The organism is Geodermatophilus saharensis, assembly GCF_900188205.1.
Classification (GTDB): Bacteria; Actinomycetota; Actinomycetes; order Mycobacteriales; family Geodermatophilaceae; genus Geodermatophilus; species Geodermatophilus saharensis.
Genome location: NZ_FZOH01000002.1, coordinates 733,261 through 815,221, shown reverse-complemented (window position 1 = coordinate 815,221; position 81,961 = coordinate 733,261). Strand labels below are relative to the sequence as shown.

The window sequence follows — 81,961 nt, the reverse complement described above, 5'->3', positions numbered from 1 at the left end:
CCTAGGACAGCCAAATAGCTTGTCACCAGAAGGCCCCAAGACGCTATGTCAAAGGAGGCTTGCCCGAGCAGGCGGGCCAGTAGGCCATTTGCGCTGTCCGCGAGGACAACCACAGCTCCGAGCAGTAGCCCTTTAATGATGCCCCTGCGCCCTGGAATCAGTGTCCAAAATGCCCCGAGACTAAAGCTCGCGGTCAACCAGATCAGTAGCTCAGGGACCATCCAATGCACCACGTCAAGGAAGCCAGCGCCCAACTGCCAAGCTCGATCGAAAGTCCCACTATGCACCCATATGTATCCGTCATAAGCCACAACCGGGACGGCAAGGACCAAACCGACTCGCGCGGCGTAGACAGCATTCGACCACCAGTCCACGCATGGGCCCAGCGAGATAGCCAACTCCTGGTCGCTCAGGCGTCGATCATCTGTTTCTGACGGATCGGAGGGCAGTTGCTCAAATGTACGATGGTGATACCAGGAAAGAACTTCGCGTAGACCGAGCTCCTGCACGTGAACCGCTGGAGTCACATGACCCCGCTCATAACGAGCCTCCATGGCTTGATTCCTTCGCTCCTGAAGGCTCGCTTCACGGCTCCGCAGCAGCAAATCCTTCTGTAGATCGTTGAAGTTTGCGTAAACGCCGGACGGTACGCTCAGCAAGCGTGAATCCTGCGCCCAAGATGCAAGATCCTGCTTCAGTAGATACAAGAAGACTATGGCAGCGAGGAATGCAAGCGGGAAGGATATGGCGCGGTAGGAACCATAGGTTCCGACAACCGCCGCGGCGAAGATGAGGGTGACCAGTCGAAACTCGTCGAGATCGGGAGCGATCCTTTCCAGCGGATCAGCTTGACGGTGGCCGCACCGAGAAGCGAGCACGACAATTGCGCAGGATAGGGCAGCATAGTACAGGAATGGTGGCAGCCAGTGAAGCAAATGGTCCGGAAGCCATGGTAAACGACCCAGGAGCGCATCGCCAAGTTGCTCGGTTGTGTGGGAGCGACCTGGAATAAGGCCGGCTCGGTCCCACCGGACATACTCAACCCACAACCAGTGGCCAGCGATTCCAGAGGCGAGTAGAAGCGCAACGATGACTCGCCGCGCCCTCGTGCGTATGGGTGCTACCCAACGTGAGCCGCCGCCGAGTTCGTCATGCGAGGCTATGAGCAGACGTAGTAGCATGGCGAAGATTAATGCGAAAGCAGCGATTGCGAGCAATACATGGTTAAGGTAACCAAGGAGTCGCAGCTCCGTGACTAGTTCACCACGCTCCATGTTAGTGGGAGCGGTTTCTAGCGTGACCCTCCTAGGCCCAAAGTATGCGACCAGGAACGTCCCAGTCACTGCCGCCACAGCGATCAAGCGGAACCACCCGCGCCAGCCAAGCGTAGCAATAAGCGTTACGAGCGCGTAAAGAGCAACGCTCTCTAGGCGTGCCGAGACCGTCGCTGGCGACTTGTCCACATTAAGTGCGTAGGCGACATCCGCGAGCGTGATGACAAGGGTCGTCAGGATACCGAGACTCGAGACGCGAGCCAGCAATATAGACGGCCCCCGTGGCCCCGACAGGAGCGATGTGCTGCCCGGATTCCGGGGAGCAATTACGGAGCTCCTCAAGCCTCTGGCGCTGAGCAGCAGAAGAGCAAACAGTAGGAGCCAACCATTCTGCGACATCGCAGCGATTGCGACGCCGTCATGCCATTCTTGTAGTGCCAGATACGACCCCGCCGCCGGAGAGGGCTGGAGCTCAAGCCAGAATGCCGCCCCAGGGAGGCTCTCGACTCCTTCTTCGAGTTGGTAAGAAGCCGTGCCATCGGCATGCAACTCGTGCGGTTCGAATGCCGAAGATAGTGTGCGCACCCCGTCTAACCTCAAATTAATGGTCCAAGTACCACCACTCAAGGTGCCGTAGGGAGGGCATATCACCGCAAGCAATTGGCCTGAATCAACGCGGTGAGCTTGAGGTTCCGGGCAGTAACCATTGGGCTCATGCCCGTAGGAGAATGCCCACAGCCCTAAGTCGGCAGGAATAGTCGCAGTGTTTTCGTTGTCGACATAGTCGCTCACGACTATGTCGCCATGAGCGCCTGGCTCGACCTCCACGGTTGGTGGATTCGCTCGGTATGCGGTAGACCAGATTGGCAGAAGGCATTGAATGGCCGCTCGATACTCCTCCGACGCCGGGTCACGCGTCAGGCCCGCAGCGCCCTGCCAATCTTTCGGCAGTGAAATCTCAGTGTCAGCACTGAGGAACGGTTCCTCGTAGTCCGCGGACAACGTCAGGGTGGTGGTAATTTCCGCATCGCGCAATGTCTCATCTCCGCAAGCACCCTGCGCCGATGCTGGCGGTGGTGCATCGCGCGGCCACGTCTTAGGGAAGAGACCTACCAACAGGGTGGCGATCGCAGCCAGTGCAACTACCGCAATCAGAGGCCGTCCGAGCCCCTTGCGCGCGCCCTTCGTCCCGCTCATGGCAAGTCCTCTACGTCGACCACCAACAGATAGCGACGATGACCGAGGTGGGTGTTCATCAGTCGAGCTAGGCTATCAGTAGTATTTGACGCCTGGCTCTACTTCGGCACCTGGAGGCCACAGGCGTGCCGATCTTTGGCGGTCTAGTTCTCGCTCTGGGCACTGCCGGTCCAGCAGCGGCGCGTACAGGGCCGGCCAGACGCCGGCCTCATTCCGGGCCCGTCGCCGCCGCCAGCATGTCGTCCCGGAGTAGTCGACCAGCGTGGTGGGCAATGGGTCCAGGATGGTCGGCGTTGCAGGAACGAAGACGGTCCTAGCAAGTGGCGCCTGGTCGTCGATCGACCGGCGGCCCGAAGAGCGTGGTGCGGGAGGCTTCGGCAGTGGGAGCAGCGGAGCGATCCGCTTCCACATCCCGTCACGGACATGCTCCTCGATCACCCACATCAGGCTGGTCAAGACGCGAGCGGAGGCACGGCTGCCACGCCGAGGTCAGCCACACTTGATGTCTTTAGGACGTTGCGTTAGGTCGTGGGAGGCGGTCGTGCGCGGATGAGGGTGACGGCCAGGTGATCGTCGCGGCCGAGCGGTCGTAGCGCAGCGCCAGGCGTGTAAGGCGGCAGCCAGCCCAAGTGCGTTCGACGACCCAGCGGTGCCGGCCGAGACGAGCGCTGAGGTCCCGCCCGTGCCGGGCGATCATCGCGGTGATCCCGCGGCGGCGCAGGTAGCAGCGGACCCGCGGAATGTCATGGCCCGTCGGCCTGCAGGTTGGCCGGCCGGCGGCGAGATGCCCGCATCCGCCGCGGCGGCAGGGAAGACACCGACGACGACATGCACCGCAACCTGTGCCGATGCCTCGTGGGCGGAGAGAGCCTGACGACCTACTTCCGCAACGACTACTAAGAGGACGTTGCGGAAGTAGGTCCTCGGGCTCTCCCGGTCGCTGACGGCTCCGCGCAGGGTGCCAGGCGTGTCGTCGTCGGTGTCTTCCCCGCCGCCGCGGCTGATCAGTGACGAGCTGTGGGCGCTGGTCGAGCCGCTGATCCCGCCGCGTCCTCCGGCCATCCACGGGAGAACCGGGCGGCCCCGCACCTCCGACCGGGACGTGCTCGAGGGCATCGCCTTCGTGCTCTCCACCGGCATCGGCTGGGCCAAGCTGCCCACCGAGCTCGGCTACGGCTCGGGTTGGACCTGCTGGCGGCGGATGCACGAGTGGGCCGAGGCCGGCGTGTTCGACCGGCTGCACACCGCCGTGCTCGACCGGCTGGGCGAGACCGGCCGGCTGGACTGGTCCCGGGCCAGCCTGGACTCGGTCAGTGTCCGGGCGAAAAGGGGGGTGAGCTGACCGGCCCGCACCCGACCGACCGGGGCATGGCCGGCAGCAAGTACCACCTGCTCGTTGATGCGCACGGGCTGCCGCTGAACGTGCTGGTCTCGGGCGCGAACCGGCACGACAGCATGCTGGTCGAGCCGCTCCTGGACACGATGCCGGCGATCAAACGCGGCGGCCGCGGCCACCCGCGGCGCCGGCCGGTCAAGCTGCACGGGGACAAGGGCTACGACAACCCGCGGGTCCGCCGCTACCTGCGCCGCCGCGGGATCACCGCCCGGATGGCCCGCCTCGGCCGGGACTCCAGCGCTCGTCTGGGCCGGCACCGCTGGGTGGTCGAACGCACGTTGGGCTGGCTGCTGTCCTACCAGCGCCTTGCCCTGCGCTACGACCGTTCCGCCGCGACGATCAACGCGCTGGCCCGCCTGGCCGTGACCCTCATTTGCGCCCGCCGTCTACCGACGAACTAATGCAACGTCTTCTTAGTCGCTTGAGAGCCGGCGTGCGCAGATCAGCGTGACGGCGAGTCGGGTCGGCGCGGTGATGGTCGTGGCGCTACGACCGGGCCGCAGTGACCATCACCGCGCTGGCCCGCCTCGCCGTCATCCTCATCTGCGCCCGACGGCTACCGACAACTAATGCAACGTCTTCGAACTAGTACAGAGGCGCATGGTCGCCGGTGCGACGTTCGATGTCTTTGGGCTCGCTGCGAGTTCGGCCGACCCCAGGCGGCGAAGGGACGCGGGAGCAGAACGTGCTCGAGGAGATTGCCTTCTTCTCTGGCGACGTCCGGGCCATGGCTGCCGACAAACCAAATCCTCCGCATCGGCTGCATGGCACTGCCTGCAGATCAGGAAGTTGAGATCGCCAGCGTCCCTCGTTGACGATCTGGTGACGCCGGTCGGTCACCATCTGAGTACCCCTATGCTGTGAGGGGTCGGGGAAGGACCCGAAATGCGCGTCGTCAACGCCGTCGGGCCGACGGACGCGACTGCGTTGATTCCAGCGGCCTAGCAAGCTAGAGACCATGGCCGATGGTGAGAGCTGAGGCATAGCAGATGTCCACCAGCGACTTTTTCAACAACGCCGCCGCCGTATCTGTCGCACTACTTTTCACCAAGATAGTCTCGCACAACTTGAAAGTTGCCTCGCATGATCGGCAAGGCCGAGTGGTGCCCAATAGATGGCGCTGTCTTCATGTTGCTGCAGTACTCGCGGCCGCAATTGCGTTGACTGCCGCATTGTTCGTCTCATTTGATCACGAGAGTCGCGCGGGATGGCATTGGGCCGTCTGGATCCCTCTAGTCATCTCAGGCGCAATCTTGGTAGCTGATGAGCTGTTCCATGACGTAAGCAGGTTGAAGAAGCGAGGACTATGACGAGGTCCGTAGCCTTGCATCTGGCGCGGCGCTGGGGTGAGGCGTACGTAGTTTCAGCCGTCTTCGGTGGCAGCAAATGCGGCATCAAAGGCCAGGAGTCGCTTCCGGCGCCCGAGTAGGGAGGTGCGCTCTTCCAGATTTCGACAACCCATGATCAAGGCGTATCAGGGCAGATCATTCAACCGACGCCACTTCGGCCGAGCTCCCGGGAGATGTTAATGCGTGACTACGGCGGATCACGAGCACGACGGTGCAGCTCGAAAGACGCGCTTCCACATCGCCGTTTGGACTGGCGGTGGTGGGTGATTGGACGAGCCTGGCTTGCTGCAGAGTTCTGCAGCAAATGTGCGTCAAGAGTTGTTAGGCCGGCAGCTCTTGTCGTACATGCATCGCGGCGGAGGCTGCACTCTCGGAAGCGGATACGATGGGAGGATTATGGGACCGATTGGATGGCCCTAGCGCCAAGGTCTCGATTTAGGCGGTCGCTGACCAAGTTCGAGTTCGACCACGACTGGAACATGATGCTTATCCGTCATGTCCATAAACATCCGCCTGAGTATCGCCTTGGTGTCATGTCCGAAGCCGAACGCCTCCCCGAGTACAAGGATGGACAAGACAATCCTTAGGGGTGCCGTCACAATGTGAGATAGTCAGCGGGTCGGCAGCTGGAGTCGCGGTGTGCGGCGGCGACGTTGGTGCCGTTGTTGGAGTCCCTTCGAGCGCGTGCTCTGGCTTGTGGGAACGAGCCCCGAGGACTGCGACGTCGCCCGCGGGTGGTCGTCCGAGGTCGTAGGTGCTCGCAGCGACGGTCGGGTCCCCAATCGACAACGCATGCGTGCTCGACACCCGCCGGGTCTCGTGCATCGGAGCCCCACAGGCAGCACGAAATCGTCAACTTCGAGAAGGCCTACTCGAACCTGCGCCGCCTGCTGCTTGGCAACCTGGAGGTGACAGCGGAGTCCGGTGGGCTGTGGGTCCGGAGCGCCGCGAACGATGAGATTATGTGGCAGTTGGAAATAGAGCGGTCCATTCGCGGGCTGCCAATCCTGATGCACGAGCAGCCCAGCGCCCACCACTACTCCATCCAGGTCGAGTCGCGCCGCGACGAGGACGGCGCCGACAGGCCCGTCCCGCTCTTGACCATGATGCTCGGCATCACGGCGCCCCCGGACGGCCGTGCCAAGCAACGACCCCCCAGTGCTGAGGCTGCGCCATGCTATGCGTCATCGGCTCATTTTGTTCGGGGACAGGGGTGACGTTCTTGCCTTCTCGACCACTAGAGCAGACAGCGGACTTTGAGAACCACGGTCGTCGAGATTGAACCGGGCGACGGGGCGGCGCTGCGCCGGGGGTGGCTCACAAATCGAAGATAGCCGGCCCATCCGCGACTGGACGCCGGACGGCGAGCCAGTAGCCGACACCACGTTCGCACCGGGTCTGTGGAAGGGGCATATATAGGTGCTGCACATCGCCCAGCTTGCCCTGGAAGAAGGCCGCAGTCACCCGTAGGCTCACCGGCCGGTCCTGAGTGCGACTGGTCCTATCGAGTCTCTACCCTCATATTGGACCGAAAGTGCCTGCGATGCCGAGGACGAACAGCACCGCGCCTAGGGTCACCGTCACCGCGTGCGGGAGGGCGACGTGCGGGTAGAGCCAAATTCAGCGGTTAGCGCCAGGCTTGTCGTTCACGTCCTTCCATGGCTGCGGTACGTGAGGATTGCCCTTAGAGGCACCCCCACGGACTCGTGGACCGGCTGTGCGCCAACTCCAGTCGATGAGAGGTGACGACGCTCGGCCTTTTGAGGTCTGTTGTCCGTACAAGTCAAAAGCTGTGACCTCAATGTCTCCCATTCGGGGATAGTAGCGCATCTGGTGCACTTTTACCGACGCCTCGATCAGCCAGAATGCTAGACCAGAGGCCGTCGCAACGAGAAACAGTCCGTAGTGATCCTGTTGGAAGCCGAGGCCGAGCGTCACCAGGGCGAAGGTCACGCCCCAACTCTTTACTGTCAGTAGTCGTTGATCGAAGGCGGATACGATGTCAGCGATCTGGTAATACTCTTGAATCAGGTCATCGTGCAGGCGCTCAGGCTGGCTCGATGACCCAGCATCGTCAACCCCCATCGCTCACCTCCGATGCCGACGTCGGCCGCCGTTCGATCGGTCCGACGATAGTCGCTCTGGAAATCCTTCACGGCTGAAGTTGAGTGCTGGCTGACAGCCGACGCGGTTTGCGTTATGCCAGGGCAAGCGAAATCCCGAGGCTGGGGGCCGCCCGCCGAAGAGCGCGCCCGCGGGGAGCAGGTGCGGCTGGACGCGGCCGAGTGGATCGAGGAAGGCGCCTGCGACCGAGAGGTGCCCGCCCGATCCCGAGAGACCCGGGTGCTAGGCAACTGGTGGCGCCGCGCGCTGGCCGCTGGTGACCGGGCGGCGCCGGCGGCCAGGTGCCCGGGGGGAGTCCGGTGCAGGGACAGCACTGCTCAACTGGTTGAGCTGCAAGTGCCGTTGGAGGCCGGCCCGGCTGCTGAGGTGGGACGACCAGTGCGGGACGTTGCCGTGCATCGCCGAGGTCGTCTATGCCCGCTTATGCATGGCCTCCACCCTGCCCGGCCTGGATCTGCTGTTGCCACGGCTGGGGTGGAGCGTGCACGTCCTCGCCCGGACCGCTGCTGAGCGCATTGAGAAGCATCGCTTGGCGGGGAGAGACCTGGCCGGAGATCAGAGGACGGCGGCGAACCTGGGCGCCCGGGGAGCCTTCGAAGACGGTCGGCCACGGGGCTGCAAGCCGCCGAAGGGACGCACTTGGGGCCGTCGGGGCTGTACCGCGGTAGTGCAGGCGAGCTCGGCGGGCAGTCCGCGGCTGTCGCTGGCCGCGCTGCTGGCCACCAAGCCTGGCCACCACGCCTGGGCACCGGTGAAGTGACCCCCGTGGGCCGGACGCCTTGGTCGGTCGACGATAACGACGCCGTGGCCGCGTTCCTGGCGCGGATCGCCGAGCTCGGTGCCGGCATGCCGGGATGGGCCTTCACGACCGCGGCGCTCACGTCGGTCGACGGTGCCCGAAATGCCGTCGCGTCGCTTGACCAGCCTGTCGCGGTGCTCCTCGACGAGGGCGGGCCATCCATGATGATCGACCTGAACTTGGGAAAAGCGGAGGCCGGCCTTCCGGCCGGCCTGCCACCGAAGGTCCCTTCTCGGAAGATCCTCGTCGGGGCGCTGGCCTTGTTGGTGGTGGGAGTGCTCGTGCTGGTGGTGGTGCTGGTCCGGCGGCTACCTTCATCCGCCCCGCCCCCTCCGGCTCCGCCGAGCAACTCGGCTCCGGCACCGCACTCGGTGACGGCTCCACCTTCGACGTCGAGATCGACGACGCCGACGGTCGGAGGTGGTCCGGGTCCATCCGGCTGAGTCCTCCCTTGGCCGAGGGTGAGGTCATGAACCCGAGCAGCGAGCCCGAGCATGTGCAGGGTCGCATCGTGGGGTTCCGCGGTCCTCTCATGCGGGCGAGCCAACTTGTCTCGGTCTTGCCGGATCCCCTCGGCCTGCTCGAACGGGCGAGTCAACTGGTCCCCGCCATGCGGTGGGGCTGTCTGATCATGCAGATCAACGACGAACGTGCTCTCGTCGACTTCGTGGGAGCGCACTCCGGTACACGCCTCACGCCCCGACACAAACTCCGTGTTGTCCGCATGGCACCTGATCCCGTGCGATTTCTCTGGAATCATCTGTCCACCGCCGGACGCAGGCTGGACGCTTCGTCGTCGGTCCCCGTTCCCCCGACCGCGGACATTGCATGGGAGCTTGCCCGGCTGAGAGCCCTCTTCGACGAGGTCGACGAGGCCGCCCGGGCCGTCCGACAGGGTCTAGAGCATCTCAGGGCGTCGCATGGCACCACTATGACCGTCGATGACCTGCGGCTGCTGCAGGAACAGCTCCACATCTGTATGTGCAAGGACGCCGCCAGAGACCTGCGCACGTACCTCGACGATCTGCCGCAATAGTGTTCAGCGACGTCCGAGACGTGTCTAGCAGTGATGGTGCCTGACGTTTGTCCGGCCGGCGTCGACAGCAAGCCCCGCCTGCCGGCGGCATCGCGGTCGGACGGCTGGAGGTGGGCCGCCACCCGCGCTCCTACGGGTCGTCGGCGTCAGTGCAGTGACAGATTCCGCCTGCGCTTGCTATGCCGAAGGCCTTTGGCGGCGCGTAGCTGACACGTCTTCAAAGGTGTACGGACGAAGGCCCCGAGGAGTGGCACGCCCGCGGCGGCGTGGGACGCCCAGGCACTTTCCTGGTGGCCTAGATCGAAGACGTTGCGGAAGTAAGTCGTCAGCCTCCAGTTGACGACCCGGCATCGGCGCAGGGGGCGGACCATGTCGTCGCCGGTGTCTTCCCCGCCGCTGCGGCTGATCAGTGGCGAGCTGTGGGCGCTGGTCGAGCCGCTGATCCCCCGCGCCGCCCGCCCATTCGCGGCCGACGTGCGACCGGCCGCAGACAGGGGCGAACGACCCGGCACGGAGCCACTCAAGGAGGAGCGCGTCGATCCGGCGGGTGAGTCACGGTGACGTCTCAGGAAGTGGTGTAGCTGGTCGGAGGTCCTGAGCGCGTCGGCGAGGTGCTGGCGTGCGAGGGGCCACCGCGTGGATGTTCTGCGTGTTCCCGCCAAGGTTCACTCAGAGAAAGGCCACGCGATGGCCCTGGACCAGTCTGCCCTGCTCGACCTCCTCGAGGCACTGAAAGCCGCCGAGGTCGACGACCGGGTTCGGTTGGCGACCGAGACGCTGTATCAGGCGTTGATCGAGGCGGAGCTGACCGCGGTGATCGGCGCCGCCCCGCACGAGCGCACCGAGACCCGCACCGGCCAGCGCAACGGCTCCCGACCCCGCACTCTCACGACCACCGCCGGGGATCTGGAGCTGCGCATCCCCAAGCTGCGCACCGGGTCGTTCTTCCCCTCGCTGCTGGAGCGCCGCCGGAGGATCGACCAGGCACTGTTCGCGGTGGTGATGGAGGCCTATCTGCACGGCGTGAGCACCCGCAAGGTCGACGACCTGGTCCGAGCGCTGGGCGCCGACACCGGCATCTCCAAGTCCGAGGTCTCCCGGATCTGCGCCGATCTGGACGCCGAGGTCACTGCCTTCCGCGACCGCTCCCTGGCCGAGCAGGCCTTTCCCTACGTGTTTCTCGACGCCACCTACTGCAAGGCCCGGGTCAACCGCCGGGTGGTCTCCCAGGCCGTCGTCATCGCCACCGGGGTGGCCGCCGACGGGCATCGGGAGGTGCTCGGCTTCGCCGTGGGCGATTCGGAGGACGGCGCCTTCTGGACCGCGTTCCTGCGCACGCTCAAGGCCCGCGGGCTGGCCGGCACCCAGCTGGTCATCTCCGACGCGCACACCGGCCTGAAGGCCGCCATCGCTGCGGTGCTGCTCGGCGCGGCCTGGCAGAGGTGCCGGGTGCACTTCATGCGCAACGTCTTGGCGCGGGTGCCCAAGGGCAACGCCGAGATGGTCGCCGCCGCGATCCGCACGATCTTCGCCCAACCGGACGCCGAGCACGTCCGCTCCCAACTCGATGTCATCGCCGGCATGCTCGGCCGCCAGTTCCCGGCCGTCGAGGCGATGCTGCGCGACGCCTGCGAGGACCTACTCGCCTTCACCGTCTTCCCGATCGGCCATTGGAAGAAGATCTGGTCGACCAATCCGCTGGAGCGGCTGAACAAGGAGATCAAGCGGTGCACCGACGTCGTCGGCGTCTTTCCCAACCCCGCCGCCCTGCTGCGCCTGGCCGGCGCGGTGCTGGTCGAGGCGCACGACGAATGGCAGGTGAGCGACCGCCGCTACCTCTCCGAGGGCTCCATGGCCCTGCTCAATCGGCCCGACGAGGAGGTGGCGCAGCCGGCACTGATCGCGTCATAGTCCAACCCGCAGAACCTCCGCACGGCCGCGAGCTACACCACCAGCGGGGACGTCACCGCGCAGGGCCGCCGCCTCCCTGATCGTCCGTGGCTCCCGGCTCCACCACCGCCTCGACAGTGTCCTGCTGCCCGATAACGGTGGTTGTGTCGAAGTAGCGGCAGCAGTGCGGCACTTGCCACTTCACCAGATGCGTCCTGACCAGATGCGTTCTGACCGGGCACGGGCTGCCGCACAAGTACGCAGATCTACGTATGGGGCGATTGTCACGAAGACCGGGATGCTGACCCCGGCAGGCGCGGTGCGCGGGCGCTCGGGGCGCGGGAGCGGGAGTCGTGGGAGCCGATGGGGGTCTGTCGCCGGTGACGGGCGTCGCCGGTGACCCGGTGCCGGCGCCGGCGCCGGCGTGCGGCCTCGCCGCCCTGGCTCGGTTGGACGCGCTGCTCGGGCGCGGCGTGGCCGCCGCGCGCGTGGCCTACGGTGTCGATGCCGCGGCCGACGCCTTCCGGGGCCTCTACGTCAGCACCCAGCAGGCGGAGCGCGCGCTCGACGGAGCGCCCGGCCGCCCGCTCGTCACCGGTCGCGAGCCGGTCCGGCCCGGATGGGCGGCGATCGTCGCCGACGACCCAGGCTGGGCGTGGCTGCGGGAGCACCACTCGCTCACCGACCTCGACCTCGACGTCGTGCTCCTCGCTCTCGGCCCCGAGGTCGACCGGCGCTACGAGCGGCTCTACGGCTATCTGCAGGACGACGTCAACCGCCGCCGGCCCACCGTCGACCTCGCGCTGGACCTGCTCACCGGCACCGTGCAGGAGCGCCTCGCCGCCCGCGGTGCGTTCGGGACGGCCGCGCCGCTGCTGGCAGAGCGCCTGATCCGACTGGTGCCCGACCCCCGGGCGGTCGCGCCGCCGCTGCTCGCGCACGTGATCGTGCCCGACGAGCAGATCGTGGACGCGCTGCTCGGGCGGCCCGCCGGGCTGGACCGGCGGCTCACCGGGGCGTGCCGGCTGACCACACCGCACGACGCGGAAGAGACGCCGGAGACCGCCCTGGCCGAGGACGATCTCCGGGCGCTGCGGCGCGCGGTGGGCGCAGCGTGGGGGGCGCGGCCGCTGCGGCTGCACCTGCGCGGCCCGGAGGGGTCCGGACAGGGGGCCGTCGCCGCGATGCTCGCGGCGACCGTCGGCGGCCCCCTGCTCGAGCTCGACCTCGCCGCTCTGCCGGCCGACGACACCGCACCGGAGATCGTCGCCCTGGCCGTCCGCGCGGCCGCACTGCACGGGGCGCTGCTGCACGTGCGCGACGTGCCGGCCGTGCGCACGCCCGAGCACCGGGCCACCCGCGCTGCGCTGGCCGAGCAGCTGGCCCGGCACCGGGGCGTGGTGCTGCTGTCGGGCGCGCAGCCGTGGGCGCCGCTGGGGCGGGAGCCGCTGGGCGTGCTGGAGATGCCGTGCGCCCCGGACGACGCCCGCAGCCGCCGGGGCGTGTGGGTGCGAACCCTGCACCGCCACGGCGTCCCGGTTGCAGCGGACGTGCTGGACGCGCTTGCCGACCGGTTCGTCCTCGGTCCCGCACGGATCGACGACGCCGTCCGGACCGCACTGACCGCCGCGCACTGGCGGGCCGCCGCGGCCGGGGCGGCGACGCGGGCGGCCCCGACCAGTGGGGAGCTGTTCGCGGCCGCCCGCCGCCAGACCGGGGAGGCGCTCGCCGCGCTGGCCCGTCGCGTCGACCTCGTCCACGGCTGGTCCGACCTGGTTCTGCCCGACGACTCCACGGCCGCGCTGCACGAGATGTGCAGCCGCGTGGCGCACCGGCCGCGCGTCCTGTCCGACTGGGGCTTCGGCCGGGCGCTGTCGCACGGCAAGGGCATCAGCGCGCTGTTCCACGGCCCGCCCGGCACCGGCAAGACGACGGCCGCCGCGGTGATCGCGCGTGAGCTGGGGCTCGACCTGTTCGCCATCGACCTGGCCGGGGTCGTCGACAAGTACATCGGCGAGACCGAGAAGAACCTGGAGCGGCTGTTCACGGCCGCGGAGGAGTCGAACGCCATCCTGCTGTTCGACGAGGCGGACGCCCTGTTCGGCAAGCGTTCGGACGTCCGCGACTCCCACGACCGCTACGCCAACATCGAGATCTCGTACCTGCTGCAGCGCATGGAGCAGTACGAGGGGCTCACCATCCTGGCCACCAACCTCCGCCAGCACCTCGACGACGCCTTCACCCGCCGCCTGCAGTTCGTCGTCGAGTTCCCGTTCCCCGACGAAGCGGAGCGCGCGCGGATCTGGGAGGTCTGCTTCCCGCCCGGGGTGCCGCGCGACCCCGGCATCGACCTGCCCCGCCTCGCCCGCGACTACCGGCTCGCCGGCGGCAACATCCGCAACATCGTGCTCGGCGCGGCCTTCCTCGCGGCCGCCGACGACACCCCCGTCACCATGGCGCACCTGCTGGCCGCCACCCGCCGCGAGCACCAGAAGATGGGCCGGCTCATGCCCGCCTCGTCCTCGGTCGCAGCGTCCTCGGTCGCACCAGCCGACCCGGACGGGAGGTGACGGACCGTGTTCGCCGACCTCGACGCCACGTTGCGGGCGATACTGGACGACCCGGCCGCCCCCGCGCCGGTGCGCGCCGCCGAGGTCAGCTTCGACCCGCCCGACCGCGACTTCACCCCCGGGCAGGCGACGGTGAACCTGTTCCTGCACGAGGTGGTGGAGAACCGCGGGCTGCGCGAGACCGGGCCGTTCGTCGAGCGCGACGGTCCCGGGGAGGCCGCCGGTTACCGCTTCACGGCGCCGCCGCTGCGCGTCGACTGCACCTATCTGGTCACCGCGTGGTCGGCGCGCACGCGCGAGGAGAAGACCGAGGAGGAGCACACGCTGCTCGGAACGGCCTTGCTGTGGCTGGCCCGGTTCGTGGTCGTCGACGACCGCTTCCTGCAGGGCACCCTGGCGGACCCGCCGCAGCCCTACCCGCTGTCGCTCACCGTCGCGCAGACCCGCGAGCACCCGGGTGCCGGGGAGTTCTGGAGCGCGCTCGGCGTGGCCCCGCGCCCGGCGTTCTCCCTGACCGTCACGGTCTCCCTGCAGCCCGTCGAGGACGAGGCGGAGTTCCCTGCGGTGCAGGAGATCCACCCCGTGATGGTGTCGCGGACGGACCCGGTGCTGACCGGCCGCGTGCTCGATGCCGCGCTGGCGCCGGTGCCGGGTGCGCAGGTGACGGTCGTGGAGGCGGGCCGGGACACCACGGCGGACGCGACCGGCCGGTTCACCGTCGCCGGCCTCGCCTTCAGGCGCTACACGCTGCGCGTGGTCGCCGGGACGCACGACGAGAGCAGGACGGTGGACTACGGCGCCGCCAGCCAGGTCCACGACATGGTCCTGCCGGATTCCTGACCGCAGGGGATGAGGAGGAGCCGATGGCAAGCTTCGAGGACAAGGCGCCGGGCGTCTACGTCGAGGAGATCACGCCCGCCGGGCCGATCGCCGGCGTCGGGACGAGCACGGCGGCGTTCATCGGGCAGGTGACGAGGCCGCCAGCGGACGCCGACCTGGCCAAGCCCGTCCCGATCACCAACTGGACGGAGTTCACCGACGAGTTCGACGCGTACAAGGCCGGGCTGAACCTGCCGTTCGCCGTGCGCGGGTGGTTCGAGAACGGCGGCGCGTTCGCGTACGTGCTGCCGGTCAAGGACAACGCGGGCATCGCGGACGCGGTGAAGCAGCTCACGCGCCTGGCCGACGTCAGCCTCGTGTGCCTGCCGGGCGTGGTCGACCCCGTGCAGCAGTCCCTCGTGCTGGCGCACTGCGAGGCGATGGGCGATCGGTTCGCCGTGCTCGACGGCGCGCGGGACACGGACCCGCTCAAGTCCGACGGCCCGCTGCAGAAGCAGCGCGGCGGCCTGCTCTCCAAGAGCGGATTCGGCGCGCTGTACTGGCCGTGGATCAGGATCGACGACCCGCTGGCCCCGCTCGACAAGCCGGCGCAGATCCCGGTGCCGCCGTCGGGGCACGTCGCCGGGATCATGGCCCGCAGCGATGCGCAGGTCGGGGTGCACAAGGCCCCCGCAAACGAGGTGGTTCGCGGCGCCCGCGACCTCGACTACCTGCTGAACGACGAGGAGCACGGCAAGCTCAACCAGGCCAACATCAACGCGATCCGCCGGTTCCCGGGACGGCAGCCGCTGGTGTGGGGGGCACGCACGCTGACCGACGGCACCCCGTGGCGCTACGTCAACGTGCGGCGGCTGGTCAGCTTCGTGGAGGACTCGATCCGCGAGGGCGTGCGCTGGGCGGTGTTCGCCCCGAACAACACCACGCTGTGGAAGGGGCTCGAGCGCTCGATCACCGAGTTCCTCACCCGCGTGTGGCAGTCGGGGGCGCTGTTCGGCCGCACGGCGAAGGAGGCCTTCTACGTCAAGATCGACGAGGAGCTGAACCCGTCCGCGGTGCGCAACCTGGGCCAGGTCGTCGTCGAGATCGGACTGGCGGCGGTGCGCCCCGCCGAGTTCGTCGTCGTGCGGCTCGGGCTGTGGGACGGCGGCTCGCGGATCAACGAGGGATAGGGGCGATCCATGGCACAGACCGGACAGCGGGTGGACCCGCTGCGCAGCTTCAACTTCCTGGTCGAGCTCGACGGGATCGCCCAGGCGAGCTTCCAGGAGTGCACCGGCCTCGGCTCGACGACCGAGGTGATCGAGAACCGGGAGGGAGGCGACAACACGACCGTGCGCAAGCTGCCGGGGAAGACCACCTTCTCCGACATCACCCTCAAATGGGGGCTGACCGGCTCGATGGAGCTGTGGCTGTGGCGCCAGCAGATCATCGACGGCACGGTCGCGCGCAAGAACGGCTCGATCGTCGTCTACGACCTGGCCAACCGCACCGAGGTGACGCGCTGGAACTTCGTCAGCGCGTGGCCCACGAAGTGGGAGGGCCCGGCGTTCAACGCGAAGGGCGCCGACATCGCCGTCGACACCCTCGTGCTGGCGCACGAGGGCATCACGCGGGTCTGACCGTGGGCGCATCGGGAACCTCGTCGGCGACCGAGCTGGTCACGGAGGTGGAGTTCGAGCTGCCCCGCGGCTACGTCGACGCCGACGGCGACCTGCACCGGCGCGGCGTGATGCGGCTCGCGACCGCAGCGGACGAGATCTACCCGCTCAAGGACCCGCGGGTGCAGAACTGGCCCGCCTACCTGATCGTCATCCTGCTCGCCCGCGTGGTGACGAAGCTGGGACGGCTGCCGGAGGTGAACCCCGGTGTCATCGAGGGCCTGTTCTCCGAGGACCTGGCGCACCTCCAGGACCTCTACAACCGGATCAACGGGCTGACGCCGACGACGGTCGCCTCCGAGTGCGCCCGCTGCGGGCACGTGCAGCAGGTGGAGGTGCCGCTGCTGGGGGGGTGAGGGGCTACCCCGTGGATCGGGTCCACCAGGAGGTGGCCTTTCTCGGACGACATGTCCACTGGACCCTGCACGAACTGCTGACCCTCGACCACGGCACGCGGCTGCGCTGGGTGGACGAGGTGGCGCAGTCGATTGAGAACGACTGACCGCGGAAGGACCGGTCGAGGACGACGGCGAGGGGAGGGACGGGCTTGGCGCACGACGAACTGGACGGGGACCGCCTGGAGGACCGGCCGCCGACCCTGGGCGAGCTGCTCGACGCCCGCGCGCGGCGGGCCGCCGTGCGGCTGCTGCCCGCGCTGCCCTGGGCGGCGCCCCTGCGCGTGCTGCACGCCCACCTCGCCGCGTTGGCTCCACCGAACGGTCGGTTCGACCGCATCGAGGTCCGCCCCGGGCAGGCGCTCCCGCGCCCGGAGCACCCCGGGCGACACGTCCCGGCACCGCCCGCACCCGGGCCCGCCCCGGCGCCGCCCGCGCACGACGGCGCCGCGCCGGAGGGTCGCCCGCTGCCCCCGGACGTGCGCGGCCGGCTGGGTGACGTCCTGGCCGACGGTCCGACCGCAAACGGTGGCGCCGGGGCCGTCCGGGGCGAGGTCGGGCGCGCGGCGGCGGGCGCGCTGCGCGTGCACGACGACGAGGCGGCCGACCGGCTCGCCCGCGCGCACCGCGCCGACGCGGTGACCGTCGGCCGCGACGTCGCCTTCCGCCGGGGCCGCTACCGCCCGCGCGACGACGCCGGGTTCGCCCTGCTGGTGCACGAGGCCACGCACGTCCTCGCCTTGCTCGAACCGGGGGCGGCGTGGCAGCGCGCCACCAGCGGGGGTCGTCGCGACGAGGAGGCGCGGGCGCAGGAGGGCGAGCGCGCCGGCCTGGCCGCGGCGCGCCTCCCCGCCGTCACCCCTCGCACCGGTCGGCCGGCCCCGCCACCGACGACCCCAAACCCGGCCGCGTACCCCGGCCCCGCCCCGCACCTCGCGCACGCCGCGCACCCCGCCCCCGCCGCCCCCCCGGCCGCGCACCCGATGACCGCGGTGCAGGGCCGCGACGTCGCCCCCGCGAGCGCGGCGGCACCCGACCTCGCGGCGCTGCGCAACGGGCTGATCGAGGAGCTGATGCGCCGGTTGCGGACCGAGTTCGAGCGGGGGGCCTGAAATGGCGGCGCGCAGCACCAGCGAGCTGGCGAAGGCGTTGATCATCAACACCGCGACCAACGTGAGCCTTCCGGTGATGTTCAACCCCGAGGAACTCAAGCTCGAGCAGGGCAACACCTTCGCCGAGGTCGGCATCCCCGGGCTGGACGCGCCGCCGGTGCAGTACGTGCGCGGCAAGGGCCGGGTGCTGACCATGGACCTGTTCTTCGACACGTACGGCGCTCGCACCGCGGACGGCGGCGTCGTCGACGTCCGCTCCGCGACGCTGCCAATCGTCGCCCTGCTCGACAAGCAGCCGGGCACCTTCGCCCCGCCCGTCCTGGTGTTCTCGATGGGGCCGTTCCAGCTGCAGTGCGTGCTGGTCGAGGCCGGGCAGCGGTTCACGATGTTCGCGCGCGACGGCACGCCCGTGCGCGCGACGCTGTCGGTGCGGTTCCAAGAGTTCGTCCGGGTGGACGTCGAGGTCCGCCGCGGGCTGTTCTTCGGGTCGCCGACGGTCTCTGCGGTGGCGACCGCCGCCGTGGGCGCCGCCCGCGACGTGCTCTCGGGCTCGTCCACCGTGCACTTCACCATCGCGGGCGACACGCTCAGCGGGCTGGCCGCCGCCTTTCTGGGCGACCCCGCACTGTGGCGCGACATCGCCCGCGCGAACGACCTCGACGACCCGTTCGACCTGCCGCCGGGGCGCCCGCTGGTGATCCCCGTCCCGGGTGTCGGGAGGCGGCGATGACCGAAGCGTTCTTCGCGCCGCGGTTCGAGGTCCGCCTCTCGGGCCTCCGGCTCGCCGCTGACCTCGCCGACCAGGTGACGAGCCTGGTCGTCGAGACCGACCTCGACCTCGCCGGCACGTTCGCGCTGACCGTGCGCAACCCGGACAACACGCTGCTGGACTCGGCACTCCTCGACCTGGGCAAGACCGTCGAGATCCACCTCGGCTACGGCGCCGACCTGAAGCCGGCCTTCCTCGGCGAGGTCACCGCGATCGAGCCGTCGTTCCCGCAGGACGGCAGCCCGACGATCAAGGTCGCGGGCTACGACAAGTCGTACAAGATGCGCCGGTCGTTCCCGACACCGGTCTCCTACAAGTTCACCAACGACAGCCTGATCGCTGCCAAGCTCGCGGTGACGAACGGGCTGGTCCCGGTGGTGGACCCCACGCCCGGGCTGGAGAAGCAGGTCGACCAGGCGGGCGAGAGCGACATGGCCTTCCTCAAGGCACGCGCCCGCAAGCGCTTCTTCGACGTCTACGTCGAGTGGGACCGGCTGCACTTCCAGTTCCCCCGGCCGCGCACCGCCGCGCACGTCCTGCAGTGGGGCAGAAACCTCTCGAGCTTCAACCCCCGCATCTCGGCGGCCGGGCTGGCCGGCCTGCAGGTGGTGCGCAGCTACAACCAGGAGCTGGCGCAGACGATCTACGGCGCCGCGCTGGCGCTGGACATCGACCGCAACAACCTGATCGAGCGCCTCGGGAGCTCCGCGCTGGACCTGATCGGCTCGCTGGTGCGCCAGGGCGTCCTGGAGGATCAGATCGACAACCCGCTCGACGCCCTCGCGGTGGCCAAGGCGCTGCTTCAGAACCTGCTCGACGGCATGTACGAGGGCACCGGCTCGTGCGTGGGGCTGCCGGACCTCACGGCGGGCGACTACCTGGAGATCCGCGGCGTCGGGAAGCGCTTCGGCGGGACGTTCCGGGTCCGCAAGGTCGCCCACCGGATCGACGGCAGCGGGTTCACCACCGACTTCTCGATCTCGCAGGCGGGCAACTCCAGCCTGATGGGCCTGCTGCGCAAGCAGGTCACGAAGGAACCGCCACCGGACGCGCCCAAGACGTTCAGCGGCGTCGCGGTGGGCACCGTCACGGCGGACCGCGAGATCAGCGACCCCCCCGAGCCGCTGCTCGGGCGCGTCAAGGTCAAAATCCCGGCGATCTCCGACGAGTACGTCAGCTCCTGGGCGCCGTGCGTGCGGCCCATGGGCGGCTCGGGCACCGGGTTCTACGCGCTCCCCGAGGAGGGCGAGCAGGTGCTCGTCACCTTCGCGGGCGGCGACCTCAACAAGCCGTTCGTGCTGGGCAGCATGTGGAACGCCAAGCAGCTCCCTCCGGTCCGCGACATCGAGGGGCGCAACGACAAGCGCGTCATCAAGAGCCGCTCCGGGCACACGATCACCTTCGACGACACGAAGGGCGCGGGGAAGCTCGTGATCGAGGACTCCGCGGGCAGCGCGGTCACGCTGAACGCCGTGGACGGCACCACACCCGACGCGGGTCGGCTGGTGATCAAGGACTCCACGGGCAGCACGGTCACGATGAACGCCAAGGACGGCTCGATCACGATCGAGGCCAAGCAGAACCTGACGATCCGGGCGGGCGGCACGCTGACCCTGGAGGCGGCCGGGAAGCAGACCGCGATCGTGATGGACGCGACGCAGGTGAAGGTCACGTGAACGGTTGCGAGGAGAGGGGTGGCTGCCGATGGCAAGCGTGGTGACCAGGGCGAGCACGGTCTCGTGCGGGCACGTCCTGCCGCCCAAGCTCGGGAAGGTGGAGCTGACCAGCACCGCCAAGCTCAAGGTCGGCGACAACCCGGTGGTGCTCGGCATCTCGGGGGCGACGGTCGGCGACTGCGGCACGGTGGCCGACCCCAATACCAGCACGAAGCCGTGCACAACGGCGACGGCGGCCGCGGGCTTCGCGACCAAGCTCAAGGTCGGTAACCAGCCGGTGCTGCTCGAGACGCTCTCCGGCACGACCGATGGCACCGTCTCGGGCACGCCGCAGACCGCGCTCGCCTGGAAGGCGCCCCTGACCAAGCTCCAGGCGTCCTGAGGGGGAGTGTGATGAGTGTCGAGTACTACGGCCGGGGCCTGGCCCTCCCGGTCCAGGTCGGGCTCGCCGGGCTCGGGCAGTCGGCGGGCGTGGCCAAGGTCGAGGAGTCGATCCGGATCATCCTCGGCACGCAGCACGGGGAGCGGGTCATGCGCCCCCGCTTCGGCAGCAATCTCGGCAGCCTCGCTTTCGCGCCGAACAACACCTCCACGGCCAACCTCGCCCGCTACCACGTCGAGGAGGCGCTGGGGCGCTTCGAGCCGCGCATCGAGCTGGTGGCCGTCGACGTCGAGAACACCCGCGACGAGCGCGGCTCCGAACTGCTGCTGATCCACATCACCTACCGGCTGCGGGCGACCCAGGACGTCCGCACGCTGGTCCACCCGTTCGCCCTGGAGCGACCCCGATGACCGGACCCGCACCCAACCCCGGCGGTCGCCTGGCCTACACCTCCGCGCGCGGGCGCATCGTCCCGCCCGACCTGGACGACCGTACGTGGCAGGACCTCGTCGACCAGATGCACGCGCTGATCCCGCGCTACGCCCCGGCGTGGACCGACCACAACCCCAGCGACATCGGCGTCGCGCTGATCGAGCTCTTCGCGTGGCTGGCCGAGGGCGTGATCTACCGGCTGAACCGGGTGCCGGACAGGAACTACGTCGCGTTCCTGAACCTGCTCGGCATCACCCGCGACCCGCCGAACCCCGCGCACACCCACCTGACCTTCAGCGCCACCCGCACGATCACCGTGCCCGCGGGCACGCAGGCCCAGACCGACGCCCGGGAGGGCGAGCGGCCGGTGGTGTTCGAGACCGACGAGGCCGTCGACGTGCTGCCGACCAACCTCGTCGCCGCCGTGCTCGTCACGCCCGCGAGCCCGCAGCCCCGCTACGACGACGTGACCACCGCGGTGGTCGGGCCGCCGGCGAGCACGCTGACGGTGACGCTGCCGCCCAACGGCATCGCGCAGCTCTGCCTCGGGTTCGACGCGCCCACCACGGACACGCTGCGGCTGCGGCTGCGGCTGTTCCCGCCGCTCCTCGGTCCGGCCACCCCGGGCGGCGCGGCGCCGGTCACGGTCGCGTGGGTCTCCTCCCGCGGTACGGACCAGCCGCTCGCCTGGCCGGCCGTCCCCGGCGCGACCGACGACACGGCGGGGCTGCGCCAGGACGGCACCGTGCTGCTCGCGCCGCCTGCCGACTGGGCGGAGCAGCGAGCAACGGCCCCGCCGTCGGGCGGCCCGCCAGCCACCACCTGGACCGTGACCCCGAACGACCCGCGGGCGGTCGTGACCCGGCCGCTGCGCTGGATCGGGGTGCGCCTGACCAACACCGTGGCGACCGCGCAGGTCGTGGGCGTGGACCGGGTGCTGTTCAACGCCGCGCTCGCCCGCACCGCGCTGACCGTCCGCGCCCCCGAGCTGCTCGGCGAGAGCAGCGGGGCGCCGTTCCAGACCTTCGCGCTGGCGAACCGGCCGCTGCACCGCGGGGGGAACCTCGACGACCCCTACGGCCACCTGGTCGTCCAGGTCGGCCCGGGCGACCCGGCGCCGTGGGAGACCTGGGCGGCGGTCGACGACCTGCCGTCCGGGTCGGGGCGCGTCTACCGCCTCAACCCCGTCACGGGAGAGGTGACGTTCGGCAACTTCGACGAGCGCGCCGGCTCCGGTCACGGCTCGATTCCCCCGGCCGGGAGCCAGGTCCGGGCGCTGACCTACCGCTACGTGGGCGCGGGGGCCGCGGGCAACGTCACCGCGGACCGGGTCCGCGTGCTGAGCAGCATCGTGACCGGGGTCGCAGCGGTGACGAATCCCGGCCCGGGGCGCGACGGCGCGGACGAGGAGCCGATCGAGGAGACGATGCGGCGGGCGCCGGACCAGCTGAAGATCCGCGATCGCGCCGTCACCGCCGAGGACTACGAGTTCCTCGCGCGCGAGGCCAGCAACGAGGTGTTCGCCAGCCGGTGCCTCACCCCCCGCTTGCAGGTGGTGCAGGGACCGAACGTGCCGAACCCGAACGGCGGCGCGCCCGTCCCGGCGTGGCGGCCGGGCGACCCGTGGACCTACGCCGGGATCCGCCGCGCGCCCGGCAACGTCACCGTGGTGATCGTCCCCCGCCAGGACGTGGCCCGGCCCGATCCGGGTCCGGACCTGCTGCGCGAGGTGGCAGCCCACCTCGACCGGCGCCGCGACCTCACCGCGCACCTGGACGTGGTCGGGCCACGCTACCTGCCGGTGCTCGTCCAGGTGACGGTGCGGATCTGGCCCCAGGCGCGCAGCGCGGGCGTCGACCCGGAGAAGGTGAAGGCTCGCATCCGGGAGCGGATCACCGCGTTCCTGCACCCGACCCAGGGCGGGCCCGCGGGGCAGGGCTGGCAGGTGGGCCAGCACGTCTTCAGCTCGGACCTGTTCCGGGCGATCATGCCCCCCGACGACATCGGGTTCATCGCCACGCTCGGGATCAGGCCAGGCGTCCCGCTCTACCACCTGCCCCCGCTCAACCCGGGGGGCACCCCGACGAACTTCAACGCGGACCTCGAGCGGCCGTTCCCGCTGTCGGACTTCGGCGCCACAGTGCAGGTCGCCGACTACGAGCTGGTGTGCGCGCCGGACCCGGCCCTGCACGACGTCAAGCACGCGGACGCGATCTGACGCGGGGGGAGCGGACATGAGCGAGCTTGCGAGCGAATCATCCAACACAGCGCCCGCCCACCGGGTTGAACCCCTCCGGGCCGGCCGAGCGCAGCGAGGCCGAGCGTGAGCGCCACCAGCAGCTGGCTGCAGCACCTACCGCCCGTGCTGTGGCGCGACGAGCCCCGCGACCCGGACGACCCGCGCGGCCCCGGCTTCAGCCTGGGCGGCATGCTGAGGATCTTCGAGAAGATCCTCACCGGAATCGACGACGACGCCGCCGTCACGCGCGTCACCGCGGACGGCCAGGTGCGTGGGTACGGGGCGCTCACGGACGAGATCGCGCGGGTGCCGCTGCTGTTCGACCCGTGGAAGACCGAGGCGAGGGCGGACGCGGACTTCCTGCGGTGGCTGGCCGGCTGGGTGGCGCTGCAGTTCCCGACCCTGCAGGGCGAGGACCTGTGGGACGAGTACCAGCGGCGCAAGGCCACCGCGGAGATCGCCGGCATTCACCGCCTGCGCGGGCTGCGGGCCGGTCTGAACCGCTACCTCGAGCTCTACGCCACGGGCGCCACCCGCCCGCGCATCGCCCTGGACGACGGCACCGCCGTGCTGACCGTCGACACGGCACCCACCGGGCCGGTGCCCGTCGCGGCCCTGGTGACCCAGGGCCCGGTGGTCGTCGGCACCGAGGTGCGCGCCGAGGGCCTGGCCCGGCCGACCTGCATCGCCGCCGGCGCGGACGGGAGCCTCTTCCTCGGCGACGCCGGCACCCCCGCACCGGCCGCGGTGCGCAGGCGGTTGTGGCGGATCAGCGCCACGGGCGCGTACGACCTCGCCGGGAGGCCGCCGACGCCGCGCCCGCTGCAGCCGAACCTCCTGACGGCGAACACCGAGGCCGTCGCCGTGGCCGTCGCCCCGCCGCGGGCCGGCCGTCCCGAGACGCTCTACGTCCTCGACAGCACCGGCAAGCTGTCGGCCGTCCCCGACCCGTTCCTCGACACCGCCGTCATCACGGTGGCGACCCTGGACGTCGCCCGCGAGCCCTTCCAGCCGGTACCGATGACCGTCGACCGGAACGAGGACCTGCTCGTCCTGGACCGCGGCGGCGGGCTGGGCAGCGCCAAACCGCCGCGGATCCTCGCCGTGAACCCCGCATCGGGGACCATCACCCCGACGGTGCTGACCGAGGTCGTCCACGGGCTGTCGCTGCTCGTGCTGCCGGACGGGAAGCTGATCATCGGCGACGGCCGCGAGCAGGCACCCACCGGTGCGGCGCAGCTCGCCGGCAACCTGGTCCGGGTCGACCGGCAGCCGTCGCCGTGGCGGGAGACGGTGCTGCTGCCGGCGGACGACCGGGCCGCGAACCCGCTCGTCGCGCCGACCGGGCTCGCGCTGGGGGCGGGCGGCCAGCTCCACGTGCTCGACGCGGGACTCAAGCCCCTGTCGCCCAAGGACCTCGACGACCCCTTCGTGCTCCCCGTCGCCCAGCCGGCCGGGCTCTACCGAGTCGATCTTTCAGCGGACCCCCTCGTGGTGCGCCGGGTCACCGAGCCCGGGTCGTTCGTGTACCCGACCGGGATGGTCGCGGCCGGCGGCCGGCTCGCCGTCTGCGACCCCGGCCACCCGGACCTGCCCCAGTTCGCCACGTCCCCGCCGCGCGTCCGCCCGCACCGGTTCAACGTGGTCGTCCACTTCACCGTGTCCCGGTTGCCGGGCACACCGGCCGAGCAGGAGGCGGTGATGCGCAGGATTGTCGGCGACGTCGCTGCGATCGTCGACCGGGAGAAACCGGCGCACACGCACTGGGACCCGATCGTCGCCACCGAACGCAACTGAAGAGGGCCCGAGGGTCGCCCCACCGGAACCGACCCCATCAACCCGAACCGAACAGCCACCGAACGAATCGAGGAGTCCGGCCGTGACCAGCCTGCCGCTCAAGCGCACCGAGTACTGGAACTGGACCGGCCCCACCCCCGGTCCCCGCGGCGGCAGCACCAGCCGCGCGGAGAGCTTCACCGACGCCGAGAGCTACTTCCTCCCGCTGGGCCAGATCGGGGCCTCGGTCCTGCACGTCGCCGGAGTGGCGGACGGGCTCGGCGTGACGGCGGTGACCGGGCAGCAGGGCGTGACGGTGAAGCCGGGCGTCGCCGTGGACCCGGCCGGCCACCTCATCGCGCTCGCCCCCGGCGGCTTCGCGATCCTCGACGCGACGGTCGACCCCGACGACCCCCGCAACATCCCCACGGTCGCCGTGCCCGAGGGCGACGCCGGGCTGGTCGTGCCGACCGAGAGCCTCACAGGGGACGTCGTGCTGACCGCGACGTGGCGGGAGGTGCTGAGCGACAATCCCGCGGTCTCGGAGCGGGTGCACGCCCCGTGGCTGCGGCTGCTCGCTCCCACCGATCCGGGTCTCCAAGACCAGGTCGTGCTGGCGCGGGTGAGCCTCGACGGCACCGGCAACGTCACGGCCCTGTCGGCGGGGGTGCGCAGGCTCGTGGGCGTCTCGGCGGGGCGGGTGGAGCTGCGCCGCCCCCGCGGGTCGGGCGCATCGCCGCAGGTGGACCAGATGCCCGCCGGTGAGTTGCTGGCCCAGGCGGACGGCAGCCTCGCGCTGAACCACCTGATCCCCAGGGTGCCCGACGGCGTCGAGATCCGCAGCGTGCTGTTTGTCGACAAAGACGGGAACATGTCGATTCACGCGGGGGGCGACGACGTGACGATCAGGCCGGGCGGCGACGTGACGATCAGGCCGGGCGGCGACGTGAGGATCGCTCCGGACGGCGACGAGGTCGCGATCGTCCCGCCGAACGGCGGGGTGACGATCCGGCCGGAGGGCGGCGACGTCACGATCGTCCCGCCGAACGGCGGCGTGCGGATCGCCCCCGAGGGCGACGGGGTGACGATCGCGCCCCTGGCCGGCGGGGTCGGCATCACCCCACAGGGCGGCGTGGTCACCCTCGCGCCCTCCGGCGCGGGGGTCAGGATCGCCCCGCAGGGCGGGGAGGTCAGGATCGCCCCGACGGGCGGCGACGTGGTCATCCCCACCGGAGTCAGGATCAGCGTGGGCCTGACCGGCCCGCCGCAGCGGCCGCTGCACGTCGAGGGCCAGGAGGTCCACAGCGGGGGGAGCGGGGGTGGCTTCTCCTTCGCGGACCGGTCGACGGGCTTCGTGGAATCGCCCCTGAAGACCGGCGCCCGCTGGGTCTGGTACTGCCAGAACGGGCAGGCCCGACTCTGGTCGGGCGGCGACCTGCTGACGATCGCCCCGCAGGGCGAGGGCCTCGGCCTGGACGTGGCTCGGCGGATGCGGGTGCGTCAGGGCGGCGACGCCTCCGCGGGGATCTGGTTCAACCAGGACGACGGCGGCGACCGCGCGTTCGTCGGGATGGCGAACAAGGACGAGGTCGGCTTCTTCGGCGCCGGTCTCGGCTGGGGCCTGCGGATGAACTTCGCGACGGCCATCACCTCGATCGCGGGTCGCCTGGAGGTCAGCGGCCAGTCGTGCGCGGCGTCGTTCTGCAACCTCTCGGACGCCCGCCTCAAGACCGACGTCCGGCCGGTCACCGCCCCGCTGCGGCGAGTGGCCGCGCTGAGGGGCGTCACCTACCGCTGGCGTCCGAACTCGGGACAGAAGGGGCAGGGCATCGGGGTGCTCGCCCAGGACGTGCAGGAGGAGTTCCCGGAGCTGGTGACGCCGATGGGTCCGGACGGCGACGTCCTCGGGGTGAACTACGCGGGGCTGACGGCGGTGCTGCTCGAGGCGGTCAAGGCGCTGGAGGCCCAGCACAAGACGCTGCGCCTCCGACACGAGAACCTGGAGCAACGGGTGAAGAGGTTGGAGCGCCGGTTGCCCCCGGACGGGCTCGGCGGGCCCCCGGACCTCGCGCGCCTGGAACGGCGGCTAGATAGGCTGGAACAGCGGGAACCCTGACGGTCGGGCGACCGCCATGAGCGACGGGGCCAGGGCCGTCCGGGCCGAGCGGGACACCGGCCGGGCGGCCTCCGCCCGGGCCCCGGCCGCCCGGCCCCCCGTCGTCCTGCCTGCCGACGCCGGACATCCGCTGCTGGACCTGCAGGAGGCGGTCGGGAACCGGGTCGCGACGGGCCTGGTCACGCAGGGCTCGCCCCTCGTGCGGATCGTCGCTTATGAGCCCGGCACCGGTGCCGCGACGGGTTACCTCGCCAACGGCGCGACGGTTCCGGTCCAGGTGCTGACCAACCGGTTCGCTCCCGGCTCCTACACGGTGTCGCCCGCCGGGGCGCCGGTGGGGGATGCCGACGCGGACTTCGTCCGGTGGTCGGGAGGCGGCTTCGAATGGCGCCAGGCCGTGGCCACCTTCCAGCTGGGCGGCTCGGTGACGGTGGTGGTCGAGCCCGACCCCGCCGCCGCGTTCGCCCGGCTGCCGAACCACATCCGGGCGTACCTGCTGCGGGGCGTCACGGGCCGGCCGTCCGGCGCCGAGCTGGCCGCGCTCGTGGAGCAGGGAGAGCAGCTGGTGCGCGACGGCATCACCGAGGCGGACCTGGCGCTGGCGGACGACCCGACCGCGGCGGTGGCGATCGAGGAGAAGCTGGCCGACATCGACCTCGTGGAGGCGATGCGCCGCGCCGGATGGTCCGACTTCCCGTCGCGCGAGGAATTCTTCCGGCGGCTGGCCGCCGACGTGGCACAGACCTCGGACTTCCGCCGCTGGTGGGGCGACGAGGCCACCGCACGGGCCTGGTGGGCGGCGTTCCCGGAGGATGCGGCGCGCGACTGGGACGCCTGGGGGGAGCAGGTCTACCAGAAGGCCAAGCGCGCCGAGGAAGCCTCGTGGCTGGAGGCGTTCCGGCGGTTCGACGCCGCCGGCAACGTCGGCGAGGCCATCGGCTGGGTGACGGTGTTCGTCGCGGGCGGGTTCCTCGGCAGCGGGCCGGTGGCGGCCGGGACGCGGTTCGTCGGAACGAGGGCCGCGGCGGTCGGGCGGGTGCTGAAGGACGTGCCGGCCGCCGTCGAGGCCGCTTCGGGGGTGAAGTTCGGCCTGTGGATGAAGGCCCTGACCGCCAGCGGGCTGAGCGCGAACTTCGTCAACTCGCTGATCAACCGCACCGAGGAGGGAACCGCCGCCGGCTCGAACCCGCTGTCGATCGTGGCCGCGGCCCTGGTCGACGCCCCCGGGGTGGGGAAGCTGTACGAGGCCGTCACGGACGAGTCCCTGCTCACGAGCGAGGACCTGAACCGCAGCGACGCCGAGCGGTGGGCGGCAGGCCTGACGGGAGGGGCGGAGACCGCGCTGAACATGCTCGGCATCCGCGACTTGTTCGGCGGCGGGACGCCGCGCCCCACGACCCCGCGCGCGCCGGCGGCCGAGCCCGAGCCGGTCCCTGCCGCGGCCGGGCGCCCGGCGACCCCGGCACCGGCGGCGGAGCCGGCGCCCGCGCCCACGAATGCCGCGCCTGCCCGGCCGTCCCGCGACACCGGCGCGCCCCGCCCCGTCACACCTGGCCCGGTGCGGAGCTGGTTCTCCCGGCACATCCTCAGCGCCATCACGCGAGGTGTCCTGGAGGGCGAGCCGTCGACGCGGGGCGTCCCCGGTGCCGGCAGCCGGCCGCGGCCGGCCCTCATCGAGGCCGCGGAGGTCGCCGCACCGCGCCGCGCCGCGTCCGTGGCGGATACCCCCGACGTGCCGTCGGCCCCACCGGCTGCCACGCCGGACCTGCCGACGGGCACACCTGCGGCGGGTCCCCGAGCCCCGGCGGCCGCACCCGAGGCCGCCCCCACTGCCGGTCCTGCGGCCACCCCGACCCCCCGCGCGCCGGGCGTCCTCGACCGGCTGTTCGACCGGCTCGACCGGCTCTTCGGCCCGCAGGCCGTCCCGGCAGGCGGCGGACCATCGGTCCCGATCCCGTCGCGGCCGATGGAGTCGCGGGCGAACGAGCCTCCGGGGCGCACGACGCCGACCACCGTCGCGGACCTCAAGCCCGCTGCGGTGCTTCCGTCGAAGGGCAAGGCGGGCGTGACCGGGTGGACGGTGCAGCCGGACCGCACGGTCACGGTCCACTCCGCCGACCGGTCGGTCACCATCGCGCTGGACCAGCGGGGGAACGCGGCACGGTTGGTCGGGCAGCTGCGGATCACCCAGGACGAGGCCAGGGAGACCCTCGCCGCGATCCGGGGCGAGGTCGCGCGGGCCGCGCCACCGCCCGGGCAGCGGCTGCTCATCTCGTTCGTCCAGCAGAAGGGCGATCCCGCGGCGTGGGCGCTGAGCCGGCTGCACGACAAGTGGGGGGACTTCCTCTGGAACGGCGACGCCTTCATCGAACCGGCCACCGAGGTCAACCGCTGGAACGCCCGGGTTCCGGGCGATCGCATGCCCGAGACGCTCCGGCTGTCCGACATCGGCTACGTCTTCGTGGAGGACCCGACGCGGCCCTTCACCGATCTGCCGAGCCTGACGGCGCACACGGTCACGGAGTACTCACCGCGGAACCACAAGGGTCAACGCGCCCTCCTGCCCACGAGTCCCCGCGCGGTCGTGCGGGTGAACCCGAACGGCGTCGTCGTCGAGATCCTGGGCGTCGCGCGGAACCGGGCCGGGGAGCCCGTGATGGACGAGGCCGCCCTCGTCGCGCTCATGCGGGCCGCGGGCTGGAAGGCCGAGCTCGCCGCGCCGCAGCCGTCGGCCGCGCCCTGACCGCCCGTGTGCGGCGCTCCGACTCGGCGCACATTCCCGGTTGCCGGGCCGCGCACAGGTCACGACTTGGTGCGAGCCCGCTTACCCGGGTGCCGGCGGGTGCCAGCCCGTCCGAGCCGCCCCGGCTGGGACTTGTGTCAGTGGTGCGCGGCCGCGGGCCGCCGCAGCCGGGCGTGCAGGGCGCGGCGGAGCAGGCCCAGCAGCGTCCGCTCCGCCGGCGGGTCGACACCCCAGCGGTTGCCGTGCAGGTGGGCGAAGCTGCGGGCCAGCGTCGGCAGGGACACCTGGCACGTCCCGGCGGCATGCAGCGCGGCCAGCCGCGCCCCGAGCGGGACGATCGCTGCGCGGCGTTCCGCCAGGGCCGCCGAAACGCTGCCGTCCCCCGGCCCGTCGAGCAGGTCCCGGAGGCGGGGGCCGTGCTCGCGGTGGGCGCCGGCGGTCTCCTTCGGGGGTGGGGCGGCGTCGGAGTACCAGGCGAGCCGGGCCGCGGCGTCCAGGCCCAGCGCGTCGAGCAGGTCGTCGATGCCGAGCCCGGCCAGGCACAGGCGCTCGCCCGGGGAGCGGGCCAGCGGGAGCAGCGCGGCGACCGCCCGGCTGTCGGCGGCGAACAGCTCCTCGGCCACCGCGAGCGCCTCCGGGCCGCCGTAGCGTTCCAGCTCACGGTCGTACACCTCCAGGCCGGCGCGGTGCAGCGCCCCCGAGCCGACCAGCTCGGCCGCCGTCGCCATGGCCGCCGGCAGGGCGCGGGCGAGCAGCGTCGCCGGGTCGCCGTGCAGGCGCAACCGCAGGTGCGGCTCGGGGTCGTTGTAGCGCAGGAAGAACCAGCTGCGGGCCTCGCCGCGGGCCACCAGTTCGTCGGCCAGCGCGCGCACCGGCCCGGTGATCAGGGCGTCGTGGCCGGCGGCGGGTCCGGTGAGGGTGAGGTAGAGCCAGTCGCTGCCGGGCGTCCGTCGCCGGTCGCCGTCGTCGTGGGTCACTGCCGCCGCCGGCGCCACCGCCGTCGCGGGGCGAGCCGCGGCGGGCGCCCGCCGCACCATCGGCACCACCAGTTCGCTGACGTAGTGGCCGCCCGGGCCGGGCAGCCAGGCGTCGTCCGGCCCGGGCAGCGCCTCGTGCAGCACCAGGTCGCCGCCGAGCGAGCGGCGCAGGTCGGCGGCCAGCAGGCCGGCCTGCGCGGGGTCGTCCAGGTCGAGCAGCAGCCGGTTGTCGCCCTCGGCCAGGTACACCCGCCGCGGCAGCCGCAGGCGCCGCCGCCAGGCCGGCAGCGCGGCGGCGAACGCGGCCGGGTCGCGCACCGCCAGCTCCTCGGCGGCCCGTGCCCGGCGCCGCCGCCACTGCGCGGGCCGCAGCACGATCCGCCCGTACCGCACGCGGGGCAGCACCGGCTGGCCCTCGGCGGGTCCCCAGTCGAAGCCCGTCAGCGGGGTGATGCCGTCCAGCCCGACCTCGTGCAGGAACCGGCACACCTGCGGCGCGCTGTTGGTGTTGAGCATGTGCCCGGCCGAGACGGCCACATCGACCCCGCCGCGCTCCCACCACAGGCGCAGCCGCCCTTCCCGGACGTGCACGCGCAGCTCGTCCGCCGCGACGACCCGGTCGGCCGGTACCCCCGGCGCGACCCCGACCGGGATCTCGTAGCGCCGCGCCGCCGGGCGGATCGCCACGTTCGCCGCGCGCCGCTGGCGTGGCAGGTAGACGAGCTCGGCGACGATGCCCGTTGCGCCGTTCGCCGGCCGGCACCGGGCTTCCTCCGCCGCCGTGATCGCGTTCAGCAGGCCGGTTGCCGAGTCGCCAAGCAGGTCCGCGAAGCGCCCGAGGCCACGGCCGGCGGCGTGGGCGCCGAGGTTCGGGCCGACGAGCAGCAGGTGCTCGCCGCGGTCGAGCGCGGCGGCGGACGGTGCCAGCACGAACGCGCTGAGCTCGAGTGACGGCAGCAGCTGCTGCGGGTCGGGTGTCCGGGTCGACAGTGCCGCGAGGTCGGCGTCGTCGAGGACGACCTCCGGCGCACCCTCGGACGCCCGGCCGTACTGCAGCCCTGCCCACGCCAGCTCGGTCAGCCGCTCCGCCCGCCGCGCCCGGGCCTCCCGGTCGACCGGCCCGACGCCGTGCCCGAACGCGTGCCCGTCCGGCGGCCCGAGCCCGAACCGCGGATCGAGCAGCTCCAGCAGCGGCACGCTGCGGTCGTGGCCGTAGCGGGCGGCGAACGCCGCGCGGTAGGCGGCCAGGTGCGGGGGGCCGCCGGGGGACGGGTGCAGGCGCAGCAGCAGGTCGACGGCCCGGGCCGCGTCGGCGGCGACGGCGGCCGTCACGGCGTGTCCGGCCAGCGGGAGCGCCGAATCGACCTGGACGACGTCCCGCCCGGCGTGCCCGCTCGGCTCCGCCGCGCCCGGGTCGGTGTCGGCCTCGCGCAGCCGCGCCCGCAGGGCTGTCAGTACCGGCACGGGATCGGGGGAGGAGCCGTTGCGGGCCAAGGACCCCGCGTCCGGGTCGGCGAGCACCGTGTCCAGCAGCGCCGCCCGGTCGACGGCGTCGGCGAGTCGCGCCGCGACGTCCCGGGCGGCGGGAACGTCCGCAAGCGCGGCGAGCCGGCCCCACACGTGTGCGACGGGGTCGGCCGTCAGGGGTGGGCGCAGGTCGCTGACGAGCAGGTCCTGGCGGGCCAGCTCGTCGACCAGCTCGCACACCCGATCCCGGGGCGCTCCCGGGGTCGCGGCGAGCACCGCCGCCACCAGCGCGTCGTAGGTGATCGGGGTGCGCGCCAGCGCCAGCACCCGCCGGACAACCGGCGTGGCCCGCACCGAGACGTCCGGCCCGGCCTCACCTCCCGCGCTGCGGTCGGTCAGGTGCAGGCGCCCGGCGCGCTCGAACGCGCAGGTGTTCGCCTGCAGCCGCAGCCGGCCGGGGGCCGCCCGCTCGACTGTGCGCACCGCGTCCACCAGCCAGCCCATGTCGGGGCGGGTGCGGGTCGGTCGCAGTGCTTCGGCGATCCGCAGGTCCGTGATCGGACCCCACCCGCCGACCGCCACCCCGCCGAACAGCCCGAACGGCGTCGGCCGGGTGGCGCTGCGGATCCGGTAGCGCAGCAGCGCCTCGGCCCGACGACCGTCCGGCGCCCCGGGGCGGGCGAGCGCGGCGGCGAGATCCTCGCTGGCCACGGCGACCGCGCGGGCGAGCAGCGGGTCGTCCCTTCCCGCCGGCGTGGACCCCGGCAGGTCCAGGTAGCGCTGCACGGGCAGCAGCGGCGCGCGGACCACCATCCCGCCGACCGGTTCGTAGAGTGTGCGTCCGCCCGTCACGGCTCTTGGCAGCCCGACCGGCAGGTGAAGCAGTGCGTGTTCGCGCACGTCCCGCCGCAGTTCGTGAAGTCACCGCAGGTCTGGCCGCAGTCGGTCCGCGGGCAGGTGTTGCAGTCCGTCCGCGGGCAGGTGTTCCCGCAGGTCTGGCCGCATTGCGTCGCGGGGCACGTGTTGTGCCCGGCGCACGTGGCCGCACAGGTGTTGCAGGCGGTGGCCGGGCAGGTGTTGCGCCCCGCGCACGTGCCCGGACAGGTGTTGTTCTGGGTCCCGCACGTGCCGCCCTCGCCCTTCCCACCGGTGGGCAGGCAGCCGGCGCCATCGGTCTGTGCGTCCTCGAGGGGGGCGCCGAAGAGCGGTGCACCGCCGAACGGCTGCATCGGGTGGCCGGGCCGCCCCGCCAGCTCGCCCAGCCGCAGGTCCAGGTCGAACTCGTCCTCCCCGACGCTCCCCTCGCTCTCCGGGCCGACGTCGAACCTCGTGTCGATCTCGGTCACCGCTGCACCTCCCTCATGGGCTTCACGACAGCAGGAACAGCCGGTCCCAGGCCGGCGGCTCCGGCCCGGCCGCGGCCATCAGCGCCAGTGCGACGCCCGGAGCGCCGTCGAGCAGCGCCGGCTGGTCGACCTGCACGCCGCCCGGCTCGACGTCGCGGAATCCGAGCAGCGACCCGGGCTCGTACGCCCCGAGCAGATCGGCGGTCAGCCCGTCGACGGACGCCGCGAGATCCGGACATCCCGTGTCCGCGGCGAACCGGACCGCCACCAGCAGCAGGCCCGCGGTGCCGTGGCAGACCGTCGGGCTGGTGAGGTAGCGCTGCTCGGGCGGCCGGGCCAGCGCCGCCCGCACGGCCCGCAGTGCCAGCTCCCGGTGGCCCTGCCCGTCGAGCCCGACGTCGTCGAGCCCGGCGTGGTCGAGCCCGGCGTGGTCGAGCGCGGTACCGGCGAGCCACAGCGCCCGCGCCACGCCCGCCACCCCGTAGCACCACGCTGCCCGACCCGGATGGCACGGGTCCGGCTCGTGCGGCGTGCCGTCGGGCGCGGGCAGGCCGACGGCGTTCGGCCAGTCCGCACCCTCCGGCAGCTCGACCCGGTGCGCGGCCAGCCACCCCGCGGCCGTGGCGACGGCACCGCCGACGGCCTCGACCAGATCGTCGTCCACCGCGTCGTCGAGCAGGGCCACCGACAGCAGGGCGAGCGGGCCGGGAATCCCGTGCGCGAGCCCGCAGTTGTGGTTGCCGTGCGGGTAGGCGGTGCGCAGGGACTCGCCCGACAGCGCCGCGGGGGTGTGCCAGCGGCGCGGCTCGCCGCGGTCGGCGAGCAGGTTCGCCAGGGCGGCGAGCACCCGGCGCAGCGCTCGCGCGACGGCCGGGTCGGCGCGGCGCGCCAGCAGGTGGACGGCAGTGCCGCTCAGGCCCGAGATCAGGTCGAACGCCCCGACCCCGCACCCCCGGGCGGCCTCGAGCCGCTCCGCCGCGGCCTCCGCCCGTGGCAGCAGGGCGGCGTCGACCGTGGCCGTGAGCCGCCGGTAGCGGTCGCGCCCGCCGGTCAGCACGTGCGTGGCGTAGCCGAGGCCGGCCAGCCCCGAGTGCAGCGACGAGTCGACGTACGCCGCGGCCTCCGCGGCGGCCGTGGCGGTGGCGAGGTGGTGGTGGCCGGCCCGGTCGAAGCCCTCGCCGGGCCACCGCGCGTCCGCCGCGCCGCAGAGCAGGGCGATTCCGGCGTAGCCGCCCGCGACGGTGTGCGGACGCCAGCGGACGAAGTCCGTCAGCGTGCTCTGCTCCTGGGAGGCTGCAACCGCGGCCGCGACGATCGCCGGGTCGGCCAGTCGCGTCGCGACCTCGCGCGCCGTCTCGTCGGCCGTACGCCGTGCGGCGCTGCGGGTGCGGGTGGTGGTCATCGGCGGGCTCAGCAGACGCAGGAGAACATGAGGTTGCAGGTGTTCTGGATGCCCTCGGTCGCGCACGGGGGGTGGCAGGAGTTGTCGCAGGTCGCGCAGGTGCCCACGCAGGTGTCACCGCACCCGGTGAACGGGCAGGTGTCACAGGTGGCACCGCAGGCGGTGTGCGGGCAGGTGTCCTCGCAGGTGGCCCCGCAAGCGGTGAGCGGGCAGGTGTTCTCGCAGGTGGCGCCGCACCCGGTCGGGGGGCAGGTGGCGAGGCCGGCGCACGTGCCCGCGCACGTGTCGTCCTGGGTGTTGCACGTGGTGCCCGCGCCCTGCCCGCCGGTGGGCAGGCAGCCGAAGCCGTCCGTCTGCGCGTCCACCAGAATCCCGGCACGGGTGGCCGTCAACTCGCCCAGGCGCAGGTCGAGGTCGAACTCGTCGGCGAGCGGGTCGGCCGGGAGCACGTCACCGGCGGGGATGGCTCGCACACCCGTCCACGATCCTCGGGGTCCGGTGGGGCGGCCATACGCAGATCTACGTAGTGCGCTGCAACATGCATCATCCGCACCGCTCGCTGCGTCAGCAGCCCACCGGCACCGCTCCCCCACTGTCCAGTGCCGCACTCCGGATCGCGGAACACCAGGTATCAATCTGTTACGTCGCCGCCTCTTCTGTGATGCTCGCGGGCCTGTGCCTCGCGGTAACGCCGTCGCGGGAGAGGAGCCCACCATGACCCGCTCGACAGCACTGCCTCGGCCGCGACCTGCGATCCACGCCGACCAGCCCGTTCAAAGTCGTAGTTAATGACATGAGCTGGCTGATGAGCCTGCCGCCCGCCGCCGCGGCTGCTGTCGTGTCTCCGCTCGTATGGCTCGTCGTGGCCTTCCGCACTGCGCTGGTAGCTCCGACCATCAGGCTTACACAGTCGGCGGCGACATCGTCCTCGACACCGACGCAGCCACTGGCTTTCCACTGACCACGAGAGAGCCGCCATGTCGAGTTTCGCCAACGAGCCGAAAACGCCGGAGCGAGCGACGCTGCTCGAAGCCGGCGCGGGTGAACGCGATCCGTCCGTGCCCGATCAGGACATGGGCCAGATCCTCCAGCTGCAACGCGCGGTCGGGAATCAGGCCGTCGGCCGGCTCCTCCACGTCCACGGCCCGGCCGAGAACGATGCCGAAGCCCGTGCCGACGGCGTTGAGGACACGGTCGAGGACGAAGGCACGACCGACGGCTCCCCAGAGGCCGGCACCGTCGCAGGCGGCGATGCCACCGTCTCGTCCACGTCCGAGGAACCGACCCAGGTACCCGGCTCCGGAGCGCTGAGCAGGTCGGTGCGCGACGACATGCAACGCCAACTCGGTGCGGACCTCTCGGACGTGCGTATCCACGTCGGGACCGAGGCCGCCGGCGCGGCCGCCGCGCTCGGCGCGAGTGCGTTCACGGTCGGCAACGAGATCGCGTTCGGCGACGGCCAATACCGACCCACGACCCAGGAAGGCCGCCGGATCCTCGCGCACGAGCTGGCGCATGTCGTGCAGCAGCGCAGGACGGGTCCACGCATCCAGCGGAAGGTACGCAAGCCCCAGCAGGCGAAGAAGGAACCGACCGGACACAAGTTCCACTTTCGAGTCGCGGTGACGACGGAGATGACCGAGCAGGAGCTGCTGGTCGAGTTCGCGCGCCAGTACCACCATCTGTCGAACGCCGAAGAGGCCAAGCAGAAGATCGCCGAGCAGCACTGGCACTGGACAGGTACCGGCAGAGCGGTCACCCGGGCAGACGCAGCACTTGGGTTCGTGATCCTGCCCGTCACCCTCGGGCTCGCCCGCAGCCGGCAGAAGCTCGCAGAGAGCGCACAAATCGTGTCGACTATGACCGCGGAGCAGAAGCAGTCGCTCAACGAGCGCACCGACGCCGCGTTCTACACGGCTACCGGCACTCCGAAGGACACCAAGCTGGGTACCTCGGAGATCGACCGTGAGCAGGCGGCGTACTGGCTTCAGCTGCGGAGCCAGCTTCTCGATCTCGACGCCCTCCCACCCGAGGTCAGAGAGTTCCTCTTCGATTCGACGTCGCAACAGAAACTTGATCCGCACGACTTCGCGATTGCCCTGCGCGTTGCAAAGAAGGTCCAGGCCATGACCCCGGCCGAGCGCGCGGACTACAAGAGCAAGGTCACTGCAGAGACGACAGAGTGGAACGCCCTCGACGTGTCGCTCGACCGCTATCGTCTCAGTGTCGACGTGCGCGAGAACCAGAGCGTGGAACGCGCGGCGATCAAGACGCGCCTCACCGATCGGCTGAGTCTTTATCGTCGCGTCAAGGAATTCCGCAGGCTTGCAAACGCACCGAGGGAGTTCGTGGGCCCGGATGCGGTCCCGGCTGACTACCAGGACATTGCCGACCGTATCGCCGATGAAGAGGCCGAACGCGCGGCGATCACGGCCGAGCTCAAGTCGGCGGGGTTCGACTCCATCGATGCCTTCGAGTCGATGTGCAAGGCCTACGAGCGGGCATTCGTGAAGGAAACCGTCGCCATCGGCCACGACATGCTCCAGCGCTACGAGCACGTGCTCTGGGAACAGGAACGTCGTTACGCGGATCCCGCTGTCGCGTCGGGCATCGCGGATCGGGTGCGGGCCAGTGGCGCCAAGGCGCACTACCAGGAGGCGGCGAACCTCCGCGCTACGGCCAGCCTGATCACCCGTGATCTCGGCGGTTATGCAAAGGGCGACGTCGAGCTCAAGGCGCGGCTACGCTCTTCAGCCGCGGCTGAGGAAGCCGCAGCGGAAGCCGTGGTGAAGGGCGCCACCCCGGACGAGCCACTGATCGGTGAGCAATCATTCGACCGCAAGGAGCTCGCATCGGCCGAAAAGAGCGAAGTCGGCTCGATGCTCACGGACTACATCGCCGAGCGGCGGTCGGACATTGCCAAGTCGCACCAGTACCTGAAAGACGACCCGGAGCTGGTCTTCAAGCTCGATCTGCTCTACAACGCGTCGCTGAGCATGCAGCGCATCGAGCCGGGCACGATCTACTACGAAATCGTCCAGGACCGGCGTGAGCAGATCAAGGGGGACGAACGCGCCGTCAACCTCCTGCTGGCCGTTCTCGCCGTCGCCGCCGGGCTGGTGACGATGGGCGGTGGCACGGTCGCCGTGGCCGCGGGGGCCGCAGCCGTGGGCATCGGCGCCTACCAGGCACTAACGGAGTTCGAGAAGTACGACCAGGAATCGGCAACGTACGGAGCGAAGCTCCTTTCCGAGAAGCCATGGATGGGCTGGTGCGTGATCGCCGTCATCGGCCTCGGGATGGACATCGCCAGCACCGGCGCGGCGATCCGTGCCCTGGAGGAGCTCGCCCCCGCGGTCAAGGCACTGGAGGAGACGGGGAATCTCCTCGAGTTCGACGCCAAGCTGGCGCAGATCGCGAAGTTAAAGCAGGAGGTCAAAGAGAGCCTGCATCGGGCCGCAGAGCTTGAAACGGAGGCCAAAGCGGCCTGGCGAGCCGTCCTGCGGCCACCGCAGTACCTCCGCGCGGTCATCATTCCCGGCCTCGAGGAGTTTGGGAGGTTCGTGTGGGCCGTGTTCCTCAGTGCCCGGAAGACCATCGAGGACCTGGGCACCATCCTGAAGAATGCGAAGGCAGACGCGTGGTACGAGTCCTTGGCGCCGGAGATGAAGCTCGCAGTGCAGGAAGGGCACATCGCGGCGATCGAGGCATACCGGCGCGTCCTCAAACACGCCGACTCACTGGGCATGAACGAGCGCGAGGCCACCGCATTCTTCAAGTACTGGGGCGAGGTCGAACCAGGACTGGACGAAGCGGCCCTGCAGTCCCGCATGACAGCATGGGCGGGGCAACGCAAACAGGCCCAGGCGTTGGCTGCGGGCGCCGGTTCCCCAGAGGACATTCCCTTCGGTTTCCGGAACGCCGAGCACTGGCAGAGCTTCAAGGCGACAGCCAAGAAGGAGCTCGACCGAGCCCTGAAGAAAGTCGACCGCGAGGGTGAGGCGTTCCTGCAAGGCAGTTCGGTCTCCGGCATCTCCTACAAACGTAAGGTTCCATTCGATCCGGCTAGCGACTTCGATGTGGCCATCACGGGCAAGGACCTGTTCCGGAAGGCACGCACTGCCGGCATGGAAGTCAAGCCGAGCCCGAGTCGTATCGGACCACTCTCGGACGAGCAGGTCGCCGAGCTGGGCCTCGGCGCCTTCGCGAAGAAGCTGCGAGGCAACCTGCGAGAGGCAGGCGAAGGCTTCGCCCGAGAGGTCAAGATCATGCTGTTCCAGGACGTCGGGGCGGCCAGGAAGCCCATCGGCGAGGCCAGCACCGAGACCCTGCGCCAGACGATTCCGCTTACCGACTGAGGAAGAGATGAGCACCGAGCGTTTCGACACCTACGGGTTCTCCGCGTCCGATCTGGAGGAGGCGCATCGATTCGTCGAAGCCCGTCTCGGCCTCAACCTGCGTCAGCGCGACAGCAGCTATCGCGGTGTGTACTACGCGTTACGGCTACCCGACGACAGCGGTATCCAGCTCTACGCCAACGAGGGCGACTCCCACGTGTGGAAGTACGCGGGTTATGGCGTGCTGCTCGAGCTGTCCCGGTTGGCCGACATGGACTCCCTCCGGGACCGGCTGCTCCTGGCACCGTCTCCGGCCATCCTGCTCAACTCGCGCAATATCGAGGTGCCGGACGAGGATGAGGACGAGACTTGCGGGCCACCTTGATCCCGCTCTCGACCGCCTCCACGCCGGTGTTCATGACGAGCACCATGTCCTTGCCGGGCACCAGGTCACATACTTGCGGCGCGGCAGGACGTCCCGCGAATCGTCGTCGAAATGGTCTGCCCGGACGTCGAGAAGTGGCCGGCGACCTCGCGCTCACCGGCGTTCGCCTCCTCGGTTCTCTGCCTCCGCCATATCATTCTCCGGTGTCCTGCGCGTCGTGTGCGGGCGAGAAGTCGGTGCCCGCGCGATTTTTCGATGCCCGAGTTCTAGCAGGTGCATTGCCGCAAGCCGGCCGCCTCGGTAATCGTCATGTGCGATGAGGTCTACCTCTGGCACGAGCGGGTCCCGTGTGCCAGCGACAACTGTCGGCATCGTCGGTTCGGGCGGGCTGGTCGTCGAGCAACACCAGTTGACCCCTGACGTTGCGGAGGCTGGTAGACCACGCTCGTGCACCGTGCGCCCCGCCTGCTGCCCGTCGTGTCGTGATCGGCGTCGCTGTGCCCGACCGGGTCGAGACCGACCTGGCCGCGGGCGCCATCGCCTGCCCCGGCTGCGGTGGCGCGCTGCGCCCGCGGGGCCACGCCCGAGCACGCCGGGTCCGCGACCTGACCTCGACGGTGGCGCTGCGTCCGCGGCGGGCCCGCTGCTCGGTCTGCCGGGCCACGGGCGCGTGTCGTCATCGACCTCGCCGCGGCCGGCGATCCCGAGGCGCTATTGGTCGTCACGGGCGCAGCGGGCACGCTGGGCAGCCTGGCGGCCGTAGTCGCGGACCGCCTCCGGCTGAGCGGACCGGTCGTCCTGGCCGGGGGGGTACTGCGGGGCAGCGCGCTTCTAGGGGGACTAGTTCGCAGGGAGCTGGAGCGCCGTGGCATGCATGACATCCAGTCACTACCGGATGAGCCAGTGTCAGGCGCCGTACGACTCGCCCGGCGCATGGCCGCCGAGGCGGCGGGCTTCTAGGAGACGCATTAGTTCCTCGGTAGGCTTCGGGCGCAGATGAAGTGACAGCCAGTCGGACGAGCGCGGTGATCGTGGAAGCGCTGCGGTCGTAGCGCGGAGCCAGGCGTTTGTAGGACAACAGCCAGCCCAGCGTGCGCTCGACCACCCCGCGGTGCCGGCCCAGGCGAGCGCTGAAGTCCCGGCCGAGGCGGGCGATCCTCGCGGTGATCCTGCGGCGGCGCAGGTAGCGGCGGACCCGCGGGTTGTCATACCCCTTGTCCCCGTGCAGCTTGACCGGTCGGCGGCGCGGATGTCCGCGGCCGCGGCGGTGGATCGCCGGCACGGAGTCCAGGATCGGCTCGACCAGCATGCTGTCGTGGCGGTTGGCGCCGGAGACTGAAGTGACCCCCGTCAGGCGGACGCCTCGTTCTGTATCGTGAGCATTTGCTCGAAGTCGGCCGGGCTGAGGTTGTCGAGCCGGCTGTGGCGGCGGCGCGGGTTGTAGAAGCCCTCGATGTAACTGACGACCTCCATCTCCAGCTCGTCCCGGGTGGGCCAGGCCCGCCGGTAGACCAGTTCGGCCTTCAGCGTCGCGAAGAACGACTCGGCCAGCGCGTTGTCGAACGCCGAGCCGACCCGGCCCACCGACGCGAGCAGGCCTGAGGTGCGCAGCGTCTTGCCGAACTCGTAGGCGGTGTACTGGCTGCCGCGGTCGGAGTGGTGCACCAGTCCGGGCGCTGGCCGGCGGGCGAACAGGGCCATGCCGACCGTGTCGAGGACCAGTTTGGTGCGCAGGTGGTCGGCCATCGCCCAGCCCACGACCTTGCGGGTGCAGGCGTCGATGACGACGGCCAGGTAGAGGAAGCCCTCCCAGGTGCGCAGGTAGGTGATGTCGGCGACCCACAGCCGGTCGGGCGCAGCAGCGGTGAAGTTCCGCTCGACGGGTCCCCGGCGGTCGCGGTCGAGCGCGTGCAGCGGCCGTACTTGCCGCGCCGGCGCCGGTGGATGCCCTCCATAGCGCCCAGGCGCATCAGCCGGGCCACCCGTTTGCTGACCCCGAGGACCCCGGCAGAGACGGCGCACGCCGTTGGTGGTCTTCTCCGCGGCGATGAAGCCGAAGACCGCGCTCCGGCTCACCGCCCCGTCTCCCGGGCGAAGAAGACCGCGGCTTTTTCAGGATCTCTTTCTCGAGTTCCAGCTCGGCCACGCGGCGGCGCAGCCGGGCCAGCTGGGCCCGCTCATCGCCGCTGACCGGCCCGCCGGATGTGGCCCGCTCCCGCTTGAGCGCACCGACCCAGTTGCGCAGCGTCTCGTGGTTGACGTCGAGCTCTCGAGCGACGTCGCGGACGCCGCGGCCGCCGTCGACGACGAGCATCGCCGCCTGCCGGCGGAACTCCTCCGAATACTTGCTGACCCTCCCCAACCGGGGCCTCCTCCCTGGCTGCTGCCAAGTCTGGAGGCGTCCGGCCCACGGGGTTTCTTCACTCACGACCAACGAACCACCCTCCACGCCCGACGATGACCAACATCGGCCGATCATGCGAACAGGCATTCATGGGCATGTTCATCACGGCCAGCTCCTGTCGACCACCACAAGATCAACTCATAGGGATCGCCGCGCACCTAAGGAGGAGCCGGGACCACAAGCGGCTGCCCGCGAACGCCGCAGCGATGATCAAATGGGCCATGATGATCGGAATGGCGGCCGGGCGGCTCGCACTGGCTTCCGGGCGCCGTCCCTGGTAAGCGGTACAAGCCGCCTCACCCTTTCCCAAGACGTTGTCGGTGAGGTTTACCAGGTGATCGGACTCGGTCCGGGTGCCGTACTCGACGTCGCGCCAGCGCAGGGACCGCGTCTGATTGCATTGACCATGAACGTGGTCAGCGGGAACCTTGAGGCAGCCTCACAAAGGGGACGGCGCATCGCACACGCGCTGGGGGGTGCATGGACCCGCAATCGTCTCAGCAAGTCGACCGGACGGCCGATGAGGATGAGCCAAAGTCGCCCGACCATCGCCGCTGGGTGGGCCTAATCACCCGCCAGCACGCAGTAGCGCTCGGCCGCGGCGAGCACGGGAATCGTCAGTGGTCGGCGCTGGCGGCACTCTTCTGGGCGGCCGCCGTAAGCGCTGGGATGCTGGCGTTGATCGTCTGGCTGCTGCTCCGGCTCTTCGCCGGCACGCAGCGCCACGGACCGGAAATCACGCTCTCGCTGGTCTTCGTCGCGGCCGCCGTCGTCCTCATCATGGTGGTTGCGACGCTCACGATCGTGCTCAAGCGGCTGGGGCTGGTCAATGAAGACGAGGCGATGGGCCTGCCCCGGGGCAGCATCCGCGCCGTCATCGCCCTGATGCTGATACTGCTCTTCTTCATCGCGGCGGTCTTCCTGTTCAACACCACACGCCGGGTCCCGCCCACCGTCGATGAGCTGCGGACGCTGGAGCGCATCGACGCCGCCCGTTTGGCGACCATCCCGACCGAGCGGATCCAGCGGTCGGTCGCCGTGACCGGTGCCGACGGGACGACGCTCTACGACGTGACCCTGCTGCCCGACCCGCTAGAAAACCAGGCGGCCGACGACCTGGCCAAGCAGCTGGTCACCGTGCTCGGCACCCTGGTCACCGCCGTGGCGGCGTTCTACTTCGGCGCCAACTCCGTCAGCGGCGCTCTCAAGAGCCAGGCCGAGCTGAGGCAGCAGGAGAAGAAGAGCGACAAGGAGCACGAACTCAAGAAGGAGCACGAACTTAAGGCGCGTTCGGTGCTGGGCGGGGACGCGGCAAAGCAGCCGTTACCGTAGCCCTGAGCGCCAGCGGCTCCGTGGGCCGTATATGGCATAACGCAAATCGCAAGGATACACCGCCAGGGGCGCTTCTGTGGGCGCCGGTGAACCTGTAACCCGCGCACCTAGGTCGCGCCCTGTCCCGCTGATCGAATCTGGTCAACGGTGCGAGCATCTCCGCCGCGAACTGCTCACGTCGATGGAAGCACAGTGGGCGCCGCTGGAGCCGCTACCGCCCGGCAGCGCGCGGACACGGCGGCACGTCGCTGTCCCATCCTCTGGCGCGGTGGTGACCGAGGAGCAACGCCATGTATCAGAGTGCCGCCGTGAGCGCCGATCGGCTGCGGTGACAGCCAGGTGAAGTCCCAGTGACGGGTCTCGCGGACAGTCGCCTTGGGTCACCACCGGGAGAGACGGACTACGACCGGGAACGGGGTGAAGCCACACATCGTGCTTCGTTGAGGACGTGGGCATGCCGATGCCCACGGCCGCCGCGCAGCGCTGAACCGTCCACGACGAGTCCGGAGTCGCCTCATTGCTGATCACGGCGATCGACGCCGTTCGCGTGCGTGCCCGCTACCTGTCTGGGGACGCACCCATGCTCGCCGGCTGCACCAGACGGACGGTGTAAGGCCGACGAGTTGCCGCCTGACCGAACCACTTCATCCGGTGGTCCTGCGCGAGATCCTGGGAAGCATCGTGAGACATGCGGTCTTCATGGACGGGACCTGGAACGACCCGACGGACGACACCAACATGGGATTGCTGCAGCTTCGGTTGAAGGAGCCCCCACGCGCGCCCGACGGCGGGGGACAGAAGAAGTGCTACATCAAAGGCGTCGGCAATAACCCGTGTAATTGGTGGCGCGGCGGGATCCTCGGCCGTGGTATGGACAGCAACATCCGGGAGGCAATCGATTCATCGCCGAGCACCATCAACCTGGAGACCAGATCTCCCTCTTCGGCTACAGCCGTGGAGCGTTCACCGCGCGCAGTCTTGCCGGGATGATCGCCAGGTGCGGGATCGTCCCGCCCGACGTGCTCAGCGCGAAACAGGTGTTCCAGCGCTACCGCGACCTCGACCGGCCGGGCCTACGCGAGATGACCGAGGACGAGGACGACCCCGACGAGCGCACGGACGAGGACCGCATGGTCCTGGCGAACGCGAGGAGCGTGCGCATCCGGTTCATCGCCATGCTCGTCGCAGCTTCCTCCGTCGGAGGACGTCGAGGTTAGCGCGGTGCTTTGCGCGAGAGACAATTGTGTCCTACCTGGCCGTACCCACGGCGTATATTCCAAGAGGTCAAGGCGAGGACCTTCCCGACCTCGTAGGACACTCACTACATGTCTATCTTTGCATGGCGCCTGCCTCCCATAGCTCCGCCACCACCCAGGCTGGGGTTGGCTCAGGTTCAGCAACAGCAACTCACAACCTTGGTGGCGCAAGAGTACTCGGCTGTTAGGAACGACGTCCAAGTTGCCCTTGCGGGGCAAATATCGATCCTGAGCTTCGGAGCCGCAGCGGTCGGGCTGCTAGCAGCGGCCGCGGCGGAATTATGGGATAGGGTTCCTTGGCTTTCGGTCGGAATCCTTGCTCTGGCCATCCCTGTGGTGTGCCTCCTGGCGCTGGCGATCTACGCTGGTGAACAAGTCCGTCAGATGCGCGCTGGCGCCTTCCTTAACGATCTCGAGACGTACGTCTATTGGGCCGCCGGGGGAAGCGTTTTGGTGTTCGAGCACTGGGACGTCCGAAGGGGCTCCCTCGATGTGGACCGCTACAGTAGGAGAGCTATTGTCGTAATATTTAGCCTCCTCTCCGTCGGGTTCGCCACCGCGGGATACATTAGATTGTTTTCGGGTTACCCGATCAAAATCTCGACGGCCGTCCTGCTCCTCTTGGCAAGTTGGGCGCTATTCGCTGTCTTCGTCCTGTGGATAAGAAGGCTGTTTGCGATCGCTGCTGGCTACAGGGCGCTCTACGACCTCTAGTGCTCCGTCACTGACGTCGCCTGTGTCTTGCGGCGGCGTGGGTCGGTGGCCTTGACGATGACGATGGCCGTGTAGGGCCCTTGGTCTAGGCGAAAGGTGCGAAGCGTTCGTTTCAGACGGCGATGAGGCGCTTGATGGCGGCGATGAGGTCGGCAATGATGGAGAAATTGCTGCGGCGCAGCGCCTGCCGGGTGCTAATCGAATAGGCCGCCTCCACCAGGTTGAGCGATGCCCCTGAGGTCGGCGTGAAGAGACTACGTGCTCGGAGATGATGCTCGAGCCAGGCGCGTACGGTCGAGGCAATGGGTGGCGGTTGCTCGGTGCCGTTCCCGACGTCACCGCCTCCGGTTCATCGCGCTGCCTCAGCCCGAGCCCGCTCCGGATTTAGAGATGTCCGGCCCACGCGGGTCATTCGAACACCCTTACCGGCGTAGTCCGCCGGCATCGCCCAGCGTCCCCGGAAGCTGGCTCCCGCCACCTAGCGCAACCGGGCCACTGGCCAGCCGGTCACCCGATCTTTGGTCGCCACCGACGACTGATCGACTCAGGACTGAGAAGAGTGGCGGAAGCAGGTCCTCAAGCTCTGTCCTCCCACGAGGCGTCGGAGCGGGCTGCGGCAGATGTCGTTGCGGCGTCGTCCCCGCCGGCCGAGAAATCTGTTGGCCGCGCACCGTACCAGCAGGCATTCCGGCCCAGCCGATGCTGACTGCCGTAGGGCCTAGGCAAGGCAGCGGGGAGCTCTTGCTCGTTTCCCCCGCTTGAAACTCCGCCCAGCCGCGGTCCCGAAGCGAGCCTGGCTTCCCGGGTCGGTCAACGGTGCGGAGGCGAGGGTGGACGGTCGACTTTCTGGGAGTGACGGTGCACGAGCGGATGGGCTGGATCGAGTACGACCGCCCGCCGGTCAACGCCTTTCACTCGGAGCGGCTTCGAGAAGTCCCGGAGGCACTGGAGTGACACCTCACGGACCCCACCGTTCACGTGGTGATCGGTAGCGCTCTCGATGCGCACTTGAGCGTGGGGGCGGACCTGAGGGTCTTCGCCGCCATGGACGACGGAGGCATGCGTCGTTGGGTGGATGAGTGCCACGACCTTGTGCGGATGATGCGCGCGTCGCCGAAACCGCTGCTGGCGGCCGTGCACGGCACCGCGGTCGGCGGCGGCCCGCAGATGGTGCTGCACTGCCATGTCCGCTTCGCGGCGAGCACCGCCCGGCTCGGGCAGCCCGAGATCGACATCACGTTCATCCCGCCGGTCGGGGCGACACAGGCGCCGGCCCGCTTGCTGGGCCGGCCGCGGGCGCTGCGCTCCCTCCACGACGGCACCCTGCTCGCCGCCGAGGAAGCCCACGGCATAGGCCTCGTGGACGTCGTGGTGGCGGGCGAGCGGCTCCGCGAGGAGGTGAAGGGCTACGTCGAGAGGCTGGCCCGGAAACGGCTCGGGCGCTGGCGGCGATCCGGCGCTGCATCACTGACGGTGTCGACCTTCCCTTCGAGCAGGGCCTGGCCGTCGAGCGGGAGGAGGCAGTGGCACTCGGCGCGACGGCGGATTTCCGCGAGGGGGGCTGGACGCCTTCCTCGGCAAGCGGCCACCGGCCTGGTCCGACTGACCTGGGAGCTGATCCGTTCCGGGATGGTGGCGCGCGAGGGGGAGCCGCTCACGTCTGTAACCCGACCGCTGGTTGGACGGGCCCGGCTCTTCGCGGTGAGGCGACGAAGTCCCGCGACCGGCTCTCGAACCGGGCATGCGTCGACGACACGACCAACTTACGACCAACAAACCACCGTCAAAGGCCGACGGCGGCCAACCCCGACCGATGACGTGAACGGCCGCTGATCTGCACATTCGTCGCCGACCGACCGCCGCCAACCACCTCAAGATTCACTCGCAGGGTTATTGGTTCGAGTCCAATCGGGGGAGCAAAGCTCCTGGTGAGCGCCTCGTCGGTGGTGCGATGCGCCGACCATCAATCGCGCTGCTCGGTCCGAACCCCCGACTTTCGGGTCGCCCGGCGTCCACAGTCGTCCTCCTACGAACCGACCGGTGTAGAGAGCCTTCGTCGCCGAACGGCAGGACGGCGACGCCCGCGTCGCCGTGACCGCCGGATGTCAGGTCTCGCTGCCGGCGACGCTCGCCGCGGACTCATCCGTCGGCCCGAGGGACGGCCCGGAGCCGGCTGTTCGACCTTCCGGGCCTTGATCACGCGAGGCGGCGTGCGCGGCCACGTGACCCGACGACCACGGTGACCCTGATCGAGCAGGCGTCGAGGAGCCGCGCGCTAACCTGACAGGGAACCCCGTCCGAGGACCGGAGGTCCGGGATGCGTTTCGTGTTCAGCCCTCCTGCGCAGGCGGCCGCCGATCTGCTGACCCTCCCCTGGGACACCCCGCTCCCGCAGTGGACCGACGACCGGATCGTCGAGATCCCGCAGCACGGGCGCACCCGCCACGTCGTCCGGTTCGTGGCCGAGGCCGGGGGTGTGTTCGCGCTCAAGGAGTTGCCCGAGCACCCCGCCCGCCGCGAGTACGAGGTGCTGCGCCGACTGCGGGAGCTCGGCATCCCGGCGGTCGAGGTGATCGGCGTCGTCGTCGACCGGCCCGGCGGGCAGGAGGCGGTGCTCGTCACCCGGTTCCTGGACTACTCCTCGTCCTTCCTCGCCCTGTTCGCCAATCCGCGGGGGCTGCGCCTGATCGACCGGGTGATGAACGCCCAGGTCGAGCTGCTGGTCCGGCTGCACCTGGCCGGCGTCGTCTGGGGCGACTGCTCGCTGTCCAACACCCTGTTCCGGTTCGACGCCGGGACGCTGGCGGCCTACCTCGTCGACGTCGAGACCGGGGAGGTGCACGAGCGCCTCACCCAGCGCCAGCGCGACCACGACACGGAGGTCGCCTATGCCCGGGTCGTCGAGGAACTGACCGACCTGCGGCGCCGCGGCTCCCTGGCCGGGGATCTCGATCCGGCCCTCGCCGCGGCCGACCTGGTGGCGCGCTACGAGCAGCTGTGGGCCGAACTGACCAGCGAGGAGGTGATGCCCCGCGAGGAGCAGCGGTTCCACGTCACCGAACGCATCCGCAGGCTGCAGGACCTGGGCTTCGACGTCGGCGAGATGGACCTGGTCGAGGATCCGGCCGGGGGTAGCCGGCTGCGCTTCACCACCCGCGTCGCCGAACCCGGTGACTGCCGGCGGGCGCTGTTCACCCGGACCGGGTTGGACGTGCAGGAGAAGCAGGCCCGCCGCCTCCTCGCCGACATCGCGAGCTACCGGGCCGGGCTCGCGGTGGAGAAGGGCCCGGTCTCCGAGACGGCGGCCGCCCTCCGCTGGCTGACTGAGGTGTACCAGCCGACGATCGCCGCCATCCCCGCCCACCTGCGCGGCCGGCTGAACGACGCCGAGGTCTTCCACGAGGTCCTCGAGCACCGGTGGCGCCTGTCCCAGGAGGCCGGCCGGGACGTTGAGATGCAGGTCGCGGTCCGGGACTACGTCGACCGGGTGCTGTCGGCGGTGTCCGGCGACATGGTGACGTCGACGCCGCGGAGCGCCGACCAGGGCGTCGCGCCCCGCTGAGCGACCACTCGCGAGGGGCTGGTCCTCTCCAGTCCCGATCGCGGCCGCCCCGAGCTGTCCTCGGCTTCACCGACGCGCTGCCCACGATGCTCACTGGGCGACGGCGGGGTCGACGTCACCGCCTTCCCGCGACGTCGAACAGGTGACGTTCCACGTCCGCTCCACCGGCTTCGTCGAAGGCGTCCGGCGTTTGGCCAGGCCGGTCTCCGCGGCCCACACGGGTTCTCACCCAGCGCCGTCGCGCACCCCGAAGTCACGGGATTCTTGCGACTCAAGCGGATAGTGGTACCGGCCTGGAGCTTCACGAGCCGCTGCCGGAGCGCCGGTGAGGACCGTGACTTCCGTCGCGCGGACGCCCAGCAGCGATGGGTCGCGGGGGAGCCCTCAGGAGTACGGGCGCTACAGGGCTCGGCGGATGACCGCGGCGGTCCTCGGGCTGGCGGTGCCGCGGCCGACGTAGACGTCCTGGGTCAGGCCGGCGGTGGTCTTCGGCACGTCCTGGATGACCAGGCCGCGCCCTCGCTCGCGGATCACGGTTCCCGTGACGGTCAGCGTGGCGGCGTCGAGGTCCACATCCGAGGCACGGAGCGCGCAGGCCTCACCGATGCGCAGGCCGGTGCCGAGGAGGAGTCGACGAGGTCGGGCAGGTCCTGACGTGCCGCCGCGGAGTCGGCGGCCAGCCGTTCCTGCAGCAGGTGAGCTTCCTGAGCGGTGAGTGCCCGGGGACCGCGGGCGGTGCGGGCCGTGCGCCGCGCGGGGGTGTCGCGGACGGGGTTGTGGTGGTCAGCAGGCCGTGGCGTACGGCCAGGCCGAGGATGCCCGAGAGGACGCTGCGGGCGGACTTCGCTGCACCGGGGCCGTGGTCGGTGTGGACCGAGGCGAGCAGCCGGTCTATGGCCGGGACGGTGACCTCGCGCAGCCGCAGCTCCCCGAGTCCGGGCAGGACGTAGGCGTGCACGGTGAACCGGTAGAGGCGCTTGGTGCCGTCGGCCAGCTCGCTGTCGTCGACGTCGGCCAGCCAGCGGGCGGCCAGGGCGTGCAGCCGGCTGTCCGTGGGCACCGGCGGGGTCTCGGTGCGGCCGCGGTCGCGGAAGGCCTCGCGCAGCCGCCGCTCGGCCTGCGCCCGGATCGGGGCGTTACGGACGACGTAGCGGCGGCCTCCGTCGAAGTCGCGGAAGCTGGCGCCCGCCTGCACCACACCATCGTTCACAACTGCCGTGGCAGTACTGAGGCACACGTCACTGGCGCGACGCGCCGACTTCCGGCGCCGACTGGCCTGGACCCCCAGTCCTCTGGCGGCCCTGATCCCCGGGCTCACCGGGCTGCTCAGCACACGCTGAGCACCGGGCCGTACGTCTTGCGGTGACGCTCCGGTGACGCTCCGGTGACGAGCCTTGAGCAGGCTGCCGCACGACACCAGCACGAAACAGGTGGGATGGAACAGGATGGCGGCTGAGCCCAAGCTCGAGCTCCGGTTTACCGGCGGTATTGCGTCTAGATCTCTAGCTCAGAGGCACCTGGTTGAAGCGCGCACCAAGCGACGGGCACCTGGTCGCGAGGACATCGCGGAACATCGAGAGCAGCTCAGGGATCGGTGCGGACTGCGGTCCTCGCGCCATGGCCGAGTCCGTTGCCGTCCCGAATCCCTGTGACAAGAATGCCTCAGCAGGCGAGCGCTTTTCGATACGGGGAACGTGTCGTATGCAGACAGCGCTGATTCGTGTCGAGGCCCTGTCCGAGGGTGGCTATGAGGCCCGTCTGGCATTGCCCGCCGACGGCGTGATGCCTCCTGGCCCGGACGCCCCGCGGGTGACCTTCACCGACCTGCCCACGCCGACCGGCGCTCCCGATCTGGCGACCCTCATGCTCGAGACCAAAGGCACGTCCGACGAGTTCGTCACCATGGGGCGGGCGCTCTACGACACGGTGCTCCGGGACGACATTCACGACGCCCTGACTGCTGCGAAAGCCGGCCAGGAAGGCGTCCGGCTGCTATTCGACATCGTGCCCGACAAGCTCAAGACCCTGCCCTGGGAGCTGCTGCGCTACGACACCCAGCGACTGTTCACCGACGCACGGAACCCCGCGGCACGAGTGGCGGCGACCTACACGACGGCGTCGCCCGCCACGGAACTCTGCTGGCCATTGCGCGTGATGATCGTGGTCGGTTCCAAGGACCCCAACATCGGTGTCGAGGAGGAGATTAGGCACATCAGGGACGCCTTTCGCTCCGTGTGCGGGCTGGTCGACCTAGAGGTGCTCCGACTGCCCTCCCGGTCCCGCATCCGCGAGGAGTGCGAGGCCATGAAACCCCACGTCTTCCACTTCATCGGTCACGGCGGCAGGAACAGCTCCGGCGGGTTCCTCATCCTGGACCAGACGGGCGGCAACAACCGTCCATGGACGGCGTCGGACATCCGGGACGATCTCTCGGCCGCGCCCCCACGAGTGGCGATGCTCAACGCCTGCCATTCGGGGGCCGGCGAGCAGGAGGGCACATGGGCAGCCGCCGCAGGGCTCGCCGACCTCCGGGTGCCGGCCGTCATCGCCATGCAGGGCCCCATTCGGGGCGACGCGGCGGCACATCTGGCCAGGGACTTCTTCGGCAGCCTCGCCAAAGGGCAGCCACTGGACGTCGCCATGGCGCGGGCGCGCGTGGCCGTCACGGACGTCGCTGGCGACCGCCAGCGTGAGTACGCGCTGCCATGCCTCATCCTCGGGGCTCCGCCCGAGCACATCCTGGACCTCTCCGCCGACCCGACCAGCAAGCTCGTCGAGCCGCCACTGCGCGACACGGTCTTCTTCGTGGACCGCCTCCCCAACCGTCGCCACCTGTGGGACCGGCTCGGGTCATCCACCGGTCAGGGGCCACGGATCTTCGCGGTGACCGGGCCGATGTCGGCCGGCAAGGGCTCCCTGGTCCGCTGGGGTCTCGGGGTGGCCTACGTGCGGGGGCATCCCGTGGCCCACGCCGACTTCTCCGGTGACTCGGCCGTCGGTTCGGTCGACTTCCTGGACCAGCTGTCGCTGGCACTGCCTGCAGAACTCGTCGAGGTGGACCGGACAGCCCACGAGGCTTTTCGAGCTGAAGTCCTGGCCTTCCGCTACGAGCAGCAGCGAGCCCGGGCGGACAACCGGGTCTTCGACAGGACACCGCGCGAGCTCTACTCGCAGTTCCGCAAGCTGCTGGCAACGATCACCGTCGGCGGCACGCTCGTCGTGGGCATCGACGGGATCGACGGCGTGGAGCGGGGCGAGTGGCAGGACTACGCCGTCCCGGAGCTCGTCCAGCCCATCGCGAGAGGCCGGCTGGCCGGTGTCCGCCTCCTCGTCTCCCTCCGGGAGACCGAGCGACGGACGCGGTTCTCCCCGCAGTCCTTCACGGCCGGACAGGTGCAGGACTTCCCGCTGCAACTCTTCCCCAGCGACCAGCTGACCGACCTGCTGGCGCAGTGGCTGCGCGCACGCAACTTCGTCGCGTCCAGCTTCCAGCGGGAGCTTGCCGACCTGGAGAGCGAGTTCGCCGGTCGTCCATGGAGCACGGAACTCTTCGAGCTCCTCGAGTTGAAGGCGGCGGTGGCGAAATGGCCGACGGAACCCTGACCGGCATCTCCCCGACGGCCGGGCTGTCTCCGGAGGACCAGCTCTTCTTCTCCGTGCTCCCGGAGGAGCACAGGAGTCTGCTGAAGTTGTGCGCCCCGCTCAGGCATCTGGACAGCGGGACCGTCGAATGGCTCGGACGAGAACACCACCTCTCGGCTTCGCTCGCGGACCTCACCGGCTACCCGTTCGTACGCCCGGTCAGGACGACTCCGGGCGTCTACCGGCTCAAGGAGTCCATGCGCCTGCTCGTACTGGGCACATGGTGGGACGACCAGCCGCCCGACGTCCTGCCGTCCGGCCTCTCGGAGCTCGCCGACAAACTGGTGGCCGAGCTCGGCAAGCGGCCCGGGACGGAGGAGGCCGACGTCGTCGAGCTGCGCTTCTTCGTCGACCCCGGCAAAGCCCTGGACGAGTGGAAGTCCCTCTTCCACCGGGCCGACGACCGTTTCGATCTGGTCGAGTGCCGTCGCCTGCTCGATCTGCTGCATCCGCTGGCCACGATCGGAATCGGGGACGTGGAGTCGGTCAGCAACGAGTACCAGGACTACGTCGAGACCCGCAGCGCGTTGACCGACGACTGGCACCGGACGAACGCATTCGTCCTCCCCTCGTCCAGCGGAGCTGCCTTCGAGGACCTGCTCCGGGGAACCCGCGGCCGGATGCTGGAACTCGGGGCAGTCGGGGGCTACGGCAAGACCATGCATCTGCGGTGGCTCCAGACGCGTCGCTGCGTTCCCTGGGAGTACCGCATTCCCTGCGCCCGGGTGGACTTCGACCTCGTGGATCCCGACGCGGCCGTCCGCGAACCCCACCTGGTGCTGCTCGAGTTCGCCGATCAACTCGACCGTCAACTGCCCGGTGACGCCTTCGGCAGCCTGGTGCCGACCTACGCCGTGCAACGGGAGCGGCTCTTCCAGCGGGAACTCCGGCGTCCGCTCTTGGCCAGTGACCTCGTCGAGCCCTTTGCCGACGGCGACGAGGATGCAGACGCGGCCGCCATCATCAGCAGATTCACCGCCCGGCTCGCGGAGATCGCCGGTGACGAGCCGGTCGTCCTGATCCTCGACACGATGGAGGTGGCTCAGCACCTGCCGGACACCGCAGCGGGTCCGGCCGCCCGCCGGCTGCTCGAGGTGCTCGCCCTGGTCCAGCGCAAGGCCCCCTGCGTCCGGCTGGTCTTCTCGGGCCGCTACGAACTCGGAGGGGAGCTGAGGGCTCTCTTCCACGACCCCTGGCCCCGGTTCACCCTGCCGAAGTTCACCGAGGACGAGGCGCAGACTTACCTCGTCGGCAAGCGGCACCTGGTCCTTGACGCCCGTACCCGCGCAGCGATCGACGCCTCCGAAAGGGTTCCCTTCAAGCTCGCTCTGCTGGCCGACCTGATCAGCCGTGACCCGGACATCAGCCCCCGGCGGATTGCCCGCTATCGGGGCGCCGAGTACGCCTACCTGGTTGAACGGGTCGTCAAGCGCATCCAGGAGCAGCCGGTGCGGTGGCTGTTGCGCTACGCCGCGATCCCCCGCCGGCTGGATTACGAGTTCGTCCACGACGTCCTGTGGCCACGCATCCGCGAGGGGATGGCGGGACAGGGACAGCTCGACGACCCCGGGGGCGACGACCTCCCAGCGCCGGAGGCCGACGAGGAGCCGCTGTGGCAGCGCCGTGCGCCGCAGCTCGAGGACGAGGACGAGATCCGCACGACCTGGGAGGAGGTCAAACGCTACGCAAGCGATTCCTCCTGGATCTCCCACGACGACGAGGTCGCCGACGCGCTGCGCCTGCAGACCGACGTCGTCCGGCCGCTGCGGGAACTGCTCCGCAACAAGAGCATCGTGCCGGCCGTGCACGCCGACGCCGTCGCATACTTCCGCAGGCGCGTCGATACGGAAGGCAACACCCCGGACCACGAGCCTCCCTCGACCCCGGTGCGCATACGCCGGGCCCGATGGCTCCGGGAGATGGTCTTCCACCGATTCGCGCTCGAGGGCGAGGCCGCGGGTGACTGGTGGGCCGAGCAGATCGCCGCGGCGAAGACCGCGGACGACCGGCTCGCGCTGGCCGACGAGCTCGCTCGCGGCCTGGAGTACACCGACCAGTCGGGACGCCCGCTGCCCTGGGGCTCCGGACTCCAGGTCTCGGAGACGACCCTGCAACAGGCCCGCCTGGAGCTCTGCATCGCCAGCGCCGAAGTCGCGACCTGCGCCATCCCGGTCGCCGCCCGACTCACCCTGCGGGAGGGCCACAACCTCTGGCAACGCGCGCGCGACGCCCTCGCGCGGCTCGAGGCCGGCCCCTCGTCTGACATCCCGGCGGACCGCCTCGCGCTCGCGCGGGCGGTCGTGACGCTGGGCACATCACCGGGGGATGTCGCGGTCGACGTGCCGGAGATGCTGACGAGAACCGTCCTCTCAACACGGGAGCAGCTGTGGTTGTGCGCGCTCGAGGCGCGTCGGCTCGTCGCCCTGGATTCGCCTGCTGCCGACGAGGTCCTCGCCACCGGCGCCCGCCTCGCCGGGAAGGAACCGGCCGAGCAGCACCTCCGGGCCCTGCTCGCCGCCGCGACCGTGCAGCGTCACCGGCAGCGTGGCGACTACCGGAAGGCCATCACCGCGTGCGTCACGGCGCGTGAGGCCGGCCTCGATGAGGGCGAATTCCGCATGGTCGAAGCCCGGATCCACCTGGAGTGTGGGAACGCCGAGGCTGCCCGGGAGGCGATCGGTCCGTTGGTGACCCCCGGCCCGTACATGGCGCCGGCCCTCCTCCTGTGGGCACGCTGCTGGCGGTGGCAACATCGCTACGCCGCAGCGACGGAGTGCGTGCAGCACGCCCTGGCCCTTCTCCCCCCGGCTCCGGACTCCGCCCCCCAGGCCGCTCGGGTGTACGCCCGGGCGCTCGTGGAGGCCGGCGAGACGGCGGCGTCGCTGCTCGACGTCTCCGAAGCGCGGAACGCCTTCACGCGTGCACTTGCCGTCTACGGCGACATCGACGACCGTGACGCGGCCGCGACGACGCAGATCCGCGAGGCGACACTGCTCATCCGGCGGTTGGGCCACCTGCGCGCCGCCGGCGTCGCCCTGGACCACGCCGACCGGGCCGCGCCTGAAGGGTCCAAGGCAGCCCTTCGCTCACTGCTCCTGCGCGCCGAGCTCGCCCGCCAGCTCGAGGACGAGGAGGAAGTCGGTTCGAGCCTGGACAAGGCCGAGTCCTCGCCGCTGCTGGGCCGCCCAACCTGGGGCGCCGCTGTGGCGATCACCGGCCTGATCTTCGGCCCCCGCCGGGACCGGGATCGCCATGCTCGCCGGCTCGCCACGAGCCTAGCTCAGGTCACCCCTCCCTCAGCCCGCCTGGTCCTGCTCGATGGCATCGAACGTGCGCCGGTCCTCAAGAACAAGCTGGCCCGGTCTTTGCGCGACGCTGTTGAGCCCGCCGACGGCTGGGACGGCGCCCTGGCCGGGCTCGCCCCCCTGGACCGCGCGTTGCTGCGGCTTCGCGTGACGGCGTTCCGTCGCTTCCTCGGCGACGAACGTGGGGCGGTCGACTCCCTGAGCCGTGCCGTCACCGAGCTCTGCGACGAAGGTCAGTCGCCCATCGAGCTCCGGGAAGCTCTCCGTCTCGCTGCCCTCCTGCGCTGGCGGCCGTTGGTCGCCCGCGCCGGCCAGGCAGCCGTCGCGGCCTCGGCGCCGCTGCGCGACGAGCACCCGCTGCTCCGGGCGACGACCCTCATCGAGTACCTGGAGGCGAACACCGAGCTGGGCGCATCCACGCCCGAGGACGCGGCGTTGGCCGACGAGGCGACCGACCTGCTCCTGACGGCCGACGCCAATGCCGAGGCATGGATGGGCCGGCTCTTCCAGTGGCTCGCGACGCACATGGCGCGGGACGGCCAGGAGGCGGTCCAGCAGTTGCGGCTCGCCGGCCAGCTGTACGAGACCGCCGGCGACATGCGGCGCGCGGCCTTCGTCAGCCAGCGCACCGGGCCCCTTGACGGCACGGGCGCGGACCGGGCCACGCCGGTGGTCATGGAGGTCTCGCTGGTCGGCCCGACGATCGTGACCAAGGGCGCCACCTGGCGGCAGTGGCTGCTCCCACGCCGAGGGCCCGACCCGTCCGTTCCGCTGCGCGACACCGTCGCCGAGTGGGTGGAGGCAGCCGGATCGGAGCCCTACCCGCCGACACTGCCCGATCAGATGGTGGAGCGCTGGCCCAACTTCGTTCAGGCGATCGGCGAGCTGCTCAACGCGCACGATGTTCATCGGCGCCGAATGCGGGCCGGGTCGCCGGCTGACCTGGCTATCCGCGTCCACGACGGTGCACTGCAGCCGCTGCCGTGGGAGCTCGCCGGCGATCGGGGGACCGCGGGAGAACCAGCCGTCCCGGTGGTCCACGACTTCCGCTGGGCCTACCGCTCCTCGTCGCACTCGGCCCCGGATGCCCGGGTGATCCGCATGGTCCAGATGGCTCTCAACGTCGTCCTCGGCTCCTCGCTGGCCGTGGACGGGGTCAGCGGACCCGAGACGGCGCAGGTTCTGAACCGCCTCGAGCACCGGTCCGAGACCTCCGGATCGGCCTACGACGTGGGCACGCAGCAGTATCTGCACGGGGAGCTGCTGCTCCGCGCGGGCGGGCCGCCACGGGTCGTCGTCGCGCGCTCGAGCCCGGACACCGGACGGCGACGCAGCCTGGCAGTCGAGCGCCGGTACGCCCACGCCGGCTTCTCCCCGGTGAGCATCGACGAGGCCCACGCGAGCGCCATGCCGAACCTGCTGCGGAAGACACCTACGCCGGTGATCGTGCACATCGTCGCCCGGCTGGTGGCTACCAAGGGGGCGGTTTGCGCTGGATCTGCAGGGCAGCCAGTGGGAGCGGTCGCAGCGCGACACAGCAGGCTTCTACACACCAACGGACCTCGACCGCGCGCTGCAGGCGGTTCCGTCCGACTGGCCGGCGCCCGTAGTCATCCTCGACGTACCACAGCCCACCGGTCGCCGGGAGACCGCCCACCAGCTGCTCATGCGCAACAGCTTCGCCGCGGATCTCTTCGCCATGGGCGGCGCCCGCGCCGTGATCGGAGCGGGGCTCGCCGAAGGGAGCAACGCCGACGTCCTGCAGGACGTGCTGATTGAGGGGCTCGCTCGAGGCGATGCCATCGGTGACGTCGTCCAGTCGATGCGGAAGCAGGGACCGGAGTCCACGTTCGACTACTTCGCCTCGGCGGTGTCCTTCGTCGCGACGGCACTGTGGACGAAGAGCGCGGAGATGCGCCTCCCTCCGACCCGGTTCGCGTGACGACGATGACCGAGCCTCCGCCGCTGCTGGATCCGGCGCGGACCGCGCGCGAGCTGGACGCCAGACTGACGTCGCTGGAGGCAGAGCTGAGGTCCTGGGGCGAGGCCACGACCGGTCCCGACGGTCCCCTCCGTCGCCACCACACCCAGATGGCAGCGCTCGCCGGCACCCTCGCGGTGGCCGTCACGGACGTCCGGACATCCCTCGACAGGATCGGCCGGGCGTTGTCCCTCCTCGATCGCGCGGCCGGCCTCGACCGGCGGATCCTGGACCTGCACCGCCTCTGGGGTTTCTTCCGCGACAAGCTGTCGCTGCGATTCGTGCCCTGGCTCCGGGACTCGCTGGTGACCGCCGATGATCTGGCGTGGGAGTGCTACAGCCCGGTGCAGGCCTTCCTGCCCGCGGAACAGCGCAGAGAGCCGCCGCTGACGTACTTCACCGGCGGCGCGAGCCCGTTCCTCATGCCCCGGGGCACGCTGCTGGTCGTGGAGCCACTCCCGGACGGGGGGCTGCGCGAGCCGGACTTCGCCGAGGCCGTCCGCGCTGTTCCGGTCCCGCTGATCGGGCTGCCCTGGTTCCACGCGTTCCACCTACCGGATGCGCCGCTGCTAGCGCACGAGGCCGGCCATGCGGTCGAGAACGACCTCGGTCTGGCGACGCAGGTGCGGTCGCTCATCGCGGGCGCGGTCCCGGACGCCCGCCGCGCGGCCTGGAGCGCCTGGAGCTCGGAGATCTTCGCGGACGTCTACGGCGTCCTGGGGTGCGGGTCCGGGTTTTGCCGCGCGCTCTCGGCGTTGCTCGCTACGCACCCCCGCGGTATGGCCGGTGACCTGCGGGAGGAGGCCGACTGGGGCAGCTATCCGACGCGGACCCTCAGGGTCCTGATCGCCGCTGCGGTGCTCGAGGAGGTAGGGATCGTGCCTGCGGCAGGCTCCGTCACCGAGCAGTGGCGGCAGGTCTACGCGGATCGTCCGCACACCGACTTCGAGGACGACGTCGAGGTGGTGGTCCGCGCCCTCCTCACCGGCCCCTACGACGCCCTGGGCGGCGCCGGGCTGGGCGACGTCCTGCCGTACCAGCAGGAGGACGAGAACGCGGTGGCAGCGGCCGCGGAAGAACTGGACAGCGGGCTGAGCCCCAGCGCCCGGCAGGTCCGCCACGTCGCAGCAGCCGCCCGACTCGCCTACGACCGGAACCCCTGCGCCTATGCGCGCAACGAGACCACCCTCGTCGCGCTCAACTGGATCGGCCAGATGCCGTCGGTCGCCGAGCGAGACGAGCAAGAGCCGCCACCGGAACCATCACGAGGGCCGCGGAACGATCTGGCAGGGCACCGGCTCGCGGCGCTGCTGGGCGCCGCCGCAGACGCACGCGAGAGAGGAGACGGCGATGTGCCGGCGTGACACTCAGGACCTACTCGTCCGAAGGTTCCTCGACAGCTACTCGGTCAACCTGCTAGCGATGCCAGGGCGGCGGGTCGGGTGCGGGAGCGTGTATGTCAAGGCCGGGTCGCGCATCTCGGCCCCCGGTCACCTGAGCGACATCGTCGAACCGCCGATCTCACTGCCCCAACCGTTCCACGAGGACGACCTGGCGGACCTGTCCGGTGTGTGGTCGGACTCCGTCTCCATGAACGTAGGCCTCGGGTTGCTCGACAACTACCTGGCGGCACTCGGGGCTGCGGGCCTGGTCGACTCGCTGCAGGCGTCGTTCGAACGCACCGGCGCCCGGCACGTGGCTTTCCGGTTCAATCGCGTGAGCCGGGACTCGATCAGTCCGACCGGCCTGGGGCGAGCGCTCGTCGATCGTCGCTTCACGACCGGGAACCCGTGGGTGAGTGCGGGCAACTCCTACTACGTGGTCGGCGCGGTGCTGCGCAGCAGCTCGATGTCAATCCAGGCACGTGACGACAGTGGCGCCTCCATCGGTCTCGGAGCCGGTTTCGCCACCGTGGCGGATGCGAACGTGAAGGTGGCGGTGCGGCAGGAGGGCTCGTCCGAGGTCTCATTCACCGGGTCGACCCCGCTGGCCATCGCGGTGGAATTGTACGAACTCCGCTGGGACGCTGAGCAGGCCGAGTTCGGCTTCCGCACCTCCAAGGGACCGCTCCGTCTCCAGGGTCTCGATGAGGACGCGCCGCCCGAGCCCGTCTTCGCCACCGACGAGGCGCTGATCGTCGTCGAAGAGCCGGATCCCCGGGCCGGCACGGACGTGGCTGCCCACGTCGCCCGCTCGTGATGTCGCTCGCGCTCATCGGCGTCGTACCGACCGGACCATTGAAGCGATCAGCCATCGAAGACCGCGGCCATTGCGGACGATCATTGCGCGTGCCAGGTCCAGTGGAAGTTCGGGCCAATGCGGCAGCGGTTGTCGCCACGGGGTTGTGCCGGTGGAAGACGTCCCCGTGTTCGGCCGATAGGCCGATGGGCCGAGCCGAACTCGCCATGCAGGCGTCGGTGGGTGAACCAGTCGATATACCCGGCGACGGCGATCTCGAGGCCGCCAATGCTGTTCCTCGGCCCCTTCTTGCGGACCGGTTCCGCGTTGAGCAGCGAGTTGACGCCTCAGTTAGGCATTGACGCTCCTACGTCCGTCAAGCCGTCCGCCGGGGGGAAGGAGCGCCCAGGTCTCGCGCGAGCAGGCGCTTGAGACAGCGAATGATCTCCGCTTCTGTCTTGCCCGCGAGGATTCGTCGAGCGATGAACGGCCCCAGCACGTCCGGGGATCCCGCCCTTGAGGAATCTGGATCCATGGCAGGACGACGGGCAGTACCCACCGGAGTTGCGCGAGCGGGAGGTTCGGCTGGTCGCCAAGTGCCGCTCGGACTTCGCCTTGGAGGGAGAGGCGAAGCGCTCGGTCGCGTAGAAGCTGCGCATAGGCACGACCGAGACGGTGCGAGGTGACCCAGGGCAGGCCGGCCCGGCCCAGGGCCTGGCGGAGGTCGCCGATGGTGTTGCTGGGGTCGGGCAGCTGGCCGTTCGGGCCCACAGCACGTCGAGCACCTCGGTGGGCGTACCGGACGTGCCCCGTCCCCGGGCGCCCCGGCAGCAGGCAGCAGACTGCTCTGCGCGGTGGGATCGGCGTGGACTCCACCGACCCGGACGGCTCGCGCTCCCTCGCGGAGGTTGCGAGGAGCCGGTCGGGGCCGGTGGACGTTCTTGTCCGTACCGGTGTTCGGCCATCGCCGACCACCGGTGCGCACGACCGCTCGACCTGCGCCGGGCGCAGGGGGAGGAGGCAGGATCATGTCGCCACGGACGATGGCCGCCGTCCTGCTCACGGGCCATGGCGGGCTGGACAAACTGGAGTACCGGACAGACGTACCGATTCCCCGCCCCGAGAAGGGTGAGGTGCTCATCCAGGTCGCCGCCGCCGGGATCAACAACACCGACGTCAACACGCGGATCGGGTGGTACTCGAAGTCGGTCACCTCGGAGACCGGCGCAGGTGGGACGGCGGGTCTCGATGCCGTCGAGAACGTGGACGCCACGTGGTCGGGTGCAGCTCTCCTGTTCCCGCGCATTCAGGGTGCGGACGTCTGTGGCCGGATCGTCGACGTGGGCGAGGGCGTCTCGCGCGACCGCATCGGCGAACGAGTCCTCGTGCGCACCATGCTCCGCACGCCCGTGGACCACCGCCCGTTCGAGTGCTGGACCTTCGGCAGCGAGTGTGACGGCGGGTTCGCGCAGTTCGCGGTCGCTCCCGCTCAGGAGACGTACGCCGTTCGCAGTGACTGGAGCGACGAGGAACTGGCGGCCATACCGTGCGCCTACTCCACGGCGGAGAATATGCTGCACCGGGCCGCGCTGGGGGCGGAGCGGGTGCTGGTGACGGGCGCCTCGGGGGGCGTCGGACTCGCTGCCGTGCAACTCGCGAAGCGCCGGGGCGCCACGGTCATCGCGGTCTGCTCGGCCGTGAAGGCCGCCGGTGTGATGGCGCAGGGCGCTGACCGGACCGTCGACCGGGGCGAGAACCCGGTCGACGCCCTCGGCAGGGCCTCCGTCGACGTGGTGATCGACCTCGTCGGCGGCCCTCAGGCCGGGCAGTTGCTGGACGTCCTGCGGCCAGGTGGCCGGTACGCCATCGCGGGCGCCATCGGAGGGCCGATCGCCGAGATCGACCTGCGCACGGTGTACCTCAAGGATCTCTCGCTCTTCGGCTGCACGTTTCAGGAGGACGAGGTCTTCGAGAACCTGGTCCGGTACGTCGAACGCGGAGAGGTCAGGCCGGTGATCTCTCGCACGTACCCCCTGGCGGAGATCGTGTCCGCGCAGGAGGACTTCCTGACGAAGGGGCACGTCGGGAAGCTGGTGCTCATCCCGCCGGCTCCGGATGCGTGACCAGGACCGACATCGGACGGTCCCACAGCGGGAGAGAGACGGCGTGAAGACCGCGCGGATCTCACTCCACACCGACAGGTTGCGTCTTGCCGAGCTCGCAGGCGGTGTACGGCCTGCCGCGGTGGGAGTGGTGCACCAGCCCGGGCGCTGGTTGGCGGGCGAACAGCGCCATGCCGACGGCGTCGACGACCAGCTCGGTGCGCAGGTGGTCGGCCGCCGCCCCGCCCACGACCCGGCGGGTGCAGACGTCGACGACGCTGTGCGGTGGCCGTAGTCGCCCCACCGGCGCCGGTGGATGCCCTCGATACCGTCCAAGCGCACGAGCCGGGCGCGGATCTCGGCGGTCAGCCGGCGAGGGGCGTGGACCCGGCGGTGCGCAGACCAGGCTGTGCGGGCGCCCGGCGGTGCGGTCGTGTCGTTCGTCCGCAGCCGGTGGCCTCGACGGCCGGGCTACGACTACGTTCCCGCCATGCAGGACAGTCGCTCGTGGCGGGACAATTCGGTGCAGTCGGTGGATCGGGCGATATCGATCCTGCAGGTGCTCGCCCGCCATGGCGCCGCCAGCGTCACGGAGATCGCCGGTGAGCTCGGACTGCACAAGTCGACCGTGTTCCGCCTGCTCGCCACCCTGGACGCGCGCGGATTGGTCGAGCAGAACGCTGAGCGCGGCAAGTACCAGCTCGGCTACGGGGTGGTGCAGCTGGCTGCGGGAGTGACGAAGACCGGCAGCCTCTCCCTGCTCGGTCTCCCGGTCTGCCGGGAGCTCGCCGAGACGGTGGGCGAGACGGTCAACGTGGCGGTGCGCGACGGTCGGTGGGTCGTGAGCGTCGACCAGGTGATCGGCGCCGCGGCAGTGACGACCGTGAACTGGGTGGGGCAGCGCAGCCCCATGCACGCGACCTCGGCCGGCAAGGTGTTCCTGGCGCACATGCCGCCCGAGCAGCTGGACGCCGTGCTCGCCGAGGACCTGGAGAGGTTCACCCCGCACACCGTGGTGGACCCGATCGTCCTCAAGGAGCAGCTCGGGCTCGTCCGGGACCGGGGCTACGCCTCGACCAGCGAGGAGCACGAGGTGGGCCTGGCGGCGATCGCGGCTCCGATCCGCTCCATCGACGGCGGTGTGGTCGCCGCCGTCACGGTCTCCGGGCCCACGTTCCGGGTCAACGAGGACACGATCCCGGGCCTGGCCAAGCACGTCCTCGCGGCGGCCGACGAGATCTCGCAGCGCAACGGCCATCCCAGGCGCGGCTGACGGGGCGGCACGGGGCCCGTCGCAGGCTGGGCCGGTCAACGACGTGCACGGGCGGGTCAGGCGTCGATCCGCAGGTCGCTCAGCGGCTTCGAGCAGCAGATGAGCAGCTTGTTCTGCGCGATCTCACGCGGCCGGATCCCACCCTGGTGCTGCATGTCCACGGCGCCCGAGAGGACGGTCGTCTTGCAGGTGCCGCACATGCCTTGACCGCAGGACGAGGGAGGGGTCAACCCGGCCGCGTATGCGGCGTCCAGGACGTTCTCGTCGGCGCCGCAGCGGAACGTGCGTCCGCTGCGGACGAACTCGACGGAGTAGGCGACGGTCTGCTCTCCAGCGCTCGCCGGCTGGGACCCGTCGGTACCGGCGGCGTCGGCCGGTGCGGGAGTCGCCCGCATCGTGAGCTCCTCGAAGGAGAAGGACTCCTCGTGGTACCGCGTCATGTCGAAGCCCGCCGCGACCAGCATGTGCCGGACCGCGGCCATGTACGGGGTGGGTCCGCAGCAGAACACCTCGCGCTCGTGGAGGTCGGGCGCCAGCACGCGCAGCATCTCGCCGCTCAGGAAGCCCCGCAGCCCGACCCACGGCTCCCGCGGGGAGTCCCGCTCGCAGACGTGGGCGACGCGAACGGTGGGCGCCGTGCTCGCCATCACGTCGAGCTCGCGCCGGAAGATGATGTCCGACGGCGTCCGCGCGCTGTGCACGAACAGGACGTCGGTGTCCGCGCCGAGGTCGTACAGCGTGCGGGTCATGGACATGAGCGGGGTGACGCCGCTGCCCGCCGACAGGAACAGGTACTTGCCTGCCGGATGCTGGGCGGGCGAGAAGAGCCCGAACGGTCCGTCGGCCGAGATGCGGTGACCGGGCCTCATGGTGTCGTGCAGCCAGTTGGAGACCAGCCCTCCGGGCTGTCGCTTGACCGTGATCCCGATCAGGTGGGGCCGCGTGGGCGGCGTGGAGATCGTGTAGCACCGGTCGACCGCGCGGCCGCCGATCTGCAGTCGCAGGGTGAGGAACTGGCCGGGGTGGTAGTGGAACAGCGCGGGATCCCCGGACTCGAACAGGAACGTCTTGACGTCGTGGGTGACGTCGAGGACCCGCCGGCACACCAGCGTGGAGTCGTCGGTCTCTCCCCAGACCGGGAGCACGGACGGGTGGGGTGTCAGGCCGGCGTGCCCGCCGGCGGGGGGCGGTGCAGGCGGGCCGGCATCCAGTACCGCCACGGGGCTGGGAGACGCGGTCATCGGAGAGCCTCTCGACGTGCGGGCTCGGGCACCGGGTGCCGGCCGGCGACGGGCAGGGTGGGCAGGGTCGGGCGCAGGCCCGGGTCGGGCCGCCGCGCGGAGGAGTCCGCACGGCGCCGGGTCAGAGGGCCCGGGCGCGCTCCCTCCCCTGGTGGAGTGCCGACTCGATGCGGCCGGCCGCGCGGGCCAGGTGGTCGGCCGCTCGTCGCGCCCGGCGCCCGTCGAGTCGCTGCGTGGGACCGCTGACGGTGAGCACGCCGACGAGCTCGCCGGCCTGCCCGTAGACGCCCGTCGCGACGCCCGACAGGCCTTCTTCCGCCTCGTCCATGGAGAGGGCGTGTCCCCGCTCGCGGACCCGGTGGAGGTCGCCGCGCAGCCCGTCGGCCGTGGTGATGGTCGAGGGGGTGAGACGCACGAGCGGCTCGCGGAGGAAGCGGTCGAGCTGCTCGTCGTCGAACGTGGCGAGCAGCACCTTCCCGCTCGCGCTGGCGTGCAGCGGGAACCGCTGTCCGACCCAGGATCCCGGTCGGAGATGGTGGGGTGCGTCGACCTGGTGCACCAGGTCCAGTCCTCCGTCGGGGGCCACAACGCTCAGCGTCCCGGTCTCCCTGACCGCGGCCACCAGCTCGCCGAGGACCGGGCGAGCTGCCTCCAGGAGGAGGAGACCCTCGTCGGTGCTCCGGGCCAGCCGCAGCAGTTCCGGGCCCAGGAGCACCCGGTCCTCGCCGGCAACCCGGAGGAGGAAGCCCTCCTGTTCCAGCGTCTGGATCATCCGGAGCGCCGTGGCCCGCGGGAGCCCGGCAGCCCGGGCCAGCGACGAGACGTTCGCCCTGTGGTCGTCGGCCGTCGCGCGGAGGAGGGTGATGGCCTTCCTGACCGACTGGTTGAGCTTGGCTCCTTCGTCACCGGTCCTCGTGCGGCCTCGAGGTCCCGGGCCCGGCAGCGCCGACGGTCTCGTCAGGTCTTCCGTCTCGTCCACGTTCCACCTCTGCGGTTCTGCGGCCTCGACCGTCGATGCGTCCTAGCGGGACAGGTGAGCGGCCAGCCGGGAGACGTACCAGGTGACGAAGGCATCGACGTCCCCCTCCACCGTCGAGTAGGGGCCCGGCCGGTAGCCGGGGTCCTCGACACCCCTCTGGGTGCGGGCCACCAGGGTCCCGTCCTGCTGGTTCGTCGCCTGCCAGACCCTGGTCAGGGTGGCCACGTCGTAGTCCACGCCCTCCACCGCGTCCGGGTGGACCAGCCAGGTCGTCCGCAGGAAGGTCCGGTCCGGGCCGAGCGGCAGCACGGAGAACACCACCGCGTGGTCGGCCAGCAGGTGGAACCACGAGTTCGGCTGCATGTGCAGGGACAGGTCACCGAACCGGTCCGTGGTCATGGCCCCCATGAGCCTGCGGCACACCGACTCGCCGTTGGTGTTGAACGACTTGCCGGCACCGTCGAGCGGGGCGTGGGAGAGCTGGAACCCCGTGGCGCGGGTGTCGAGTTCCCGAGCTCCCTCGATGGGGAAGCCCTGCCGGACGCACGCCGACCGGAGAGCGGCGGCGGCCTCGTCGTAGCGCTGGTAGGCCGGCCGCAGCCGCGGCGGGACGTCCTCGGCGGTGTAGCCGAACAGGGGGAAGTAGGCGCTCACCAGCTCGGGGTGGCCGTCGCAGTGGTAGCACTCACGGTTGTTCTCCATGACGAGCTTCCAGTTGCCGGCCTCGACGATGTCGCTCTGGTGGGCGACCTTCGCCTCGCGCAGGCCGTACGGGGCCAGGTACGGCTCGATGCGGGCGGCGACCTCGTCGAGGTCGGCCGGTGGGTCGTCGGCGAGGCACAGGAACACGAGCCCGCTGATGCTGCGGACCTGGACCGGCCTGAGGCTGAAGCAGCTGCGGTCGAAGGAGGCCGGCTGGTTGTCGGCGTGCATCAGTCGACCGTCGACGCCGTAGGTCCAGTGGTGGTACGGGCAGACGAGGTTCCCCACGCTGCCCCGCGGCTCGTCCAGCAGTCGCGATCCCCGGTGCCGGCACACGTTGTGGAAGGCGCGCAGCTCCTCGTCGTCGTCCCGGACGATGATGACGGAGTAGCTGCCCACCGTGACGGTGACGAAGTCGCCCGGTTCGGGGAGCTCTGCCTCTGTGGCCGCGAAGAGCCAGTGCCGGGCGAAGATCGCGCTCACGTCCAGGTCGAAGACCTCCTGGCTCGTGTAGAAGGGCGCTTCCAGGCTGTACCCGGGCACGCGTCGTCCCACCAGGTCGACCAGGTCGTGTCCGGTGGGGCGCTCCAGCTGCATGGTCATGTGCGTCTCCTGGTGGGAGGTGACGAGCTCGCCGACCGCGGGGCAGGTGCGGCGTCGACCTGATCGGTCACCCGTCGGCACCCTGGGCACCGCTCAGTGGATGGGGGTGTTCACTGAGTGAGTGGAGCACGCCGGCTCGTCGTGAGTCAACAGCGCGCGGAGTCGGTCAGAGAGTCGGTCAGAGGCCGGACAGGCGCTCGTCGTGGGGTGCGTGGCTGAGCAGCTCCACGCCGCCCTCGGTCACGAGGACCTGCTCCTCCAGCTTGAGACCCTCGGACTCCCCCTCGATCCCCACGTACGCCTCGACGCTGAACACCATCCCGGCCTCGATCTGGCCGGCGTGGTGGTCCTCGAAGACGATGGCCGGGTACTCGTCGCTCAGCCCGCTGCCGTGGGCGATGAACGGGTACCGCTGCGGGTGATAGGCGCGGGGGAGGCGACGGCTGAGTCGTTCCCCCACCTCGTCGAAGGCCGCCCCCGGCTTCAGCTCACCGATGATCTCCGCGAGGAAGGCCTCGGCATCCGCGTACAACCGCTGCTGTCGCGCGGTGGGCCTCGTGTCGGCGACCAGGTACGTGCGGGACACGTCCGCGAGGTAGCCGGCCGGGCCGACGAGGTCGGTGTCGAAGGCGACGAGGTCGCCGGGTTCGATGCGGCGGTCGCCGGCCTCGCGGAACCAGGGGTTCGTCCGCGGTCCGGATGACAGCAGGCGCGCCTCGACGTACTCGCCACCCAGGGCGAACGCCCGCCCCGTGAGCACCGCCCACGCCTCGTTCTCGGTCATGCCCGGCCGGAGGGTCCGGTGCAGGTGGGTGATCGCTGCGTCGCAGGCGCGCAGCGATCGGCGGATGAGCTCAATCTCCGCCGTTCCCTTCAGGGCGCGCGCCTGTTCGATCGCCAGCTGCACCGGTGCGAGGTGCACGCCGGCCTCCTGGAGTGCCAGGAACCCGTACGTGTCGAGTCTGTCCACCCCGATCCGGGCGTCCCGGATCCCGCGCTGGCGCAGGACGTCGACCACCTCTGCCGCGAACCGTTCGGCTCGGCCCCGGGCGCGCTCGGCGGACCCGAAGACCGACCAGCTCGTGGCCGTCCGTGTCTCGAGGTGCGGATGGGGGGACACCAGCTCGGCCGGTGCCGAGGCGTACTCCCACAGGATCGGCTCGCCCTCGGCCGGGACCAGCACGTAGCGGTCGATCACGTGCAGCGTCCAGACCGGCATGGTGGAGGTGCCGGAGACGTACCGGATGTTGACGGGATCGACGAGCAGGGCCGCTGCCAGGTCGTGGCGGCGCAGCGCGTCGCGGGTGCGGGCGAGCGCGTGTTCCACGGCGCCGCGGACCAGTGCGGCGCTCACCTCGGGCTGTGCCTCGCGGGTCCGGGCCGACGCCACCGACCGTGGCGCGTCGTACCGGGGCCTGCCGGCCCGGGGGAACGACGTGCCGGGTGACCGGGTCATGCGCGGTCGTGGACGGGGGATGGGTGGCGGGGGTCCACCGTGCCTCAGATCCGTGTCCGGGACGCCGTCGGTTCGCGGGTGGGCGGGGCACCGTTCCCCGGGTCGGCCGGAGCCGGCTGGGACGGGTCCGGTTGCTGGGCCCTGTTCGATCGCATCCCCGCGACGACCGTGCGGACCCCGGGCGGGACCGTGCTGACGACCGGCTCAGCGCGCAGTTGCTTGATCAGGCTGTAACAGACCCCGAGCATGACGACCAGGAACGGGACGCCGAACACGATGACCGTGGTCTGGATCGCGTCCAGCCCACCGGCGAGCAGCAGAGCGATCGCGACCGCGCCGATCATCGATCCCCACGTCACCACCAGCCAGGTCCGGGGGTGGAGCGAGCCGCCCTGGGAGAGCATCCCGAGCACCAGGGACGCCGCGTCCGCTCCGGCGACGTAGAACAGCAGGATCAAGACGACGACGAGCACCGCGGTGAGGGTCGAGAACGGCATCGCGTCGAGCATCGTGAACAGGGTGTTCTCGACCCCCGTGGCCAGCGAGCCGGCCATGTCGGTGACCCCGGTCAGCTGGAACCGGATGGCGGTGCCGCCCATCACGACGAACCAGATGGTGCTGACGAGGGTCGGGACGATCAGCACGCAGATCACGAACTCGCGGATGGTCCGACCTCGCGAGATCCGCGCCATGAAGGTGCCCACGAACGGCGCCCACGACATCCACCACGCCCAGTAGAAGATCGTCCAGCCGGCGAGCCACTCGCGGCCGCCGGCGGCGCCGGTGCGGAAGGACATGGGCACGAACTGGGCCAGGTAGCCGCCGAAGGACTCGACGAGGGTGTTCATCAGGAAGATCGTGGGCCCGAAGGCGAACACGAAGACCAGCACCCCGACGGCCAGCCCGGCGTTGATGTTCGCCATCCACTTGACGCCCCGCTCGGTTCCGCTGACCGCGGAGAGCACGAACAGGGCGGTCAGCACGACGATCACCACGATGCAGACGGTGTTGCTCTGGGGGGCGTCGAAGACCCGCGTCAGCCCGCTGTTGATCTGGAGGGCGCCCAGTCCCAGGGACGTGGCCGCCCCGAACGTGGTGATGAACAGCCCGAAGATGTCGACGGCCCGGCGGGCAGGGTGCGAGGGGTCCTTCCGGGGGAACACGATGGAGCTGAGCAGGTTGGGCAGGCCCTTGCGGAACGTGGCATAGGCCAGGGCCAGCCCGACGACGCCGTACAGCGCCCACGGGTGCAGCCCCCAGTGGAAGATCGTGTACTCCAGGCCTAGTTCGGCCGACTCGGGCGTCGCGGGCTCGGCGAGGTCCAGCGGCGGGGTGAGCAGGTGCGACAGCGGCTCGGCGACGCCCCAGAAGATCAGCCCGATGCCCATGCCGGTGGCGAACATCATGGAGATCCAGGAGACGGTGCTGAACTCCGGGCGCTCGTCGTCGCGGCCCAGTCGGATCCGCCCGTAGCGCGAGAGGGCGAGCAGCAGCATGAGCGCGACGAAGCCGACGGTCACGAGCACGTACACCCAGCCGGTGGCGTCGATCATCTTCGCCAGGACCGTCGAGGCCGCGGTGGCCAACGAGGTCGGCGAGAGGACACCCCACAGCACGAACGCCAGGGTCAGGGCGAGGCCGGCGATGAAGACGGTCCGGTCGACCGGCTGGTCGACGTCGGCGGCCCGCGGGTGCGTCCGGTCGTCGTCGGGCGCGGCGTGGACGAAGTGCTGGACGACGACCGTCTCCTCGACCGCCATGTCGCCGTCGGCGGCTCGGGGGCGCTTCGGGTGTTCGGGGCCGTGGGGGCTCATGAGACACCTCTCGTTTCGCAGGGCGCTTCCGTCGCGCCATACGAAACAATGTGAGCTGGACCACTGTCAATGGCTCGCCGCTCTCGCGCCTCGGCGAGGGTCCGTGCTCCCGCCCACCGGGTGCCGGACCGGCCGGCGACAGCCGCGCAGGTCGTCCTCGACCGCTCAGGGCCTCCTGGCCGGCCGCGACCTGGTGGCGGAGAGCTGTCGGAGCATGTAGGCGGCGGCGTCGTCGATCTTGACGCGCCACCGTTCTGCCGCGACCTCGCCGTCCCCGGCGTCGATGGCCTCGAAGATGGCGCGGTCGTCTCGCACCATCGCGTCGATCGGATACGCGTAGTCGAGCCCCATCACGGCGATGAACATCCGCAGGTGGTCGGCCAGGACCTCGAGCATGGGCGCGATGCGCACCAGGCCGGAGGCCTCGGCGAGGGTGTTCTGGAAGGCGATGTCCGCCTCGCCGGTCCGGTGCACGTCGCCGGTCGCGGCCCAGCGCTCCAGGGCGTCGAGCGCGTCCTCGACCGACTGCCGCTCCTGCGGGGACCACCGGACGGCGGCCCGGATGACCAGGGTCCCGAGCGCGCGGCGCGCGGCGTACGTCTCGACGACGTCGTTCGTCGTCAGGACGGGGACCACCGCTGCGTGCCCGGTCGTGATCGTGAGCAGGCCGTCCCTCTCCAGCAGCCGCAGTGCCGTCCTGACCTGGCCTCGCGTCGTCCGCAGCCGGCCCGCCAGGTACCGCTCGGTGACGCGGTCGCCACCGGCGAGCCGGCCTTCCGCGACGCCCTGCCGGATGGTCAGGACGATCTCGTCGGCGAGGACCCGTTCCGGTCCCGGGTGGCGCGCCGCGGACCGGGTCGCGGGTCCGCGGCCCCCTCCGGCCCGGGATGGGCGACGCACCCACGTGAAGGCACGGCGGGGCGCTCGCGCCCACGCCCGCAGGTCGTTCTCCAGCTGCAGTGCCGAGGTGGGGGAGAGCAGCGCCCCCCACTCGACGAGGGACGAGAAGAGGGACAGCCACTCGCCGACGTCCCGGCACGTCGCTCGCACCGACACCTCGGCCGGCACGGGCGCCGGGGCGGACGCGACCGCCATCAGGGTCGCGCCCGGGTCGGCGGCCTCCGCCACCTCCTCCCAGAACGGACCCGTGTCGGCGGCGGAGATCGCCGGGACCCCGGGGCGGACCAGGTCGGAGACCAGGGCCGCCCGCAGGGACCGGTGCACCGCCGGGTCGACGCGGGCCGGTGCAGCAGCATCCTCCCGCGGGGCAACCGGCGTGAGCTGGACGGCCAGGACGACGTACTCCGACGTCACCAGGAGGCCGAGGACGGCCGGCTGACGCCCGGCCGCCGCGGCGGTCAGGTCATCGCAGAACGCGGTACCGGACCGCATGGCCTCCCAGGCGCGCGCCACGAAGGACTGGCTGACCCCGAGGGCGTCGGCGATGGAGCGACTGGACCACTTGGTGGTGGGCATCCAGAGCGGCGCGGTGAGGGCGGCGTGCCGCAACTCCTGCGTCGTCCGGCGTCGGTGGGCGGGCCGGCTCAGCTGTGCCGCCCCGCCGGTGCGGTAGCGCTGGGCCCACTTGGCGGCCGTCTGTCGGGTGACGCCGTGTTCCCGGGCGGCGCGCGCGGGCCCGAGCGACAGCACGTCCTGCACCAGTCGTGCGCGCAGGCGCACCGCCTCGTCGACGTCCCGCGAGAGGTCCTCCAGCTGCGGATCGCTCACCTGACTCCTCGAGCGTGGAGTACGCAGTGTAACTCGGTGACTCGCGCCCGGTCCGAGTCCGGGTGCGGTCCTTCCGGACCGGGCGGACGCCGCGGCACCCTGTCCTCCCGACGCGATCGAGGGCCGCCGGCAGCCTCTGTGACGGACACCGTCCACCGGGCACGAACTGGTCGAGGGGTCGTCGACGTCGCGACCGTGCCGACTCCTCCGACGAGGCAGGAGGCGCGGAGGAGAGGTCGGGGAGACGCCATCGGCCGCCGTTGCTCCTGGAGGCACCCGTGCAGTCCGCAGACCCGTTGATGAGTCCCTTCACGCTCAAGGGCGTGACGCTGCGCAACCGGATCGTGAGCACCTCCCACGAGCCCGCGTACAGCGAGGACGGGCTCCCGGGGGACCGCTACCGGGCCTACCACGTGGAGAAGGCACGCGGCGGGGTCGGGCTCACGATGATCGGCGGCAGTGCCATCGTCAGCCCGGAGAGTGCGCCGGCGTTCGGCAACCTGCAGCTGTTCAAGGACGAGGCGGTCCCGCTGCTGCGTCGTCTCGCGGACGAGGTCCACGAACACGGCGCCGCGGTCATGACCCAGCTGACCCACCTCGGTCACCGGACGAGCAACTACACCCACGACTGGCTGCCGGCCCTGTCGGTCAGTGCGCTCCGCGAGTCGGCGCACCGCGCGTTCACGCGGCCGGCGGACCGCTGGGATCTCGACCGCATCGTCCGCGACTTCGCCGACGCGGCCGTGCGCTGCAGGGACGGGGGGCTCGACGGCATCGAGCTCATGGCGTACGGGCACCTGCTGGACGCCTTCTGGACGCCGGCCCGGAACCGCCGCGAGGACGAGTACGGAGGATCGTTCGAGAACCGGATGCGGTTCCCGCTCCAGGTCGTCCGGGCCATCCGCGCCGCCGTCGGGGAGGAGTTCGTCGTCGGGGTCCGCATGACCTTCGACGAGGGCCGTCCGGACGGTCTCCGGACCGACGAGGCCCTGCAGGTCGCGCACGCCCTCACCGACGCGGGCATCGACTTCTTCAGCGTGATCAAGGGGTTCATCGACACCGACGCCGAGCTGGCGCAGATGATCCCGCCGATGGGCACGCCGGCAGCGCCGCACCTCGCGTTCACCGGCTGGGTCAAGCAGCGCGTCGACGTCCCGGTGATGCACGCCGCCAAGATCGGCGACGTGGCGACTGCGCGGTACGCCGTCACCGAGGGACTCGTGGACCTGGTCGGGATGACGCGGGCGCTGATCGCGGACCCCCACCTGCCGAACAAGGTCGCCGCGCGACAGGTGGACCGCATCCGTCCGTGCGTGGGCGCCAACATGTGCATCGACGGCATCTACAGCTCCGGGTCGGCCATGTGCGCCCACAACCCCTCGACCGGCCGGGAGCTGCGCCTCCCGCACACGGTCCGCAAGGCGGCCGGGCAGAAGCAGGTCGCCGTCGTCGGCGGTGGGCCAGCGGGGCTGGAGGCCGCTCGGACCCTCGCCGAACGGGGGCACACGGTGGTCCTCTTCGAGGCCAGCCCGAGCCTGGGCGGCCAGATCGCCCTCGCGGCGAAGTCGCCGCGGCGGCGGGACCTGGTCGGGATCGTCGACTGGCGGATCGAGGAGTGCAAGCGGCTCGGCGTCCACCTCGAGCTCAACCACCTCGTGGAACCGGACGAGCTCGCCACGGGGGACTTCGACGTCATCGTGATCGCGACCGGCGGTCTGCCCGACGTCGAGGTCGCCGAGGGCAGCCACCTCGCGATCGACTCCTGGGACGTGCTGTCCGGAGCGGTCAAGCCCACCGGGGACGTGCTCGTCTACGACGACCACGGAGGGCACCAGGCGCTCGACGCCATCGAGGTCCTCGCGCCCGCCGCGGCCTCGGTCGAGCTGGTCACCCCGGAGCGGACCATCTCCCCCGACGTCGGTGCGCTCACGATGGCCGGCTACCTGCAGATGCTGGCCGAACACGACGTGACGATGACCCCGGCCCACCGCCTGGTCCGCGTCGAACGGTCGGGCGGACGGCTCACGGCGACGTTCGCCGTGGACGGTGCCCGACGGTCGATCGAGCGCCACGTCGACACCGTCGTGATCGAGCACGGAACGTCACCCGTGACCGACCTCTACGACGCGCTGGTGGACGCGTCGATCAACTGCGGCGAGATCGACAGCCGGGAGCTCCTGGCGCTGTCCCCCCAGTCCCCGAGCCACAACGACGACGGCCGGTTCCACGTCTATCGGGTGGGCGACGCGGTGAGCAGCCGCAACATCCACGCGGCGGTGCTCGACTCCTTCCGCCTGTGCAGCGCGATCTGACCTCCACCGTCGCCCGTCCGGCGGGGTCGGTCTCACGGGCGGGATCCCGGAGCAGGCCGGCCGGGAGGCGTGGTCAGACCCCGGTCCGCCGTCACCGACGTCCTGGCCGTGTGCAGCGGCCTGCTGCACCCCTGTCGAGCGCGGCGCGAAGAGCCGAGGTGAGGGCAGCGGAGGGAGGTGAGCTGCCGTGACCGAGGAGCTCTGCGGGGGGTGCACGGCCCAGGGCTGCAGCACCGGCGCGGGAGCCGTCGGTCCTCGCTAGCCGACGCGGTCCAGGTGCTCGGCGAGGGTGGCGGCGAGTCCCTCGGCGACGGCGAGCTGGTCGCGTAGTGCGGCCCACGGCGCAGAACGTCTTCGTCTGCGCGGCGGCGAGTGGTCGGCGCACGGTCGTGGCCCGCGACGTCGTCCTGCTCACCACCCGAGCCCCGATGCCCGTCCTCGCGGGCCTGTCGGTCCTGCTCGGGTGAGCTGCCGCAGGTCCGGGGCCGCGACACCACCGTGGGCCCGATCGCACGAGGTCGGGATGTGGCGCCCGTGCGTGCGAGGCTGCGTCCATGACCGACAACAGGTACCGCGTGCCGGAGGACGCGTTCCTCGCCGGCGTTCGGGTGCCGGTCGAGGAGCAGGTCGAGGTGCAGGCCGAACCGGTGCCGCCACCCGCCGACTGGCGGGCAGACCCGGTGCCGTGGGCCGACGGCGGCTCCGGAGACGTGGACGGCGACTGACACCGTTGCGCAGACCGTCGTCCCTCGCCTGATCCCCATCGCGCTGCTCGAGCGCGCCAACGGTCGGATGCCCGCCGGTGAGGTCGCCGGTGACGGGTTCGTCGGTCCGCTGGTCGGTGCTTCCCTGTTCGTGGTCGGCGCCGCCCTGCCGTTCGTCGCCGACAGCGCCGCCCTGGCGGTCGGGGTGCTGCTCGTGCCGAGCCCGCCGGCATCGCATCCTGCGGGCGCTCGTGGTCGCGGGCGCGTTCGTGGCCCTGGCGGACAGCGCCCGGTCGGCCGTCTTCGTCCTCCACACCGTGGAACGTCACCCGCCACCAGCCCGACCTGCTCGCTCGACACCGCTGTCGCAGGTCCGCGTCGTGTCGTTGCAGGGCGCGTGTGAGGTCCTCACCCGGGACGGGCCTGGTCGCCGCCACGCACGCGATCAGGTGATGGTGATGACGACCTTGCCGCGCGCGTGACCGTTCTCCACGTGCCGGAGGGCGGCTGCCGTGTCGGCCAGTGCGAAGGTCCGGTCGAGGACCGGGGCGAGTCGTCCGGCCTCGACGAGGTCGGTGACGGTGAGCAGGTGCTCCCGGGTCCAGGTGCTCGAGAGGGGCCGCAGCCGCTGTCGGACGAGGCCGTCGAGCGCGGCCACGCGGAGCACGCTCGCGATCGGGCCGAGCAGGTGACCGGGTGAGCCTCCGGCGTTGACCACCAGGGTCCCGGTGGGAGTGAGTGCCCGGCGCAGCCGGGTCAGCGGCTGGCTGCCGGCGTTGTCGAGGATCACGTCGTAGCGCGTGCACCCGGAGGTGAAGTCGGCTGCGGTGTAGTCGATGACGTGGGCGGCGCCGATCGCGTGGACGAGTTCGACGTTGCGCGTACTGCACACTCCGGTGATCTCCGCGCCGAGGGCGGCCGCGATCTGGACGGCGAAGCTGCCGACACCACCGGCGGCACCGTTGACCAGCACCCGCTGTCCGGCCCGCACCTCGCCGACGTCCCGGATCGCGCGCAAGGCGGTCTGCCCGGCCATCGGCAGGGCAGCCGCCTGCTCGAAGGTGAGCCCACCCGGCTTGGGGACGATCCGGTCCGCGGCGGCGCGGGCGTACTCGGCGAAGGCGCCGTCGAACCAGCCGAGTACGTGGTCCCCCGAGCGGAGCCCGCGCACGTCGGCACCGACGGCCACCACCTCCCCGGCCCCGTCGACCCCGGCCACCCGCTGCTTCGGCCGGGTCAGCCCGACACCCCCGACCAGCCGGGCGATGTAGGGGTCGCCACGCACCATGTGCCAGTCGTAGGGGTTGACCGCGGCGGCGTGCACCCGGACGAGCACGTCGTCGGGACCGATCCGGGGGAGGTCGGTGTCCACGAACTGCAGGACGTCCGGAGGGCCGAACCGCTCCTGGACCATCGCCTTCATCGCTGCTCCTCGTGTCGGTGGACGGGACTCTCAGGCCGGTGAGCGCTCCGAGGCCCGGTCGCCGGCCGGGAGCGCGGCGACGGCGGAGGGCCGGAAACCCCTGACGGTCAGGTAGACGCCGAGGGAGAACTCCCAGACGGCGATCGGCACGGCGGCGAGCACGGCGATCGGGGCCGCGCGGTCGTAGACGCCGAAGAAGATCGCGATGTCGGAGGCCAGCAGCAGCGGGGCGCCGATGAGTCCGAGGGCGGGCAGGGCGCGTGGCACCAGGCCGGACCGGTACAGCACCCAGCCCAGGCACAGCGCGTTGAACACCGGCATGAGGCTCTGCGAGAGCAGGAACGCCCAGTCGTAGACCGCGCTCAGGGTGGAACCGGTGGTGAGCAGGGAGGCGGGGTCCGCGCCCGCGGTGCCGGCCACGTCGGTGCGCAGGGTGAGCAGCGTCAGGACGCTGACGACGCCGACGATGATCACGGCGCCCTCGATGACCCGGGAGGTGACGAAGCCGAGGGCGGCGGTCTCGCTGACCCGCTTGGCCACCGGGAACAGCACCACGGCGGTTCCGACGCCCGCGAGGGCGACGACGACCTCGGTGGAGGCCGCCACGAGCACGCCGGTGTCGCTGCCGGCGCCCAGCACGAAGTCGGGCTCTCCCCGCACGTCCTGGTACAGCGCGAGGGTGGGCATGGACACGAACGTGGCCAGGTAGAGGAGGCCGGCGGCGAGGGAGGTCCGGCGCATCCGGTCCACTGGCGGTCGGGTCGCTGCGGGTGTGTCCACGGTGGTGCTCATGTCGGGTCCCTTCGTGCGTCTGCGGACTGCGGTGGTGGAGGTGGGTGCCCGGTCAGGGGTCGAGTTGGGCGACCGCGAGCAGTGGCAGGCCCAGGTCGCGCACCTTCTGCAGCACCCCGTGCAGTGCGGCCTGGTCGAGCGCGCAACCGGTGAGGAGGGTGCTGCCGTCGTCGGCGTGGGTGAGGGTCATCCCGTCGAACCAGGCGGCCCACCGGGGCTCGAGGTGGCCCCCGAGGCGGATCTCGTAGCGGCTGGAGTCGGCAGAGCGGCCGGCGGTCTGCTTCGTCATCGGGTCCCCCTGCACCCACGGCGTCCGGGGCGACGATCGAGATGGAGCGGGAACCGGCCCGCCTGGTGCTGTGCGCGTCCACGTCGGCGGGCCGTCGAGGCGGGTGCGTCGGCGGGTGGAACCGCCCCGGGGGGACCGGCCGGGGCGGCGCGGGTCACCGCGCCGGCGCGACCGGGGCAGGAGGCGTGGTCGTCGGCGCGCCGACGGGTGCGGGCGGTACGGGCGGTGCCGGCACCGAGCCGGGGTCGGTGCCACCCTGGTCGAGCCGGAACGGCGGATAGCGGTCGGTCATCAGTGCGGTGTAGGCGGCCACCCGCAGCACCCAGCGGTCGACGCCCAGGATGACGTCGTACAGCGGGGTGGGGTAGCGGCCGGTGAACAGCAGCACGAACCCGGCGATGCACACCAGCAGCGACAGCAGGCTGATGCCGGCCCCCCAGCTGCTGCCGGCGTCACCGGCACCGGTGGCCAGCCAGATCCCGCCGCCGACGAAGACCGACACGACCAGGTAGTGCGGGATGGCCAGCAGCCACCACTTGACCAGCACCAGGCCGCGGGAGAGCCGCTCGGGATAGGCGACGTCGAGGTGGGCGGGATAGTCGGGTACGTCGGCCAGGGTGAAGGGCGGATAGCGGTCGGTGCCCAGCGCCCAGTAGCCGTAGTAGTGGACCCGCCACGACCAGCGCAGCACGCCGACGTTGAAGTCGAACAGTCCCCGCGGATAGCGCCCGGTGACCAGGATGGCGAAGAAGGCGATCACGCCGACCACGGAGAAGGCCAGCCACAGGAACACCAGCACGACGAGGTGCGGGATGAGCAGCACCCACTTCACCAGCCACAGTCCCCGGGACGGCGCGTCCTCTGACGCGTCGACACGAACCGGGTAGGGCGCTCGGGTCTCCGTCACGTCTCCTCCTCACATGTCCGGCGCCGTTCCCCGCGGGGGCGGGGTCGGTCGCGGCCGGGCACTCCGGTCGTCGTGGGCGACGGTCCGGCGTGCGCCGGTGCGGAGGAACGTAGGGAGGAGCCTGGTGAGAACGGATCACCATGCCTGGTGATCGGGGTGGTGATCCGGGACCCAGCGGACGCGGTGAGCGGTCCGGGGCGGCCCGTCGAGCGAGCGGGACGGTCGTTCGTGCTCACCGGTCGGGGACCGCGGCGCGGTCCGGGCGGTCCCGGGGCCGAGGCACCAGGTCGAGGTCCTCACCCCGGCGAACGGCCGCGCGGCGGTTGGTCACGCCGAGCTTGGCGTAGATGTTCTTGGTGTGCGTCCGGACGGTGTTGACCGACACGAACAGCCGGCGGGCGATGTCCGGGCCGTCGAGGTCGCTGCCGAGCATCCGGAGGACGTCGAGCTCGCGCGCGCTGAGCGGGTCGACGAGGCCTGCCGGGGCCGGCACGTCGTCCTCGCCGGTCCCCAGTGCCGCGACGAGCCGGTGGGCGTACCCCGCGGCGGCATCCTCCGCCGCGACCGCCCGCAGCAGAGCGCCGATCGCTGCGCCCTCGTCGGCGAAGACCCGGACGTAGCCCTGGGGCTCGGCCAGCGCCAGGGCGCGGCGCAGCGCCGCGAGCGCAGCGGGCACGTCGCCGCGCGTCTGCTCGGCGAGCGCCTGCACCACCAGGACGGCGATGACACTGCCCGTCCTGCAGCCCTCCTCCGCCGCCTGCAGCAGTCGCGCCAGCAGGTGCACGGCCCCGGAGACCGGCCGTGCGTCGCCCTGGGCCGCGGAGCGCGCCGCGAGCGCCCGGGCGAAGGTGAGGTGCTCGAACTCGCGCAGGTAGTCCGGGTCGTCGTCGACCGACAATCCCCGTTCCTGTGCCCATGCGAGCGCCTCGGCCCATCGGCCGCGCCGCGCGAGCACCTGCGCCCGCAGCGCCGGGAGTGGCCGAACCTCGGGGAAGTAGTCACCGACGTAGCGGCGCTCCGCCTCCTCCAGGAGACCGAGTGCCGCCGCGACGTCCCCCTCGGCCTCGCGGATGCGGGCCATCACGACCCGCCAGCGGTACGGGTTCTGCGGCAGGCCGACGTGCTCGCCCAGGTCCCTGCTCACCAGGAGGTGTCGCCGGGCGGCGTCCAGGTCACCGCGTTCGGTGAGGATGCCGGCGATGCCCACGTGCACGTCCGCCGCACCGCGCAGCACCGGCCCGGCGTCGGGCGTCACCAGCCGCAGCGCCCGCTCGTAGGTCGACCTCGCCTCGCCGAGCCGGGCCCGTGCGAGGCAGATGTCGGCCAGCGCGATCGCGCAGCCGGCCACGTCGGACACGTGCCCGGCCTCCTCCAGGCAGCTGGCCGCATCGGAGTACCACCGGTGTGCGGTGCCCAGGTCCCCGCTCGCCCAGTGGGCGAGGCCGAGGAGACCGGCCGCCCCGCCGCGCCCCAGGTGGTCCTCGGCGCCGGCCAGGTCGAGCGCCCGACGGGCGTGCGCCACGGTGCCGGCCACGTCGCCGGACAGCAGGGCCTGTCCCGCGCGGTACATCGCGATCGCGCTGGGCAGCCGGCGGAACCCCGCCTCGTCCGCGACCACCATCTCCGTCGGCGGCGCCGGCGGCTCCTCCGCGCCGTCCGGGGTCGGGCTCAACCACCGCTCGGCGTCCCGCAGGCGCGCCTCGACGCCCTCGACCCGGCCGCTGACCATGAGGGCCGCGGCATGGCCGACGCCGAGCACGGGCCGGACCCGGATCACCTCGTCCGGCAGCGCCTCCAGCCAGCGGCGCATGGTGGCCTCCTGCCGGCCCTTCTGCAGCGCCGGCAGCGCGAGCTCGACCAGGTCCGCCGCGCGCGCGACGTCCCCGCCGGCCAGCGCGTGGTGGACCGCTTCGGCCCGGTCCCCGCTGCGCTCGTACCACTCGGCGGCCTGCCGGTGCAGACCGCTGACGGCATCGGGCAGCTCGTCCTGCAGGCGCACGTGGAGGACGTCGGCGAACAGGTGGTGGTAGCGGTACCACCGGCGTCGCCCGTCGAGCGGCACCAGGAACAGGTTGGCCCGGTCGAGCGCCTCCAGCATCGCCTTGCCGTCGTTCCTGCCGGTGAGGGCGTCGCACAGCGGACCGGTCAGCCGACTCAGGACCGAGGTCTGCAGCAGGAAGCTCCGCACCCGCTCGGGCTGGCGGGCCAGGACCTCCTCGACCAGGTAGTCCACGACGTAGCGGTCGTCTCCGGCGAAGCCGGCGATGAAACCCGCGACGTCGTCCCGACCCTGCATCGACAGCGCCGCCAGCTGCAGCGCCGCGATCCAGCCCTCGGTCCGCTGCTCCAGCGCTGCGACGTCCGCCGTCGTCAGCGTCAGTCCCGTCGCGACGTCGAGGTATGCCGCGGCCTCGTCCGCCGTGAAGCGCAGATCGGCGGCACGCAGCTCGACGAGGTCGCCGCGTGCGCGCCACCTCGCCAGCGGCAGCGCCGGGTCGGCGCGGCCGGCGATCACCAGGTGGACCTGCGCCGGCAGGTGCTCCACCAGGAACGACATCCCGTCCTGCACCTCGGGTGCGTCGACGACGTGGTAGTCGTCGAGCACCAGCACCACGTCGTCCGGGGAGGCGGAGAGGTCGTTGACCAGGGTGGCGAGGACCGCCTCGGTCGACGCCCGGGGCGACTGCAGGAGGGCCAGCGCGCCCGCGCCCACCCCCGGCGCCGCGGTCCGCAGCGCGGCGACGAGGTAGGTCCAGAACACCGCTGGGTCGTTGTCCCGCTGGTCGAGGGAGAGCCAGGCCACCGGCCGCTGTCCCGCGGCGACGGAGGTCAGCCAGTCGGTCAGCACGGTGGTCTTCCCGAACCCGGCCGGGGCCGAGACCAGCGTGAGCGCCGCCTCGGTCCCTCGGTCCAGGCGCTCGAGGAGCCGGGGACGGGCGACCAGACCCCGTCGCCGTCGCGGCACGTGGAGCTTCGTCTCGAGCAGTGGGCCCACCACGACCACCTCCTCGAGCGGCAGGCACCGACTGCCGCCGTGCCGGCGCGCGCTTCTCGTCGAGGCAGCGGTGGGCTCCCGGACCCGCATCGTCTCAGCACTCGCCCGTGGGTGTCGATGGGCCATCTGCCGGGCCGCGCGCGAGTGTGGTGCGACCACGACGACCTGTTCACCCTGCGCACGGGGGAGGCTGCTCCGCACCGGGGCCTCGACCCGCTCCGGGAGACCCTGCTCCTGGACGCCGCTGAGGCCGGCGCAGTCGCTCGAGGCCGTCGAGGACGAGGTCCAGGCCGATCTCGAACTCCTCGCCGTAGTCGTAGCCGGGTCGTAGGGCGTGCTGCGTGGCGAGCTCGACCAGGTGCGGGTACCGATCGGCGGGGATCCGGGCGGACATCGCCTGCACCACCTCGGCCGCCTCGTCGGCGGTCTGGAACGGCAGGCCCTTCTCCTGCAGCGCGAAGCCGTAGACGTAGCTGTCGAGGACCGAGAGGGCGTGCGCGGTCTGCGGCACGCTGAACCCGCCGGCCCGGAGCACGCCGATCGCCGCGTCGTGGTGGGCCAGGGTCGCCGGCCCGGGGGA

The 81,961-nt window shown here is 71.0% G+C and carries 58 protein-coding genes and 4 pseudogenes (1 of these 62 cut by a window edge); 37 read left to right on the top strand and 25 right to left on the bottom strand.

The features are described 5' to 3' along the window. Positions 1 to 2,471, bottom strand: a 2,471-nt coding sequence (locus CHC04_RS24850) for a DUF6185 family protein (protein WP_141233730.1), incomplete at its 3' end; no start/stop codon positions are given. Positions 2,472 to 2,979: 508 nt separating this feature from the next. Further along, a pseudogene (locus tag CHC04_RS08050) lies at positions 2,980 to 3,276 on the bottom strand (hypothetical protein); the annotation flags it as partial. Between the two features lie 162 nt (positions 3,277 to 3,438). Between CHC04_RS08050 and CHC04_RS08045 the strand changes: the two are divergent. Further along, a protein-coding gene (locus CHC04_RS08045) for an IS5 family transposase (protein WP_089403300.1) occupies positions 3,439 to 4,268 on the top strand; the annotation gives its coding sequence in 2 pieces (ribosomal slippage) (positions 3,439 to 3,795 and positions 3,798 to 4,268; 828 coding nt in all). Positions 4,269 to 6,836: 2,568 nt separating this feature from the next. Here the strand turns inward: CHC04_RS08045 and CHC04_RS23500 are convergent. Next, a complete protein-coding gene (locus tag CHC04_RS23500) occupies positions 6,837 to 7,301 on the bottom strand; it encodes a hypothetical protein (protein ID WP_141233728.1) in 465 nt (154 codons plus the stop codon). A gap of 843 nt (positions 7,302 to 8,144) precedes the next feature. Here CHC04_RS23500 and CHC04_RS23495 point away from each other — a divergent pair. From CHC04_RS23495 to CHC04_RS07955, 19 genes and pseudogenes are all read left to right on the top strand, one after another. After that, positions 8,145 to 8,582, top strand: a complete 438-nt coding sequence (locus CHC04_RS23495) for a hypothetical protein (RefSeq protein WP_141233727.1) — start codon at positions 8,145 to 8,147, stop codon at positions 8,580 to 8,582. Between the two features lie 26 nt (positions 8,583 to 8,608). Further along, a complete protein-coding gene (locus tag CHC04_RS08030; RefSeq protein WP_141233726.1) occupies positions 8,609 to 9,175 on the top strand; it encodes a hypothetical protein in 567 nt (188 codons plus the stop codon). A gap of 369 nt (positions 9,176 to 9,544) precedes the next feature. Continuing rightward, positions 9,545 to 9,663: pseudogene (locus CHC04_RS25525) on the top strand (IS5/IS1182 family transposase); the annotation flags it as partial. A 199-nt stretch (positions 9,664 to 9,862) separates the two neighbouring features. Then, positions 9,863 to 11,086 (top strand): IS256 family transposase, encoded by a 1,224-nt coding sequence (locus tag CHC04_RS08025; protein WP_089403297.1) that lies wholly within the window; start codon positions 9,863 to 9,865, stop codon positions 11,084 to 11,086. A gap of 332 nt (positions 11,087 to 11,418) precedes the next feature. Beyond that, positions 11,419 to 13,635 (top strand): AAA family ATPase, encoded by a 2,217-nt coding sequence (locus tag CHC04_RS08020; protein WP_141233725.1) that lies wholly within the window; start codon positions 11,419 to 11,421, stop codon positions 13,633 to 13,635. A gap of 6 nt (positions 13,636 to 13,641) precedes the next feature. Beyond that, entirely contained in the window at positions 13,642 to 14,475 is an 834-nt protein-coding gene (locus CHC04_RS08015; RefSeq protein WP_089403295.1) for a Pvc16 family protein, read from the top strand. A gap of 23 nt (positions 14,476 to 14,498) precedes the next feature. Continuing rightward, a complete protein-coding gene (locus CHC04_RS08010) occupies positions 14,499 to 15,644 on the top strand; it encodes a phage tail sheath family protein (RefSeq protein WP_089403294.1) in 1,146 nt (381 codons plus the stop codon). 9 nt (positions 15,645 to 15,653) lie between these two features. After that, positions 15,654 to 16,094: a phage tail protein gene (locus CHC04_RS08005; RefSeq protein ID WP_089403293.1), complete on the top strand. Its 441-nt coding sequence runs from the start codon at positions 15,654 to 15,656 to the stop codon at positions 16,092 to 16,094. Between the two features lie 2 nt (positions 16,095 to 16,096). Continuing rightward, complete coding sequence (locus CHC04_RS08000; RefSeq protein ID WP_217897236.1) at positions 16,097 to 16,489, top strand: hypothetical protein; 393 nt, start codon at positions 16,097 to 16,099, stop codon at positions 16,487 to 16,489. Positions 16,490 to 16,500: 11 nt separating this feature from the next. Continuing rightward, the gene (locus CHC04_RS25220) at positions 16,501 to 16,635 is read left to right on the top strand and encodes a DUF6760 family protein (protein WP_281252204.1); all 135 of its coding nucleotides are present in this window, start codon (positions 16,501 to 16,503) and stop codon (positions 16,633 to 16,635) included. 45 nt (positions 16,636 to 16,680) lie between these two features. Further along, positions 16,681 to 17,640 carry an eCIS core domain-containing protein gene (locus tag CHC04_RS07995; protein WP_089403292.1) on the top strand — a complete coding sequence of 320 codons (960 nt, stop codon included), beginning with the start codon at positions 16,681 to 16,683 and terminating at the stop codon, positions 17,638 to 17,640. A 1-nt stretch (position 17,641) separates the two neighbouring features. Then, complete coding sequence (locus tag CHC04_RS07990) at positions 17,642 to 18,370, top strand: CIS tube protein (protein ID WP_089403291.1); 729 nt, start codon at positions 17,642 to 17,644, stop codon at positions 18,368 to 18,370. After that, positions 18,367 to 20,085 (top strand): phage baseplate assembly protein V, encoded by a 1,719-nt coding sequence (locus CHC04_RS07985; RefSeq protein ID WP_089403290.1) that lies wholly within the window; start codon positions 18,367 to 18,369, stop codon positions 20,083 to 20,085. Before CHC04_RS07990 ends, CHC04_RS07985 begins: the two co-directional genes overlap by 4 nt. A gap of 97 nt (positions 20,086 to 20,182) precedes the next feature. Continuing rightward, positions 20,183 to 20,467, top strand: a complete 285-nt coding sequence (locus CHC04_RS07980) for a hypothetical protein (RefSeq protein ID WP_141233724.1) — start codon at positions 20,183 to 20,185, stop codon at positions 20,465 to 20,467. Positions 20,468 to 20,478: 11 nt separating this feature from the next. After that, complete coding sequence (locus tag CHC04_RS07975) at positions 20,479 to 20,877, top strand: GPW/gp25 family protein (protein ID WP_089403288.1); 399 nt, start codon at positions 20,479 to 20,481, stop codon at positions 20,875 to 20,877. Further along, positions 20,874 to 23,117, top strand: a complete 2,244-nt coding sequence (locus tag CHC04_RS07970; RefSeq protein WP_089403287.1) for a putative baseplate assembly protein — start codon at positions 20,874 to 20,876, stop codon at positions 23,115 to 23,117. Before CHC04_RS07975 ends, CHC04_RS07970 begins: the two co-directional genes overlap by 4 nt. 105 nt (positions 23,118 to 23,222) lie before the next feature. After that, positions 23,223 to 24,935, top strand: coding sequence for a phage tail protein (locus tag CHC04_RS07965; protein WP_089403286.1), 1,713 nt, complete (start codon positions 23,223 to 23,225; stop codon positions 24,933 to 24,935). Positions 24,936 to 25,017: 82 nt separating this feature from the next. Continuing rightward, positions 25,018 to 27,030 (top strand): tail fiber domain-containing protein, encoded by a 2,013-nt coding sequence (locus CHC04_RS07960; RefSeq protein ID WP_089403285.1) that lies wholly within the window; start codon positions 25,018 to 25,020, stop codon positions 27,028 to 27,030. 16 nt (positions 27,031 to 27,046) lie between these two features. After that, the gene (locus CHC04_RS07955) at positions 27,047 to 29,773 is read left to right on the top strand and encodes a hypothetical protein (RefSeq protein WP_176449870.1); all 2,727 of its coding nucleotides are present in this window, start codon (positions 27,047 to 27,049) and stop codon (positions 29,771 to 29,773) included. Positions 29,774 to 29,910: 137 nt separating this feature from the next. Here the strand turns inward: CHC04_RS07955 and CHC04_RS07950 are convergent, their stop codons facing one another. From CHC04_RS07950 to CHC04_RS07935, 4 genes are read right to left on the bottom strand one after another with little or no spacing between them, the layout of a single operon-like run. Further along, on the bottom strand, positions 29,911 to 33,030 hold the full coding sequence (locus CHC04_RS07950; RefSeq protein ID WP_089403283.1) for a lantibiotic dehydratase: 3,120 nt from the start codon (positions 33,028 to 33,030) through the stop codon (positions 29,911 to 29,913). Positions 33,031 to 33,065: 35 nt separating this feature from the next. Further along, entirely contained in the window at positions 33,066 to 33,563 is a 498-nt protein-coding gene (locus tag CHC04_RS07945) for a hypothetical protein (protein ID WP_089403282.1), read from the bottom strand. Positions 33,564 to 33,585: 22 nt separating this feature from the next. Continuing rightward, positions 33,586 to 34,965, bottom strand: a complete 1,380-nt coding sequence (locus CHC04_RS07940) for a lanthionine synthetase C family protein (protein ID WP_089403281.1) — start codon at positions 34,963 to 34,965, stop codon at positions 33,586 to 33,588. 8 nt (positions 34,966 to 34,973) lie between these two features. Then, positions 34,974 to 35,438, bottom strand: coding sequence for a hypothetical protein (locus CHC04_RS07935; RefSeq protein WP_089403280.1), 465 nt, complete (start codon positions 35,436 to 35,438; stop codon positions 34,974 to 34,976). Between the two features lie 504 nt (positions 35,439 to 35,942). Here CHC04_RS07935 and CHC04_RS07930 point away from each other — a divergent pair. Together CHC04_RS07930 and CHC04_RS23490 are read left to right on the top strand one after the other, a co-directional pair. Beyond that, a complete protein-coding gene (locus CHC04_RS07930; RefSeq protein WP_089403279.1) occupies positions 35,943 to 39,323 on the top strand; it encodes an eCIS core domain-containing protein in 3,381 nt (1,126 codons plus the stop codon). Positions 39,324 to 39,330: 7 nt separating this feature from the next. Beyond that, positions 39,331 to 39,687 (top strand): hypothetical protein, encoded by a 357-nt coding sequence (locus CHC04_RS23490; protein ID WP_141233723.1) that lies wholly within the window; start codon positions 39,331 to 39,333, stop codon positions 39,685 to 39,687. A gap of 968 nt (positions 39,688 to 40,655) precedes the next feature. On the opposite strand, the pseudogene CHC04_RS07920 reads toward CHC04_RS23490, so the two are convergent. The 3 genes and pseudogenes from CHC04_RS07920 to CHC04_RS25520 all read right to left on the bottom strand — a co-directional run bounded on the left by CHC04_RS07920 (position 40,656) and on the right by CHC04_RS25520 (position 42,166). Then, positions 40,656 to 41,041: pseudogene (locus tag CHC04_RS07920) on the bottom strand (transposase). Then, entirely contained in the window at positions 41,038 to 41,763 is a 726-nt protein-coding gene (locus tag CHC04_RS07915) for an IS3 family transposase (RefSeq protein WP_089403277.1), read from the bottom strand. Before CHC04_RS07915 ends, CHC04_RS07920 begins: the two are co-directional and overlap by 4 nt. Further along, positions 41,657 to 42,166 (bottom strand): transposase, encoded by a 510-nt coding sequence (locus CHC04_RS25520; RefSeq protein ID WP_425432452.1) that lies wholly within the window; start codon positions 42,164 to 42,166, stop codon positions 41,657 to 41,659. Before CHC04_RS25520 ends, CHC04_RS07915 begins: the two co-directional genes overlap by 107 nt. Before the next feature lie 405 nt (positions 42,167 to 42,571). On the opposite strand from CHC04_RS25520, the gene CHC04_RS07905 reads away from it, so the two are divergent. The 6 genes and pseudogenes from CHC04_RS07905 to CHC04_RS07885 all read left to right on the top strand — a co-directional run bounded on the left by CHC04_RS07905 (position 42,572) and on the right by CHC04_RS07885 (position 48,955). Beyond that, positions 42,572 to 43,423, top strand: a complete 852-nt coding sequence (locus CHC04_RS07905; protein ID WP_141233722.1) for a hypothetical protein — start codon at positions 42,572 to 42,574, stop codon at positions 43,421 to 43,423. A 651-nt stretch (positions 43,424 to 44,074) separates the two neighbouring features. Continuing rightward, a complete protein-coding gene (locus tag CHC04_RS24840; RefSeq protein WP_245817064.1) occupies positions 44,075 to 44,413 on the top strand; it encodes a DUF2235 domain-containing protein in 339 nt (112 codons plus the stop codon). Beyond that, entirely contained in the window at positions 44,326 to 44,640 is a 315-nt protein-coding gene (locus CHC04_RS07900; protein WP_245817062.1) for a T6SS phospholipase effector Tle1-like catalytic domain-containing protein, read from the top strand. Before CHC04_RS24840 ends, CHC04_RS07900 begins: the two co-directional genes overlap by 88 nt. Before the next feature lie 201 nt (positions 44,641 to 44,841). After that, a complete protein-coding gene (locus CHC04_RS07895) occupies positions 44,842 to 45,393 on the top strand; it encodes a hypothetical protein (protein WP_089403273.1) in 552 nt (183 codons plus the stop codon). Between the two features lie 972 nt (positions 45,394 to 46,365). Next, positions 46,366 to 47,226: pseudogene (locus CHC04_RS07890) on the top strand (enoyl-CoA hydratase/isomerase family protein); the annotation flags it as partial. A 484-nt stretch (positions 47,227 to 47,710) separates the two neighbouring features. Beyond that, positions 47,711 to 48,955 (top strand): DUF4032 domain-containing protein, encoded by a 1,245-nt coding sequence (locus CHC04_RS07885; protein ID WP_089403271.1) that lies wholly within the window; start codon positions 47,711 to 47,713, stop codon positions 48,953 to 48,955. A 399-nt stretch (positions 48,956 to 49,354) separates the two neighbouring features. Here the strand turns inward: CHC04_RS07885 and CHC04_RS25215 are convergent, their stop codons facing one another. Further along, entirely contained in the window at positions 49,355 to 49,489 is a 135-nt protein-coding gene (locus CHC04_RS25215; protein ID WP_281252202.1) for a hypothetical protein, read from the bottom strand. A 64-nt stretch (positions 49,490 to 49,553) separates the two neighbouring features. Further along, positions 49,554 to 50,150 (bottom strand): phage integrase central domain-containing protein, encoded by a 597-nt coding sequence (locus tag CHC04_RS07875; protein WP_141233721.1) that lies wholly within the window; start codon positions 50,148 to 50,150, stop codon positions 49,554 to 49,556. 506 nt (positions 50,151 to 50,656) lie between these two features. Between CHC04_RS07875 and CHC04_RS07870 the strand changes: the two genes are divergently transcribed. The 5 genes from CHC04_RS07870 (at position 50,657) to CHC04_RS07850 (ending at position 62,184) form a co-directional block, all read left to right on the top strand. Then, entirely contained in the window at positions 50,657 to 52,558 is a 1,902-nt protein-coding gene (locus CHC04_RS07870; RefSeq protein ID WP_176449867.1) for a CHAT domain-containing protein, read from the top strand. Next, positions 52,540 to 57,681: a hypothetical protein gene (locus CHC04_RS07865; protein WP_089403267.1), complete on the top strand. Its 5,142-nt coding sequence runs from the start codon at positions 52,540 to 52,542 to the stop codon at positions 57,679 to 57,681. Before CHC04_RS07870 ends, CHC04_RS07865 begins: the two co-directional genes overlap by 19 nt. Positions 57,682 to 57,840: 159 nt before the next feature. Further along, positions 57,841 to 59,247: a hypothetical protein gene (locus CHC04_RS07860; protein ID WP_089403266.1), complete on the top strand. Its 1,407-nt coding sequence runs from the start codon at positions 57,841 to 57,843 to the stop codon at positions 59,245 to 59,247. Beyond that, positions 59,234 to 60,082 (top strand): gasdermin, encoded by an 849-nt coding sequence (locus tag CHC04_RS07855; RefSeq protein WP_089403265.1) that lies wholly within the window; start codon positions 59,234 to 59,236, stop codon positions 60,080 to 60,082. Before CHC04_RS07860 ends, CHC04_RS07855 begins: the two co-directional genes overlap by 14 nt. Before the next feature lie 1,022 nt (positions 60,083 to 61,104). Next, on the top strand, positions 61,105 to 62,184 hold the full coding sequence (locus CHC04_RS07850; protein ID WP_089403264.1) for an alcohol dehydrogenase family protein: 1,080 nt from the start codon (positions 61,105 to 61,107) through the stop codon (positions 62,182 to 62,184). Positions 62,185 to 62,245: 61 nt separating this feature from the next. On the opposite strand, the gene CHC04_RS23480 is transcribed toward CHC04_RS07850, so the two are convergent. After that, the gene (locus CHC04_RS23480) at positions 62,246 to 62,467 is read right to left on the bottom strand and encodes a hypothetical protein (RefSeq protein ID WP_141233718.1); all 222 of its coding nucleotides are present in this window, start codon (positions 62,465 to 62,467) and stop codon (positions 62,246 to 62,248) included. 129 nt (positions 62,468 to 62,596) lie between these two features. Here CHC04_RS23480 and CHC04_RS07845 point away from each other — a divergent pair, with 129 nt between their 5' ends. Further along, on the top strand, positions 62,597 to 63,436 hold the full coding sequence (locus tag CHC04_RS07845) for an IclR family transcriptional regulator (protein ID WP_245817053.1): 840 nt from the start codon (positions 62,597 to 62,599) through the stop codon (positions 63,434 to 63,436). Between the two features lie 56 nt (positions 63,437 to 63,492). Here the strand turns inward: CHC04_RS07845 and CHC04_RS07840 are convergent, their stop codons facing one another. From CHC04_RS07840 to CHC04_RS07815, 6 genes are all read right to left on the bottom strand, one after another. Next, positions 63,493 to 64,581, bottom strand: a complete 1,089-nt coding sequence (locus CHC04_RS07840) for an FAD-binding oxidoreductase (RefSeq protein WP_245817052.1) — start codon at positions 64,579 to 64,581, stop codon at positions 63,493 to 63,495. Between the two features lie 217 nt (positions 64,582 to 64,798). Continuing rightward, complete coding sequence (locus tag CHC04_RS25210) at positions 64,799 to 65,656, bottom strand: IclR family transcriptional regulator (protein WP_089403261.1); 858 nt, start codon at positions 65,654 to 65,656, stop codon at positions 64,799 to 64,801. A gap of 42 nt (positions 65,657 to 65,698) precedes the next feature. After that, on the bottom strand, positions 65,699 to 66,961 hold the full coding sequence (locus tag CHC04_RS07830) for an aromatic ring-hydroxylating oxygenase subunit alpha (protein ID WP_176449866.1): 1,263 nt from the start codon (positions 66,959 to 66,961) through the stop codon (positions 65,699 to 65,701). Between the two features lie 178 nt (positions 66,962 to 67,139). Then, on the bottom strand, positions 67,140 to 68,315 hold the full coding sequence (locus CHC04_RS07825) for a M24 family metallopeptidase (RefSeq protein WP_176449865.1): 1,176 nt from the start codon (positions 68,313 to 68,315) through the stop codon (positions 67,140 to 67,142). A 146-nt stretch (positions 68,316 to 68,461) separates the two neighbouring features. Next, positions 68,462 to 70,231, bottom strand: coding sequence for a BCCT family transporter (locus tag CHC04_RS07820; protein WP_245817051.1), 1,770 nt, complete (start codon positions 70,229 to 70,231; stop codon positions 68,462 to 68,464). Between the two features lie 165 nt (positions 70,232 to 70,396). Further along, the gene (locus CHC04_RS07815) at positions 70,397 to 71,959 is read right to left on the bottom strand and encodes an FCD domain-containing protein (RefSeq protein WP_089403259.1); all 1,563 of its coding nucleotides are present in this window, start codon (positions 71,957 to 71,959) and stop codon (positions 70,397 to 70,399) included. 278 nt (positions 71,960 to 72,237) lie between these two features. Between CHC04_RS07815 and CHC04_RS07810 the strand changes: the two genes are divergently transcribed. From CHC04_RS07810 to CHC04_RS24020, 3 genes are all read left to right on the top strand, one after another. Beyond that, positions 72,238 to 74,271 (top strand): oxidoreductase, encoded by a 2,034-nt coding sequence (locus CHC04_RS07810; protein WP_089403428.1) that lies wholly within the window; start codon positions 72,238 to 72,240, stop codon positions 74,269 to 74,271. Positions 74,272 to 74,600: 329 nt separating this feature from the next. After that, a complete protein-coding gene (locus CHC04_RS24025) occupies positions 74,601 to 74,738 on the top strand; it encodes a hypothetical protein (protein WP_176449864.1) in 138 nt (45 codons plus the stop codon). Between the two features lie 87 nt (positions 74,739 to 74,825). Further along, positions 74,826 to 74,996, top strand: coding sequence for a hypothetical protein (locus tag CHC04_RS24020; protein ID WP_176449863.1), 171 nt, complete (start codon positions 74,826 to 74,828; stop codon positions 74,994 to 74,996). A gap of 424 nt (positions 74,997 to 75,420) precedes the next feature. Here CHC04_RS24020 and CHC04_RS07805 read toward each other — a convergent pair whose 3' ends face one another. The 6 genes from CHC04_RS07805 to CHC04_RS07780 all read right to left on the bottom strand — a co-directional run. Next, positions 75,421 to 76,398, bottom strand: a complete 978-nt coding sequence (locus CHC04_RS07805) for an NAD(P)-dependent alcohol dehydrogenase (RefSeq protein WP_089403258.1) — start codon at positions 76,396 to 76,398, stop codon at positions 75,421 to 75,423. 30 nt (positions 76,399 to 76,428) lie between these two features. Then, the gene (locus tag CHC04_RS07800) at positions 76,429 to 77,139 is read right to left on the bottom strand and encodes a DUF4386 domain-containing protein (RefSeq protein WP_245817050.1); all 711 of its coding nucleotides are present in this window, start codon (positions 77,137 to 77,139) and stop codon (positions 76,429 to 76,431) included. 103 nt (positions 77,140 to 77,242) lie between these two features. Continuing rightward, positions 77,243 to 77,479, bottom strand: coding sequence for a hypothetical protein (locus CHC04_RS07795; RefSeq protein WP_089403256.1), 237 nt, complete (start codon positions 77,477 to 77,479; stop codon positions 77,243 to 77,245). Positions 77,480 to 77,633: 154 nt separating this feature from the next. Beyond that, positions 77,634 to 78,386 carry a DUF4389 domain-containing protein gene (locus tag CHC04_RS07790; protein WP_089403255.1) on the bottom strand — a complete coding sequence of 251 codons (753 nt, stop codon included), beginning with the start codon at positions 78,384 to 78,386 and terminating at the stop codon, positions 77,634 to 77,636. A 232-nt stretch (positions 78,387 to 78,618) separates the two neighbouring features. Further along, positions 78,619 to 81,384: a winged helix-turn-helix domain-containing protein gene (locus CHC04_RS07785; RefSeq protein ID WP_089403427.1), complete on the bottom strand. Its 2,766-nt coding sequence runs from the start codon at positions 81,382 to 81,384 to the stop codon at positions 78,619 to 78,621. A gap of 166 nt (positions 81,385 to 81,550) precedes the next feature. Beyond that, a protein-coding gene (locus CHC04_RS07780; RefSeq protein ID WP_245817049.1) for a TetR/AcrR family transcriptional regulator crosses the window boundary here: on the bottom strand, positions 81,551 to 81,961 show its 3' portion. Its footprint extends 327 nt past the window's final position; the window shows 411 of its 738 coding nt (coding positions 328-738); its start codon lies beyond the right edge, outside the window; it ends in the stop codon at positions 81,551 to 81,553.

What these genes read in the sequence shown, in the direction of transcription:
- CHC04_RS07820 (WP_245817051.1), bottom strand. Translation starts at nt 70,231, where the DNA reads ATGAGCCCCCACGGCCCCGAACACCCGAAGCGCCCCCGAGCCGCCGAC.
- CHC04_RS07975 (WP_089403288.1), top strand. Translation starts at nt 20,479, where the DNA reads ATGAGTGTCGAGTACTACGGCCGGGGCCTGGCCCTCCCGGTCCAGGTC.
- CHC04_RS08030 (WP_141233726.1), top strand. Translation starts at nt 8,609, where the DNA reads ATGAACCCGAGCAGCGAGCCCGAGCATGTGCAGGGTCGCATCGTGGGG.
- CHC04_RS07795 (WP_089403256.1), bottom strand. Translation starts at nt 77,479, where the DNA reads ATGACGAAGCAGACCGCCGGCCGCTCTGCCGACTCCAGCCGCTACGAG.
- CHC04_RS07955 (WP_176449870.1), top strand. Translation starts at nt 27,047, where the DNA reads ATGAGCGACGGGGCCAGGGCCGTCCGGGCCGAGCGGGACACCGGCCGG.
- CHC04_RS23500 (WP_141233728.1), bottom strand. Translation starts at nt 7,301, where the DNA reads ATGGGGGTTGACGATGCTGGGTCATCGAGCCAGCCTGAGCGCCTGCAC.
- CHC04_RS07805 (WP_089403258.1), bottom strand. Translation starts at nt 76,398, where the DNA reads ATGAAGGCGATGGTCCAGGAGCGGTTCGGCCCTCCGGACGTCCTGCAG.
- CHC04_RS07885 (WP_089403271.1), top strand. Translation starts at nt 47,711, where the DNA reads ATGCGTTTCGTGTTCAGCCCTCCTGCGCAGGCGGCCGCCGATCTGCTG.
- CHC04_RS07950 (WP_089403283.1), bottom strand. Translation starts at nt 33,030, where the DNA reads ATGGTGGTCCGCGCGCCGCTGCTGCCCGTGCAGCGCTACCTGGACCTG.
- CHC04_RS07830 (WP_176449866.1), bottom strand. Translation starts at nt 66,961, where the DNA reads ATGACCATGCAGCTGGAGCGCCCCACCGGACACGACCTGGTCGACCTG.
- CHC04_RS23490 (WP_141233723.1), top strand. Translation starts at nt 39,331, where the DNA reads ATGAGCACCGAGCGTTTCGACACCTACGGGTTCTCCGCGTCCGATCTG.
- CHC04_RS07930 (WP_089403279.1), top strand. Translation starts at nt 35,943, where the DNA reads ATGTCGAGTTTCGCCAACGAGCCGAAAACGCCGGAGCGAGCGACGCTG.
- CHC04_RS07870 (WP_176449867.1), top strand. Translation starts at nt 50,657, where the DNA reads ATGCAGACAGCGCTGATTCGTGTCGAGGCCCTGTCCGAGGGTGGCTAT.
- CHC04_RS24020 (WP_176449863.1), top strand. Translation starts at nt 74,826, where the DNA reads ATGACCGACAACAGGTACCGCGTGCCGGAGGACGCGTTCCTCGCCGGC.
- CHC04_RS07800 (WP_245817050.1), bottom strand. Translation starts at nt 77,139, where the DNA reads ATGCGCCGGACCTCCCTCGCCGCCGGCCTCCTCTACCTGGCCACGTTC.
- CHC04_RS07850 (WP_089403264.1), top strand. Translation starts at nt 61,105, where the DNA reads ATGGCCGCCGTCCTGCTCACGGGCCATGGCGGGCTGGACAAACTGGAG.
- CHC04_RS07970 (WP_089403287.1), top strand. Translation starts at nt 20,874, where the DNA reads ATGACCGGACCCGCACCCAACCCCGGCGGTCGCCTGGCCTACACCTCC.
- CHC04_RS08010 (WP_089403294.1), top strand. Translation starts at nt 14,499, where the DNA reads ATGGCAAGCTTCGAGGACAAGGCGCCGGGCGTCTACGTCGAGGAGATC.
- CHC04_RS08025 (WP_089403297.1), top strand. Translation starts at nt 9,863, where the DNA reads ATGGCCCTGGACCAGTCTGCCCTGCTCGACCTCCTCGAGGCACTGAAA.
- CHC04_RS07905 (WP_141233722.1), top strand. Translation starts at nt 42,572, where the DNA reads ATGGACCCGCAATCGTCTCAGCAAGTCGACCGGACGGCCGATGAGGAT.
- CHC04_RS25520 (WP_425432452.1), bottom strand. Translation starts at nt 42,166, where the DNA reads ATGATCGGCCGATGTTGGTCATCGTCGGGCGTGGAGGGTGGTTCGTTG.
- CHC04_RS07990 (WP_089403291.1), top strand. Translation starts at nt 17,642, where the DNA reads ATGGCGGCGCGCAGCACCAGCGAGCTGGCGAAGGCGTTGATCATCAAC.
- CHC04_RS08005 (WP_089403293.1), top strand. Translation starts at nt 15,654, where the DNA reads ATGGCACAGACCGGACAGCGGGTGGACCCGCTGCGCAGCTTCAACTTC.
- CHC04_RS07855 (WP_089403265.1), top strand. Translation starts at nt 59,234, where the DNA reads ATGTGCCGGCGTGACACTCAGGACCTACTCGTCCGAAGGTTCCTCGAC.
- CHC04_RS07865 (WP_089403267.1), top strand. Translation starts at nt 52,540, where the DNA reads ATGGCCGACGGAACCCTGACCGGCATCTCCCCGACGGCCGGGCTGTCT.
- CHC04_RS07985 (WP_089403290.1), top strand. Translation starts at nt 18,367, where the DNA reads ATGACCGAAGCGTTCTTCGCGCCGCGGTTCGAGGTCCGCCTCTCGGGC.
- CHC04_RS07940 (WP_089403281.1), bottom strand. Translation starts at nt 34,965, where the DNA reads ATGACCACCACCCGCACCCGCAGCGCCGCACGGCGTACGGCCGACGAG.